The sequence below is a fragment of the Actinopolyspora biskrensis genome, assembly GCF_013408175.1.
GTDB classification, from domain to species: domain Bacteria; phylum Actinomycetota; class Actinomycetes; order Mycobacteriales; family Pseudonocardiaceae; genus Actinopolyspora; species Actinopolyspora biskrensis.
In genome coordinates this window covers 861,860-977,202 of sequence record NZ_JACBYW010000001.1, presented here as the reverse complement: position 1 = coordinate 977,202, position 115,343 = coordinate 861,860, and the positions used below count along the sequence as shown (strand labels likewise).

Below are 115,343 nucleotides of genomic sequence, written 5' to 3'. Positions count from 1 at the left end.
TCATGCAGGACCTCACCCCGGAACGCGCGGTGCGCGACGCCGGGGCCTACCTCGAGTGGCTATCGACCCGCCCGGAGGCCGCCAACGGCCCCATCGGCGTCACCGGGTACTGCATGGGTGCCGCGCTGTCCCTGCGCACCGCAGCCGCCTACCCCGACCGGATCGCCGCGGCCGCGGGTTTCCACGGCGGGGGCCTGGCCACGGACGCACCGGACAGCCCGCACCTGTTCGCCGAGCACATCACCGCCGAGCTGTACTTCGGGCACGCCGACCAGGACCACGCCCTCCCGCCCGAGCAGATCGACCGGCTCAACCGGGCGCTCACCGAGGCCGGCGTTCGCTACCGCGCCGAGGTCTACGAGGGCGCCGCCCACGGCTACACCCAGGCCGACACGGCCAGCTACGACCAGGAGGCCGCCGAACGGCACTGGACGGAGCTGCTGGCCCTGTTCGACCGCACCCTCAAAAACACCGCGTGAGAACCGCCGCGGGACACCTGTCCGGGCGGCCGGTGTCCACGCCGCGGGCGAAGACGGGCGTGCTCGGGGGCGGCCGAAGCAGCACCGCGACGGCACGGTCCCCGGGGGAGGACGCCTCGGCACCTCCCCCCCGGAACGGTTGCCCGTCGCCCTCCCGAGCACGTCCTCGGTCCGTTCGGAACCACCGGGCGAACAGCGGTGGTCCTCACGGGACCATCCAGCCCAGCACCGGGGTGGACTGCAGGAAGACCAGAGTGCACACGGCCAGCAGCAACAGCAGGCTCCAGCCGAAGATGCGGCGGAACAGCACGCCTTCCTGACCGACCAGCCCGACCGCCGCGGTGCCCACGGCCAGGTTCTGCGGCGAGATCATCTTGGCCATCACGCCCCCGGAGGAGTTGGCCGCGCCGAGCAGGACGGGGTCGGCGCCGATCCGTTCGGCCGCCGTGGTCTGCAGCTTGCCGAACAGAGCGTTCGCTCCCGCGTCGGTGCCGGTGATCGCGACGCCGAACCAACCGACGATCGGCGACAGGAACGCGAAGAAGGGAGCGGTGTCGGCCAGCCACGTGCCGAGGGTGGTGATCTGCCCGGAGAAGTTCATGACGTAGGACAGCGCGAACACCGACAGGATCGCCAGGATCGCCCAGCCGAACTGGCGCACGGTGCGTCCCCACACCAGCACCCCCTCGCGCGGTGAGACGCGTAGGAACGGCAGGGACAGCAGCCCGGAGATCAGCAGCAGGGTTCCGGTGGCCGAGCCGAAGGCGAACGCGTAGTCGGTGTCGACGGTCGCGCCCGTCGACGAGACGATGTCCAGTCCCGGCCAGGCGAAGGTGGTGCCGATCGTCTCCAGCGGGGCTCGCAGCGCGTCGACCCGCACCAGCGAGAAGACCAGGATGATTATCACGTAGGGAGCGAAGGCGCGCAGCACCTCGGAGCGCGAGTTCCGCTCCGGGCCGGATTCCTCGACCGCGCCGCCTCCTCCCGAGATGGCCGCCGCGGTCACCGGTTCACCGGCTGGGCGCCAGAACCGGAGCAACAGCAGCAGCGCGGCGGCGGAGACGATCGCGGCGATGATGTCGGCGAGCTGGTAGACCAGCTCCGAGGTGAGGAACTGGGCGACCGCGAAGCTCACCCCGCCGACGAGCGCGCCCGGCCACGCCTGGCGCAGCCCGCGCCTGCCGTCGGCGACGAACAGCAGCACGAACGGGACGACGACCGCCAGCAACGAGACCTGCCGTCCGGCCATCGCGCCGAAGTCCTCGGCGGGAAGGCCGGTGACCTCGCCGAGCACCGTGATCGGGTTGCCCATCCCGCCGAAGGCCACCGGCGCGGTGTTGGCGATCAGCGTCAGGGTGGCCGCCTTCAGCGGCCGCACCCCCAGCGCGATGAGCATCACCGCGCAGATGGCGACCGGGCTGCCGCCGCCCGCCAGGGCCTCCAACAGCGCGCCGAAGGAGAACGCGATGACGATCGCCTGGATCCGGATGTCGTCTCCGATCGAGGAGAACGCCCGCCGCAGCACCGCGAAATGGCCGCTGTGGACGGTCATATTGTAGATCCAGATGGCGTTGAACGTCAGCCACAGGATGATCAGCACGCTCTGTGCCGCACCGTAGAGCCCGGCGTTGACCGCCATGAGTGGTGGCATCCCGTAGACACCGACCGCGATCAGCAGTGAGACACCGAATGTCGCGACACCGGCCCAGTGCGCCTTCCACCGGAAAACGCCGAGCAGACTGAGCAGCACGAGCAGCGGGAACAGGGCGAGCAAGGCTGACACCAACAGCGATCCGGTCGGATTCGCTTCCTGGTGGTACGGCACGACGACCTCCGACCTGCGAAAAAGACAGTCGTTCCGAAATACAGAACAATGTTCTGCATGTCGTGACGAACATCGTGGCTCGAACCACAAAACGGCGACAGCGACCATTCGACGGAATTCGGAATCATCCGAAAAGCGGTTGTTCCGAAAAACAGAACGCTATTCCATATACCGCGACAGACACAGCGATTCGTTCACGAACCGGCGAAACCGGTCCGTGAACGAATCCCGCTCTCCGCGGAGGACAGCGACATGGACGTCAGGCACCCCACGCACCCCGATCAGATCCCGACCTTCGACACCTCGGCGCTGCGCGGGCACTACCTCGTCGAGGAGCTCTTCGAGCCGGGCGCGATCCACACGGTCTACTCCCACCAGGACCGCGTCGTCCTCGGCGGTGCGGTGCCGCAACCGGGCTCCCCGCTGGAGCTGGAAACCGAACCCCCGCTGCGCAGCGAGTACTTCTGCGAACGCCGGGAACTCGGAGTCCTGTCCCTGGGCCAGGGGGCGGTGACCGTCGACGGCAGCACCTACGAACTCGCCCACCGCGACTGCCTCTACGTCGGCCGCGGCGCGAGGTCCGTGTCGTTCGACAGCTCCGAGGGAGGCCGCTTCTACCTGGTCTCCACCCCGGCGCACACCTCCTACCCGACCAGCGTGGCCCGGCACGCGGACACGGTTCCGGCCAGGCTCGGCGACCCGGCGACCGCCAACGTGCGCGAGCTGCGCAAGTACGTCCACCCCGACGGGATCCGCTCCTGCGAGCTCGTCATGGGCGTCACCGAGCTCGCCGAGGGCAGCATCTGGAACACGATGCCCTGCCACACCCACGACCGGCGCACCGAGTGCTACCTCTACTTCGACCTTCCCCCCGAGCACCGGGTGATCCACCTGCTCGGCCAGCCCCACGAAACACGCAACATGATCGTGCGCAACGAGCAGGCCGTGATCTCGCCGAGCTGGTCGGTCCACAGCGGAGCCGGCACCCACCGCTACGGCTTCGTGTGGGCGATGGCCGGGGAGAACCAGGCGTTCACGGACATGGACCACGTCGCCATCGACGAGCTGCGCTGACCGGAGGCATCGCAATGAGCACCGAACTGTTCTCCCTGAGCGGGCGGACCGCCCTGGTGACGGGAGCGCGCACCGGCATCGGACGGGCCGTGGCTCTCGGCCTGTCCGAGGCCGGTGCCGACCTGATCCTGCTCGGACACAACGACGACCTCGAGGAGGTCGCGGGCCAGGCCCGCGACCGGGGCAGCGCGGTGCGGCAGGTCGTCGCCGATCTCACCGACCCCCAGCACGCACGCGAGCTGCTGGAACCCGTCGTCGCCGAGCACGAGATCGACGTACTGGTCAACAACGCAGGAACCATCCACCGCGAACCCGCCACCGAGGTCGACATGGCCGACTGGCGCCGGGTGCTCGACATCAACACGGACTCGGTGTTCGCGCTCAGCCAGCTCGTGGGGCGCGGCATGGTCGAACGGGGACACGGCAGGGTCATCAACATAGCCTCCCTGCTGTCGTTCCAGGGCGGCAAGGGCGTGCCCGCCTACGCCGCCTCCAAGCACGCCGTCGCGGGACTGACCAAGGCCCTGGCCAACGAGTGGGGACCGCACGGGGTTCGGGTGAACGCGATCGCTCCCGGCTACATCGCCACCAACAACACCGCCGCCCTGCGCGCCGACCCCGCCCGCGAGCCGGAGATCCGGGGGCGCATCCCCGCGGGGCGCTGGGGCACCCCCGACGACCTCACCGGTGCGGCGGTGTTCCTCGCCTCGGACGCGGCGAACTACGTCAACGGACACGTTCTCGCGGTCGACGGTGGCTGGATGAGCCGTTGAGCAACGACATCCCCTCCGAGGAGCCCGGAGCGACGCCCAAGGCGCTGCGCGTCCTCGAATCCCTCACCGAACACAGTCGGGTCAGCGATCTGTCCACGGCGACAGGACTTCCCAAATCCACTGTGCACCGGTTGCTGAAGGTGCTCGTCGAGATGGGCTTCGTCGGCACGGACGGAGCGGGCAACTACCGGGTCGGCAGCCGGGCGGTCCGCCTGGCCAACCGGGTGATCGACCGTTTCGACCTCACCACGCAGGCCGAGCCCGCGCTGTCCAGACTGCTGCACGAGACCGGCTGCACCGTGCACTTCGCGCTGCGAACCGGGGGTGAACTGTTCTACACCCACAAGAAGGAACCGGACAAACCGTACCGGATGAGTTCGCGGGTGGGGATGAGCCTGCCGTGGCACAGCAGCTCCATCGGCAAGGCGGTGATGGCCGCGATGCCCGTCGAAGAACTCGAAACCCTGCTGGACACGCTGCACCTGGAGGCGAGAACACCGTACACGCTGACCACGCGCGAGGCGCTCACGGCACAACTCGAGCAGGCGCGCCACACCGGCTACGCCGTCGACGACGGTGAGAACGAGGACGGCATCCGCTGCGTGGGGGCCGCGGTCCGCGACCACACCGCGACGGTCATGGGCGGGGTCAGCATCTCCACGCTCTCGCTGGAGCACAGCATGCAGGACCTCGTCCTGCTCGCTCCCACCGTCACCCGTGCCGCCACCATCGTCTCCGGCTCACTCGGCTACCCGGCCTGAGGGAACCCCGGAGCCCTCGGTGGCGAGCAGGCCCGCCGAACACGGCACGGCGACCTCGTCGTTCCGGGTCGTTCCGGTTTCCGGGGTGGTTTCGCGCCGGGACCTCCCCGGTACCGGCCAGCCCGTACCCGCTCGGACGGGGCTCGGGATCACCGGCGGATCACGGACCTGGTGCCGCACCCCTCGCGCACTCGTTCGACGGGGCCGGGGAAGGTCCTCACACGTGGCGACGCGGTGGTCCCACCCACCGTCACCCCGCGACGCGTCCACGCAGACCGTTATGCTGCCCGGCGATGACCACCCCGTCCTCTTCGCCGGAAACCGATCAGCCTGCCGCGGTCGACCAACTGGCGACCGCACTGCAAGCACTGGGCCACTACCGCGGGACGAACACCGCGGACGAGCACACGGCCGCAGCCGAACGACTCGGCGGCGAAGCGGTCTACCGCGCGTACCTGGCCAACGCGCTGCTCGGGGCGGCCCAGTTCGAAGCGATCCTGAACGAATCCGTCGAACTCGACAACGAGCAACGCGCCGCCGTCTACCTCCAGCAGCAGCAAACCGTCGGGGTCGCCGGCGACCAGAGCGGCATGCTCGAGTTCCTGCGGTGGCAGTTGCTGCGGATCTCCGCCCCGCTGCGGGAGAACGCCCGAACCGAACAGGCCGGCCCCGTCCCGGTGGCCGCGGCCCAGACCGCCGAGGGGCTGGACCGGCTGCTGACCGTGAGCGCGGCGGGCCACACCCTCGCAGATCAAGCCGACATCGACTCGGTCGCCGAACAGCTCGACACGGCACACCAGGCACTGAGCAGCGCTCTCGAGAACATCGACCAGCTGCGCGCGCTGACCGAGCAGGCCCGCTCCGGCTCGGGTGCGGGCTCCGAGAGCTCCGAGTCCTGAACCGGCCGAGGTGATCCCCGCGGGGACGGTTCGGCCCGCACGGGTGCGCAAGCCCTGCGGAGCCGACCCGTTCCCGCCCGGAATCACGGCTGACCGGAGAGCACCGGCGAAACGGCCGGGTGCCTACGAACACGGCGCCGGCATCTGAGTAGTCGTACTGTTCCCGCGGCGGGATCATGCCCACCAGCCTGGGGACATGTCCGAGCCGGAACAGCACGCGCTGGAGACCGTCGCCGACGAACTCGCCGAGATGGGGCGCCGGTTGGACCGTCTCGCCGATGCGGTGTACCTCCAGGCGGACCGTCCTCCATCACACACCTGCGAGGCACAGGAGCCCCCGGAACCAACCGCGGCACCACCCGCCTCGATGCCGCAGGCCCCACCGTCCGCACCGATCCCCGATCCCGTCCCGGCCGAGCCGTCCTGGTACACAGCACCGGAACCGCCCCGGACCATCGCCCCGGACGAGGAACAACGGAGTCCGGAGTCCCGTCCCCCGGGGCGGGGTTGGACTCCGAGCAGACTGCTGGCCTGGGGCGGCGGTGTGGTGACGCTGCTCGGCGTGGTCTTCCTGCTGGTGCTGGCGGTCCAACGTGGCTGGCTCGGCCCCGCCACCCGAGCACTCGGTGGCGTCGGTCTGGGAACGGCACTGCTCGCGGCCGCTTTTTGGGTGCGCGGCAGACCCGGCGGCACCTCCGGCAGTTACGCGCTGGCCGCGACGGGATTCGCCGCGTTGTACCTGGACACGGTCGCTGCCACCACCCTGTACGACTACCTGCCGGTGTTCGGCGGTCTCGCGGCGGGTTTCGCCATCGCGGGCGGCGGACTGCTGCTCTCCGACCGCTGGAGTGCCCAGCCGCTGGCCGTGGGGGTGGTGCTGGGATGCGCGGTGTGCGCGCCGTTGATCACCGGGGAACCGAACGCGACCCTGGTCGGCTTCCTGATGCTGCTGCACCTGGTGGCCACCCCGGTGCAACTCCGACACGGATGGAGGCAGCTGGCCCGGTCAGCCGCGCTGCCCGTGGTGCTCGCCGCCGTCCTCGCCGACACGTGGGCGATGCTGGCCCCGGTCGATCCCCTCGCCGTGGTACTCGCGATGAGCGCCGCCTCGCTGCTGGGAATGGTGGTCGCCACGCTCACCGCCGCTCTCCGCCCGGACGACGACACCGCGATCGCGGCGCTGGTGGCCGCACCGGTACCGGCCCTGCTCGCCACTCCACTGGTGCAACGTCCGATCGCGGCGGCGCTCGCTGCTGGGGTGGCCGCGATGCTGGCGACCCTGTGGAGCTCGCGGTTCGTCCCGAGCCCGCGTGCTCGGCTGCCGGAGGGGTTCACCACCGCGGCCGGCGGACTCGCGGCGGTGGCCGCGATGCAGTCCACGATGACCTCGCTCGACGCCTCGGTGTGGCCCACGGCGCTGCTGTGCGAAGCACTGTTGTTGACTTTCGGGGCGCTGTGGCTGCGCAGATCCGGTGTGCTGCTCGGGGCGCTGTGCTACGCGACGATCGGCACGGTGCTGGCGCTGCAGCACGACATCCCGCCGTGGCACCTGGTGCTGGTGCCGCACTCCGCGGGTCTCGCCGGGGTCCTGGTGGGCGTGCTGACCGCGCTGGTCGCGGTGGTGGTTCCGATCGCGGCGGTTCGTCTCGGCGTGCTGTCCCGTCCGCCTGCGGCGAAGACTTTGTGGAGTCTGGCGGGGGTCCTGGTGCTGTACGGCACGGCCAGTACGACGATGGCGCTGGTCGCGCTGTTCCAGCAGGACCGTTCCGGCTTCCTCACCGGACACGTGCTGATCACGCTGAGCTGGGTGGTCGTGGCGATCACGCTGCTGCTGCGCGGGATCAGGCTGGCTGCTCTTCGCATCGCGGGCATGGTGCTGCTTCCGGTGGCGCTGACCAAACTGTTCCTGTTCGATCTGGCCGCTCTGGACGGATTCGCGCGGGTGGTGGCGTTCCTGTGCACCGGACTGGTGCTGCTGGCCGCCGGAGTGCGCTACGCGCGTTTGGTGAGCACGGAACCGACGGTGGAAACCTCCCCGTGAAACCGTCCCCCGTCGAACCGCGGATCACCCGCGTGGCTCGAGCCTGGCGGCAGGCGGTTCGGGAGGGGCAGCGGGTGTCCCCGGCCCTGAAAACGACCCGCTCACCCGGGGGCCCGGAGGAAGCGGCTCGCCCCGCGACGGTCACCCTCCTGCGGGGACCCCCGGGATGCGCCGCACCCTGGCTTGCACGTGGCCGTCCACCACCCGGGTGTGGAACGTCGGCTGGGGGGCTGTCGCCGGGCCGTGTTCCACACCTCCGTCGGAGAGCCGGAACACGCTCCCGTGCCACGGGCACCGCAGGCACGGCGAGTTCCCCGAGCTCTCCGACTGCCAGGACAGCGTCCCCCGGGACAGCGGGCCCGAGGCGTGGCTGCACCGGTCGGCCAGCACGTAGAGCTCCGCACCGTCCCGCAGCACCACCACGGGCACCTCGCCCACCATCCGCCTGCTCGGAACCCGGTCCCGCAGTTCGGTCAGCGCACCGAGATCGGTCCACTCCTCCGGGGCGACGTGCGGAACCGCGTCGGCGTGGTTGACCCCGGTGGACTGGTGATACGACAGATGCCCGCCCAGCAACCCACCGGCCGCGGTCAACGCCAGCCCCGTCCACCCGGCGAGTACACCGGCACGCTCGGCTCCTCCGGACCGCCACCGCAGGGACAGCAGGTAACTCGTCAACGCGGCGCCGTTGGCCACGGCGTGAACCAGCCCGGTGCGCTGCTGCTCCTCGTGGGCCTGCGCGAAATCGGCCGCCCCGGCCAACGTGGCCGGAATGCTGGTCAGCAGGCCCAACCCGATCAGCGACTCGGCCGCTCGCCGCTCCCCTGCTCCCCGGTCGGGGAACGCGTCGATCACCCCGGCGAACAGGAACGCTCCCACGGGCGTCTGCACCATCATCGGATGCAGGGGGTGGCCCAGCCAGACACCGTGGAGCACGTCCCGGAACCGCCGGTTCCGGAGCAGGGCGAACACCGTGTCACGCAGTGCGGAGGCGGGCTTGTCCAGCCAGGACCACTCAGCGATCCGGTCCAGTGCGGAAAACGGGCGCATGACTCCAGTGTTGCCCGCCGCGGGGCGGCCCAAACGCCGTGCTCGGGCCGGCGACCGCCGCGGACCGGTCCAGGACGGACAGTTCGTGCAGGAACGTGGCCAGTCCACCGTGCGCGCGCCCCCGGGTCCGATCGCTGGTGAACACCACCAGGTCGTTCGGTTGCCCGGTCACCCACCCCGCCCGGACGACACGCCGCCACAACGCGTGGTCCTCCCCGGTCGACACCGCCGGAAACCCTCCGAAGGAGGCGAACACGTCCGCGCGCACCCCCAGATTGGCCCCATAGACGTGATGGTGCCCGCTCGCACGGACGTGCTCGGCGACCAGGGCCTCGTAGCGGTACCGCGCAGGCGCGGCCGGACCCGACCAACGCCGGATCATCGCCCGTCCCGCCACGGCGTGCGTCCCTCGTTCGGCGTAACGCAGGTGATCGAGCGCCCAGTCCGGCGGGACCGTGGTGTCCGCGTCGGTGTGCAGCAGCCAGGTCCGCTCCGGCGCGTGGGCCGACAGCGCGCGGAAAGCGCCGGAGGCCCCCAGATTGCGCACTCCGCCCAGCTCCAGCGGGGCCGAGTTGACCAGCAGCGCGAACTCGTCGAACTCCGCGGCGAAGGACAGCGCGCGGGCTGCGGTGACATCGGTGCATCGATCGGCCACGATGAACACCCCCGTGCGCACACCGGCCGGAACACGCCGCAGGGCCCTGGCCACGCTGTGCAGGCAACCGGGGAGCAGCTCCTGCTCGTCGTGCGCCGGCACCACCACGGCCACCGCTCCGACGCGCGACCTCAACACAACCTCAGCACTTCGGCGAGGAACTCGGCCTCGCGGTGAGTGACCACAACCTCCAACTCGGACCACCCCCGTAACCGACGGTGCGCGGAGTCCCCGTCGCGGACGGCGTCGTCGGCACGGGGTCGCCAGTGCACGGCGAGCAGCTCTCCCCCGCTGCGCAGGGCACGCACCGCCGCGTCCACGACGGCGTCGAAGTCACCGGTGTCGAAGTAGTACAGGACCTCGCTGAGCACGACCAGATCGGCACTCGCGTACTCGGGCGGGAACCTGTCGGGCAATCGACGGCGGCACACGCTCACGTGAGGTCGGTCCACCAACCGCTGCCGTGCCCGCCGCACCGCCACCTCCAGCCCGTCGGAAGCCGCCAGCCGCGCACACCGCGGGGCCAGCTCGGCCGTGAACTCGCCGATACCGCAGGCCGGTTCGACCACCGCGGGGTAAACCGGTCTCGGCAGGCAGGCGAGAGCGACGGCTCGCTTCCGCCGCTCGTACCAGGAATTCGCGGTGTCCCACGGGTCGAACCACCTCTCGTGCAGTTCGCCGAAGCGTTCCAGCGGTGTACTGCTCACCGGCGCTCCTCGAAGAGCACCTCGACATCGCGTTCGAAGTGCGCCAACACCCGCGGAGGAAGCACGGGACCGTTGCCCGCGGGGTCCGGGCCGGTCTGGGAGACGAACTCGGCCAGCCCCGCCGACTTGCGCGCGCGCTGCTCACCGGTGAGCCGCTGGACAACCGCACTCCGCCACGGGATCACCGCGCTGTCCGGGCGCATCCAGTGCCACATCCACACGGGGTAGGACCACACCCGACCGCCCTCGGGAGCGGCGGCCGAGGCGGCACGACCCGCCGCCCGGTGATCCGGGTGCGGGTCCACCGGCCACGGGACCACGCTCGCGTCGGCCCCGGCCAGCAGCGGCCGCAGTGCGCGCGCCAAGCTCCGCTCGTGCTCGACGAGACGGGAGTCCGGGAACGCCAGCCAGGTCACCGGAACGCTTCCCAAGCCGTGCGCGCGCAGCGCCGCGTGCAGTTCCTCCCTGCGCGTGTCGGCCAACCGCGCGCGCTCCGCCGCGGCGAGCCCGGGAAACGCGGCTTCCCCATCGGTGGCGACGACGATCCTGAGACGCACCGCCCGCGCGGACAGCTCCTGCAGGAACCCGCCCACCGCCAGGGTCTCGTCGTCCGGGTGCGCCGCCACGATCACGCCCCGGAACCACTCCGCCGTGTCCGGAGGTCCCAACCGGCTCCGGGCGAGCGCGTCCAGCCACTCGGCTTCGGACGTGACCGGGACGGGATCAGGGCTCACGGTCGATCCCGCCCGCCCGGTCGTGCAGCACCCGTCTGCCCAGTTCGGCGAGTTCGCGCTCGCCGTGGTGCTGGCGCACGTACACTTCGAGGTCCGCCAGCCTGCGGCTGAAGACCGGATCCCGCGTCAGCGGGCCGGGGCCACTGACGCGGGGAGCGCGTTCCAGCACCTGGCGGGCGGCGTGCTCCACGGCCGAACGGCAGGTGGCGGCGGCCCCGCTCGGGTCGGCCTCCGAGTCGTCCACGGTGGCGGCCGCGCGGTCCAGCGCGCTCTCGGCCGCCAGCAGCGCCACGTGCATCGCCGCGATGTGCGCGAGCTGGTGTTCATCGGCCCCACGCCGAGTGAGCAGGTCGAGCACCCGATCGTGCAAGCCGACCGCCCCGCCGAGCCACACCGCCGCGACGCCCGCGCCACCCAGCCGGAATCCCGGCCGCGCGGTGTAGAACCCGGCCGGGCCGATGTGCTCCTGCCCGTCGACGGGCAGCTCCCGCAGTTCGACGTCCAGAGTTCGCGAGGCGGCCATGCCGGTCGCCTGCCAGGTGTCCGGTACCGAGCACACCCGGGAGTCGTCCAGGACGAGGTCGAACACCACGTCGTGCTCGGCACCGCCCGCGCCCTCCGGACGCGCCACGATCAGCGCCCGGTCGAGCAGATCGGCCCCCGAGCAGAACGGCACTGTGCCGGTCAGCACGGCGTCGGCCCCCGCGGAGGAGAGCACGGCGCCCTTGCCCGCGGCCCGGGAGGCCCACACCCCGTAGAGGGCGTTCGGCTCCGGCTTCTCCCCGGCCTCGTGCAGGATGGCCGTGGCGTCCGCGTGCCCCTCGACGAGACGGGCCAGTGCCAAGTCCCGACGTCCGTATCCGGCCAGTTCGGCCCAGCGGCGCGCGGTCTCGCCCCTCCCGGGCAGGGGCAGCTCCAGCTCGCCCCGCTCCAACGCCTGCCGCAGCGCCGCCGCCACGTCCTCCGGGTGGCGCGGGGGCTCGTCCCGCACCGGCCTCGCCGACTCGACGATTCGCAGCACGCGCACCCCCTCCACAACGGCACCGGGCCTCTCCCGGTCGGTGCCCGGAGCAGGGGCGGACTAAACCCGCCGCGGCGGCAGCCGGGCCACCGCGTTCGCGCGGTCAGACCGTGCCCTCGGGGCCCTGCCGTCCCGCACCGGCAGGGGCGCGCAGCGGGTCCCGGAACACCTCCTCGGTGATCACGCTCGTTCCGCCCCGGACGGCGGCGGTGAAACCGAAGAAGGACGCGGTGATGGGACAGATGGCCGTCTCCCCCGCGATGGTCCGGCTCCGCAGCTCCCGCATCGCGGCCGGGACCACGTAGGCCGACACCACGGCGAAGTACCCGCCGAGCACGACCGCGCCCGGATTGAGCATGTTGACCGCGACCGACACCCCGACACCGAGCCAGCGCCCGATCTCGTCGAGCCCGGCCAGCGCCTGCGGATTCCCGGCTTCGGCGCGCTGGAGCAGCACCCGCGCCTGCTCCTCGGGATCGCGGAACGTCCCGTCCAGGTCCGGTGCGGCCGCCCGGGTCGCCGCGGGCAGGCCGATCTTGGTCTCCAGGCACCCGTGCTGCCCGCAGCCGCACCTGTGCCCGTGGGGGTCGACCGGCACGTGCCCGATCTCGCCGCTGAAACCGTCCGAGCCGCGCAACAACCTCCCCCCGGAGACCAGGCCGGAACCGATGCCGAGCTCGCCGGTCAGATAAACCAGGTCATCGGCCGTGTTGGCCGCGCTGCCGAACTCGGCCAGCGCCGCCAGGTTCGCCTCGTTGTCGACCGTGATCCCGATTCCGTCCCCGAGCCCGAGCCGGTGACGCAGCCACTCGGCGATGGGCACGTCCTGCCAGGGCAGGTTCGGCGCGTAACGCACGGTGCCGCTCGGCACGTCCACCAGTCCCGGCACGGCCACGCCGATACCGACCAGGCTCGTGCGCGCCCCCTCCAACTCGGCGATCGCCTCGCTCGCGAGCCGCGCCAGCTCCCCGACCGCGCGGGAGGCCTCCGCCCCGACCGCGTCGAAGCCGACGCGCCGCTCGATCAGCACTCGCTCGGCGAGGTCGACCCCGCGCACGGCGAGGTAGTTCGCGTTGACCTCCAGCCCCAGCGCCGCCACCGAACTACCGTCGAGTTCCAGCAGCCGCCCCGGTCGGCCCACGTTGCCCGTCTGACGCCAGCCGGTCTCCCGGACCAACCGGCGTTCGATCAGCTCGTTGACGAGGTTGGAGACCGTGGCCTTGGTCAACCCGGTCCGCGTGGCCAGCGCGGCGCGGGACAGCGTTCCGGGAGAGCGGATCTCGCCGAGCACGCGGGCGAGGTTGTCCCGTCGGACGGCGGTGTGGTCCACACCCCCGCGTTTGCCGTCCCGTCCGTCCCCGTTGTCGTCCTCGCGCACCCGATCTCCTCTCGAATAAGGATAATCGAAAAACTAACCAAGCCCCTCCCGAAACGCCATAGCCCGTTAAGACGAGCGCCTCGGCGGGGAAACACGACAACGGGGACACGGAGCAACCCTGTCACCAGGGAACACTCCTCATCGCGGCAGGGCAGGCCAGCGGGGTTTCCATAGCCTCGGCGCCCACTGATTCGTACACGAAATGAACCAACGGGCGTGCTCAGCCACGGGCGGGGAGCGTGAACTCCCACCCAGCACCGCGCGCCCACGGGACGAAACGCGACACCGCCTCCACCGTCTGACCGCGGTCGCCACCCCCGTCGTGGAGCAGCACCACGCTGCCCGGCGAGACACCCTCGCGCAGCCTGCGGACCAGCACGTCCGCGCCGGGCCGGTTCCAGTCCCCGACCGAGAGGCGCCAGCCCAGCGGCTGCATGCCCAGCTCCGCGGCCACCTGCGGCGTGTCGCCCCAAGCACCGTTGGGCGCCCGGAAGTACCGCACCTCGGCCCCCGGGGCCGCGGCGTGGATCGCCGCGTTGGTGGCCCGCAGGTTCTGCCTGATCGCGGCAGGCGTCCACGTGCTCATGTTCTCGTGCCGCATCGTGTGGTTGCACAGCGCGTGCCCATCGTCGACGATGCGCCGCACGAGCCCCGGGTGCTGCCGCACGTGCTCGCCCCACAGGCAGAAGACGGCTTTGACGTGGTGCTCGCCGAGCACGTCGAGCATCCGCGCCGTGTTGCGCGGATCGGGCCCGTCGTCGAAGGTCAGCGCCACCGTGCGGCCCGCACGCCCGGTCGAGTCGACGATGGTGGCATCCGCCGACTCGCGGGGCTCGGCCTGCGCGGAACTCACCACTCCGAACAACAATCCGACGGCCACCAGGGAGGCGCACACCCGTCCTCGCCGTCGTCGAAATCCTCGATTCACCATGATGGTCCTCCCTCGGGACGCGCCGACGCAGAATCACCGGAATCTCCCGGAAACAATACGGGGAACACGGGAAACGTAGGACCGTCCTCCGGGGATGTCAACGCCGCTCACCGGCGAAACACACCAGGAAAGCATCCCCCACAGCGCGACGACGAACCCACCGGACAAAACTTTATTCCACAGTGCACTCTGCTTTACCTGGAAAAATTTAGTATTATCCTATCATTGCGCCACCACGAATCGGGATCGCATTTCGAAAACAGCCGGGGAACGCATTGACAATCCGAAGGTATCTGACCAACATTATTCGGTGTCGACAGGCCTTGATCACCGTTGATCCTGGTCATCCGCGCGAATACCGCTCCACCGACGGGCCCGTCGGTTCGCACCACCTGTTCGACATCGCCCTGACTAGGAGGAAAGATGAGCACGGACGATTCCTACGCGCGCTCGTTCGACCGCAGGAGTTTCCTCGGAAGTGCCGGCACATTGGCGCTGGGCGCCTCCGCCCTGCTTCTCCCGGGCACCGCCTCCGCGGACACGACCATAACCCAAAACCAGACCGGAACCCACGGCGGATTCTACTATTCTTTCTGGACCAATGGTGGCGGCTCGGTCTCCATGACCCTGTCGTCCGGTGGGAGTTACAGCACATCGTGGACCGACTGCGGTAATTTCGTCTGCGGTAAGGGGTGGAGCAACGGCGGTCGCAGAAACGTGCACTACTCGGGAAGCTTCAACCCGTCCGGGAACGGATATCTGACCCTCTACGGGTGGACGTCGAATCCGCTCGTGGAGTACTACATCGTCGAGAGCTACGGAACCTATCGCCCCGGTGGGGACGACCACCGGGGCACGGTCACCAGCGATGGCGGAACCTACGACATCTACCGCACGATGCGCTACGACGCCCCCTCCGTCGAGGGGACCGCGACCTTCCCGCAGTTCTGGAGCGTCCGGCAGTCGCCGAGATCGGGCGGGACGATCACCACCGGAAGCCACTTCGACGCGTGGGCCCGGCACAACATGCCGCTGGGAAGTTTCGACCACTACATGATCCTCGCTACGGAAGGGTACCAGAGCAGCGGGAACTCCAACATCACGGTCAGTGGATGAATCCCCTCCCCGAGAAGCTCCTCCCCGGCCGGGTCGGCACCCCCTCCTGATCCGACAAGCCGGTGAGGACCGTCCGGGAAGGACACTCGGATTCGTGGGGTGCGGGCCGTTCCTGCGGTGTGCGCCCCACGACGCTCGCCGATGCCTACACCTTGTCGGACCGAAGTGCCGTGTAACCCCGGCCGTGGTTCCACCCGGCGCCCGCACGGGGCACTCGTGGCCCGCGGTTGGCCAGCACGACAGCAGCGGCGACGAACGGCACGAGCACCGCCGCGGCGGCACTGAGCCAGGAGGTTGCCGTGTCCAGGGGCAGCCGCAGCGTCAGCAGCCCGACCGCCACGGCGGGGCCCCCGGTGCCGCAGTAGAACGCGAGGTACAACGCGGAGTTGATCGCCGCACGTTCCCGCGCCGGTGCGACCGCGTCCACGGCCGCGGCGGCCCCGCCGTAGGCCGGACCGTGTCCGAATCCGGCCACCACCGCCGCGAGCACGGTGACCACCAGCGACCCACCGCCGGTCCACGCCAGGGCCGCGAGCGCGACCAGTAGCGCGCCCAGACCGAGCAGCTGCGCACCACGCGCACCCCAGCGGGGCACGAGAGGCTGGGACAGCACCGAACAGACCAGCACGGCGCCGAGAACGCCGCCGATGACCGCCAGGTCGTCGATCCCGGCGACGCGGCCGAGCACCGCCGGGACGACCGCCAGGAAGAGACCGGCCACGGTCCAGGCGAGAAAACCGGTCGCCGCGGCGGCGGTGAACAGCAACCGCGCACCGGCCGGGACGCGCGGGCGCGTGGGCCGCCAGCGGCGCCCCCGCGCGGCGGACGGGCTCAGGGCGGAGACGCGGTACCACCCCACCGCCAGCAGGACCAGGTGCACCACGTACGGCAGCACCCGCGGTGCGGGCGCGTACTGCGCCAGCAGACCCGCCACGACCGGGCCCGCCGCGGTTCCCCCCACGAACGCCACTCCGGCCAGCACCGACGCCCGCGCCCGGTTCCCACCGGAAGCACGCGCCGTGATCAGCGCGGTCGTCGCCCCCGTGGCCGCGCCCAGCGCCACCCCCTGCGCGGCGCGGCCGAGCAACAGCCACCCGGGGCCGGTCGCGAGCGCGAAGCACCCCGAGGCGAGCGCGGCCACCGCCACGCTGATCCGCAGCACCCTCCGGGAGCCGAGCGCATCCGCCGCCGAGCCGAACAGCAGCAGCGCCGGAGCGCTGACCAGCGCGAACATCGCGTAGATCAGCGTCATCGTCAGGTCGCCGAACCCGAAGGCGTGCTGATAGCCCGGATACAGCGGGCTGGGCAGATAGGCCCCGGCCGTGAGCACCACCAGCAGGTACACCGCCGTGCGCACCTCGCGCGCGTCCCGGCGCGTCCGGTGCGTGATCCGGGTGTCGGAGACACCGGAACAACCCTCGTCGAAGATCCCCTTGAGCAGCACAACCACATCCTGGCGCTCAGGACCAGCAAAGAGAAGCAAACGTTCTTAGACGAGACCGTGTAAAATATTTGCATGATCGATCCGAAGCTGCGCGTGCTGCAGCTGGTGGCCCACCACGGCACGGTGACCGCCGCCGCGGCGGCACTGCACTACACGCCCTCCGCCGTTTCGCACCAGCTGCGTCAACTGGCCGCCGAACTCGGCGTCGAGCTGGTGACCCAGTCCGGCCGGGGCATCCGGCTGACCACCGCGGCGCGCACCGTGCTCCGCCACGCCGACGTGCTCCACGCCCAGGCCGAACGCGCGCAGGCCGAGCTGACCGCCGCCACCGAAGGAGCAGGCGGATCGTTCACCCTGTGCGGCTTCTCCACCGCCGCCACGCACCTGCTTCCCCCGGCCGCGGCCACCCTGCGCGACCACTACCCCCAGTCCAAGGTGCGAGTCATCGAGGCCGAACCCGCCCGCTGCTTCGACCTGCTGCTGGCGGGTGACGCCGATCTGGCGCTGCTGATCGCCACCGCCGAGACTCCCCCCACATCGGACACCCGCTTCGAGCAGCACCCCCTGCTGGACGATCCCCTCGACCTGGTCGTGCCCAGCGGGCACCCGCTGGCCGCCCGCAGGAGGGTCACCCTGGCCGACGCCGCCGACGAGCCGTGGATCGTGGGCCGGCCCGGCAGCACCTACCACCACCTGGTGCTCACCGCCTGCATGGCCGCCGGGTTCACCCCCAGCATCGTCCACTACGCCGACGAGTGGGACACCGGAACCGCCCTGGTCGCCCACGACTTCGGCATCATCCTCGTGCCCCGGCTCGCCCGGCTGCACGAGGACCGGCCCGTCGCACGCATCCCCCTGCACGGCGAGCCCGCCCCAGCACGCCGCATCCTCGCCGCCACCCGCCGTGGCAGCCGCGAGCACCCCGTGGTCACCACCGCCCTGGACACCATCACCACCACCGCCACCGCCCTGCACCCGGCGCCCCGACAGCCCGCCGAACAGGAGGGATGAGCGGAGAAAGCGACTTCAGTCGAGGTCACCGCCGTTCGCGAACACCGCGCCAGGACGGAACCAGCCTCGATGTGAAAGCACGTCCTCGCACGGAGCAGCGCGCCGAATCCGCGTTCCGCCCCCGGAGGGCGGAACCCGCTCCCCCGTTACCAGGGGTCGATCAGGAAACTCCGTTCGAAGAAGTCCTCACTTTTGGAAAGCTGATCGGATGTCGTTGAACACCGTTGGGTGCCACTGTCCATGATTTCGCCCAACCGGATTTCCCTCATCCGGGAGACGAGGGCTTCGACACGGGGGTCATCCCGCGACATGCACAGCGGCGTGCAACGTCGACGGGAGACGTTCCGAACCGAGCAGGACATGCGGCAGCACACCCCGGAACCCAACCGAGCGCCCCGGAAGCGTTCGATGCCACTGTGCTGCGGCGGGCCCAGCAGGGGTTGGGCCATTCGGCCGCTCTTCGCCGATTTCGCCTCCCGGGGACCGGGGGTCCCACTAGGCTGAGTTCTCCGAGAACCTCCGGGCGGAAACCAGCCCTGGAGTGCAACCATCCCCGATGAGGAGCCTGTGATGCGCACACGACGACGTGGGCTGGCCGTGGCCGGCTTGGCCGTCCTCGGCTTGCTGGCCACGACGGTCCCCGCCCACGCGGCGGCTTCCCCTGCGGACGACCCCCTGGACCTGGCCAACTTCGAACTGCGTCCCAACAAGATGGGCACCGAGCTCAAGGACCGAGTCGCCCGACTCGACGAGGAACTGCCCAGGGCCGGAGTGAAGAAGATCTTCGAGGACGCCAACCGGACGGGCGTGGTCGAGGGCGGGGTCTGCAACGAGAACGCGGACCTGGACGGCACGGGAGAATTCGTACGCAGGCTCAGTACGAGCATGTGCTTCAACTCCGGCGACAACTCCACCATGCTGTGGTACCCGCAGGGCGTGAGCACCATCGCCGACGCGCAGGACGACAAGCACTGGGGTGCGGAGAACCAGCCCGTTCTGGTCTCCTGGTACGACAGCAGCAAGAAGGACGGGGTCGACGACGGCGAAGACGAGCTGGAAAAGGGTGTGCGCGTGTCCTTCATGGACCCGCACACCGGGCGCTACCGTCACGTGCTTCTCGTCTATCCGACCATCAACTCCTACGACAATCCCAGCTACATGAGCGTGCGCTACAAGCAGACCGGCGAGGGCACCTCCCTGCACGGTGGCGGGATCGTCTGGTACGGCAACCACTTGTACGTGGCCGACACCGGACGCGGCTTCCGGGTATTCGACATGCGCCACATCTACGATCTGGGGGCCGCCTCCAACGGCAGCACCCAGGACCGGAGCCGGATCGGTCGGCGGAGCGGGACGTATCACGGCCACGGGTACCGCTACGTGATGCCGCAGGTGGCCTCGTGGACCGTCACCGCCCCGAAGGGCGAGAAGTGCACCAGTGACGACCAAGCCATGAGCTTCTCCTACGCGGGTCTGGACCGCAGCGGCCTTGATCACATGCTCGCGGGGGAGTACTGCAAGAAGAGCGAGGAAGTTCCCGGCCGGGTGGCCGCATGGCCGATCGCCGGTGCCACCGACGAAGACGGGGAGCAGATCACCGATACCGGATACCGGTGGCAGGCCGACGCCGCGCACGAACTCCCGTACAGCAACATTCAGGGAGCGGTCCGTTTTCACGAGCGCTGGTACCTGAGCCAGAGCCGCGGGAATGACGCGGCAGGACTGCTGTACCAGACGGATCGGGCCTCCGCGTCGGACGAGGTCCTTCGGCCACGAGAGGTCCAACCGGCCGCCGTCGGCCCGGAGGACCTCTCGCACTGGGAAGAAGGACGCGGCGGAACCACTCTCGGCAACATCTGGACCGTCGCCGAGCACCCGAACAGGCGGATGGTCTACGCCTCGGTTCCCAAGAACCCCTGACGGAGCGTTTCGTTCGGCTCGGCTGCTCACCCCGGCCCGGGGTGAGCAGCTCCGACTCATACGGCGAACGCGCCACGAGACGACAGAGCACACGCAGCAGGTGACTGCTCGGTGTTTCCCCGCGACGCTCCCGCTCCGCCATCTCCTGCACCGACTACCCGACCGTCCACACGAGTTCCGCTCCGAAACCCGATACGGCCCGGCCGGACCACGTTTGGCGTAACGGGTGGCCAGGTCTCGGAACTGTTTGAGCCGGTTAAAGCAGCGTTCCACGACGTTGCGGTGCTTGTGGAGCTACGGCTCGAACCCTGGCGGGCGGCCGTCGCGTGAGCCTTGGGCTGCCCGGTGGGCGTGTTGATCATCGCGTTCGGGACACACAAAACGGATTCGTCGTCGCCGCATCGCGTGTCGAGTCGAGGGGTGCGATTAGGTCTCGTCCGCGATTACTATGTCCGGGCGGCACCAGGCCTACCCGGGCCCGGATGCGCCACGCTAATCCCGTCCAGCGGGGGAGCAGTGGCGGGTTGTCCCCGGACTGACCGGGGAAGGACCACGCGCATCGGCAGACCGCGCCCGTCGACAGCGAGAGGGACCTTCGTGCTCAGTCCGCCCCGGCAGCGCCCGACTCCTTCTCCGTCGACGGCGAGCAGTTCGTTGCCTGGTCGGTAGCCCCTTTTTTCCGGGCGCCGACGGCGTGCTGGTGGGCTCGTACGACCGTGGAGTCCACGCTGATCAGTCATTCCGGCTCACCGAGCGAGTCGTCTTTGACCACGATCTCATCCAGGATGCGCTGCCAGGTGCCGTCCGCGGTCCACACGCGCAGCCGCTCATGCACGGCCCGTACCGTTCGGGAAGGTCACGCCACGGCGCTCCGGTTCCGCGACGACACTCGGATGGTGCAGCTGGCCGTCGACGCCGGGATCGGTATCCCGACCGCGTACCGCTACCTCCACGAAGCCATCGAGGTACACGCTGCGCACATTGTGGTACTCCGGTCACCACCCAGTTCGGCGGCACTGTCCAGGTCGTCCCCGGGCTGGATGGATCCCCCATGTGGTCCTCTGAAGTCACCCCCGACTCGGCAGTGGATCTACCCGAGGCAAGCCACCAACCATGCGCGGTGCTGTTCTCGACGCCGAAAACAGCACCTATAACATGCTGCTGACCCACCTACCCTGTCTCGGCGAACTCCTCGTCGAAGACCGCGCTCGACATGCTCACTACCCAGTACTCCTATGCCTTCGCCAAGACCCCGGAGTTGTCCCACGTCAGGGTCGGTTCGACGACACCGGGATACACCGCCACCGACTTCATCCAACACCGCGGCACCCGCGCCGTCGAAGAAGGAGCCCAAGTCATCGTGGATCTGGCCACGACCACCGAGAACGGCCCCACCGGCTGATTCTTTAACGATCAAGGCACCGTGCCCCTCGTGAACAGGCACACACGCACACAACACAGCACCTTGTGGTGACCTCCGCCCGTTGCCCGGTGACGAGCACGAGCGGAGTCTCCTGCAGCACTCGACGATCGTCAAGCGACCTTCCCCCACCCCGTCCGAACAGCCGGGGGCACCAACAGCAGCTCAGCGCGTGTTGCCCCGCCATTTCGACCCCACCTACGGCGCAGCCACACCACGAACACCGCAAGTCGGGGCCACGAAAACGCCAGGCTGCTTCAGTCGTCCACCGCGTACTGCTTGACATATTTCGAGAAAATCGACAACGTCGATCTGTCACGTTCGATCAGAAGGTCGTGATGATCCTCATCTTCCACCATCTCCGGGTAACCCAAAATCGTGCACATCCCCCGTATGCCATTCAATTTTTCCGATCTTCCAATCCCACGGAATATCGTCGTCCACCACCGAAAAAGAATCGAAGGGATACCAGTCGGGCGTATCAGAGTCCCCCAGCAACAGAATCATCGACCCTGGCTCGACAAATCGGACCGCGTATACCGTGTAGACATCTCCCACCGTTACAGAGTAATCGATCGAGGGCGGGAAAATACTTTCACTCCAATGCGCACCTATCGAGCCCGCATTGCGATGAAGACACTCTACGCGCATCGGCAATCACCCCATCACGTCGCACATCGCCCTGTAAGGTTCGCTCACGGCTGGTTCAGCGGTCCAGAGCGTCCACTTCGACCACCCAGTCATCCCGAAGAACCATAGTTGGCCGTCAGGATCGCAGCGTACTCGTCCGGGACAGTCCGTCCCGCCGGAGCCGGGTACACATACGACTCCAACGCCCCCGACACCTCCAGGAAAGGCCCGAACTGCGCGCGCCACTCGTTCCGTGCGACCGTACTCGGAAAACCCTGGAACACTGCGACTTCGGGGTTTCTTTCACCCCAGCACCCCCACTCCCCGGATCCTCCGGTGACGGCTACGACGTCCGCCGAGACCGCGATCGACCCCATGATGTCGCCACCCGGCTCGTGACCGATCCCCGACCAGTAGTCGTCCGTCCCGGCCTCGACCGACAACGACATAGCCGGATACATTCGGTACTCCGGAAAGTAGAAAGCTTCACAAGCAGGATCAAGAACCAGCAAGTCGATGCATTCATCGCCATGCCATCGGGCCAGCTCACACAGCGCGGGCCAAAACTCCGGAGCAAGGACCGCATCGAACTCACAAAAAAGCGAATCCCACCTATTTTCCTGGAAAACCTGACCAGGCAGCCTTGCATCCAAGTCGAACGTGTTCGCCACACGGGAGCGGACACGTTGGTACTCATCGCAATCAAGTACGAGCAAATCTGAATCTACCATCAGTCCTCTCCCAGCCGGATTTTGATATCTGCTTTCTTAGACCCTGGATTATAATAGTCAGCAGTCCATCCTTCGTGACTGTTCGCCTTCCCTCGGAGGAAATACCTTGCCCCATCCTTCTCGTACATAATATTTGGCCCTTTGTCTGTGCGAGCCCATCCGTTCATCTCGAGATTCTTGCCGAACTCCTCGGGTCCCACATCGGTCGATTTGTTCAGCATACGGGCACCAGGCCTAGTGGTATCCTTGTATTTCGAGGCTGGCCCGCAGTCGCTATTGTGCACCAATACCGGTGTGTCACTCGCAACTGCGTGGTAGGTGTGGACACCGGCGATCGAGAGGTTGTGCACCCGCCGGGCCTGGGCCCACTCACGGGTGTCGGTGATCTCGACCAGCTCACCGTCCGGGGTGCGCAGCTGGTCCCCGGTGTCCAGGTCCTCGGCATCGACCCAGCGCCCCCGGTCATCCACCCAGAACGGATGCTCACCGGTGGCCACCACCACCCCGGTCTCATCACCGGCATCACCGTCGGTGTCGACGGTGACCTCGACCAGGTCCTTCTCGCCCTGCCCGGTGATCGTGGCCACGACCTTCCTCGACACCGTCTCGCCGGTCTCCGGATCGGTGGCCACCACCCGATCCCCGACCTCGACGTCCTCGATCGGCTCGTGCGAACCATCGGCCATCAACACCGCCGTGCCCGGAACAAAACTGTTCGGTACACAGGCGGCCTTGCGCCGCGACGCGGACAACCCAGGTGTCTTCCGCAGACCACTGGCCGCGTCCCAACCACGCTTGCCGTACTTGCCCGCCGTCGCTGCCAGTCCCGCACCGGGCACCGCCGCCGCACACGAGAGCGCGGCATCGGTCTTCTTCCCCTCGGCCATGTACCAGCCGCAGTTGGCGCCGTCGGCGACATTGCCGACAACCGGGACCATTCCGGCCACATCCAACATCGCGTGCCCGGCCTTCTTGAGCATCGGCAACCACGAATGGTTGTCCTCTTTGTCGGACTCGGACTTCGACTTCGTACGCTGCCCGGACACACCGCCGGAGCGATTCTGGGAACCACCACCGCCAACCGAATGGCGCTGCGCACCCTGACCACTCTGTTCCCACAGCGAATTCAGGAACAAACTGAAACGAAGCCAGAAGATCCGTCCGAAAATCCCGAACAACTTCCCGCTGGGATCCGCATTCGTCGCGGGGTTGTTGTTGCCGTAGGTGTATCCGTGCATCTGCTGCGGATCCGTCAGATCCATCACCGGATCCACCGAGATGAACCGACCGGTGTTCGGGTCGTACTGCCGCGCACCCAGGGTGGTCAGTCCGACCGAGGCGTCGATCGTCCCACCGACGAACCCCTTCTCCCCCGGAAACTCGATCTGCCCACCACGCGAGGCACCGAACGGCAGGAACCGCCGCCGCGTCGTCTGCAGCGAGTCCGCGTCGATCGCCAGTTTCGAGGTTCCCTGGTGATCCGAGGTCAGCCAGGTCAACCCCTCGCCGGACTCGCGCATCGCCACGGTCCTGTCGCCGTGCGTGTAGTAACGGGTGGCCGACAGCTCCCCGGTCGTAGCGTTCAACCGCAGCTGCTGACCGTCCAGGTACAGCGTGGTTCCCGACGGCGAACGACGCAGCAGCCGCTCCCCTTCCGCGTCGTAGACGAACTCGGTGCTGTCACCGTCCGGTGTGGAAACCTTCTCGAGGTTCCCGCGCTCACTCCACTCCAGCTTCTGCTGCTCGCGACCGGCCACCTTGCGGCTGGTCATGTTGCCGGTGGCGTCGTAGCCGAACTCACCGGTCGTGGAACCGTCGGTCGACACCGAGTTCAGGGCGTGACCCTGCTGTTCGTACGAGTACTCACGAACGGTGTCACCGCCGGCGGAGTGCCGTGTCTCGGTGAGCCGGTTACCGACCTCGTCGTAGGTGTAGGAACGCCAGTACGGCGCCGGGCCCCCCAACTCCTCGGTCTTGGGGTCCTGCGAGCACTGCGAACCCGTGGTCCACGCCTCGGTCAACCTGCTCAGGTGGTCGTGGCGGAAGCACTGCACATCCGCCACACCGCCGCGCGGCTGGTCCGCGATCGAGGTCACGTTGCCGGCCGGATCGTAGGAGTAGGCCAGATCTGCCTGCATCGGATCCGGCACCTCGGCGTCGACGATCATGCGCTCGGTGCGCCTGGTGTGCTCGTCGTAGTAGTACGACTGCCACGCCCGGTTCCCGGTCTCGCCCATCTGGACACGAGCGACCTCACCGTAGGAGGTGTACCGCGTGTCGGAAACGTACTCGGGACTGTTGTCCATCGTCCCCCACGTGGTCAGGACGTTGCCCAGCTCGCCATGCGTGTGGCTCACCGTCTCCTCGGCCAACCCGCCGATGGACGAGTACGTTCTGCTGTCCTGTGATCCGTCCGGGGCGTATTTGAAGTACGAGGTGTACGTCCCGGCGAGTTTTCCTTCCGCATCCGGAACGATCGTTTCCGTCTTGAGCGGGTTGCGCAGCGAGTCGTACCCCGCGACCTTTCGCTGGTAGGCGTTGCCATCCATCCAGCGCGTCGCGGACGCGAGCTCACCCGTGCCTTGCAGTGCTGTGTCGTACTCCCATTCGGCCAGTTTCGAGCCGTCCGGTGAACCCGAGTGTGTCGTGGTTTTCCGGCCGAGCGCGTCGTAGGCATAGACGAGCGTCTCACCCCGGGCGTCCGTCTCGGAGACCATCTGACCGGCGGCGTCGTAGGAGTAGCTCGTGGTCCCGCGGTCGGGGTCCTCGACCTTGGTCTTGCGCCCACGCAGGTCGTAGGTGTAGTGCCACGTATTCCCGCCCGGATCGGTGACCGTTTCGAGCTTGCCCGCATCCGTGTAGGTGTAGCTCGTCGAGTCGTACTCACCGGTGGGAGTTGGGTTCTCGTACTGCCGGAGCTCGACCTCGCGGCCGCGAGCGTCGTTGATCGTGGTGGTGGCGGTCCCGCCCTTCGGCGGGGTGACGTGCTTGCGGTCACCGCCGTAGCCGTACTCGGTGCGCCACTTCTCGACGCCGCCACCCATGAAGATCTCGGCGACCTCGCGCCCGGCACCGTCGTACTCGATGCGGGTCATCGCGGGAACATCACCCGCACTGCTCGCTCGCCACAGCTTCTTGTCCACCGGATTGTCGTTGAAGTACGGCTTGGTGGCGCGGTGGAGGCGACCGTGCGAGTCGTAGTGCTTCTCGGTGATCAGCCTGCCGCCGCCCGGAGCCTGTCTCTGGGTCTGGCGGACACGAAGCAGACCGTCGTAGATCTTGTTCGCAACCGTGTAGTCGCCGGAGGCGTTGAGTTCCTCGGTGGTGACCACGACCGGCTTCTCGCGGGCGACACGATAGCCGAAGCGGTAGTTCGGACTTTCACTGTCCGCGCGTTCGCGGTTCGGCAACCACACCGCGGTCTTGCGAGCCAGCGCGTCGTAGCTGATCTCGGTGACCCGTCCGTCCGGCCCGACCTTGCGTTTCGGTTTCCCCGATTCCGGGGCCAACGTGATGGTGTTCGTGTGCCCGGCGGGGTTGGTCACGTCCTTCGACGTGAGCGGACCACCCAGCTGTGGGGTGTAGCTGGTGGTCGTGGTGCGCCCCAGCGCGTCGGACTCGGTCAGTATCCGGCCATGGGCGTCGTAGGTCTTCGTCGCCGTGGTCGTGTAGTCCGGCGATCCACCGCTGTGGCCGGACAGCTCCTCGACGTGGGTGGCGTTGCCCGAGGTGGGAGCATCGCCGAAGTTTCCGCCGTCGTAGCTGGTGCGGGTGTCCGACACCGCGTCCTCCGGCAGCGAAGGCGTCTGCCCGCAGGCCACCGAGTTGGTCCACTTCCGTTTCGGGAGCTTGAGCAGCCAGCTGTCGGTGTTGCGGGCGTAAGCGGTGTGCTTGCACAGATCATCGGCGGGATCGTCCACGTCGCCGAGGTCGTTGACCCTTGTGACCAGCCCCTGCTCGTTGTAGCTGGTCACGGTGCGCGTGACGCGTCTGCCACCACTCTCCAGTGGCGTGTACGTGGTCTCGGTTCCGGGTTTGACCACGTAGGATTCGAGCTCGTCACGCTTGGCGGTCGGTCCCTGCCAGGTCGGCTCGGTGATGGTCTTGTTGACCACCGGGCCGCCCTCGCCGTTGTAAGTGATGGATTCGTACTCGAACCCGCGCAACCACGCGTGGTCGGTGTGGCTGTTTCCCTCCGAATCGGTGACCTGGACGCTGCGCTCGCCGCCGTCGGGCAGGGCGTCGCCGTCCATCCCTTGGAAGAAGCGCTTCTCGGTCAGCGTCACGGGGCCGTCGTCGCCCGATCCGGAACGGATCCGAACCCGTCCGAAGCCGCGGAACTCGTTCCAGGTCCGCTCGTCGTCCGGAACCACCGCGGACGTGGGGCTGGCCCAAGCCGCACCGTCGAGGTACTCGTAGCTGGTGACCGACCCCGCGGTGCTGCCGATGCGGTCGTGCTCGGTCACCGACTCGACCACGTACTTGTGGAAGTAGTCGGTGCGCTCCGACACGTACGGCGCCGACCAGGTGACCGGGAAGCAGCGCAGCGTGTTCGTCTCCGGGTTGTCCGGCATGTTCACATCGGTCTCGCACTCCGGTTCGGCGTACTTCACCGAAAGCACTCCGCCCGTTTCGGAGACGATCGCGCTGATTCGGTACCGGATCAGCGCGGCGTGCCCGTCCTCGGCGTAGACCCGGTTGGGTTTCGGCACACCTTCGAAGGTGACCTCCGGCAGACTGATCGACGAACCACCGATGTGTCCGGTGTGCTCGATGCCGTCCAGCCACATCGCCGGCGTTTCACCATCGCCCGGGTCCGGGAATTCGTGCCGCAGGCTCCAGGAGTTCACGTCGGTGAATCCCGAACCGCTGTGCACCTGCGTGGTGATCGTGGTCTCCACCGCTCCCGTCGTGACATGAGACTGGAGCGATGATCATCCGGCCACACGGCCGGTCGCTGCCGGGATCCGGGCGTTGCTGGACAGCTTCGGGCTGGACTACGGCGCGCTGGACTTCGTCGTCACCCCGGACGGTGACTGGGTGTTCCTCGAGATCAACCCGGGCGGGCAGTATGGCTGGCTCGAATCCGCAACCGACCACCCACTGACCAGCACCCTGGCCGACCTGCTGAGCAAGGAAACCACGTGACCACACACCTCGACACCGACTGGACCTGGCGAGCACGCCGGCTCGCCGACGACCTCGAAACCCGCGGCGACCTCACCGACCCGGCCTGGAAAACCGCCGTGGCCGCCGTACCCCGACACGTGCTCGTGCCCGAGGCACACCAGCAGGACAGCACCGGAACGTGGCAGCAGCTGACCACCGACTCCGGCGAGGGCCTCGAGCTGGCCTACTCACCGACCACCCTGATCACCCAGCTGGCCCACCGCGGCTCCCACCGGGAATCCACCTCGAGCAGCACCAAACCCGACCTGATCGTGCGCATGCTCGAAACCCTCGACATCCACGACCAGCACCGGGTGCTGGCCGTGGGAACAGGAACCGGCTACACCACCGCCCTGCTGGCCCACCGACTCGGCGACCGCAACGTGTACTCCATCGACATCGACCCCGCTCTGGTCGAAACCGCCCGCACCCGGCTGGCCAGCCTCGGCCACCACCCCACACTGGACACCCGAGACGGCGCGGACGGCCTGTCCGAACACGCGCCCTACGACCGCATCATCGCCACCTGCTCGGTACCCCGCGTCCCGTGGAGCTGGGCCGAACAGCTCACCCCGGGCGGGGCCGTGCTCGTCAACGTCAAACCCAACATCCACGCGGGCAACCTCGCCCTGCTGCACCGACACCCCGACCGGCTGGAAGGACGCTTCACCGAACGGTGGGCGGCGTTCATGACCATGCGCCACCACCCCCACAACCAGACCCCACCCACACCGCGCGCAAGCACGGAAGGCACCGAACCACGGACCCGCACCACCACCACGCCACCAAGCCCCTGGTGGGACAACCGCGTGGTCTGGCTGCTCGCCCAACTCCACGGCATGCCCACCGGCGTCACCATCGGCATGCGCCTCGACCCGGACACCCAGCAACCGGCCGCGGCCACACTCACCGCCCCCGACGGGTCCACCGCCGAAGTCAGCCTCACCGCCTCCGACGACAGCCGCCACGAGCTCACCGAAACCGGACCCACCCACCTGTGGGACCCCGTCGAACACGCCCACCAGACCTGGCTCGAGCACGACCAGCCCGACTGGCCCCGACTCGGCCTCACCGCCACCGCCCACCACCAGTGGCTCTGGCTCGACCACCCCGACAACCCCAGCCACTGGTCGCTGTAACCACTGCAACCACGAGAAGAGCGCCCCCGGACTCTGAACCGCTCCCCAGGGGGAGCCCTCCGTTCGACCGGCTCACTCGAACCGGCCGGTTCTCACCGCGTCGAGGAACGCCTGCCACTGCTGCCGGCCGACGGTGAAGCAGCCGAGACCGCGGTCCTCGGTGTCGCGCACCGCCGCGCCAATGTAGCTCCGAGTCTCGCCCGCGTTCGGCGACAACGCTGACGACGACCGGGGTTCACAGGCTCCCCGGAAAACTCCTTCGACGGGCAACACGGTCTCCGGCTCCAATACCGCCCGCTCCGGCGCGGCCGTTGCCCACACCGGCTTGTCGACAAGCCGACGCCCCTCTCCCCACCTGTTCCACGAAAGGACGGGAACATGGAGGAACTGCGTTCCCACGACCGCGTCGCCACCGCCACCGGAGCCGGAGGCGTTCCCGGAGCGCCGAGACCGCAAGGCCCTCGGACGCGGAAGCGGCCCCCACCTGAGTTGAGCCGAGATGCGTTCCCCGAACGTCGAAAGGACCATGCTCGAAATGTGGAAATCCACGAAGGGAGTACGAATATGACTCGACTGCGGGACAAAGTCGTGCTGGTCAGCGGCGGAGCGCGTGGACTCGGCGCGGCGTTCAGCAGAGGCGTCGTGACCCACGGTGGCCGTGTCATCATCGCGGACGTGCTCGACGAGGAGGGGCGCGCGCTGGCCGACGAGCTGGGAGAAGCCGCCAGGTACGCCCACCTCGACGTCACGGACCCGCAGCAGTGGGCGGCAGCGGTCGAGCTCACCCGGGAGACTTTCGGGGCGTTGCACGGTCTGGTGAACAACGCCGGTCTCTCCACGGGCGAGTTCCTGGAAAACGAACCCCTGGAACACTTCGAAAAAGTGGTCAGGGTCAACCTCACCGGGGTGTTCTCCGGGATCCAGGCGGCCGTTCCGGCGATGCGCGAAGCAGGCGGGGGGTCGATCGTCAACATCTCCTCGTCCGCCGGTCTTATGGGCATGGCGTTGACCGCCGGATACGGGGCCTCCAAATGGGGAGTACGGGGACTGAGCAAAATCGCGGCTGTGGAACTGGGCAAGGACCGCATCCGGGTCAACTCGGTGCATCCCGGTATGACCTACACGCCGATGACCTCCGAGACCGGCATCGTCCGCGGTGAGGGGAACTTCCCGAACAATCCGATGGGAAGAGTCGCCGACTCCGACGAACTGGTCGGCGCCGCGGTGTTCCTGCTCTCCGATGAGGCGTCCTACGTCAACGGTGCCGAACTCGCCGTGGACGGTGGCTGGACCGCCGGTCCGACCGTGCAGTACATCACCGGCCAATAACTCCACAACAGGCCCGGAGGAATGAGGGGATCCCGTTCGAGCACGATGACCGATCGACAGTGCCTCGGATACGGTCATCGGTGCTTCGGGAACCCGCTCTCGGAGCGCCGCTGGGTCCGTGAACTCCATCTGATCGAGGTTTTTCCGTGCTCCCCTGGCGGGGTGCTCGCTGTGCGGGCCCTCTCGCGGCCCGCGAGTGGTTGCCCCGACACAGGAGGACTCCGGAAGGGTCAGTGTCGATGTCGCGATCCACACCGAAACCAGCAGCCCCTCCCGCGGATCACCGTTGTCCAAACCCCGTCGCGGTGTCACCAACGTCCCGAGTTATCACAGTTAGGATGCCGACATGTCGCACGACGCGGAACCGGCCGCCCAGGTGGAGGACGCGGACTTCGACCGGCCCAGCATCGCGCGGATGTACGACTACCACCTCGGTGGATCCGCGAACTTCGCCGTCGACCGGACCGTGGCCGAGCAGGCACTGCGGATCGCCCCCACGGAGCGAGACTACTGCTGGGCCAACCGCTCGTTCCTGGGCCGCGCGGTCCGCACCCTCGTCGCCGAGCACGGCATCGAGCAGTTCCTCGACCTCGGCTCCGGAGTGCCGACGGTGGGCAACGTGCACGAGAGCGCCCACCAGCACGACCCGTCCGCCCGCGTGGCCTACGTGGACTGGGACGCCATCGCCTGCCACCACGCCCGCCACCTGCTCGGTCCCGACGAGCACCGAGTCACGGTGACCGAGGCCGACGTGTGCGAGCCCGAGACCGTGCTCAACGCCGCCGGAGTGGCGGGACTGCTGGACTTCACCCGCCCGATCGCGGTGCTGGCCTTCGGCATCCTCGACATCCTGCCCACCACCGACGGCGCGGGACTGGTGTCCCGCTACCGCGACGCGTGCGTGCCGGGCAGTGCGCTGGCCGTGTCCAACAACGCCCAGCTCAGCCGCACCGACCAGGAGGTCGAGGGGCTGCGCTCCCTGCTGGCCGACACCTCGACACCGAACCTGTACATGCGCACCGCCGAGGAGGTCGCCGCACTGCTGCCCGGCTACGCACTGCTGGATCCGGGAGTGGTGCCCGCGTCGCTGTGGCGCCCCGATCAGCCCGTCACCGAGCAGGAGGCCCGGCGCGGCAACGTATACGGAGCCGTCGGAATCCTGCCTTGAAGAGTGCACGGATCGGCCTGCTCGGGTGGTTCCGCGGGGGAACCTCAACCGGGGCCTCGCTGCGGGGGCCAGCACATCGAGCACACCCCACCGGCGTCCGTCGGCGCGATGGCCGCTGCGGACTGCTTCCGGTTCGTCCGGGCACCCCGCCGCGGAGGATCACCCGGGTGCGGAAGCCGTGACGGTGGCGATCTCGGCGCGAAGGGCGTCGAGCACGGCGGCGATGCCGGGACGGGTCGCTGTGCCGGGGCGGACCAGTGCCTCCATGTGCCGAGCGGCGCGGATGCCGCTCAGCGGGCGCTGCAACAAACTGGTCCAGTTGGTGGTGTAGCGCGGGAGCAGGGCGATGCCGTGCCCGGCTGCTACGAGCTCTTCGATGACACGGAAGTCGTTGATGCGCTGCACGATGCGGGGACGTATGCCGGTGCGCACCGCGAGCGAGCCCAGCACGTCGTCGACGGGCATCCCGACGTCGACGCTGATCCACGGATCGGTGGCCAGCTCCTCCAGTCGTACGGTGCGCCGCCGCGCCAGCCGGTGCCCGGGTGGTAACGCCACGTCCAGCGGCTCCCGCAGCAGCGGAACGGCGTCCGCGCGCTCGTCGGCGGCCGAGAAACCCCGCTCGTCGTAGTGGGTGACCACGATGTCGAAGTCGGCGAGCAGCCCCTTGGCCTCGGAATGGCGCATGTCCACGTCGCGGTAGTCCACGGTCAACTCCGACAGCTCGTTCACCCGCCGGATCAGCCCGGCCAGCAGCAACAACGCCCCGGAGGGAAACAGGGCCACACGTACCCGCCCGCGGGGAACCGTCCGGAAGGCGTCCAGTTCGGCCTCGGCGCGTTCGGAGGCCGCGAGGACCTCGTCGGCGTGACGGAGAAGGGCCTCTCCCGCGTCGGTGAGCCGGAGGCCGCGCCCGGCCGGTTCGGTCAACGCCACCCCCAGCTCCGCCGACAGGGCTTTGATCTGTTGCGACACGGCCGAGGGCGTGCAGTGCACCGCGGCGGCCGCCGCGGCGACGGTGCCGCGGTTGGCCAGCTCCCGGAAGGTCCGCAGGCGCGTCATGTCCATAAAGCGATGCTACCGATGTGGTGCAAAAATCTGCGCTGGTGCTTCACATTATTGAGCGTGCAGGTTGGAGACATGCCGATCCGGGACCGCCTGCTCGCTCTCACCGTCGCGGTGCTGTGGGGAGTCAACTTCCTGGCCATCGACGTGGGACTGCGGCACTTCCCCCCGCTGCTGTTCGCCGCCCTGCGGTTCGCCGTGATCGCGGTGCCGACAGTGCTGTTCGTGCCCCGCCCGGCGGTGCCGACACGCTGGGTGCTCGGTTACGGGCTCGGGTTCGGTACCGCCCAGTTCGGCCTGCTGTTCACCGCGATCCACGTGGGGATGCCCGCCGGGCTGGCCTCCCTGGTGCTGCAGGCATCCGCTCCGTTCACCGTGCTGCTGGGAATCCTGGTACTGCGGGAACGCCCCAGCGGCATCCAGCTCGCCGGGATCACGCTGGCCATCGGCGGGATGACGGTGATCCTCCTGTACCGCGCCGAGGTCGCCGCGGCACTCCCCGTGGCGCTGACCCTGGCCGGAGCCCTGGGCTGGGCCCTCGGCAATCTCTGCAGCCGTCAGGCGCTGTCCCCCGCGAATCGCTCACGCCCGGATGGGCGGGCCGGTCAGACCGACCCCATGCGGCTGACGTTGTGGATGTCGGTCGTGCCGCCGATGCCGCTGGCGGCGCTGTCCGTGACGTTCGAGGGCCCTGAAGCCGGACCGCGCGCGGTGACCACCCTGAACACGCCGACCGGGTGGGCCGCGCTGGCCTACATCGTGGTGCTGGCCACCGTTGTGGCCTCGGGCATCTGGACAACCCTGATGCGGCGCCACCCCGCAGGTGTGGTCGCACCTTTCTCACTGCTGGTGCCCGTGGTCGGCATGAGCACGAGCCGGCTCGTGCTCGGCGAGCAGTACGCCCTGGTCGAACTGGCTGCCGCCACCGTGGTCATCACCGGTGTGCTGCTGGGCAGCCACCGGACTTCCCGCTCCGTCCGGTCCGGACAGGACCTCTCCACCCACGACACGGAGAAAGAACATGCGCGAACGGAACAACACCTCCCGAGCACGCGCCGCGATCCGCTGGTTGCGGCAGCTCGGCACCCGAATCCGTGAGCTCGAAGAACGCCGCATCCTGCTCAACCGTCCCTGGGAGGAGAACTTCCTGCACTGGAGCCACGACGGCGGGAGCTGGCGGCTCCACGGACACCTCGTCCCCACGACGAGGAACCGCTGCCGCAGCACCACCCGCAGCGGCTGGTGTCCCGCCCAGGCCGGCTGCTCCACGGACAACGCCCCGGCGCACTCCTCCGCACGGGTCCGACCACGGAAGCACCGGTCCGCGCCCAACCGCTCCTGACCGACGAACTCCGGCACACCGGGCGCGGTCGCCGCGTGCGATCATGGCGGCCGTGAAACCTCGGAGGATCGTGGCGCTGTTACCGCTCGTCCTCGTCGGTTGTGCCGCGCACCCGGCACAGCCGGCCGGGGAAACGTCGTCTCCCTCGTCCTCGAGCCCTCCCTCGTCCTCGAGCCCTTCCTCGACCACGTCCGCCCCCACGACCTCCACCCCGGACACGACCACCGCGGCCTGCCCGGAGACGGGGGTACGTCTCACGACCGACCTGGTGGAAACGGCGATGGGCCTGCGGCTGATGCACGTCGAGCTGACCAACTGCGGCGAGCGGCCTTACGCGCTGAACGGCTACCCGCGCGTGCGCGTGCTGGACGAGGCCCGGCAACCGTTGGACGTGCGGACCGAGCAGGGTTCGGCCGACATCGCGCACGTCGACGGTTTCGACGCCCCGCCGGAGGCGATCACGGTGCGCCCGGGCGAGCACGCCGAGACCCAGCTGATGTGGCGCAACACCAACACCAGCTTCGACGCTCCCTCGGTGGGCAAGTACCTGAGGATCACTCCGGCGCGGGACCGGCCCTGGCAGCCGGTGAAGCCGGTCGGCCGGGAACGGAACTCGCCCGGGAAGGACCGCAACGAGATCACCATCGATCTCGGGAGCACCGGTGAGATCGGCGTCCGCGCCTGGGCGTACCAGTAGACTCAAGTGCCCCGCCCGAAGTGGGACTCCCGCGGCGAACGCGTCCGCACACCAGCGGATTCGCGGACGCGCGGCCTCAGCCCCGGGACGGCTCTCGACCGGGACGCCGGAGGTCACGCACCCCGTCGGCGAGCGTGCGGTCGCCGAGCGCGCCGAGCACGGCCTGCTCGGCCTCCGCGGTCAGCTCGGCGAAGTAGGACTGCACGTTCGCGGCGACCCGGCAGTCCTGCTCGTTGCCCGAGCGGCAGTTCCACAGCGGCTTGTCCCCCGTCGAACAGCGGTAGATCTCGGCCAGCGTGATCTCCGCGGCGGGCCGTGCCAGCCGGGCTCCCCCCGCGCGTCCCTTGGTGCAGACGACGAGTTCGGCCTGTGCGAGCGGGACGAGCAGCTTGCGCACCAGGCTCGCGTTGGTGTCCATCCTCTCGGCGAGCTGGGCCGAACTGAGCGTCGGGGTCCCGTCCTCCTCCGCGACCGCGAGGATCAGCATCGCCATCAGGGCACTGGAGAAGCGGATGTCCAGCACGACGGCAACACCTCCCTTCCTCGGCCGGACCCGGCGGCTCCTCACCGGCGGCACCCCAGGTTAGCAACGCCTGGCTACGGCCCTCCACAAAGAAGTGTATCTTTATTACGAACACTTTTTTCGTGTGCACCAGGAGGATGCCCACATGTCCGCTCGCGCCGCCCAGGCACTCGCCCGCCCGCTCGCCCTCGGCTCGGTGGAGCTACCGAACCGGCTGGTCATGGCTCCGATGACCCGCGACCAGTCCCCCGGAGGCGTTCCCGACGAGAACGTCGTCGCCTACTACGCCCGGCGCGCCGCCGCCGGAACCGGCCTGATCATCACCGAGGGCACCTACGTCGACGCTCCCTCCGCCGGGGACCGCGCCAACGTGCCGCGCTTCCACGGACAGGACGCGCTGGCAGGCTGGAGCGACGTCGTCTCCGCCGTGCACGAGGCAGGCGGCAAGATCATGCCGCAGCTGTGGCACGTCGGCATCCAGCGCCAGGCCGGCAAACCGCCCTACCCCGAGGCACCCTCGGTCGGACCCTCCGGCCGCGCTCTGGACGGCACCCCGCAGGCGGGCGAGGAACTCGCCCTGGCCGACGTCGAACGCCTCGTCGAGGCCTTCGCCGACGCCGCGCAGCAGGCCGAGCGCACCGGATTCGACGGTGTGGAGCTCCACGGCGCGCACGGCTACCTGATCGACCAGTTCCTGTGGGAGCGCACCAACAGGCGCACCGACGCCTACGGCGGTTCCCCGGTCGAGCGCACCAAGTTCGCCGCCGACATCGTCGCCGCCGTGCGCGAGCGGGTATCGCCCGGTTTCCCCGTGGTCCTGCGCTTCTCGCAGTGGAAGGCCGACCACTACGGAGCCAAGCTCGCCGAGACCCCGGACGAGTTGCAGGCGATACTCACCCCGCTCAGCGAGGCCGGGGTCGACGCCTTCCACGCCTCCGGACGTCGCTACTGGGAGCCCGAGTTCCCCGAGTCCGACCCGGACCTGAACATCGGCGGCTGGACCCGCAAGCTCACCGGCAAGCCGGTCATCACCGTGGGCTCGGTCGGGCTGGACGCGGTGTTCGACCCGGCCACCCTCGGCGAGGGCGCGGGAACCGACGTGGCCAGCGTCGAAGGGCTGGCCGAACGACTGGAGCGCGACGAGTTCGACCTCGTCGCCGTCGGTCGCGCCCTGCTGGCCGACCCGGAGTGGAGCCGGAAGGTGCTGGACGGCCGCGAGACCGAGCTCGTCCCGTTCACCCGCGAGGCACTCACCACGCTGTACTGACCCTCCGGTCCGGCGAGGGCGGGGCAGCGCCACCGAGCGCCGCCCCGCCCTCGCTGCACGGGCACCGAGTCCAGCCTCACCCGCCGACGGTCCGGCTCCGGACAGGTGGTCGGGCGGTGCTCAGTCGAAGCACCACTCCTCGGCCGGAACCCCGACGAGCTCCCGCTGGCGCTGCTCCAGCCGGACCAGGAGTCCACTCAGTGCTGTTGAGCACCTGGGACGTCAGCACGAATGCCGTCTCCCCGCGCGCGGACGACGGTTCGCCACCGTTCGTACCGCTGCAGGACGTGCATCGTCGCGCTGTCGCCATTCGGCTGCCTCGGGGAGGATCACCCACCCCTGTTCGTCGGCCAGCGAATCATGCCCTGATTGCGGGGGTTCGCGTGGCGATCGGTGCGACACGCGCGCGTCCTCGGTCGAAGAGCTGTTTTCGCACGATCGGGGACTTCGACGTGCGTGGCCGGTCACGACGTCTTTCACTGCGAGTGGCGATACCGGACACTTCTGGATCCGCGGCATGGGGGTGGGGTGCCCGGTTCGGTTGTTGATCGGCGACAGGAGTGGTAACGGGTTTCAACAGGGCCTTCATCCGCAACGCGATCGATCGCAGCGCCGAGAACGGCACGGATCGGCGAAGCTTGCTGCGCGCGTTCTTGACGGGGGAGGATCACCCACTCGCATCCGGATAAGGATGCCCCCGTTCGCTTACGCGCGGGGCTGGATGACAGTGCTGGGCATGGTGACCAATCCCCGGAATGGGGATGCCACCCACGTGTCAGGGGTCAAGTCCCCTCCGACATCCTTACTGTTCACCTGGCCCACGGGCTCGATGGTGACGTCGGTCGCGTGGTCGTCGGGTTGGTGGCGAATCTTCGGGGAAACGGCTGTGTACGGGTTCGCGAGTTTATCCGGGCTGGTGTTGGCCAGTGCCGGGCCGATGTCTCCGAGTGAGTCGATCCGTGCGTGAATCTCGGCCTCGCTCAGAGCGCTGCTCGTGGGGGTGGCGTCGAGTTCGGCGGTGGCCGCTGCTCGTTCGGCTTGGGCTTCGTTGATCGTCTCGGCCAATGCTGCGGGGTCCACGCCCGCTTCGATGGCCTCCTGGAACCGGCGGAGTCGCGTTTCGGCGTCGGTGAGGCGTTTCTTGGCGGCCTCGCGGCTGCTGGACGTGCCGGACTGGTCCGAGGAGCGAGCGTGAGCACGAGGATCGGAAGCCGGTTCCAGGGGGAGTGGCACAGGTGCGGTGCAGGGCGCGGCGTGTGAAGCGAGCTACTGCGATGGCCGCGTCCCGTTTGCTGATCGCGACGATGGTCGCCAGCCCCGTTCCGGCCCGGTAACCGGGGTTGACGTGGTGGAAGAACGTGGTGGGGTCATCGTGACGGATCGATTCGTCCGTTCTTCCGCTTCCGGGGTCGCGGGTGCGCCAGCCGACGTGCACGAGCGGATAAGGGTGGCGCTGCGTGACCTCGGGATCGAAGTGGAAGGCCGTCAACAGGGTGTCCATGAGCTCACGCACGTCCGACGGGAGCTCTTCCCAGGGTTTGGGCCACATGCGTGGGGCGTAGGCGCAGACCCCACGGTAGCTGGACGGGTCCACGAGTGCGGAGAAGTAGTAGGCCCGTCGCAGGGGATGCTTGACCAGATACCCCAGCCAGTGCGTGAGCATGGTCCGTGCTGTCTCCGCGTTGCCTCGCGCCTGAGACACCTTGCCCGCTTGCACTCGGAAGACGTCGATCTTCCTGCGGCGGTGGGACAGCCGGTAGTGGTGCAGGGCGATGAAGCCGACCGTGTGTCCGGCGGCGTCGATCTGCACCTTGACCGTGGTCCGGGCGCCCGGTGGATAGAGAAACTCTGCGAAGGGGGCTCGGCTGGAGGAGTCGTCGAAGACCCGCTGATGGACGTCGGCGACGCGCTCGAGCAGTACCTGCCGGGATGCCGGGCCGAGCCGTTCGGGATGAAACGTGAGTGTCCTCATCCGCACCGTGCCTCCGCATAGGACATGCCGTCTCCATTCCCAGTGAGCCACGCCTCGCACGCGGCCGCAACTTGTGGCAGAAACGGATCCGATCGAGTCGGACTCGGGGGTGGTGAGCTCTTACAGGCCCGGTCCTGCCGAGGTGGACTTGAACCGCGAGGCAGTGGAGCTGGTACTGGTCGGAGAGAATTCGGCGGCCGAAGCTGACCGGCAGCTGGGTTTCTACGGCTCGCCCCTGGGCAACTGGGTCAAGCAGGCCCACATCGACCACGGCCAGCACGAGGGCTCGAGTATTCCAGGAACCGGATCGGGCGAAGGAGCTAGTGTGTTGAGTTGTTAATGCGTTGGCAGTTTGCGGCGAGGGTGCCGAGGATGTCTGTCGGCGGTCTTGGTCCACACGAAGGGTTTGGAGTCGGTGTTGCATTGCTGGATCCATGCTGCGACGTCGGCTTCGAGTTCGGTGACGCTACGGTGGGCAGACCGGCGGAGTTTGCGCGTGGTGAGTTCACCAAACCAGCGTTCGACGAGGTTGAGCCAGGAGACGCTGGTCGGCGTGAAAGGCACGTGGAAACGCGGGTGCTGCAGGAGCCACTTTGTGATGGCCGGCGTTGTGTGGGTGGCGTAGCTATCGCAGACCAGGTCCAGGTCCAGCTCGACAGGAGTATTTGTGTCGATCGTTGTCAGGAACTTCAAGAATTCCTGGTGCCGATGCCGTCGCTGGTGGGCGGTAATGACTCCGCCGCCGGCTACATCCAGGGCGGCGAACAGGCTGGTCGTACCGTGGCGGACGTAGTCATGGGCCTGCCGGGGCGATCCAGGGCCTGCATCTAGCTCTTCTCGTCCACGCACAGCACCAGCACATTCTCGGACGGATCCATATAGAGCCCGACGACGTCGCCGACCTTGTCGATGAATTGCGGGTCGGTGCTCAATTTCCACGTATCCACCACGTGTGGTTTGAGTCCGAAGGCCCGCCACATGCACGAGATCGCGGTTTGCGACATACCCATCACCTCGGCCATCGACCGAGTCGACCAGTACGTGTCGTCGCGCGGTGACGCCTCCACCAGCGTCTTGATGATCAGCTGCTCGACATGCTCATCGGTGATCGCACGAGGAGCACCCGGCCACGGTTCATCGGACAGGCCCCCAGACCATCTTCGAGGAAACGGCGTCGCCACTTGGTCACCGTCGGCCGCGAGGCCCATAGCTGCCACGACACATCCATATTGGACACACCATCGACGCACGCCAACACAATCCGCGCCCGCAGTGCCATCGCCTGTGCCATGGAACCCCGACACGCCCAGCCTCCCACCATCCGACGCTCGGCATCGACGAGAGACACCCCGCAGACACGCCCCTCAACGTCCCATCACACAAACAAACACCGAACTAACGACTCAGCACACTAGGCAAGGGCCAGACAGAAGCGAGGCCACGCAATGTCCGTTACCAATCCCAGTACCCTATTACTACTATCGCATCGCAACTTGTGAAGCGCAACCAATTATACACAGAAAACCGCGGACAGCGCGTAATGACATTCGGTGTACGCGGTGTCCAGTCACCGCCGTTCATCGTATTCGCGGTACCACTCGAGAGTAATCGTCCGATTGGGGCAAATCCACTGTGTTCTCGGCACGGAGAAACACCGATACATGTCGAAACTCGCTTGGATCCGCCTCGTCCCGGGCCAGCTGTGCGCGACAGAAAACCAAAACGAGGATCTGAATCGATCCCTTCCCTGGCTCACTCAGCTGATCGGACGACGGTCTACAGTAGCCTTACACAACCGGATACTTTTCGTGTATTGTGATGTGGTAACCAGGGTCCTAGAGTCAGCATGGAGGGTTGTCTTGCGCAGTTCTGTAACAGTCGAGTTGCAGTGTGTTGCCTGTTTCAACGATACTTTACACACGTTGGCTTACGCGGGCAGGATCCTACTTTACGTCAAATGCCATCGTTGCGGTGCGGTCATGCGCCAGAGAGTCGTCAATAACTATCTAGTTGATCTCGCGTCCCGAATACGGTCGAAACCGAACCGTGTCTTGCGTGAGCTCCGGGACACCCCGCGAAGCCTCGCGTTCTCGCTTCCGTTTCGAACGGTGGTTAAACCACGTGAAATCACGGCTGAGATCAGCGGCGTATTCGCCGCTTCCAAACGGTCACGGTGCCATTGGGCGGACAGGGGAAGCGCGAACGGTTAGTCTACTCATGTTACTTACCGCGATCAATTGTGCGCGGAGTCTGACTCGAGAATACCTTGGATCGACGATGCGATACCGTGAGGAGTAAGACAGCTACTATTTAGCAACTCCGATCGCGAGCAGTGTTCCGGAAAATCCTGAGGCAATCCAAGACTGTGGACGCGTGCCATCACGTTGGCGTCGGTCAACCGCTGTGAGATAGCACTACCGAATCCGCCGACGCGGCCACTGTCTTCCACAGACACAACATACCGGAATCGGCGTGCGAAGTGCACCAGTGCATCGGGAACAGGCTTGATCCAGCGCGGATCCACCACTGCGGCATCGATTCCGTACTCTTCCACCATCTTAGCTGCTGCAACACATGAAGGCGCCATCGCCCCGATACCAACCAGGAGGATCTCGGGGTCGGTACCTTCATGGAGCACATCGATACCATCGATCCTGCGTGACGCGGGAAGGTCTTCCGTGACCTCGCCTTTCGGAAATCGTATTGCTGTCGGAGCGTCATCGACCCGCACCGCTTCCCGCAACTGTTCAACAAGTGACGGCGCATCCCGAGGAGCCGCGATGTGAAGACTTGGAACCACCTGCAACAGCGAGAGGTCCCACATGCCATTGTGGCTAGGGCCGTCTTCCCCTGTGGCGCCCGCTCGATCGAGTACGAACGTCACACCACACCCGTGCAAAGCGACGTCCAGAACGATCTGATCGAACGCGCGGTTGAGGAACGTCGAATATATCGAAACAACCGGATGCAGCCCACCAAGCGCCATCCCTGCCGCCGATGTGACAGCGTATTGCTCAGCGATTCCGGTATCCATAACACGGTCTGGATGCACTTCAAAAAGTCTGCCCAGCCCCACCGCGTCGGACATCGCTGCGGTCACCGCTACGATGTGGGAATGGGTATCCGCAAGTACACTGATTTCCTCTGAGAACACGCTGGTCCACGATTTTTTCTTGGCCGGCGACTTCGCATTCGAAGAGGGTGACGGCTTCACCGTATGCAATCGGTCGATCGGCTCGTTTTCAGCGGGCCCGTACCCATTTCCCTTGCGGGTGATGCAATGCACCACTACCGGATCTCCGTAATCCTTGGCACGGCGGAGATATTCCTCAAGAGAGGGGACGTGATGGCCATCCAATGGACCGACGTAAGCGAATCCGAGGCTCTCAAATATTGATCGAGAGTACGTGAGTTCGTCGGTACTTTCCTCAGAATTTACCGACTCGGGACCAACTCGTTCCTTATACCGCGTTACAATTGGATCCTCCGTACCGGTTCCGTCGTAGAATGCGCTCTTCTGGAGGGCGGCGAGGTGGCTAGCGATGCCGCCCACGGTCGGCGCATAGGAGCGTCCGTTGTCATTGACGACGATGACCACCCTGTGGTTGCGCAGCAGGGCGATATTGTTCAGAGCTTCCCAGGACATACCTCCGGTCAGCGCGCCATCACCGATCACCGCGACCACCGAGCGCTCGGTCTCACCACGTCGTTCGAATGCCCTGGCGAGCCCACCCGCGTATGCCAGGGATGTCGAGGCGTGGGAATTTTCGACGATGTCATGAACAGATTCACGCTGGCTCGGATACCCCGACAGCCCGTCGAGTTTGCGGAGAGTAGGGAGCTCATTCGCTCGACCCGTCACCATCTTGTGCACATAGGATTGATGACCTATGTCCCACACGACCTTGTCAATCGGCGAATCGAACACCCGATGCAAAGCGACGGTCAGCTCAACGACTCCTAAGTTGGATCCTAGGTGGCCGCCGGTTGATGTCACGCTCGAGACCAGATGATCACGGATTTCCTGGCATACGCTAGTGAGCTCGTCCTCGGAAAGCTTGCGGAGGTAATCCGGTCCGATGGCTGGGTCAATGATTTCCATGGTTCGCCTCCTCGATTCCGATATTCGCGTATCTGTGGGATACAAGAGGTAGCAATACTGGAATTGTCAGGACAAGTCTTCCTTCTCTAGCTTGGGGCTGTACCTTCCTTGCGACGCAATAGCATTGAGTCGCGCTCGGTGAGCCAGTGCCGCTTGGCCAGACGCGCGGTTCGCGTCCTTGCCAGACCATGCCTTTAGCGCCGCGCCAGTCAGTGCCCGAGCGAATGAGAAGGTCACGTTCCATGGGAACGGACCGTGTCGGTTGATCTCGTTGAGATGGGCCGTGGCAGTCTGATCATCCTGTCCGCCCGATAGGAATCCAATTCCTGGTACCGCGGCAGGAACCGTGCGTAACAGGGTTCGTACCGTCGCCTCCGCTACTTCACTGATGCTTGCCTGGGGAGTATGCTGTTTTCCTGGGACAATCATATTCGGCTTCAATAGGATTCCGTCAAGCGCCACCCGTTGATCCGTGAGCTCCTGGAACACCGCTTCCAGCACCGAGGAGGTTACCTCTTCGGCATGCGCCAAAGAATGGTTACCCTCCATGAGGACTTCGGGTTCAACGATCGGAACCATTTCATGCTCTTGCACAATGGCAGCATACTTGCCGAGCGCATGCGCGTTGGCCTTGATCGCCTCAGGGGTCGGTCGCTCGGCGTCGACCTGGAACACGGCACGCCATTTTGTGAACTCAGCGCCGAGATCACGGTACTCGACCAAACGTTGCCCTAAAGCGTCGATTCCTTCAGTGAGGAATTCTCGTGGACGGTCCCCCATGACGCGTGTTCCACGATCTACCTTGACCCCCGGAACGAGACCGTTCTTAACGGCCAATCGGCACAATGGTGTGCCGTCCGAATCGGCCTGCCGGACGGTTTCATCATAGAGTATGACGCCACTCACCCATTGCGAGAGACCAGGAGTAGAGATCAATAGTTCGCGATACCGGCGTCTTGACTCTGTTGTCGATTCCACACCGAACTCGGCCATTCGCTTGCTGGCCGTCGGGTTGCTTTCGTCGGCGGCGAGGAGGCCCGTTCCGTTATTCGAAAGCCGTTCTATACGTTCCACCAATGTCGTGGATGTCATCGATTCTCCCGATTTCCTAGAGTGTTCACTCGTGCTGTTTACTTGCTTTCGATTGAACACCACCTCCTAACGGGTAATCAAATACGGCTTTTGCGTCCGTGAGAGTGCGATACCCACCGTCCCCAGCAGGGCGAGCAAAAACGCAAATCCTCCGAAACCCATAGGCAGTCCGGTTGCATTGATGAGGGAGCCCACGCCGAGCGCCGCCAGGGCGGTGCCGACGTAGCAGGAGATGAAGAATATCGAGATCGCCTTGTTCCGGGAGTTTTCGTCGAACTCCAACGCGACGACCTCGGTGGCGCCTTGAAGCCCGATCCCCTGACCCACCCCGCAGGCGATCGCAGACAGGATTATCAATAGCAAGATTCCGACGTAGGCCCCAATAGCCAGGCCGAAGCATCCCAGCGCGACCCACAGGAGTCCGATCCGGACCATTCCGAGATCGTTGCTCCTCCACTTCACGGCGCCGATGATTGCCGATAGGATAAAGCAGATGCTTACGACGAATCCTTCGAGAGCACCGTTGTTGGTGTGCACTGCATCACGCAGTACTAGCGCCCCGAGTGCGCTAAGCAGTGCACCCGAGGAGAATGCACAAAATCCAACTATGAAGCTTGCGGGCATTGACCGACCGCGTCTGATCGTGGCGAGGATCCCGCGCACGGAGACTGAATCAGTAGGTGTGTTCACGTGACTGGGCAGGCGCAAGAAGGGAGCGACGATCAACGTTGCAACGATCTGGATAACCCACACCAGCTCGCCGGGCCAGGGAGCAAACTGCAGGAGCAGACCACTCCACAGCGGTGACACCGCAAGCCCGATCGCGTTAGCGGAGGTTGTGATTCGTCCGACTGCTTTTCCGAGTTGTGCCAAGTCGAGTTTCGCCAGCGCCGCGGGAACTGCTCCAGTGAAGATCCCTAACACAATTCCCTGCAGAATATGCGCCACGAAAAGTCCAAGCGCGCCGGTCGCCAAGATGAATAAAAAGTCACCGATGATCGACAAAAGGCACGCCCAAATGAGTCCGTATCGACTCCGTACTGCAGTGGGCATCAGTACAAGCCCGATGATGGTGCCCGCGATGTAGCTAGCAAACAGCATGCTCACTATACCGGGCCCAATCCCCATCGTATCCTGGTACAGCGGATAGAGCGGTGCGGGCAGGCCGGCCGGCATGTGGAGCAGAATAAGACCGGCTGCTAAAAGGAGCGCGTCCCGCAGGGATGATGACTTGCTATTGTCCAGCGATTGTTCGGTGGTTTTCACGCACTTACTTCCTTTGAATCGCTGTCGGTGCTGGATCGGCGCATCCTATCCTGGCTCTTCGTGACTCCCTGGTACTGGTCCGGAGCCGTCTGCCATTCAGCAGGTAAGTGGGAGACATCGCCCAGTTGCTTGAGAGCTACGCTACTGCCTTGCAGTTCGAGGGTGGATACGGAACTGCAGGAAACGTTAGCGATATCCCGGTAACGTGATGGTGAGATTCCAAGGAAGAATGCTGCGATCAAACGTATGGGCGCTTTGTGTGAGACGATCGCGACCGATTTGGCCTGCTGTGCAGCGTCGCGAGCCGCAGCGACTGCCCGTGCCATCACCTGCAGGCCGGTTTCGCCTCCCGGCGGACTGAACAGCGCAGGATTGGCCTCCCACGCCCGGTGGGGCCCCTTGTCCGGCAGTTCGCTGGGCAGCTGATTCTCCCAGAGCCCGAAGGAGACTTCGGACAAACGGTTGTCGACGGTCACTCCCATACTATGGTGTTTTGCGATCGTCTCCGCCGTGTCGATGGCGCGCTTCTTCGGGCTGCTGAGCATCAGCTCGACGTCGTCGAGCGCCGGGTTCCCCCTTACGTACTCGGCCATTAGTCGGCCCTCGGGGGTCAGCTCGGCCTCATGATCGCCGCAGAAGCGATTGATCACGACGCACGGTGTCTGGCCGTGCCGGATCAGGATCAGTTTGCTGGCCAGTTCCGAGTGTTCGCTCACGTTATCCGCCCGGGTATGTGTGGTCGTCGGTCGTAGGGGGTGCTTGGTCGGTCATGCGAAACGCTGCTTATCCGCGTGCGTTTGCCAGAGCGCTTCGGCACTGGCAGTCCTCATCGGGCAATGCTTTGACTAGACGCTGGATGGCACCATAAATGAGTTCGGAGTCGGAGCTGAACGCCTTTATCACAGCGGCGTGTGATACCGCTTCCTCGGCATCTCCGACCACTTCCTTGGCGGCCACGTCGTAATCGGTGATGTAGGAGAGGTTCGCGTAGCACATCTCCAGTTCCCTGGCGAGAATCACCTCGGGGTACTGGGTCATGTTGACGAGGTGCCAACCCTGCTGGCTGAACCACCGGCTCTCCGCGGTCGTCGAGAACCTGGGACCTTGGATCACGACGACGGTGCCTGTGCGGTGGATGCGGATATCGGCGTCCTGAAGCGCCTCTTCGGCAAGGTTTCGCATCCGCTCACAGTACGGTTCCGCCGCACTGACGTGGGCGATATCGGACCCGGTGAAGTAACTGGCGTCTCGGCCGTGGGTGCGGTCGACAAACTGGTCGACCAGAACGAACTCTCCTTTGCGGTATTCTGACTGAAGGCTCCCGACGGAGTTGAAAGCGATGACCTGCCGCACGCCGGCTTCCCGGAGTGCCCACAGGTTGGCCTTGAAGGGAACCTCTGATGGCAGGAAGTCGTGGTTCCGGCCGTGCCGAGGGAGGAAGGCCACGCGCTGACCGGCGACCTCGCCGATACGGATAGGAGCGCTTGGGCTGCCGTAAGGGGTATCAATGTGGTGGTCCTCGCCCTCGTCCAGGAACCGGTAGAACCCGGTACCTCCGATGATGGCGATAGGTGTGGTCGACATGGGCACCTTTTCGTCGCGAGAGTGAATTCGTGCTTGCGGGAGTGCCCGGCATACCGAGGTTGCCGGGCACCGTGTCCCGCGTTTCCGGCGGGACCGATGACGTGAGGTTCGGCTACTCTTGATTCGGATCACGTCACAACGTCAACCACTCGGACCGGTCGTCGCGCGTGTTGCTTAGGGCGTCGTTGAAACAGCGCGTACGGTATAGGAGCCGACTGCGGTCGTCGAAATCGGTCCTAGAGTGCAGGGCTTTGCGGTTCATCCACACCAGCGCCTCGCCGGCGTCGAGGTTGTACTCGAGGGGAGTCGCGGTCTGGGTCGCTGAGATTAGCGCTTTTAGCGCGGCCTCCTGCTTCTCGCTCAGCGGCCGCTCGGTGACCTCGATCGCGTCCTGCAGGGAGCCGAGGCGAAACCGTACGCCGTCCTGGCCGAAGAAGATCGGGGCCCGAACCACCTTCGGGGGCTGCCGCAGCTTGCCCCCGAACATGAAGTCTGGCTGTCGGAGGGTTTCGACCAGTTCAGGGCCGTTGGGCTGCGCCGCGATGTTCTCGACGAGGTCTCCGGTGAGCCAAACCAAGTTGCTCCCCCCCTCGGCTGCAGGGCGTGCGCACCAGAGCCCGACGACATCTTCAGGGACCAACTTCGAGCTTTCGTCGGCGTGAGCCTCGCACGCGCCCAGTTGAAAGGTGACATCCTTGCTGCCGGGGTCTGATGGACGCACTTCGTCGACGAACGTGCCGCTCCGCTCGTCGACGACATTACTGTCCGAAACATATCCGAGCAGCGCCGCCAGTTCGGCCAGGTAGGGCTTCCGGTCCTCTCCCCCGACATCGAGGTAACCGGTACCGCGCAGCACGCAGATCGGCATGTCCGACGAGAGCTGCGCAACGACACGCTCCTTCAGTTCGGAGAAGAGCGGCAGACCCTCCAGGGTGCTGCCAGGGCTGACGTTCTGCCGTCGCGTGGACGCGGCAATCGAGGCCGCACGCCGTGCTTTGTCGCTCGTGATCCCGGCATCGATCGTAGGAATGGTTCTTTTCATCGCTGGATGCACCTCCTCGTATAGTGGCCTACACGCGCGGGTTCCTGCAGCATGATTTGACGCGAAGGTTCTCTCACGAATCGGACAACAGCTGTGTTGAACACGTATCTACATTGGCGACCAGAGTGCAGCTGCCGCTAACGTCGGATGCAGGGATATAGAATTCTTGCGCGCACGGCCAATGCGATTGCTGGCGCGATCAGAAGATCCGTTCATCCCCGGAGATGCTACCCGGCGTTTTACCCCAGTCCCAGCTGTTCACCCCCACTGCTCATTTGCCAGCGCTGATGCACATTTTAAGTTACCGACCCCCGAGAAGATCGTCAATGCTGCTGACACAGGACACAGCGCTCAGGTTGCCGCTCGCCATCGGGTGGTTGCGAATAGTTCCTGCACAGGGCTTTCTTTGGTACATTCGGCTGTGATTGAGGAAATAGTCAAATCGTTGACCAAAACAAGACAAGAAGGTTGTCTTTTGGTTGTGATTCATGATAATCGAGCTCGAGCGGTGTTCTCGGGAGAAACAATGAAGTGTTGCGGATGCGTCGAGGTCGTGGAACACTCGCGGTTATCGGGCGACGTGGTCGCATGTGCGTGGATTATGTCGTGATCTGGGCACTTCCGAGATATATTGTTACGACGTCGGAAGCTGATCTAAATACGGAGCAACAGTGACGACAACGTCGGATAAAGTGGAGATTGACCCTGAGCTTCGAGACGCGGCGAAACGGTGGATCGACTCGGATATCGATCCCGCTTCGCAGGCGGAACTCCGTGAGGTCCTTCGTGCTGCTCAAGCGGGGAACGTAGCGTCTATCGCGGACCTGCGGGACCGTATGAACGGATCGTTGCGGTTCGGTACGGGTGGAATGCGTGGGCCGAGAAGGGCAGGTCCGAACGGGATCAACCGTTCGGTGCTGACCCGTACGGCGGCCGGACTGGCCCGATGGCTGTTGGACCGGGGGGACCGGGGCAAGAGGGTGATGATCGGCCGGGACGCCCGGCACAGTGCGGAAGAGCACTGCGAAGATGTCGCCGGAGTCCTCGCAGGCGCCGGTTTCGAGGTTCTCGTTCTCCCGCGCCCACTGCCGACTCCCGTACTCGCGTTCAGTGTGCAGGAATGGAATGCTGCCGCGGGAGTACAGATCACCGCGTCGCACAATCACGCGGACGACAGCGGCTGCAAAGTTTACCTCGCCGGCGGCAGTCAGGTGATTCCCCCAGCAGACAGCGAGATCGAAGAGTCGATCGCTTCGGCCCCTGCACCGTCGTCGATTCCCAGACAACCATGGTGGAGCGTGCTGGACGACGAGCCGGTACGACGCTACATCACACGGGTAGCCCGACCGGCGAGCCGCATGCCGCGCGACCTTCGCATCGCGGCGACCCCGTTGCACGGTGTCGGTAAGAGCACCCTGGTCGAGGCGTTGAACGCCAGCGGTTTCAGCGATGTCCACGTCGTGGCTGAGCAGTCCGATCCCGATCCGGACTTCTCGACGGTCGAGTATCCCAACCCGGAAGAACCAGGCACGGCCGACGCTCTTCTAGGGTTGGCTCACGAGCGCGGTGTAGATCTCGCCATCGCGCTCGACCCTGATGCGGACCGATGTGCTATCGGAGCTCGCCAACACGATGGCGCGTGGCGGATGCTAGATGGAAACGAGATCGGTGTGCTGCTCGGAACACACATCATCGCCGAGCTCGACAGGACCGAGATTCCCCGTCCGGTCGTCGCAACGACGATGGTATCGTCGAGCATGCTGCAAGCGGTCGCTGAGCAGCATTGCGTGCGGTTCGAAGAAACGCAGGTCGGGTTTAAGTGGCTGGCACGTGCTGGCAGTGCGACAAATCATGAGCTTGTCTTCGCTTACGAGGAGGCCCTCGGTCAGGCGGTGCTGCCGGGGGTCGTCCGAGACAAGGACGGGATCTCAGCGGCGGTTCTCGCGGCAGACCTAGCCCAATCACTTAAGAGTGAGGGACGAACTCTGTTCGACCTTTTGGACGAGCTGCAAATTCAGCATGGTGTGCATCAGACCGATCAGGTCTCGGTACGCGTCGGGGACGTCAGCCGGATTGCCACCATGATGGAGAAGGTCCGGGCGGATCCTCCGGCGAAGATCGCCGACCACGTCGTCGACCCGGTAGACTACCTCCCTCAGGTAGACCTCTTGGCGCTGGAAGGCCGAGGCATCAGGGTTCTGCTCCGTCCGTCGGGTACCGAATCGAAGCTGAAGACTTATCTGGAGGTCGTGGAACCAGTGCTTGAGGACGTTGGACTCGCGGAAGCGCGCGCACAGGCCAGGAGTCGGCTCACAACCGTGCGCGAGCATGTGCGTACTCTCTTGAGCGATTACCCATGATTCGGTTTGTGCGTAGCCGGTAACAATCGCACTGATGCTCGAGTCAACCGTCTACTCCGTATGTCCGCGAGAGGAGTTGAGTGTCACATACGTCGGCCGTCGGTGGAATCCTGGGTCGCGGGGGAACATACCGCGATCCGATGTGGAAAGTCGAGGTCGGGTTGACCCGGCTGGAGCAAAGGCTGCTGCGCACCTGGGAGGTACGTCGTTTGCAATTCGTGGCCCACGCTGGAGCCGCCGCGTTGGCCACCCACCAGACGTACTCGCGACTGGAGCACTCCCTTGGGCTGTTCGCGTTGACGGCTCACTTCGCGCCCAAGGACGTGGTCGCGAGGGTTACTGCGCTCCTCCACGACGTAGGGCATCTGCCGTTTAGTCATACCTTCGAGGGCGTGGCGGGGCTGAACCATCACGCACTCGGGGAGGAACGCATCCGCGGGCTAGCACCGCTGCTCTGCGAGCATGATATGGACGCGGACGAAGTGCTTGCCGCAGCGAGCGGTGAACGCCCTTCGGTGCTTCATTCGTCTCCGGGAGCGCTCAAGCTAGACCATGTGGAGTCTTTCGTTCGAAGTGGACAGGCGCATGGTCGCCTGGTCGAGAGGCCGAGCACCACCCTGGAACGGCTGCGTATCGTGGACGGCGTTGTGAACACGGACCCCGCCACGGCCACGTACCTGGCCGAGCTCGCGGCTGGCGAGGCGGGATATCTGTGCTCGTGGGAGGGATGCGTGACCAACGGCGTCGTCCGTGGCTTGGTGACCCGCTTGCTACGTGACCGGGGAGGGAGCTCCCAGGCTCTTATACAGCAGATTCCGCACATGACCGACAGCGAACTGTGGAACGTCTTGGCCAACGACCTCGCCACAGCCGAACACGCACAGCGGTTACTCCGCGATCCGCTGGCCTGGGAACTGATTACCGGCCACCGGGAAGACCTCAATGGTTACCCGTACGAGGTCCGCCGACTATACTTGGACATGCCATGTGTGGACGGCACGCCGATTGACCCACCGCGCAGCGCACGGCAGTTGCTGAAACTCCTGCCGTGGCGATGCACGATCGTTCCTGCCGACCGAGAGTAAAACCTAGTGTGTTGAGTTGTTAATGCGTTGGCAGTTTGCGGCGAGGGTGCCGAGGATGTCTGTCGGCGGTCTTGGTCCACACGAAGGGTTTGGAGTCGGTGTTGCATTGCTGGATCCATGCTGCGACGTCGGCTTCGAGTTCGGTGACGCTACGGTGGGCAGACCGGCGGAGTTTGCGCGTGGTGAGTTCACCAAACCAGCGTTCGACGAGGTTGAGCCAGGAGACGCTGGTCGGCGTGAAAGGCACGTGGAAACGCGGGTGCTGCAGGAGCCACTTTGTGATGGCCGGCGTTGTGTGGGTGGCGTAGCTATCGCAGACCAGGTCCAGGTCCAGCTCGACAGGAGTATTTGTGTCGATCGTTGTCAGGAACTTCAAGAATTCCTGGTGCCGATGCCGTCGCTGGTGGGCGGTAATGACTCCGCCGCCGGCTACATCCAGGGCGGCGAACAGGCTGGTCGTACCGTGGCGGACGTAGTCATGGGCCTGCCGGGGCGATCCAGGGCCTGCATCTAGCTCTTCTCGTCCACGCACAGCACCAGCACATTCTCGGACGGATCCATATAGAGCCCGACGACGTCGCCGACCTTGTCGATGAATTGCGGGTCGGTGCTCAATTTCCACGTATCCACCACGTGTGGTTTGAGTCCGAAGGCCCGCCACATGCACGAGATCGCGGTTTGCGACATACCCATCACCTCGGCCATCGACCGAGTCGACCAGTACGTGTCGTCGCGCGGTGACGCCTCCACCAGCGTCTTGATGATCAGCTGCTCGACATGCTCATCGGTGATCGCACGAGGAGCACCCGGCCACGGTTCATCGGACAGGCCCCCAGACCATCTTCGAGGAAACGGCGTCGCCACTTGGTCACCGTCGGCCGCGAGGCCCATAGCTGCCACGACACATCCATATTGGACACACCATCGACGCACGCCAACACAATCCGCGCCCGCAGTGCCATCGCCTGTGCCATGGAACCCCGACACGCCCAGCCTCCCACCATCCGACGCTCGGCATCGACGAGAGACACCCCGCAGACACGCCCCTCAACGTCCCATCACACAAACAAACACCGAACTAACGACTCAGCACACTAGCACCAGCAACCCGCAACTCGGACAGCAGCATCCGCGGCGAGCACCCAGGCAAAAGAGGCAACAAACAACTCACACGCGCCTTCTTCCTCGCCGCCTTCGCCTCCCTGAACCACCCACCCTCACGCGCCTACTACCGCAAGAAAACCGACCGGGGAAAACGCCACAACCAAGCCCTGTTCCGCCTCGCACGACGCCGCTGCGACATCCTCCACACCATGCTCAAAACCGGCACCCTCTACCACCACCCACCATCCTTGCCGCACCCCATAGCGGTACCCCTTACGCTGTCGGAACCCCAGGAGAGATCACGGATCACCCCCTCGGAGCCATGAGCGCTCGCGGCGGCAACCGTGAGTCCCAGGAAGAGTTTCGCGCCGTGCACCTGTCCTTCCGTGTTCCCAAGTGTTCCCGACAGGGCTTTCGGAAACGCCGGCGTCAGCCGGGGCAGACGAGAAAAGCGGGCAAAGCCGTGTTGATCGCTACTATTCGGCACGACGACCAGCCGGGAACCACTGTCATTCGTGATCGGCCAACTTTCGCCCCCTCTCACACTCGTCGGTCGGTCTCAGCTCCGTCACCTCTGGCGGCCCACCACCGAAGGCCGTGCTCGACCACCTGTTGACTCGGTTCCCGTCTCTCGACAGAATCACGTGCTCTTCACCCGTTCGGAGCAACCAGGAGAAGCATGCGCACTCGAGTACCGGCCGCCCAGGTGATCGCCGCTCTGGCCAGCATCGGAGCCGCTACGGTACACGCCGCTGTTGCCGTCGATCACTGGATCGTGTGGTGGGGGTACGGTCTGCAGTTCGTCCTCGCAGCGATCGCGCAACTCGGCTGGGGGATCACCGCTGCGCTGCGCGACAATCGCGCCCTTGTGGGGAGCGGTGTGGCACTGCAAGCCGTCCTCGTGGCCGCGTGGGCGGTCACGCGTACGTTCGGCCAACCGATCGGCCCGGCAGCCGGTGCGGCGGAGCCGGTGGGTCTCCCCGGCACCCTCACTGTACTGCTCGAGATCGTCGCCGTCGTGGGCCTTCTCGGCACGTTGGCGGGAACGCGCGGGGCTCCGGGATCCCGTGGCCGCTACCTCGGCGGCGTGGGTGCCGGAGGCTTCGCCGTGATCGCGGCGACCTCGGTCGCGGTGCTGACCACGTTGAGCGGCGGCCACCACGGATCGGGGGGTCACCACGAGACAGGTGGTCACCACAGCACGGAAACCGGGCACCACCAGGATTCCGAGAACGAAACGTCAGGGCACGGGACGGATGGTACCGCACCGCCCGCCACTTCCACCGACTCGCCGTCGACAGCCCCGGCACCTCCGGCGGAGCACGAGGACGGCCACTCCCATCAGCACGGTTGACGGTACGTCCCGGAGGACCGAACACAGCGGCTACGGAGCACGGCAATGGCACCACGAGCAGCTCGACCCGTCGTCCAGCTCGACCACGGTTCCGTGGTGCCCCCGCGACCACAGCTCCAGCACGACGACCAACCCGATCAGCGGGAACTACGCTGCCGTACCGGACGTGGAGCGAAGTCCGTGGTTCACGCACGAACCGACTCCGGGCTCTGTCGAACTCGCGACGCCAGGGGCGAAACCGGGCACAGCCGACGTGCCCCGCAGGACGTAACACCCGAGCGCGTCGCGACGACAGTATCCTTTCTCATCGATATCACCGCGCGAATCACCGCTCCCTCGCCACCAGGCCGGAACGCCTCCGAACAGCGGTCCGCACGCATCGGGGAGGACGTTCCGGCAACCACGTGGAACGACCGTCACGGCGGTCGCGTCGGACCGCGCACGCGAAGGTGTGCGCACCGCAACCCCGCAGCCCCTCCGGATCGACCGGTCCGGTTCACGGAAGCACCGACCCGCTCAGTTCGGGAAGAACGAGTCCTCCCACAAGTCCCAGCACGAGCGTTCACCGCCGAAACCCGCGAACGCGTCGGTGAGCTGCCCGACGTCGAGGGCTTCATCAACGTCGAAGGACTCGGTGCGCGAAGAGCTGTCGATGGTCGCGCCGTGGTGATCGGGCGCGCCGAGCTGTTGAAGCAGTGGTGCATCCGACTGCCGGAGTCGCTGGACGAGACGAACCTCGTGGACGGGATCACGCCGGTACGTAGCGGAACGACACCTCGCCGATGGCGGTGTCGTTCATTCGTATCGTCGTCAGCACCACCCTCGTGTGCGGCGTCGCATGGACCAACTCGGCCCGCAGCTGAACGGGTGCGTCCGCCGGAGGCAGCGTACGCATGTCGTGCAGCCGGCAGTCGGCCAACGCCCACCGCGCGGCCGGTGCGATCGACTCACAGGTGTCCAGGGCCGACCGGATCAGCATCGCCACCGGGGCGGCCGGATAACCCGGAAAATGTCCGGCGCAGCGCTCAGGAGGAGCCGTGACCCAGGCGGATGCCGAAGAAGCGTCAGCACTGGTCGCGTTGAGCTCGAGAGCGTCGACGTACGGATTGTTCTCCGGACCGGCGACGTTGGGACGGTACAGGCCCGGGAAGAATCGATCCATGTCTGATTCGGCGACGATCGAATACCACGTCCAAGCACGCATCACGACCGATTCGTCCGCAGCGTACATCGTCATGCTCGCCGACCCCTCGCGGTTGTCTCCCCGCGGAGCGCCGTCAGCACAGGCAGTCAGCGGAGTGGACGCCCGCTCGCGCTCCGGAGGAGAAATCTCCCAGGAGGCATAACCACCCCGTGCGAGGTAGTAACGTTTCTCTTGATCCCCCATCAGCGAGGCCACCGAGTATATCCCCAGAATCGCCCCGTGGCGCAGCGCCTCGTGCATGGTGATCGGAGCTCCGCCGGTCGGCACCTGCACGGGTATGCTCGACCGGACACTGCCAGGACATGCGACAACCACATCGGACAGCGCCCGGTAGGGCGGCTGCACTCCGATCCGCTGGTGCAGATTCACAGCAAGAACACCTCACCTTTCGACGTTCGGTACTGATCATTCGCACGTTCACCCCCGGAACCGACGAGCGAACCTCCCCGCGACATCGGAACTCCACCGAACCGGCGAGCGGATCAGGGTTCTCCCGAATTCCCCGCGGAGGAGGGCTCACGCATCCGGTCCCCGACGTCTCGCTCGCCGATCCCCGCCAGACCGGTCATGGCGGCCACGTGGTCGTCCGCGGCCAGTGGTGCTCCGGTGCCTTCGGTGGTGAGCCCGAGGATGTCCACCAGCTCGGCTCCGTGCTCGGCGAGCACGTCGCACTGCTCGGTGAACACCGCGTCCACCCGCTGGTGCTGCTCACGCGACAACCAGCCGGCGCGGTGCAGCTCGTCCCCGTGCCACCGTGCGTGGTCGAGTCCGTTCAGCAGGCACAACCGGTGCAGGGTGTCTCGTCGCTGCCCCGGAGGGAACGAGTCGGCCCAGGTCAGGAACTGCTCCAGCACGATCCGGTGGGCGTGAGCGCCCACCAGTTCGTCGGCCAGCTGAGCGTGCCGGTCCCAGCGATCCGCCTCGGGCAGGCAGCGGTCGGCCCCCAGGCGGGCGCACAGCCGGGTGCGCAGCAGGTTCTCCCGCGCGCGGGCGAGCACCACCAGCGTGTCCACCTGGTCCATCCGCCCGGTCCCGGAGGGCACGGGCACCGCGCGGGGATCATCGGCCAGGGAACGAGCCAGATCCATCGTGGTCAGGGTGTTGTCCCCGCCCGCGGAGTGGTAGATCGCCGCCAGTCCCTCGTAGGCGCGGATGCGGTTCGCGTTCAGCACACCGTGCGCCCCGAGCAGCTTTCGACAGTCACCGGTCACCCGCTCCGCGGCCCAGGTGGCGATCACCTTGGACAGGGCGAGCTCGGAATGCACCGAGGCCCACGGAGACCAGTCGGTTCCGGCGGCGCGCTGCGGATCACCACCGTCGAGGGTGATGCGCAGCGCACGGTTGACCTGCGCTGTGGCGGCCATGGCAGCGGCCAGCGCGGGAAAGAGGGTACGCCGCACCCGCGCGTGCCCGGCCAGTGTCGCTCCCGGTGCGAGTGCGCCGGAGGTGGTGCGATGGTGCACGTAACGAGTGGTCAACGCACCAGTGGCCCGTGCCACGGCGGCCAGCCCCACCGCACCGGCGGTGGAGGCGTTTCGGGACACCTGAAGCGAGCGCACCAGGCGCTGTCGCGGGGAAGCCGCCGGGTCGTGGACAACACCCTCGTGGTCGATGCGCGCCCCGTCGGAGAGCCACCGCTCGTACGGCACGACCGCGCCGTCGAACCGCACCAGCGTGTAGTCCAGGTCCACCGCGTCGGAACGAACCGCGCGTCCGACGCGCACTCCCTCACCCGTGCGGTGCTCGTCACGCAGCCGCACCAGGAAGGGGAACACCCCGTGGCACTCGCCGCCCACGTGCAGCTGGGCGTAGACCACGCCCACCTTGGGAGTTCCCTCCAGCCCGGCGTGGGCCATGAACTTGCACGCCGTCTCGTCGGGAGTGGACAACTCGAAACGTCCGGTTCCCGGGTGGTAGTCGGCGCGGGTGCGCAGCGCCACGTGGCTGGTGCCGTGCCCGACCTCGGTGATCAGGATGGTGCCGACGGTTCTGGCGGCATCCAGTTCGCCACGGAGCTCGGACAGGTCCGAGTCGGGCTGGGCCATCCCGTCGATCCCGGACACGCACACTCCGTAGTGCACCGTGCCGGTCAGGAACAACGCGGGATTGACCACGGCGGCCCACTCCAACGCGGCGAACAGGAACCGCGGGTCCCGTCGGGAGTTCCGCGGCAGGTCCAGGCCGTGGGTGATGTGGCGCAGCTGCTGATACGTGCGCCGGTGCCGCCCGGACGGTGCCTGGTCGTCGCGCGGTGCGAACAGCCCACCACCGAACACGCCCCGCATGTCGGAGTCGAACTCACTTCTCCCGTCCCGCACGTCACCGCTCATGCCGCTTCCCCCGGTACCGGTGCCGTGCGCAGCACGGTTTTGGATGCTTGTCCGGCTTCGACGGTGAACACCGCGTCCGGGTCGAAGGCGTTCAACGCGATCTCGCACGCGGTGGTCACCCGCTCGGCCTGCTCGATGTCGACCTGTGCCGTCAGCGGCACTCGCTCGTCGGTGGCCTCGCCATCCCGGGTGAGCCGGGCACGCAGCACGACGGGCAGCGGAAACACGAAGCGGTGGAACTCGGTCCGCAGCCGGTGCATCACCGCGTAGCGCGGTGTGCCGTCGGCGGTCGGGGGCACCGTCTCCCCCACGGCCCAGGTGATCAGCTGGGTGACCGCCTCGATCAGCAGCATGCCCGGGATGTGCTGCTGATCGGCGGTGTGATCCCGCAGCATCTCGGTGTCGTTGGGAACCAGCAGCGCTCCCGTGACCTCATTTCCCGAGACGTGCGGATCCCCGACGAGGACGTTGTCCTGCTGCTGTTTCAGCACGGTGTGCCGCCCGACCGGTTCGGGCGGGGCACCCTGCGGCAGCACCACCTGCTCCAGCCCCGCTCGTGAGACGGTTCGGGCGAGTTCGCGCCACATCGCACGGTCCACTCCGAGCGCCGGGTGCAGCACCATTCCCCGGGCATCCGACTCGGTGGTGCGGGATCGCACCCACCGCGACACCTCGGCCGTGGTCATCACGTTCTCGTTGCCGGTGAACCGCGCGAAGCAATCGCCGACGACCCACACGTGCGTCTCGCCCATCGGTCCTACCTCCCGTCGGTCGTGTTGCGTGGTCAGCCGATAGCGGGGTGAGCCACGAGTCCCCCGTCGATCACCAGTGTTTGGCCCGTCATGAACGACGCGGCCGGGGACGCCAGGAACACCGCGGGGCCCACCACCTCGCTCGGATCGGCCCACCGGCGCTGTGGAACCTCCGCCAACACCGACTCGGAGGTGGTTTCGTCCTCGTGTATCGACGAAGTCATGTCGGTACGCACCCAGCCGGGGCACAGCGCGTTCACCCGGATACCGGCCCTTCCCCACGCGGTGCCCAAGGAGCGCACCAGCGACATCTGGGCGGCCTTGGCCGCTCCGTACGACTCCGCTCCGCCCATACCGACGAATCCGGCCACCGAGGACATGATCGTCACGCTCGGGTCCGGCGAGACGGAGAGGAACGGGTGCGCACCCCGCAGCAGCCGCACCGCGCCCATCAGGTTCACGTCCAGGACTCCGGCCCACTCCTCGTCGGAAGCCCCCAGCACGGGGCGCAGCTGCACCACCCCGTGCTCGTCGACCACCGGCCCACCCGCGTTGTGCAGCAGCACGTCCAGCCCGCCCAGGGCGGCGACGGCGTCCTCCACCGCGGTGGTGCACCCTTCGGCGGTGGACAGGTCCCCCGGTATCGCCACCGCCTCTCCTCCCTCCTCCTCGATGTCGGCGGCCAGCCGCCGCAGCGCGTTCCGCGAACGGGCGGTGAGCGCGACACGTGCTCCCGCCGCGGCGAAACCTCGCGCGAGTTGCGCGCCGATCCCCCGGGAAGCCCCGGTGATCAGCACTCGCCGCCCGGTGAGGTCGAACAAGGCTTGCCCGTACACTTCGATCACTCTCCGCGAATCTCATCGAGCGGGCTGCACGGCTGCTTGAACGGCGGGGACCAGCGCAGCAGGCAGGAGCCCCAGGTGACCCCTGCCCCGAAGGTCGGGAGCAGCACGTGGTCCCCATCTCCGACCCGTCCCTCCGCGACGGCGTGGGTCAGGGCCACCGGTATGGAGGCGGCGCCGACGTTGCCCACCCGGTCCCCCGTGATCACCGTTTTCTCCGCCGGGATGCCCGCCTGCTCGGCCAGGCGGCTCAGCAACAGCGGATTGGGCTGGTGCGGCACGATCACGTCCAGGTCGGTCCTGTCGATTCCCGCCGCGCGGCACGACTCCTCCAGCACGCGGGGGAATGCGGTGGTGATGAAGTCGCGCACCGCGCTTCCGTTCATGTGGATCGTGTGCGCACCGTTCGTCAACGACTCGTCGCTGGCCGGAAGACGACTGCCCCCTCCCGGGATGAGCACCTGGTCGGCCTGGCTCCCGTCCGAGCCGGTCGCCACGTGCAGCACTCCCCGTTCGGGCGGCACCTCCCCCACCACGGCCGCTCCCGCTCCGTCGGCGAACAGCACCGCCGTGCCCCGGTCCGTGGGATCGAGGAACTTCGAGTACAGCTCCACCCCGATCACCAGCGCGTACCGCCCGCCACCGCGTTGGGCCAGCCAGTCGTGTGCGGTCTGCATGCCGAACACGAATCCCGAACAAGCGGCGTTCACATCGAACGCGACCGCGTCGGTGGCGTTGATCAGGTGCTGCACGCGGCACGCGGTGGCCGGGCCCAGCTCGTCCAGGGTGGATGTCCCCAGAACCACCATCGCCACCTGCTGCGGCGTGACACCGGCCGACGACAGGGCCCGCAGCGCCGCTTGCGCCGCCAGGTCCGAAGCCGCCTGGCCCTGTCGGGCCGTTCGCCTCTCGAGCACCCCGGTTCGCTGCTCGATCCAGTCGGAAGTCACTCCGGCACCCGCGGCCACTTCGCTGTTGCTGCGCACCGTTTCCGGCAGATAAGCGCCCAGTCCGACGATCCCGGTACTGACCGGTGTCATCACACCTCCTCGGGTTCATACGAGCCGTGCCAACGTCGCGTCGTGCTCACCGCGCACGGCGGAGTGCCCGCCTCCCGCACCGGCGGTGCCGCACTCGCCTGCCGGGCCGCTCCGCCCGTGAAAGCAGCGCAGCGAAACACCCGGAAACCGTCAGCTGGTGCCGCTGGTCGAACGACGCCTTCGCGTTGTGGCCCGTCTCCGTCACGCGGGGTTCTCCCGGTTCGTGCGGTGGGGAGAGCTCTTCGAGAACCCGTCCGTCTGTCTCGTCCCGGACCGGAGCGGCTCTTTCTCGCATCAGCGACGGCCTCCCGATCACTTGTGACTGCTCAGGGTTCGGTTTAGCCGTCTGATCTGACACAGCGCTGACACAGCCCTGACACCCCGCTGACGGTCGTCGCCCCGGACGGCTCCGGGCTACGCAGGCCGAAGTGCATGACAGCGGGGCCGCGCTCCGCCACGAATCCGTCGAGACCCGCACCACGGGAGAACACGACCGCGAGGTCCGGTGCGACTTTCCGCCCACCGGGCGGGAGCACTCGATCAACCCCCACTGAAATAAAACGTTTTATGCTTTGGCTCGCAGCACCCCCGGAGAGTCCTCCCGGTCGACTCGGCACGCGCGCGAGCTCGCAACTCGGCGCGAGCCAAGTGAGCCCGCACGGACGCGCCCCCACACCGGTCGGCAATCGCTACCCGACGGGACGAAGGAGCGGTACAGCCTGCACCACAGCGGGAAGCTCGAAAGCCGCACCCGAAAACCGACTGGACACAAGGAACTCTCCTCCGTAGCGGAAAACCGCGGCAGTGCCGCACCCCTCGGCACGCCCCGGCTGGGCCCCGCCACGGAAGCCACCCTCCGGGTCCGCGCCGCGGGCGCTCCCGACCGTGACCGAGAACCTCCCCGAGCGCGCTTCGCCAACGCACGGCCGCGAGCCGACCCGCCCGCACGAATCTCGCGCACGGTCTTGTTCACAACCGCGAAGGCCGCTATGGTGCGTTTCACTTTGAAACGATTTACCTCTACGGCTCCGGGAACGGAGCACGAGACACCAGGGTCGACGGATGGGAGGGCCAATGGGGGTCCGTTCCAGTAGCAAGCGCACGACGGGGTGGCGCGCGACGATCGCCGTGGCCATGTCGAACTACATCGAGGCCGGGTCGATCATCGCTATCGCCACCAGCCTCGGCCTGTGGCAGGAACGGTTCGACCTGGACAACCTGGCGGTCGGACTCCTCGCCTCACTGAGCGCCAACGCGTTCGGCGCCGCGGCGGGAGCGGCCGTCGGCGGTCCGCTGTGCGACCGGTTCGGCAGGAAGTTCATCTACACCTACGACCTGCTGCTGTACATGCTCGGCGTGCTGTTGGCCGTTTTCGCCACGTCCTACGGGATGCTGCTGACCGCCTTCGTGCTGACCGGCATCGCCGTCGGCGCCGGGGTGACCGCCTCGTGGACCTACATCGCCGAGGAGGCACCGGCGCACCAGCGAGCAGCGCACGTGGGCACCGCCCAGCTGGCCTGGTCGATCGGGCCGATGATCGGTTACTTCCTGGCCGTCGTCGTGGCCCCGCTCGGCCTGCTCGGCAGCCGACTGATCTTCGCGCACCTGTTCGTCGTCGCCGCCATCACCTGGTGGGTGCGGCGCGGCCTGCCGGAATCCGGGCTCTGGCGCGACCGGAACAACGCCCCGGACGAGCGCCCCTCCTTCCTGGGCAGCCTGGGCGGGCTTTTCACCAGGAAAGCCAACCTCACCGCGCTGCTGTTCCTGTTCGGCGTCTACGCCCTGTGGAACACCGTGGCCGGGCAGTCCGGGATCTTCCAGCCGCGCGTGTACGACGCGGCGGGCTTCACGTCCGTGACCGAGCAGTACCTGCTGCAGGTGCTCATGTGGGGCTGCACCAGCGCGGCGACCTACTTCGGGTTCATGCGGCTCGCCGACAGGATGAGCCGCCGGTGGCTGTACTGCTCCGGCGCCCTGCTCGGCATCCTCGCCTGGAGCGCGCTGATCTACGCCCCGCCGGGAGTGGTCACCCTGCTGTTCTTCGCGATCGGCTGGGGCGTGTCCATGGGCGTCGGTGCGCAGGCGTTCTACGGCCTGTGGACCAGCGAGCTGTTCGCGACGCGCTACCGCGCCAGCGCGCAGGGCGTGCTGTTCCTGGCCGCCCGCGTGCTCGTCGGCGTGCTCAGCGTCTGGTTCCCGATGCTGCTGGAACGGATCGGGCTGAAAGGACTCGGCCTGCTCATCCTCGGGCTGCTGGCCGCCTCCCTGCTCATCGGAACACTGTGGACACCCCGCACTCGGGGCAAGGACCTGAAGCAGATCGAGCGGGAGCGCTACGGAAGCACCACCCCGACCGCCGAGGACCCGGTGATGACCCCATGACCCGCGTGTGCTTCCAGCTGCGGATCGATCCGGACCGCCTCGACGAGTACCGGCACCGCCACGCGGCCGTGTGGCCCGAGATGCTGCGCGAACTCGAGGCCTCGGGGCGGCGCAACTACTCGCTGTTCCTGCGCCCGGACGGGCTGCTGATCGGCTACTACGAGACGGACTCCGCGACCGCTTCGGACGCCCACCTCGCGCAATCGCGGGTGGCCGCGATCTGGGAGGAGTACATGGCCGACCTCTTCGTCGGCCGGAGCGGACGCGCCGACCAGGCCGCGATCACCCTCGAAGAGGTCTTCCACCTCGAGGACCAGCTCGCCGAGCTCGATCAGCACCATCCGCACGCCGGCACCACACCGCCGCTCGACGACTCCGATCCGAACGAAGGAGAACGATGACCGTGCCGCCTCGCTTCGACGAGATCACCGACACGCTCGCCCGCCAGTCCATCGAGCTGCCCAGCTGGGCGCTCGGCAACTCCGGCACCCGCTTCAAGGTGTTCGGCACCCCCGGCACCCCGCGCACCACGCACGAGAAGATCGCCGACGCCGCCAAGGTGCACGAGATGACCGGGCTCGCGCCGACCGTGGCGCTGCACATCCCGTGGGACGACGTCGGGGACTTCGCCGAGCTCAAGGCCCACGCCGAAGGTCTCGGAGTCGAGCTGGGCACGATCAACGCCAACACGTTCCAGGACGAGGACTACAAGTTCGGCAGCCTCACCCACTCCGCCCCCGCGATCCGGCGCAAGGCCATCGACCACCACTTCCGGTGCATCGACATCATGCACGCCACCGGATCGACCGACCTCAAGATCTGGCTGGCCGACGGGACGAACTACCCCGGCCAGGACTCCCTGCGGGCGCGCCAGGACCGGCTCGCCGAATCACTGGCCGAGATCTACGAACGGCTCGACGCGCACCAGCGGCTCGTGCTGGAGTACAAGTTCTTCGAACCTGCCTTCTACCACACCGACGTCCCCGACTGGGGGACCTCGTACGCGCAGGTCAGCGCACTCGGCGACCGGGCGCTGACCTGTCTGGACACCGGCCACCACGCGCCGGGCACCAACATCGAGTTCATCGTCATGCAGCTGATGCGGCTGGGCAAGCTCGGCTCGTTCGACTTCAACTCGCGCTTCTACGCCGACGACGACCTGATCGTCGGCGCGGCCGACCCGTTCCAGCTGTTCCGCATCCTGCACGAGGTCATCGCGAACGGTGGGCTCGACGCGGACTCCCCGGTGCGCTTCATGCTCGACCAGTGCCACAACATCGAGGAGAAGATCCCCGGCCAGATCCGCTCGGTGCTCAACGTGCAGGAGATGACCGCACGCGCGCTGCTGATCGACCGGGCGGCCCTCGAGAAGGCGCAGGCCGAGCACGACGTGCTCGGGGCGAACGAGGTGCTGATGGACGCCTTCCAGACCGACGTCCGACCGGCCCTGGCGCAGTGGCGCGCCTCGCGCGGGCTGCCCGCCGAACCGATGCGCGCCTACGCCGAGTCCGGCCACCAGCAGTACCTGGCCGAGCAGCGCGTCGGCGGTGCGCAGGCCGGCTGGGGCTGACGGGCGCCACCGGCCGAGCAGGCCCAGCGGGGCACCGAACACGCAGCCCCCTCGCGGCGAGCGGACGGGACACCGCTCCCGTCCGCCGAGCCGGGGGACCTGTCGCGGAGGCGGGCAGGTGGCGCGGTGTTCGCGTCCGACAACCCCTCCCCGACCAGTGACAGCACCCCGCGCTTCCGCTCGGCCAGCGGCTCGATCCGCTCCGCACAACTCGTCCGAGATAACCCACGGCGCAACCAGCACCAAGAAGCTTCCGTCTCGGGATCACCAATGCGCCAGGCCCTTCTAGAGCTCTCCCCGGGAATCCACCACCAAATTTCCCTCATCGTCTTCGCCCAATACCGTTTCGGCGTTCACTCCTCCCGTGGAAACGAACTCGTGTATCTCCAGGCTCGGCATTTCCAGGTTGTGCGCCTTCCCATAAGGACGAGTCAGCGAGTAGAGGACGGCCAGAGGCTGTTGCGCCCGAGACAAGAAGGGGGCGAGGATTTCCGGGGTCTTGTGAAAATAAAGCACCACCTCTGCCGTATCACGCCCTACCCTCCGAATGTCGCACAGAAAAAATCTCACTGTCAGGTCATCGTCGTCTTCGTTGGCAACCCCGGGCCCCAGGGAGGCTTCCTCGAACACTCCCCTCAGAAGCGAGAAAGATTCATCAGCGGGTGATGTCCGTGCTGTACTTCCTGGATTTGCACACTCCGAACAGAAATACCCGTCTTCCACAGCGCCCCTCCTCGAAGCATGAGTTCAGTGCTCGATCACGTCCTTGTCGGCCAGCTGCCCGCCCCGGAAGCAGACAGCACGCTGGTGCTCCCGCGCAGCTGATCAGTGACCGCGGTGATGCTCGACCGCAGCTCACCGGCCTTCACGGCGTGCTGCTGCTCGATCCCCTGCGCCACCTCCAGTGCCCCCGCGTGCAACATGGCGAGCGGCAGGTGAGCACCACGCAGGTGGTCAGCCTGATGCCGGCCGCGCACTCAGCGGACCACGCGCTCAGCCGATGGCGTTCCGAACCACTCGGCCAGCCGGGCGGACAGCTCCCGCTGATCCGCACCGGCCCACGCCACGTGTCCGTCCGGTCGCAGCAACGCCGCGGGCACGTCCAGCTCCTCGCTGACGTCGACGACGTGGTCGACCCGATCCGCCCATCCGGCAACCGAGAGCCCACCGGTCTGGTCGAGCAGCAGACCACGCCCACCGCGCATCGACTCGTAGAGGCGTCCCCGCTTCAACCCCACGTCCCGCATCCGCCGACCGAGCAGTTCGTGCCCCTCGCCGAAGTCGTAGCGAACCCCCAACGCCGTGACCTTCTCGATCAGGTGGCGGTTCACCTCCTCGAAGTCCATCAGCTCCGACACCAACCGGCGCACCGCCCGGGGCCCCGGTTCGGCGGACAGCAGCTCGGTCTGGACGCGGGTGTTGTCCAGCACGTCGGCAGCCACCGGGTGCCGTTCGGCGTGGTAGCTGTCCAGCAGCCCCGCCGGTGCCCAACCGTCGACCTCGGCGGCCAGCTTCCAACCGAGGTTGAACGCGTCCTGGATGCCGAGGTTGAGCCCCTGCCCACCGGTCGGCGGGTGGACGTGCGCCGCGTCGCCCGCCAGCAGCACCCGGCCGCTCCGGTAGCGCTCGGCCAGCCGGGTGGCGTCTCCGAAACGGGACAGCCAGCGTGGTGAGTGCGCGCCGAAGTCGGTACCGGCGACCTCCCGCACCCGCTGCTTGAGCTCGGCGAGGGTCGGTGGGACCGAGCGGTCCTGGACCGGTTCCCCGGCGGGCACGATGAGGCGGTACACCCCGTCTCCGAGGGGCATGGTGCCGAACCGGACACAGCTCTCGCGGACCTCGGCGACCACGGAGGCCAGCGTCTCCGGTGACGCGGTCACCTCCACCTCGCCCAGCAGCGTCTCGGTCCTGGTGGGCTCACCGGGAAAACCGACGCCGAGCAGCTCGCGCACCGCGCTGCGCCCGCCGTCGCAGCCGACGAGGTAGCGCGAGCGCAACCGCGCGCCGTCGGCCAGTTCGACGGTCACCCCCTGTTCGTCCTGACTCAGCCCGACCAGCTCGCAGCCGCGCCGGATCTCGGTGCCGAGTTCGGTGGCGTGCTCGGCCAGCAGGCGCTCGGTGGTGCTCTGCGGGACGGCGAGGACGTACGAGTGCGCGGTGTCCAACCGGTCCGGCCACGGCTTGTCGATACCGGCGAAGAAGCCGCCGGCCACGACCTGCCTGCCGCGTTCGAGGAACCGCTCCAGCAGGCCGCGCTGGTCCATCACCTCGACGCTGCGCGCGTGCAGGCCGAGCGCGCGGGCCTGCTCGGTCGGCTCCGCCTCCTTCTCCAGCACGAGCGCGCGCACGCCGTGCAGCCGCAACTCGGCGGCCAGCATCAAGCCGGTCGGACCGCCGCCGGCGATGATCACATCGATCACTGCAACCCCCCGTTTCCGTGCGTTCGGCCGACAAGCCTGCGGCACACCCCGGGTCTTGCCACAAGTCCCCCGATGCGCTATATGTTGAGAACGGCGGGGAGATGACGCCCTTCCGCCCGGCCTCGAATGGCCGCCCTCGAGGCAGGCCGCGCCCACCGCCGGGTTTCGATCCCGGTGCGCGACTCCGATCGCGAGACCGCCGCAGGCACCTCGGGGACAGCGGCGAACGACACGGTGCCTACCGTCGTCGCAGCCATCCCGGAATCCGCGGTGCTGCCGCGCCCGGCGCGGTCCTCGGCGAGCACGCACGGATCCAGCCTCCGGACAGCGGCTCCCCTCGGTGCCCGTACGGCTTTCCTCCTCCACGGGCAGGGACGTCCACGGCCCCTCCTGTCCTGCCTCCGCGTCGGCGGTCTCACACCCCAACGTCACCGACTGGGTACCGTGGGAACGCCGAAACCGTGGCAAGGAGCACGCATGTTCGACCTCGGCGACGGGCTCGCCGTCCTGACCGACCTGCCCGCGCCACTGGTCGTCGCCGTGGCGGGCGCGCTCGCGCTCAGCGAGTGCACGCTCGGCGTGGGGCTGCTCGTGCCCGGGGACAGCGCCCTGTTCCTCGCGGGCGCGACCGCGTCCACCCCGTTCCGGTTCGTGCTCATGACCGCGGTGGTCGCCGGATGCGCCGCCGGAGGCGACCTCATCGGCTACGGCCTGGGACACCGCTTCGGCCCCCGCATGCGCGAAACCCGCCTGATCGCCCGCCTCGGACACCGGCACTGGGACCGCGCCGCCGAGATGCTGCGCCGGCACGGCGGAGGTGCCGTGTTCACGGCACGGTTCCTCCCGCTCGTGCGCACCCTGGCTCCGGCCGCGGCCGGAGCCAGCGGACTGCCCCTCTCCCGCTTCCTACCGGCATCGCTGCTGGGAGCGGTCTGCTGGTCCACACTGCACATCGGCCTCGGCAGCGTCGCCGGAGCCTCGGCCACCTACGTCGAAGACGTGCTCGGCCGGGCCAGCTGGATCCTCTTCGGGCTGGTCCTCGCGCTGCCTGCCGGCACCGCGCTGTGGAAACGCCTCCGGAAACGCTCCACCCCGGACCACAGCGACACCACCACCGAACACTCCCTCCTCCCACGGGAGAAGACGCCCACCCGCGAACCCGACACGCGCGAATAACCGCGCCGGAACCGGGTGACGCGGACGGTCCGCGGCCGAGACGGGCGCGGGGAACGGTTCGAATCCGCTCGTCCTCCGGGAGCACGTCCTTCCCGGGCGGGTGGCCGGGAGAACCACCGCGCCCGTGGGTCACCGGGAAAGCGGGAACGAGGAACCACGGCACCGGAAGCCGTGCCCGCCGCGCTCACGAAGTGGCTTCCCGAACGAACCGGAAGAGATGGGTCACCACCCCGTCCTGCCAGTCGTGCAGATCCCGGATCTCCGGGACGAATCCGTGTTCGAGGGCGTGACCGACGATGCCGCGCAGGTCGGCGGTGGTGGAGGCGACGACGAAGACCTCGCCTCCGGGAGCCAGGATCTCGCGCTCGGCGAGTTGGGCGAAGAACCTCCCCAGTAGCGGCGTGCCTTCGCACACGTTGCGCACGACGTCGGGGTCGTCACTGATGGGCTGGCGCACCGCCGGCGGATTGAACGTGATGACATCGCCCCGGGCCCCTTCGGGAAACCCCTCGAAGACGTCGGCCACCACGGGCACCAAGGCCGATCGCGCCGCGGCACCGACGTGCCGCTCGAAGTGGCGAGCGGCGGCGGCCACGCTGTCGGAATGCACGTCGACGGCGTGAATCTCCCGCGCGCCGACCAGTCCGGCCGCGACGGCCTCGACACCGAGCCCGACTCCCATCGCCACATAGCTGCGGTCGCGCACCTCGATCCTGCCGTCGAGCAGCCGGTCGTAGATCATCCGGCTGGTGTGCCCGGGCAGGAAAACGCCCGGCGGCGCATCGAAGCGCAGCCCGTTCCACTCGTACTCGCGATGGCTGTGCAGGTCGGTCCCGGACTGGTTCAGCGAGACGATCCGTTCGGCGGGCAGCGATTCCGGAAGCGCGTCGAGCAGAGCCCGCCCCTGTGCTGTGTCGTTCACGCGTTCGAACATATTGAAAACGATATTCGTTTCCATTAAATTGTCAACATCGGCCGCCCCACGAAGTCCCCGGCTTCCTCGCCCCCGCTGTCCGAGATGGCGGCGCCGGCCCACGGCCCCGTCGTGACCGGACGGGAACAGCTGATCACCGCTCGGCACCGCCGTGGCGCCGCCCTCCGGGGCACGTGAGCCCGATGCGCGGGACCGACCTCGGCGAGAATTATCGTGGGCGGGTGCGTTTGCTCCAGAAGCGGCGAGTGTGGTTGCGCTGGTGGGGCGGCAAGTTCCGCTCGCTGCTGTTCGACATCGCGGTGGCCGCCCTCGTGGCCGGATCGATCCGCAACACCCTCGCGCCTGCCACCGTGCCGGTCGTGGTCCTCGCCGCGGCGACGGTCCTGGCCTTCGTCGTGCGCCGCCGATTCCCGTGGGCGCCGCTGATCGGATCCGTCGCTCTGTACGTGCTCGGTACGGAGAGCTTCGCCCCGCTGGTGGCGCTCTACACGATGGTCCGGTGGCGCGGGCCGGGCACGCAGTCCTGGATCGCCGTCGGCGTCGTCGCAATCGGGCAGTACATCGGTGCCTACCCGATCGGGACTCCGTACCTGCTGGCGATACCGCTGCTGGCAGTGGGCGTGGCCGCGCTGCTGGGGCTGTGGGTCTACCAGCGCAAACAGCTGCTGGTCACCCTGCGGGAACGCGCCGAGCAGGCCGAACGCGAGCGGGACCTGCTCGCCGAGCGGGCCGTGACCGCCGAGCGGCGGCGCATCGCCCGCGAGATGCACGACGTGGTCGCCCACCGGGTCAGCGTGATCTCGGTGCAGGCGGGCGGGCTCACGGTGGCCGCACCGGACGAGCGCACCGGCGAGCTGGCCGAAACCATCCGCAGCACCAGCGTCACGGCGCTGAACGAGCTGCGCAGCATGCTGCGGGTGCTGCGCGACGACACCTCCGAGACCACGGAGCGGTCGAGCGCGGAACTGGGCACCGACCCCACCGTGGGCAGCATCGCCCCGCTGGTCCGCGAGAACGTGGAAACAGGCGCCAACATCCACCTGGACATGCCCGAAGCGCTGCCGGGAACCTCCGGTGAGGTGGGCCGGGCCGCCTACCGCGTGGTGCAGGAAGCGCTGACCAACGCGGCCAAGCACGCCCCGCACGCCGAGGTGCACGTCGAGATCACCACCGCCGACGAGCAGCTCGTGGTGACCGTGTTCAACCGAGGCAGAGGCAACAGCGGCACCGGCACCGACACCGTCCCCGGATCCGGCTACGGGCTGCTCGGCATGCGCGAACGCGTCACCCTGGCCGGTGGCACACTGCACACCGGCCCGACCGAGGACGGCGGGTACCGTGTACGGGCGGTCTTCCCCCTTCACACGGACGAGGTGGCAGCGGCTTGAGTGTCAAGGTGATCCTGCTCGAGGACGAGGACCTCGTGCGCGGGGGCATCAGGATGATCCTGGACGCCGATCCCGACATCGAGGTCGTAGCCGAGGACGGCGACGGAGCCAACGCCACGGAACTCGTGACCAAGCACCGCCCGGACGTGGTGCTGACCGACATCCAGATGCCCGTCGTCGGCGGCCTGGAAGTCACCCGCCGCCTCACCGCCCTGCCCGACGCCCCGGCCGTGGCCCTGCTGACCACGTTCGACCTCGACGAGTACGTCCACGCGGCCCTGCGCGACGGCGCGGCCGGTTTCCTGCTCAAGGACACACCACCGCGCGAGCTCGCCAGCGCCGTCCACGTCGTGGCGGGCGGCGAGGCGATGCTGTCCCCCCGGATCACCACGAAACTGCTGTCCACCTTCGCGGGCAACTCCAACGCCCACGCGGCCCAAGCCCGGACCGCGGAACTCACCGCCCGCGAACGCGAGGTCGCCGTGGCCGTGGCCCAGGGGTTGAACAACGCCGAGATCGCGAGCAAGCTCTACATGAGCCAGTCCACCGTCAAGGTCCACCTCGGCCGGATCATGACCAAACTCGACGCCGCCAACCGCACCCAGGTCGCCATCACCACCCACGACGCCGGACTGATCTGACCCGCGCACGCGCGTCGTGGCAGGAGGCACGGCCGATCGCTCCCCGCCCCCGGGCAACTTCCGAACCGCGAGCACGACGCGACACGGAAAAGTACCCCTCCCCGGGGCCACCACACCGAATCGGCCGGACGTTGCCACAAAGTCGTAGGCGGGAATGATCTTTCGGTCGATCCCCGCCCGCGGCCGCCGGGGGAGCATCGTGGCATGAGCGAAGCACCCGCCGCCTCCACGACGAAACCCCCGTCCGCACCGTCACCTCCCGCACCGAACACCGGCAGGTTGATCGGTCTGGACGTCGCCCGCGGCCTCGCCGTGCTCGGAATGTTCGCCGCGCACGCGGGCCCCACCGGCTGGCTGTACACGCTCGCGTCCGGGCGTTCCGCCGCGTTGTTCGCCGTGCTGGCCGGCGTGTCGCTCGCGCTGCTCAGCGGTGGTTCCCAGCCGGTGACCGGCAGGAACCGCACCGCCACCGCCGCGCGGATCGCGGTGCGCGCGGCGGTGCTGTTCGTGATCGGGCTGGTGCTGACCACCCTGAACGTGCCCGCTATGGTCATCCTGGCCTTCTACGGCGTGCTGTTCGTGCTGTCCATCCCGGTGCTGCGGCTGCGCACCACGGCACTGGCGACCCTGGCCGCCGTGTTCGCCGTGGCGGGCCCGATCGCCTCGTTCCTGATCCGCAGCACCACGCCCCCGAGGAAGATAATCGGCTACACCCCCGGCCTCGCCGACTTCACCTCCCTCGACGGGCTCGCCCACGCCTTCCGGGCCCTCCTGCTCACCGGCGCCTACCCGGTGCTGACCTGGATCCCGTTCCTGCTGGCCGGGATGGCGCTGGGCAGGCTCGACCTGCGCGCGGTGCGCGGCAGGCTGGTGGGCATCGGAGCGGCCCTGGGACTGCTCGGCTACGGCACCTCGTGGCTGGCCTTGAACGTGTTCGGCGGCTTCGAGCGGATCCTGGCGCTGCACGAACAGTTCACCCCCGAACTGGTCAGGATGGTGCTGAGGTCGAATTACGGAGTCGTGCCCACCGAGGACCCGATCTACCTGCTCACCGCGGGGGCGCACAGCGGAACACCGTTCGAGGTCATCGGCGCCACCGGAGTCGCCACCGCCGTCATCGGACTGTGCCTGCTCGCCGAACCGCTCCGCGGTGCGCTGACCCCGCTGGCCTCCGTCGGGGCCCTGGCCCTGACCGCCTACGTCGGCCACCTCCTCGTGCTCAAGGCGCTCGGCCCGGACCACCCCACCCAGCTGCTGGAACAGCACCCCTACGTTCCGCTGGTGCTGCTCGTCCTCGCGACACTCGCGCTCACCACGGCGTGGCGTCTCCTGCTCGGACGCGGCCCGCTGGAATGGGGTCTGCACCACCTCTCCAGCGGCCCGGCGAAGTTGATCCGACGCGGCGGAAACAACTGAACGAATCCCGTCCCCGGACCGTTCCGGGGCTCGGATCCACCACGTCATCAAGATCGAACGTGGTGCCGTGGTGACCACGTGTGCTGGACTGGGAACATGACCTCGCCGACACCGTCCGAGCTCTACCGCCGCTGGCTGGACGAGTTGTGGAACGGTTCCCCCGGAAGCGCCCACGAGCTGGTCACGCCGGACTTCGTGGGCCACTGGCCCGACCGCGACGTCAGGGGTCCGGAGGAGCTGGCCGCGGTGATCGGGCAGACCCACGAGATGTTCACCGCGATCACGTTCACCCTGGAGGTCGGGCCGATGGTCGACGGGAACCTGGTCGCGGGCCGCTGGATCGGACACGGGCACGCCGCGAACGGTGCGACGACCTTCGTCGGCAACGACATCCTGCGTGTCCACGACGGACGTTTCACCGAGTACTGGAACGCGACCTCGGTCCGCTCGTGACGTCACTGTGCTCGCGGCCCGCTCAGGTCAACTCGCTGTTCCCGGGGATGCTGGTCGTGAGTGTCGTGCGCAACGAGCGGACATAGCTACTCCGCAGTAACACGGTCGGTGCACCCGGGTCTGACCGGCACGGACCGCTCAGTGCGCGAGGCAACCGCACATCGGGTGAGCACGAGGGCTCATCACCGGTGTAGTACACGAAAAGTGGTTGTCGGATCACACACGAGTTGACAGCCTCCACCCCTCAAAAACACCAAAGGTGAGCTCTGTGGAGACCCCATGGCCGATACCGCCGAGCGCCCCCTAGCCGGGACCGAGGAGACTCACGCCCGATACGGCACCCCCACCGTCGTGTCCTACCACGTGAACGGGCCCCTCGATCGAGACCTGCTGGACACGGCTGTCCGCCTACTACCTCGACACCATCCGGTACTGACAGCTCACATCAGCCACCCCCCGCGCGGGCCGATGCTGCGGGCCACGAACCGCCCCGCCCCAGCACTCGACGTCAACCTCGACACCGATCAAGCAACACGGCTCTTCACCGACGAAGAGCCACTCTTTCGTCCCACACTACAACCGCACGGCCCCACCCAGCACACGCTGTACCTAGCGGTGCACCATGCGGTCAGTGACGGCGCCAGTGTCCTCGCCCTGCACCGTCTCCTGTGGAACATCTACACACACCTGGTCACAGGAGAAACCTGGACACCACCAGAACCCGACCACGTACTGCCGGACCCGATAGAACCCCGATTCACCACCAACATCACCGAGAAGCACCTTTCCGACTACATCAGCCGCACCAGTTCTCCCCAACCCGGCACAGAAATCCCACCCGACACCGACACTGCCGAAAACGGACTGCACCACCATCATCTGACCATCCCTCCGAACGAAGCGGCGACGCTCACCAACACCGCACGAAAACACGGGCTCGGTACCAACGCCCTTCTTTTCGGTGCCCTCGCCGCAGCAGCGCGCCACCACATCACTCCCCACCACCGGCCGCTTCCGGTGACCTACCCGCTGCCCATCGATCTGCGCCCCTTCACCGAACCACCCACCCCCGACGACCACATGTGCGCCGCAATCGCCACCACCTATCCCCAAGTACACGCGACCATCCGTGACACCCCCGCGGAACTCGGAAAAAGCCTCTGGGACAGCGTCTCCGCCACCATCGCCAACAACGAGTTCCGCTACGAACTCGCCGGCTTCAGCGACCTGTGGAAACGCCACCAACAGCACCGCCCCACACTGCTCATCAGCAGCCTCCTCGGCCGCTGCCGCTCTCTGCCCCTCCCCGACGAACTCTCGACCGCCGAACCAAGCTTTCCCGTGGAACCCCCCACGACCTGCCCAGCAGTCGGCATCGGCAACGCCCCCGACGGAACGATCGGCTTGGACGTGCTCCACCGACGCCGTCACTACACCAGGGAACACGCCCGGCGTTTCGCCCACACCGTCCGAGAACACGTACAAAACGCCACAGCGGAGGCCCAGGAGGAGTTGTGAGCACCACGACAACCGGCCTCTCCCGACATCGCCGCTCACACGACTTGTCGCGCTCCACCCCGCGGATTCGAGCGACCGCCCGTCCCGCGCTCCACATCAACGCACGGACACCACCAATGTTCGAACGAGGGCTACGAGCCGGTGATCCGCAGCACAAGATCCTTCCCCCCGGGAACCGGGCCGTGCCCGCGAGCGACTCGCTCAGCAACGAGCAGCACGGCGAGCCGCAGCAGGCGGGAGACGGGCGATGGCAGGCGAGCACGGCGGCGGAGTCGCCGCGGAGGAAGCAGGCACGGACCCGGCCTCCGGACTTCGGAGGGGACGGCCGAGGGGCGCGGGGCGAGCGGCGCTGCGGCCACTGCTGTGGCGGCTGCACTTCCTCGGCGGTGTGCTGGCCGCACCGATCGTGCTGTCGCTGGCGATCACCGGAATCCTGTTCGCCTGGAACCCGCAGATCGAGCAGGCCCTGCACGGCAAGGCGCTCACCGCGGTCGCCGACGGCCCGGCCCGGCCGTTGAGCCAGCAGGTGGCCGCCGCGACCGCCACCCACCCCGACTGGACCGTCTCGACGGTCACCCCGGCTGCCCCGCGAGCCCCGGGCGGGGAGCAGACCACCGGAGTGACACTGACCCCACCGGAAACCGAGCCGGACAGGTTCGACCAACCCCGCGGGGTCACGACCGTCTACGTCGACCCGGCCTCGGCGAGGGTGACCGGGTCGATCGTCGAGGCCAACCGTCCCGACGAGTGGTTGCGCAACCTGCACTCCAGCTGGCGGTTGGGAACGGTGGCCACACCGCTCACCGAGCTCGCGGCCAGCTGGGTGCTGGTGTCGCTGCTGACCGGGCTGTACCTGTGGTGGCCGCGCAGCCGAAGGGCCCTGCGGCGTGCCTTCCGGTTCCGCCGCCCCGGACGGACCCGCTGGCGCTCGCTCCACGGCACGCTGGGAGCGGTGGCCTCCGCCGGACTGGCCCTGCTGGTCGTCACCGGGCTGACCTGGACCGAGTACGCCGGTTCGTGGGTCGATCTCGCCAAGTCCCGGTTCCGGTCGGACGCTCCCGCGGTGTCCACACAGCTGGCGGCCACACCGGCGGCCGGAGGAGACCCGGCCGAGCGGACCGGTCCGCATCCGGGCACACCCGATCCGCTCACCGGCATCGACCGGGTCGCGACCACGGCCGAAGAGGCCGGACTGCACGGGGTGATCGAGCTCGAACCCCCGAAACAACCCGGCCGGGCGTGGACAGCAGGCGTCGACGACAACCGGTGGCCCGTCACCGCCACCAGCCTGGCCGTCGACCCCGGCAGCGGTGAGGTCACCGACCGGGTGGACTGGGACGACTACCCGCTGCCGGCCAAGGCCACCACGCTGGGGATCGACTTCCACCAGGCCCAGCTGTTCGGCGCGGTCAACCGAATCGGGCTGACCGTCCTGGCCGCCGCGCTGATCGTGCTCGTGCTCGCCGGATACCGCACCTGGTGGCTGCGCCGCCCCTCCGGAGGACTCGGCGTGCCGCCCCGAATGGGGCCGTTGCTGCGCACCGCTCCCCTGCCGCTGCTGCTCGGATTCGGCGTGCTCGTGATGGCCCTGCCCGTGCTCGGTGCGTCCTTCCTGATCCACCTCATGCTGGAGCGGTTGGTCCGCACCCTGCGCGGGCCGAACCGGCGCACACGCACCGCGACGGGCACGGGCGAGTGAGGGGTCCGGCTGCCCGCTGTTGTCCCAGTTTTAGGTAAAACTGGGGGTTTTCCACACCCGCAGGACAGACGCGAAGCACCACGCCCCGCCCCCGTTGAAGTGGGCCCGGAAGTTGGACTCGGTATTTAATTAGCCGTGCTGTTCGGCCAGGGTCCGATCGACCGTGTCGAGGGCCCCGTCGAGAACGGCCAACCCCTCGCGGGCCTGCTGGGCGGTGATCGTGCAGGGCGGCACGACGTGAACACGGTGGTACGTGGTGGGGATCAGCAACCCGGCCTCGGCGCACTCCGCCACGAGCCGCTTCATCACCGGACCGGACCCGCCGTACGGCGCCGCGGGCTCCTTCGTCGCACGATCGGTGACCAGCTCCAGCGCCCAGAACACCCCGAGACCACGCACGTCCCCGATGCTCGGGTGCCGCTCGGCGAGCTCCCGCAACCCCGGACCGAGCACCTCCGCGCCGACGGTCGCGGCGTTGTCCACGATGCCCTCCTCGTCCATCGCCGTGATGGTGGCCACCGCCGCGGCGCAGGCGAGCGGGTGCCCGGAGTAGGTGAGCCCACCGGGATAGGCGCGGTGGTCGAACGTGGACGCGATCGCCTCGTTGACGGCCACCCCGCCCAGCGGGACGTAGCCGGAGTTGACCCCCTTGGCGAAGGCGATCAGGTCCGGGGTCACGCCGTAGTGCTCCACGGCGAACCACGCGCCGGTGCGTCCGAAACCGGCCATGACCTCGTCGGCGATGTAGACGATGCCGTAGCGGTCGCACAACTCGCGCACACCCCGCAGGTAACCGGGCGGCGGAGGCATGATGCCCGCCGTGCCGGGAACCGTCTCGAGCACGAGCGCGGCGACGGTCTCCGGCCCCTCCAGCTCGATCACCTGCTCGAGGTGCTCGAGCGCCCTCCGGCACTCCTCGCTCTCGTCACGGGAGTGGAACGGCGAGCGGTAGGGATGAGGTCCGAAGAAGTGGACCGTGCCCGCTCCCGACTGCTCGTTGGGCCAACGCCGGGGATCGCCGGTGAGGTTGATCGCCGTCGTGGTCGCACCGTGGTACGAGCGGTACCGCGAGAGCACCTTGTGCCGCCCGGTGTGCGACCGCGCCATCCGGACGGCGTTCTCGACGGCTTCCGCTCCCCCGTTGGTGAAGAAGATCTTGTCCAACCCCTCCGGGGTGCGCTCGGCGATCAACCGCGCGGCCCGGCTGCGCGGCTCCGTGGCGCAGGCAGGCGAGATCGTGCACAGCTGCTCGGCCTGCTCGCGGACGGCCTGGACGACGGCCGGGTGCTGGTGGCCGATGTTGGTGTTGACCAGCTGACTGGTGAAGTCGAGGTAGCAGCGCCCGTCGGCGTCCCAGACGTGGACGCCCTCCGCGCGCTCGACGACCATCGGGTCCACATCGGCCTGGGCCGACCACGAGTGCAGCACGTGGGCCCTGTCGAGCTCGTAGGTCCCGGCGGACGAAGACGAGGCAAGTGACATGGGGAAACCTTCCAAAAGAGAGTGCGCGAACTGGTCCGCTTGACGGGTTCACTGGGGAACCTCGGCTCACGGGGCTTTTCCCGCGCGGATTTGCGGTGAGAGCCAGGCTTCTTTCGGCGCGGACAGCGCCGAAACACCCGTCCACGCAGTCGGCACCGCCGCGGGTTCTCAGTCGAGTGCCCGGCGAGGACAGCCCCGACGTTGTGTAGGTCGCTACCCGATGTCGGGGCACCCGCAGCCGGGCGCCGACTGAGGTTCCGCCACCAGCACCACCACGCAAAACGGGACGACAAACCTCAATCACGTGTTCTGCGGGAAACCGAGATCGACCCGCTGCTGCTCGGGCTCGGGCCAGCGCGTGGTGACGGCCTTGCCGCGGGTGAAGAAGTGCACCCCCTCCGTGCCGTAGGCGTGCGTGTCACCGAACAGCGAGGCCTTCCAACCGCCGAAGGAGTAGTAGGCCACGGGCACGGGGATCGGCACGTTGATACCGACCATGCCGACCTCCACCTCGCGCTGGAAGTGCCGCGCGGTACGGCCGTCGTTGGTGAACAGCGCGACCCCGTTGCCGTAGGGGTTGGCGTTGATCAGCTCGAGCGCCTCGTCGTAGGAGGGCACCCGCAGCACCGACAGCACCGGACCGAAGATCTCGTCGGTGTAGACCGACATCTCCGGAGTGACGTGGTCGAACAGGGTGGGCCCGAGCCAGAACCCCTCGCCGGAGCCCTCCGGGGTGACCTCGCGCCCGTCCACGACGAGCTCCGCCCCCTCCTCGACACCGGACCGCACGTAGTCGGCGACCCGGTCACGGTGCTCGCCGGTGACCAGCGGCCCCATGTCGGTGCCCCGCCTGCCGTCACCGACGCGGAGCCCACCGACCTTCTCCCGCACCTTGGCCACGAGCTCGTCGGCGACCGGGTCGATCGCCACGAGAGCGCTGACGGCCATGCACCGCTCCCCCGCGGAACCGAACCCGGCGTTGACCGCCGCGTCGGCCGCCTGGTCGAGATCGGCATCGGGCAGCACGAGCATGTGGTTCTTGGCCCCGCCGAGCGCCTGGACCCGCTTACCGTGCGCGGTCGCCGTCTCGTGGACGTGGCGTGCGATCGGCGTGGACCCGACGAACGAGACGGCCTTGATGTCGGAGTGCCTCAGCAGCCCGTCGACCGCGTCCCCCTCGCCGTGCAGCACGTTGAACACCCCCGGCGGAAGACCGGCCTCGGCCCACAGCTCGGCCAACCAGTTCGCCGCGGACGGATCCTTCTCGCTCGGCTTGAGCACCACGGTGTTGCCCGCCGCGATCGCCAGCGGGAAGAACCACATCGGCACCATGGCCGGGAAGTTGAACGGGCTGACCACGGCCACCGGCCCCAGCGGCTGGCGCAGCGAGTGCACGTCCACCCCGGTGGAGGCGTTGTCGGTCATCTCGCCCTTGAGCAGGTGCCCCAGCCCGCAGGCGAACTCCACCACCTCCAACCCGCGGGAGATCTCGCCGAGCGCGTCGTCGAGCACCTTGCCGTGCTCGGCGGTGATGATCTCGGCCAGCTCGCCCTTGCGCTCGGCGAGCAGCTCGCGGAAGCGGAAGAGGACCTGCGTGCGCCGGGTCAGGGAGGTGTCGCGCCAACCGGGGAAAGCCGCCCGCGCCGCCTCCACGGCCGCGTCCACATCGGCGGAATCGGCCAGCCGCACGTGCAGTCGCCACCGACCGGTCGCCGGGTCGACGACTTCGCCGGTCCGCGCGGCGGATCCCTCCCACGGCTCGTTGCCCACCCAGTGCGGCAAGGTGTGCGGGACGGAGGACTCGGAAGTCATGGGGCTCCTCACTCGTCGACGGTGCTCACCTCATCCTCGGGCGCACCGCACCCCACCGGCAATTGACGACCTGTCAGCCAACTCCACTCCTTCTTGACAACTCGTCAGTAGAATCACGGGCATGGTGCGGCAACTGACCGTCAGCGACATCGTGGCCCTGCCCCTCGTCCAGGACGCTGTCCCCGAACTCGTCTCGCCCGCCACCGCCGACCGCCCCGTGCGCTGGGTTCACGTCAGCGAACTGGAAGACCTATCGGCACTGCTCAAGGGCGGCGAGCTGATCCTGACCACCGGCATCGGCATCGGCCGCACCGACGAGGAGCAACGCGACTACCTGCGCAACCTCGACCGCGCCGGGGCCGCGGGGCTGGTCATCGAGCTCGGACGCCAGTTCGACCAACCTCCGCGGGCCCTCGTGCGGACCGCGGGTGAACTGGAGCTCCCGCTCGTGGTGCTGCACCGCCCGCTGCGGTTCGTCGCGCTCACCGAGGCGGTGCACGCACGCATCGTCGACGAGCAGGTCGAGCGGCTGAGCTTCTCCGAACGGGTGCACCGGACCTTCTCGGAGCTCGCCGTCGAAACCACCGGTGCCGAGGAGATCCTGCACCAGGGGCAACTCCTGGCCGGCGCACCGCTCGTGCTGGAGGACCTCGGGCACCGCGTGATCTCCTACGAACTCGGCGACGCCTCGGCCGCCCAGGTACTCGACCAGTGGGAGCGACGCTCCCGCGCCGCAGGCGACGGGGTCAGCACGCCCCTCGGCAACGAACGCTGGATCGCTTCGCTGGTGGGCCCTCGGCGCACCCCGTGGGGCCGGCTCGTCCTCCTCGGCGGCACACTGGACGACGACGCGGCGCGCACCCTGCTCGAACGAGCGGCCCAGGCTCTCACCGTCGCCCGCCTGGTCGAACGCGAACGGCGCGGGGAGGAGCACCGCACGCACGCCGGACTCCTGGCCGAACTGCTGACCGGACGAGCGATCGACGGGCCCGATCTGCGCACCCGCGCCTCCGCCGCCGGGCTCACCGCCACCGGCCCCTACCTCCCGCTCACGCTGGTCCCCACCCGCGACCAGCCCGACGGGACCCGCCCCGCGACCGGGACCGAGCCGGGCAGCGACCCGAGCGCCCGGGTGCGCGACATCGTCGCCGCCCAGCTGCGCGACACGGGCCGACCTGGGCTGGTCGCCTCCACCCGGCCGGGCACCGTCACAGCCGTGCTCGGCCCGACCTCCGAGAACGAGCACCAGCTCCTGGAGCGACTCGCCCCGGCGGTGCACGAACGGATCGCCGCCGAGGGTGACGGAACAACCTGGGTGATCGGAGTCGGACGCCGCGCGAGCACGCTCGCGGGCATCGGACCGCTGATCGACGAATCCGGGCACGCCGCGGAAGTCGCGGCCGTGCAACAGCCGCGCGGCCCGGGGAGCCGCTCCTTCCACCGCAGCGCCGACGTGCGGCTGCGCGGCGTGCTCTCGCTGCTCCGCGACGACCCCCGGCTGGTGGCGTTCGCCGAGGCGGAACTCGGTCCACTGCTGGCCCACGACGCGAAGCACCGCACCGAGCTCGCCGAACTGCTCGGCGAGTTCCTGCGTCACGGCGGCAACAAGACGGAACTGGCCAGACGCTCCCACCTCAGCCGACCGGCGCTGTACAACCGGCTCGCCACGATCGAGTCCGTGCTCGACGTGGACCTGGCCGACGCGGAGTCCCGGGTGTCCCTGCACGTCGCCGCGCTGCTGCGCGAACTCCGCGGCACGCAGAGCGGCATCCGGGGTTAAGCTCCTGCTCGACGAATCGACGAGCGTGCTTCCCGAAAACCAGAGCGAATCGGATCTCCGCTTCCCACCGAAGCCGGAGCGGCGTTCGCGTTGCACGCTGGCAGGGCGGCATTTCCCCTCGCCCGGCCGAACACTCCTACCGCGGAACGACCGCTTTCGCGCGGTCACCGTGTAGCCGCGCTCTCCCGAAGCTCCGCCTCCGGTCCAGCCGAACTGCACGAGACCTTCGCCGACCGCTTTTACCGCGAAAGCATCGACATCACCGATCTCTCGGCAGTCGACACGTTTCTCCCACGCGCCGCGGACCGCCTCGGACCACCAGAGGTGCTAACCAACAAAACCTCAGTGGCTCAGGACTCCCTGCTCGTGCAGACAGGTCCGAGCGCATCCAGCCCATCATCGCCACCAACGTCACAGCCCCTGCCCGCAACGGCTACTCACTACTGTACGGAGGCCACTGAGGAATCACTCGCGGATCGTCGGCGAGCGCGCCGTGGAACGCGTCGTCGAGATCGCGGGACGGCTCGATACCGGCCTCGGAGACCACGTGCTCCCAGGAGGAGCGGAAGACACGAACCGCTTCGGCGCGCCGCCCCGACCTGCCGAGAGCAGTGATCAGTTGAGTGCAGAGACGTTCACGCAGCGGGAATTCGGCGGTGAGTGCCCTGAGCTCACCGATGATCCGGTCGTGACGGCCAAGCGTGATGTCGAGGTCGACGAGCTGCTCGATCACCGCGAGACGGTCCTCTTCGGCCTGCTCGGCCACGGACCCTGAGCCGCAGGCTGTGGTCGCGCACGTCGACCAGCGCGGGCCCATTCCAATGCGCGCGCTTCGCGGAGCTTCTCCGCGGCCGTCCGCGGCTCGCTCCGAACGAGGTGCCGGGCCTGCTGCCAGCAGGTGGAGAACACCTCGAGGTCCAGTTCGCCAGGCTCCAGGGACAGCGACAGGCCAGGTCCGGCGGTGGTGATCCGCAGCTCACGGCCAGGCTCACCGGACTCCAGCTGTCGACGCAATCGCACCAGGTGGACTTGCAGCGCGTTGGCCGGATCGGCAGGCAGCCCGTCCGGCCAGATCTCCGCGTAGAGCTCGTGGAAGGGGAGCACCCTTCCCGCATTGACCAACAGCATCGCCAGCAAGGTTCGACGCCGGACCCCCTCACTTCGGCGCCGGAGTCGCACGAATCGATCCGGATCGGGCCGAGAACGCCAAAACGAGTCATACGAGTTCTCCCCGCGGTGCCGACGTCGGAAATCGTGACCATGAGCGGATCGCGCAGAGGTTTACTTCCCGGGAAAGCAGTCACGTGCATATTCGCCCTTCGAGTGACTCACCGGGAGTGCCCGGAGAACTCGACACTGGACGATCCCACCGTAAAAAGAAGACAACGGGAAAGTAGCCGCCATGTGGTGGTCACATCCTGTTTCCCTCCACCGCCCCAAGAATGATCTCCTCGTGCCCGTCCACCGATTTCCGCGCTGAATCGGCACTGAGATTCCTGGACGGTGCACTGCTGTCCGGAACATTCCACTACGCTGAGTCCAGTTCACCCACGACTCGATCACACGACCGGCCTTCGGATCCTCCCTGGAAGGGTGACGAGACCGAGGCGCCCCGTTCCCGAGTGACGCTACGAACGATGCTGATTGGTCGTTCCCAGAGCAGCGAGCGAACCACGCAAGGTGGCTACCTGCTGATAACGAAGCTCCTTCCCGTTGAACACGATGAATTCTACTTCACCGAACTGGCCGAACGCTTGGCAGCGCGACTCGCAGTGTGAACCTTTCCGACCACGGACGGCCGCCACCTTCTCGAGATTCCCGCAACCATTCCTGGTGACTGATTCGACGTCACTGTGACGTCAGCGCCGTGTCAGCGCGTCCACCTAGTTTTTCTGGCAGCACGCCGAGGCTGCGGATATTTGCCCATCGAGGGCAGATGCGGGCCGGTACGCAGCGAACGCTGATCGCGACGCCGAGCAGAAATACGAGGTCGGAGAACGATGCCCGGCACAGGCCCCGTGGACGTCGATTTCCTGGAAGCACCATGCTCTCAGGAAACCGCCGAGGAGGTGATCAGGGACGTCACTCGCAGCGACATCCCACCGTCCCGGAACCTCGGTACGTTCGTGTCCCCCGAGTGCGACCCGCACATCGACACACTGGTCCGGCGCTGGTCGAGGCACAACCTGATCAACCGCGCCGAATATCCCGGCGTGACGATCCTCGAACACCGGTGCCTGGCCATGCTGCGGCACTTGTGGCACGGGTCCGCTGACACCGGCGGGTGCGCCACGACGGGATCCAGCGAGGCCGCCGTCATCGCCGCGGCCGAGCTGCTTCGCCGATGGCGCAAGCAGAACCACGATCAGCAGCCGAACCTCGTGCTCGGCCCCACCGCGCACACGTGCTGGCTGCGCTTCTGCATGTTCTGGAACGTCGAGCCGCGCCTTCTTCCGCCACGGCAGGGTGAGCCCATCAGTGATCCCGCCGCCGTGGCAAGCAGCTGCGATGCCGGAACGATCGGCGCGGTGGCTACCCTCGGTTCTCCCGAGTTCGGTCTGTACGACCCGGTCCACGAGGTCAGCACGGCGCTCGACGAGCTGCACGCGCGCACGGGACTGGATATTCCGCTGCACGTCGATGCCGCTTCCGGTGGGTTCGTGGCTCCGTTCCTCCAGCCGGAATTCCCATGGGATTTCCGGCTCGATCGCGTCGTGTCGATCAACGCATCCGGGCACAAGTACGGCCTGACCCGACCGAGCGTGGGGTGGCTGCTGTGGCGCACCAGTTGGTCCACTATGGACGAACTGGCACTTGCGGCGCCCTACATCGGAACGGGAGCACCGGAGCCGACGTTGTCGTTCTCCCGCCCATCGGCGCCGGTCGTGGAGCAGTACCTGCAGCTGATCCGCCGAGGCCGCTCCGGTTATCGTGCCACGCACCTGCGTTCCCGGGACATCGCCGAACGCGTGGCAAGGCAGCTCGCGGAGCAACCGGACATCGAAGTGCTCAGCGGCGGGAGTGACCTGCCGGTCGTCACATTCACGGCAGGTTCACCGGCCAGTGCGGCGGTTACCGACCTCACGACGTCACTGGCTGACAAGGGGTGGCACATCCCGGTGTACCAGTCGCGGACCCCGACGCACCCGACCACTGGGCGCATCGTCGTTCGTTCCGACATGTCCTCGGATCTCGTCGACGAGCTCACCACGGACATCGCACGTGCGTCGCACACGTTCGCCGCGAAGGGAGAGTCATGACCCGAGTACTCGAACTGGGCTCCTACGTCCTGCCCGCCTACGCCGGAATGATCTTGGCCGAGCAGGGCTACGAGGTCACCAAGTGGACCAATCCGGCCGGACACCCGGATCCCATCCAAGGACTGCACCGCGGCGACGAATTGTGGTCCTGGATCAACCACGACAAGAACCTGCGTCCCGCGCACGCCCGTGAAGTCATCGATCTGTCACCCGGGGACGTCGACATGGTCATCGACAACTTCCGCAGCTCGGCCTGGCAGAGGTGGGGTCTCGACCCCGCGACGGAGGCCGCCCGGTTGCGGGTGCCTTGGGTGTCCATGCGGGACGAGTTCGACGAGCGGTCGTTCGACGCCGTCGCCCAAGCGCGGGCGGTGCTGGAGCACGGCTCGTACCAGCCATATTACCTCGGTGATACCTCCGGGGGGCTGTGGCTGGCCTACAAGGCCGTAGTGCTGTCACATCAGGCCACCAGCGGCCACCACGTCCTCCGCCAGGCGTCCTGCCTGGCCAAGCTCGTCGAAGGGGAGCTCGTGGTCCCCGCAGCTCGCTCCGACGGCCAACCGGCGTGGGACCCGCCGGGTACCTACGGCAGCCACGGTGACGGTGTCCGGGTCATTTACCGCGGCGAACCGGTCACCGAACCGGCCCGGGACCACGCATGGAAGCTGACGCACCTGCACCACGACGGAACCGGCCGCATCGTTATTTGAGGAGCAGCGCGATGGATCGCCACCCGAACTTCATCAACGGGCGATGGTCCCCGACCGCGACGGATTCGTACTCCCCGTTGATCGATCCGTGTACCGGTGACCAGTTCGCCGAGGCCGCTCGTTCCGGGAGCGCCGACATCGACGGCGCTTTTGCCGCGGCGGCAGCGGCGTTTCCGACTTGGGCGGCGTACAGCCCGTGGGAACGTCAGCGCGTACTGCTCGCCGTGGCCGACAGAGTTGAGGGCAACGCTGGCCGGCTCGCCGGGATCGAGTCCGCCAACACGGGCAAGCCACGGGAAACCACACGAGTGGAGGAGATCGGGGTCGCCGTCGACGTGTTCCGCTTCTTCGCGGGCGCGATCCGGTCGGCACTGGCCCCGGCGGCCGGTGAGTACATGGCTGACCACACCTCGTACGTCCGCCGCGAACCGATCGGCGTGTGCGCGCACATGGTGCCGTTCAACTACCCGCTTCTCATGGCGGTGTGGAAACTCGCGCCCGCCCTCGCGGCGGGTAACACTGTCGTACTCAAACCGTCCCGCAACACACCGCTGAGCGTGCTGGCTTTCGCCGACCTCACCGCCGATCTCCTGCCTCCGGGGACGGTCAACGTGGTCTGCGGTGATCGACACGCCACCGCGGACATCACCCGCCACCGGACGGCTCAGCACGTCTCCGCAACGGCCGCCACCGACTCGGGGCTCGCGATCGCCACCTCGGCACTGACCAGTGTCAAGCGGTTGCATCTGGGACTGGGCGGGAAATCCCCCGCTATCGTCTTCGGCGACGCCGACGTTCCGCGCGCCGCGAGGCACATCGCACACGCCGCGTACTTCAACGGCGGTCAGGACTGCACGGCGGCCACGCGGATCCTCGTCGATTCCACCGCGCACGACGACTTCATCGCGGAACTGACCAACCAGGCCACATCCCTGGTCACCACCGGTCCTGACGACGACGTGGCAGCGTTCTACGGTCCGCTGAACAACCAGAACCAGATCGATCGGATCGGCCGAGCACTCGACGCGCTCCCCGACCACGCCGAGGTAACCACAGGTGGAAAACCGCTCAACCGTCCCGGTTTCTTCCACCCGCCCACGATCGTCACCAATGTCACCAACGAGGACGCGATCGTGCGGGACGAGCTGTTCGGCCCGGTGGTCACGGTCGAACGGTTCTCCGCCGACCAAGACGTGATCTCCACGGCCAACGCGGCGGACTACGGCTTGGCCGCATCCGTACACACCCGGGTCCACCGCACCGCGATGCGCGCCTCCAGCGAATTGGACTACGGCTGCGTGTGGGTCAACACCCACCTCCCGCTGCCCGCCGAAATGCCCCACGGCGGATTCAAGCAATCCGGTTTCGGCAAGGACCTCTCCCTCTACGGACTCGACGAATACACCCGGATCAAACACGTCATGCACCTGGTCTAGCCAGATACCCCCATGACGCTCGGGGCCGTCAGGTAGGTTCGGCTCTGTTCAAGGTCGCGCGACCAGTGGGGCGGTCTGGTGCTCGGGGCCAGTCCGGCACAGACGGTCAGATGCCCTGGGACGGTGAAGGCCGAATCGTCGCCGACTTCGAGCAGGAGGTGGGCGGTGGTCGGCATCACCGATGCCGGGCATCGACGTTGGGACTTCGGAAAGAGGACGGGCCTTCAGCAACGTATCGAACTCACCCGCGGTGGTCGTGTGTTGGGACAGTACGATTTTCAGGGTCTCGGTCGCTTTCCGGTAGCACTGTTTCCGCAGTTCGGGTGCCCGCTACGGAGACGGTCTGCTCGTTACCATCAGCACGGGCCGCCGGCTGGTAGCGCCCCGACCGAGTCAGGGGTGATCGACCACGACCAGCACCTGACCACGCTGGGCCAATCGATCGAAGACCTCACGCTGACCGGCCTCGGTGTTAGGCGGAACTGCGTCGTGGACCCGTGTTCCTTCGCTGCTCAGGCCGATGACGTGATGCTCGCCCTTACCGACGTCCACCCCGCAGAACTTGTCGTCCCCGGAGACTCCCCCACCACCCCGAGACGGATCAGGCTGCGGACGCCGACCCCCGGAACCGGCGTCTCGACCCGTTGTTCAGCGGCGAGTCGGTGGTCACGCCCCGCGCTGAGCGCCAGCACCGGAACGAGACAGGTGTCACGAGTCCCTCCCCAGAGGTTCACACGACCGTGCTCCCGGGAGCGGTGCGGCGGACACACCTCCGGCCAAGCGCTCAAGCCCGTCCGTCCGAATGTTCGCCGCCCGGGGGCTCGAAGTGCTCGACGGCTTCGTCGACCCGCAGCTCCCTTCCGGGCTCGGTGCGGTAGGCGGCCCGCCCGATGAGATGCCCGGACACCGGGGCCACCAGCCAGTAGAAGACCACGACGATCACGGCCTTCACCGCGATATCCACAGCGGGCAGGGCGAGCACCGCCCCGATCAGCGAGAGCGCGAGTCCGAGCGTGCTGGCCTTGGTCACCGCCTGCAGCCGGGAGAGCGGGTCGGACAGCCGTACCAACCCCACGGCGGCGATCAGGCACAGCAGCGCGCCGAGGGTCGCGACGACCGTGCCCGCCCAGATCATTCCGAATCCTCCTCACCCGTGTGGGTGCGCTGGATCAGATAGGCCAGCGCGGCCGTGGTGACGAACTGGAGCAGCGCGACCACGACCGCGACGGTGAGCACGTGCGTGGACTCGAGCCGCACGGCGAGCAGCCCCAACCCGGCGAGCAGCACGACGAAGGCGAGCTCGGCGGCGATCACCCGGTCGGCGGGCGACGGTCCCCACGCGACACGCCCCAACGCGAGCGCGAACCCGATCGCGAGCACGGCCAGCGGCAGATCCACCGGTGTCATCCCACCGCCTCCAGGAGCAGACGCTGCATCTTGCGGAGATCGTCCCGGCGGTCCTCCAACGGGCGGGTCGCGAGCACGTGGACGTACATGCTGCTCCGATCCTCGGCCACGTCGAGCGTGAGCGTGCCGGGCGTCAGCGAGATCAGGTTCGCGAGCGTGGTGATCAACCACGGATTGCCGGTTTCCAGCTCGAGGGCGAGCACCGCGGCATCGACCGTTCCCGGAGTGACCACTGTGCGGGTCACCTCGAAGTTGGCACGTACGAGTTGGCCCGCGAAGGTCAGCACCAGCGCCGCCAGCCGTGGAACACGTCGCAGCGGAGTCATGACCCGAGCACCTGCCGTGCGTACGCGGCGGGGTCGACGAGCACCTCCGCCGATCCTTCGGCGACCGTGAGCAGCCATCCGGGAACGATCCCGACCACCAGGGCGGCCACGGCGACCGCCACGGCGGGAGCGACGCACGCCGACAGCCGTGCGGAGCTCGTCCCGCTGCCGGGCTCGGTGTCCCCCCGCCCGCTCACATGCCACCACAGCGGCAGCAGGGCCGCGAGCGTCGCCGCGGAGGCCACCAGGACCGCGACGGCCACCACGACCGAGCCCGCGTCGAAGGCGGCTTCCACGAGCAACGCCTTGCCGACGAAACCGGCCAGTGGCGGAATCCCCACCAGCGACGACGCGAGCAGCGCGAAACCGGTCAAAGCCACCGCCCGCACCCCTCCCGCGGGTACGGGGGAATCACCGAGCGGACGATAGGCCAGAATGGCGGCTGCCTTGATGACCACGTCCTGCAGGACGAAGAACACCCCCGCGGTCACGGCGGCAACGGTTCCCAGACCGAAACCGGCGGCCATGAACCCGACCTGAGTCACGATCAGCAACCCGAGAACCCGCCCGTGCTGTTTCGCCGCCACGGCCGCCACCGACGCGAGCAGCAGGGTCGCCACGGCGACGACGAGAACACCGCTCCGCAGGACGGCCGAACCGTCGAAGGCCAGCAGCACCACCCGGTACAGCGCTGCCACACCGACGGTGGTCAGCGTGCCCGCGAACAACGCCATCGTGGTGCGCTGGGCAGCGGGATAACCAACGGCGAGCCAGCCGGAGAACGGCAGCAGACCGGCCTTGAGCGTGAAGGCCAGCACCACCAGCACTGCCCCCGGCATGGCCCCGGACTCGACCACCGGCTGCTGGGCCAGCTGCGCCAGGTTCACGGTGCCCGTCGCGGCGAAAACACCGGCGATCCCGGTCAGCAGCAGCATCGTCCCGATCAAGTTGACCGTGACGTAGACGCTGGCCGCGTGCAACCGGGGCAGTCCGCCGAGCAGGACCAGCAGCACGTAGCTGCCGATGAGCACCACCTCGAAGAACACGAAGAGGTTGAACAGGTCACCGGCGATGAAGCTGCCGGAGGCCCCACCGATCAGCACCAACATCAACGGCTGCAGGAAGGGCGAGTGATCGTCACCGGTCATGGCCATCGTCGCGGTGACCACCGCCGCCAGCAGTCCGATGGCCGCCACGAGCGCCGCTCCGAACGGATCGGCCGTCAACGCGATGCCGGTCAGGGAACTCTCGCCCCCCACGACCGTGGACACGACCCCCGAGGACAACGACTCGACGACGAGCAGCACCCCCGCGGCGATCACCACCACGAGCGCCGCGATGGTGACCGCACGCTGGACGCCGTTCCAGCGTCGCCCGAGCGCCGCGAACGCCGCCGCGGCCAGCGGCGCGATCAGCGGGCTCAACAGCAGCAGCTGGGTACTCACCATGATGCGTGGTCCCCTCCTTCCCGAGGGGTGTCGCCGACCGCGCTGCTGTTCCGGTCGGCCGGTCCGGCCGCGCGGGCCTCCCGCACGTACCGCAGCGTGAGCGCCAGCAGGAATATCACCGATGCGAAACCGATCACGATCGCGGTGAGCACGAACGCCTGCCCGAGCGGGTCCTGCGGCACGGTCGCGGGCAGGATCGGCGCCTCCTCCCGCTGGGGCGAGCGCGCGGTGACCAGCAGGAGGTTGACCGCGTGCTGCAGCAGCAGGAAACCGATCACCACGCGGACGAGACTTCCGTGGAGCAGCAGGTAGATCCCCGCCGCGGCGAGCGCTCCGGTCGCGATCGCGGCGCTCATCGCTCTCCCCCGAGTTCGTGAATGACGGCCACCACGATGCCCAACACGGTCAGCGCGATCCCCAGTTCGAACAGCAGCGTCGAGGGCACCGCCACCTCACCGAGAACGGGAAGTCGCAGATGCAGCTCAGCCGAGGCGAAGAACCCGCCTCCCCACAGGTATCCCGCGAAACCGTAGAGAATCATCAGCAGTATCCCGGCACCGACGACATCACCGGTTCCGCGGTCGAGGAGCCGTTCGACGGATTTCGCCCCGATCGTGATGTGGCGGAACACGGCGGCGATCCCGATCACCACGGCGGCGAGGAACCCACCGCCCAGCGTGAAATGGCCCCGCAGATACAGCAGGACTCCCAGCACCACGGCCAGCGGAGTGATCACGCGGGCGGCGATCCGGCTGATCAGCGTGTTCATGACCGCCCCCTCCGCGTGCGCAGCACGGCGACGACGCCGATCGCGGCCACCGCGATCACCGCGGTCTCGCCGAGCGTGTCCAGCGCGCGGTAGTGACTCAGGATCTCGGTGACCACGTTTCCGGTACTCGAGGAACGCGCTTCGGCGAGATAGGACTCGGACGCCGGTGGCGGGGACGCGTCGCGCTGGAACAGCGACAAGCCCGCGAACGTGACGCCCCCGGCGAGGGCAACGCCCGCGGCCCACGCCCGACGGGGCCACTGCACGTCGACGTACCTGCGTGGCAGGTGCCGGAGGACGAACAACGCCAGTATCACCGTCAGACCGTCGACGACGAGCTGCACGGCCGCGAGTTGCGGCGCGCCGAGCAGGACGTACCACGCCGCGACCAGAAACCCCACCGCGGCCAACGTCGCGAACGCCGTCAGCCAGTTCTTCGTCACCGCGACGGCCACGGCGGCGACCGCGATCAGCACCGAAACCCCCCAACGCGGTGCCGCCTCCCCCGCGGGACCGATCGTCGCGGGAAACGCGAGCAGCGCCGCCCACACCACCACGGAGGAAACCAGGAACACGATCGTCAAGTGGGTCGCCGGTGCCGGGCTCACGAGGATCCGCTCGACGGGACGCCCACAGGCCCGCAGGAGACGTCCGAAGGCGTCGAGCGCCCGGGAACCGATCTCGTCCGGCAGCAACCGCCACCAGCCCCGTACCCGCCACAGCACGAACAGCACCCCGCCTGCGCCGAAGATCCCCAGCGAGACGAGGAACGCCGGAGTGACCCCGTGCCACAGGGCGGGCGAGGTGGCGGGAGGTGCTCCCGCCGCGACCTCGGCGGCGGCGTCCGTCAACGGCGTGAGCACCGTGGTGGCCGTCCCCAGCCAGACCGTCACCACGGCCAACGCGGCAGGCCACAACGCCATCGGCCACTCCGACGCGCCGGGCGGCTGGAGCTCCCCGGGACGAGTGCGTGCCCCGCGCCGGAACGGGGCGCTCGCGAGACGAACGCTGTAGGCGACCGTGAGCGCCTGCGCCGCCACGATGCAGGCCAGCACCGCGAAGCGCAGCACGTCGGGAGGGTGCAGCGCCCCCTTGAGCGCCGCTTCCTTGCCGACGTAGCCCAACGCCGGCGGCAGACCGGCCATCGACAAGCACGCCAACACCATCGCGCCGGTGGTCAGCGGCAACCGACGATCCGATCCGGCGAGTTCGGGCAGTGCCCGCGAGCCCACCGCGTGGTCGTAAGCCCCGGCGCACAAGAACAGCGCGCTCTTGTACGTGGCGTGCGCCAGGAAGTAGACGACAGCACCGGTGATCGCGTCCCGGGTGCCGATGCCGACCAGCGCCATCATGAAACCGAGCTGACTGATCGTCGAGAACGCCAGCAGCTCCTTCATGTCGCCGCGGCGCACGGCCGCCGCCGCGGCGAACAGCGCGGTGACCGCCCCGAGCGCGGCGACAGCCGCCCCGACAGCCGGTTGAGTACCGATCGGTTCCGCGAAGCGCAGCAGCAGGTAGAGCCCCGCCGTCACCATCGCCGCGGCGTGCAGGTAGGCGCTGACCGGGGTGGGGGCCACCATCGCGGTCGGCAGCCACACGTGGAACGGCACCTGCACCGATTTCACCGCGGCGGCGACGACCAGCAGCACCAGGAACGGCACCAGCGGCTCCCCGGACCAGCGGGCCGGATCGGTGAGCTCGGTCAGCGCCACGGTGTTCAACCAGGCCCCGGCCAGCAGGATCGCGGCCAGCAGCGCCAGCCCACCGACGAACGTGATCAGCAGGGCGCGCGTCGCGGCGCGGCGTCCGGCCCGCACCGACGCGATGAGCAAGTAGGAGGTCAGGGTCGTGATCTCCCACCCGACGTACAGCACGAGCGCGTCCCCGGCGAGCACCAGCAGCGTCATCGCCGCCGCGAATCCCGCCAGCGCACCGTAGTAGCGCGCCGGATCGGTCTCCCCGCCGTGGAGATACCGTGGCGAATAGGCCAGCACCACCGCACCCACGAAGGTGACCACCAGGGCGAAGACGAGGCCCAACGCGTCGAGCCGCAGGCTCCACTGTGCTCCCAGCGCCGGGATCCACGCCCCCGCCACCGTGATCGGGTCCTCGAGCGCGTCCCCGAGCAGAGTCAGCAGCAGGACCCCGGCACCCGCGGAGAGCACGGCCAGCGGATATCCGGCGCCCACACCGAACCGGCGGGCGAGCGGCACGGCGCCGAGCGTCGCCACCAGCAGCACACCCGGAACGGCGAGCAGCAGCGCTTCAGCCCGCACGACACGAAACACCGTCGGGCGTGCCGCGGACACCGAGGAGCTCTCGGGGCGGAAGCTCCGGCGGAACGGCCCGCGGGACGGTTAAGCGCGCACTCCTCGGCGACGAGGCGATGTCGGCACCGGCGTCGAGGCACGTGTGGCGCGCCGGCCCGGTGGAAGGCACCGGCTCGACCCCGTACCGGCCAAACGCCTCGCAGGACACTCCACACGATGTGCGCGCAACCTCCTCGACCATGACCCGTCCGTACCCGGGCCGTGATGTTTCCAAACCCGGGGTCCGGACGGGAACGTGATCAGCGGGACGACCAGGTTCACGTGCCGGCGTCGTAGTCCTGGACCACCAGCACGAGCAGCCCCGGTGCGGCGGCGACCAACGGGGTGCCGGTGCAGAAGCCGTCGTCGCCGGAGGGCATCAGGCCGGGTCGGCCGCCTGGGTCCGACGAGGCCGATCGCAGGAAACGGCACGCGGCCGGGTACGGCATCGGTCGCCTCGAGCACCACGGGCCAGCCCCGTCCCGTACGACGAACTCGCCGTCCGCTGCGCGGCGGCGGTGCCAGGTCGCAGTCCTCGACGAGCGGCACCCTCACCAGCGGCGCGGGGCCGATGTCAGCGGTGGCTCACCACGTTGATCACTCGGCCGTTGGGATCACGGACGAAGAACCGCCGCACACCCCACTCCTCGTCCTGCAGGGGGTGCACGATCTCCGCGCCGCTGTCCCGCACGATCGCGTAGGTCGCGTCCACGTCATCCACCTCCACGCTCATGTCCGGCGTGATCGGCGCGGTCTTGTCGCTGGTCATGAAGCTGATCTGGGCCGCAGGAGTGGACGGCGAGGCAAGTGTGACGATCCAGCCGAGGTCCATGACCTCCTCGAAGCCCAGCAGGCCGTAGAACTCCCGGTTCCCCTGCGCTGTGTCCGACCGGAGAATGGGCATGACGCGGCGAACGGTCATCGACGACTCCAAGCGAGCAACGGCGTGTCTTCGGACTCCCCCGGAGTGCTACCGCACACCGCCTCCGCACGCACTTTCGCGACAGGCCTCAGTCCCGCCGCGTGCTCTCCGGCGGGCCGAGACAACTGTACCTCTCCCACCCGTGTCCACGACGATCCCCCGCGGCACCACGGCCGGGTCCGCCATCCGGAGTTCGATCAGGTGCACACCGAAATCCGGGCTCGTGTGTCCGGTGGTCGTCCGGTGCCCCAGCCGTGGAGCCGCACGACAGGAGGCACGCCACCAACCGCGGGGTCCGCGGGCACGAACGCCGGTCACCGCGGTCCCGCGAACCGGCGGATCACGCGGTGAACACGACCGACGTTGCCATGATCCCCTTTCGGCGGTACCCGGCGCGGTAACCCGCGTGCTCTCCTGAGGGTTCGACATCACCGTCATCGGCCACGGCGCCCGACGCACACGACCGGACGGAAAGGTGCCCACGTGTTCTGCGGTGGCTGCGATCTGAAGTTCGAACCGACCAAATCCGGCAAGATCCCTCGACACCACGGCAACCTCTTCCACAAGCGTTGGACGTTTTCGCTGCTTCGGACCACGTGGGAGCAGCCGTTCTGCGCCAACAGTGGAATACCGGCCAAACGCGGGGCCACCGACAAACCGAAGCGGGGAGACTCCGTGACCGTGCGGTGCCCCGTGTGCGAGGAACGCACGAGACGCAGCAGGGGTGGTTCACCGCCGATGGGCGTGATCCGCAAGCACCTCCGGCCAGACGGCGCTGACTGCACCTGGTGACATGCGGCCCAGCGAACCGGCGCTCGCGGTATTCCCGCCGGGCTCGTTCCGCGGAATACGCCCGCGAACCCGCCGTCGCGCTCGACGACGGCGGTGTCAGCGCGCGCCGGGAGCACCGAGCGCGGCGTCGGAAACGCCGCGCGGGTCACCACGCCCCGTTCCCCAACTTCCGGAGTCAAGGTTGAACCAGGACCGCACGGACACCGTGCTCCCCGTAGCGATCATCGGCGCAGGTCCCAGCGGCCTGGCGGCAGCGGCCGAACTCGGACGGCGGGGAGTGCGCGCCACGATCCTCGAGAGTTCCGCGCACCTCGCGGCCGGCTGGCGGTACCAGTACGACCACTTACGGCTGCACACCACGCGCGAACTGTCCAACCTGCCCGGCATGCCGATCCCCCGCTCCTACGGGCGCTGGGTCGCGCGCGACGACATGGTCCGCTACCTGGAGGAGTACGCGCACCGCAACGCACTCGACATCCGATTGAACACCCCGGTCGAGCACGTCCGCCGCAACGGCTCCGGCTGGCAGCTGGGCACCCCCGAGGGGCCCCTGGCCGCCTCCGCGGTCGTCATCGCCACCGGACTCAACCGCACCCCGCACCTGCCCGACTGGCCGGGCGCGGAGACGTTCCCCGGCTCCCTGGTGCACTCGGCCCGATACCAGAACCCCGCTCCCTACGAAGGCCACTCGGTCCTCGTCGTGGGAGCGGGCAACAGCGGAGCCGAGATCGCGGTCGCCCTGGCCCGCAACGGCGCGCACCGCGTCTGGTGGTCCGTCCGAACACCACCGAACATCATTCCGCCCGCGGCCGACCGCTGGCAGCGGATGGGAATCCTCGTGGACAAACTCCCCACACCGGCGGCGGACTTCCTCACCACCACGTTCGAACGCGTCTGCCTGCCGGACCTGACCTCCCGCGGGCTTCCCCGCCCCGACGAAGGGCTCTACACCCGGGCCCGGCGCGACGAGCTCAACCCGGTGCACGACCGCGGCCTCGTCGACGAGATCCGGCGGGACAGGGTGCGGCCGGTGACCACCGTCGCCGCGATCGACGGCCCGCAGGTCCACCTGACAGACCGGAGCAGGATCCGCCCCGACAGCATCATCGCCGCCACCGGCTACGCCACCGACCTCGAGAAACTGCTGGGGCCCGCGCCCCTGCTCAGCCCACGCGGGCTGCCCACCGTGCGCGGGTCCCGGACCAGCCCCCAAGCGCCGGACCTGTACTTCATCGGCTTCACCAACCACCCGAGCGGGCATCTGCGCTACGCTGGGCTGGAAGCCCGCGCCGTCGCCAAGGCCGTCCACCGGCGTCGTGAGCACGGTGTCGACACAGCACCGGCGCGCTCAACGACGACCGGACGAATCCCGCCCCGGACCCCCGAGAGCACGTTCACACCCCCGTCCGAGGAGAGCACCAGTCGATGATGTCCACCCTCACCGCGTCGTCGGAACTTTCCGCCTGCTCGTGAACGGGGGTGCTCCCGCCGTCGGAAGACGGGAGCACCCCGCCCCGTTCGAACCACGTCCTTCCCGCCGAACCGAAACGCTCACCCACCCAGGCCGGAGGCGGCCGGCAGGTCCAGATCGGTGTGGGCGAAGTGGTTGAAGTAGTTCGTGAAGACGTTGACGATCACGTGCGTGAACAGCTCGGTCAGCTCGACATCGCTCCACCCGGCCTCGCGGGCACGGGACCACGTTCGTTCGTCGACCTCTCCCCCGTCACGCGCGATGGCGCGGGCCACGTCCAACAGGACGGTCAGCTTCGGATTCGCGTCGATGCCCCCGGCGCGGATAGCCGCGGTGTCCTGCTCGGACCAGCCCGCGGCGAGCGCCCCCTGGGTGTGCGCGGACTGGCAGTAGTCGCAGTCGTTGGTGTTGCCGACGGCCAGCGCGATCGCTTCCTGCGTCGCCTGATCGAAGGTGCCGTGCCGGGCGATCGCGTCCTGGATCCCGCTGTAGGCGGCCAGGACCACGGGCGAGTGGGCCATCTCTCCGTGGATGTTGAGGACCTTGCCGAACTGCGCGCGCAGGGCCTCCAGCTGGTCACGCGCTTCCTGCGGCGCGTTGTCGACCGAGTACACGGGAATCCGCGACATCATCACTCCTGACTGCTTCGGTTTCGTCTCCCCGCTGCGGGGCTACCCCGAGATCCGCGGCGCGAATCACCACGGCACCTCACCGGTGTCTCCCGTCCTCGCCTGCACCGGGTGGTTACTGAGCGGAATCCCCCGCGGACTCTCGCTGCGAGTGCCCCGGCTTCGGGAAGCGTTGACAGGCGTGCACGGTCCGGTCGGTCGTCCGGCGAACACGTCGGCGCCCATCGCAGGCGGCTTCGCGGATCACCTCGCCCACTCGCCGGACGGCGATGCTCCCCCGAGCACACGCCCGCCCCGAGACGCCCCGGCACACGGATCCGACCGCACCAGCGGGCCGCCCGTGTGCCGCATCGGCCTCACCACCGAGATCACCGGAATCGTGGCCCGGCGGAACGGGGAGAACCGCCCCCCTCCGGCCAAGACGTGGGCGTGATCACCAGGGGCTGCACCGGAAGATGCGCGGGGCGTAGGTTGCGCCGTTGATGTCGTGGGGCGTGAACCGTGTGGGGACGTGGATGCCGGGGTGGGTGACCGGTGTCGTCGGTGGACTGGTCCGGGGTGCGCGGCGGATGTTGCCGGACAGTCGGCATCCGGCGCGGGTGGTGGTGGCCGGTTTCGCCGTGACCATCCTGATCGGCACGGTGCTGTTGATGTTGCCGGTCGCCAGCGCGAACGGGCAGCTGACCTCGTGGGTGACGGCGTTGTTCACCGCGACCTCGGCGGTGTGCGTGACCGGGTTGATCGTGGTGGACACGCCCGCGTACTGGTCCACCTTCGGCGAGCTGGTGGTACTGGGGCTGATCCAGGTCGGAGGCCTCGGGATCATGACCCTGGCCTCACTGCTGGGGATGGTGGTCACCCGCAGAATGCGGCTTCGGACCCAGCGCAGCGCCCAGACCGAGACGAAGAGCCTGGTTCTGGGTGAGGTGCGTCGCGTGGTCGTCGGCGTGATCGTGCTGAGCCTGATCATGGAGATCGTCACCGCCGCGATCCTGTCCCTGCGGCTGGTGAACGCCTACGGGTACTCGTGGGCGCACGGCACGTATCTGGGGGTGTTCCACGCGGTCTCGGCGTTCAACAACGCCGGGTTCGCGTTGTACCCGGACAGCCTGGTGCGCTACGCCACCGACGGGTGGATCTGCCTGCCCATCGCGGTCGCGTTCGTGCTCGGCGGGCTCGGGTTCCCCGTGCTGTTCGAACTCACCCGGCACCTGCGGCGCGTGCAGCGCCGCTGGTCGCTGCACGCCCGCATCACGCTGGCCGGCTACGGCCTGATCGCACTGGTCGGGGTCGTGGCCATCACCGGGCTGGAGTGGAACAATCCGGCCACGCTGGGCGCGATGGACACCGACGGGCGGTTGCTGACCGGCCTGTTCCACGGCCTCACCCCGCGCACCGCCGGGTTCAACACCCTCGACGTGGGCGAGATGCAGCCGGCCACGCTGCTGGTCACCGACGTGCTCATGTTCATCGGCGGCGGCAGCGCCGGCACAGCAGGCGGCATCAAGGTGACCACCTTCGCGCTGCTGGCCTTCGTCATCCTCGCCGAAGCCCGGGGCGAGCCCCAGGTGCACATCGCCGGACGCAGACTGCCCACCGAGGTCGTCCGTCAAGCGCTGACCGTGGTGCTGGTGGCCGTGGGCATGGTGTTCACCGCGACCCTGGTACTGCTGGTGCTGACCCGGTTCGGGTTGGACGCCGTGCTGTTCGAGTCCGTCTCCGCGTTCGGCACCGTGGGACTGTCCACCGGCATCACCGGCGAGCTGCCCGCGGTGGGGCACCTGGTGCTGGTGGCACTGATGTTCACCGGCAGGATCGGCCCCATCACCATGGCCTCCGCGCTCGCGCTGCGGGAACGCGGCCGCCGCTACGACCTGCCCGAGGAGCGTCCCATCGTCGGTTGAGCACACTCAGCACATCCACCACGCGGGCCGCGACGACCGGCTCCACCGGAACGGCTCGCCCGTGGGCGGACGGCCACGGGTCGAGCGGACGAACGTCGCCCTTTCGATCTAGCCCAGCCCGTCGAGCACACGGCGAACCACCCGATCCGTCGACAAGCCGTAGTGCTCGTGCGGCGTCGGCAGCGCACCGGCTTCGAGGAACTCGTCCGGCAGCCCGATCGGCACCAGACCCTGGCCGCGTTGTTCCTGACCAGCGCGCTGGCCACCGGTTCGGCGAGACCACCCACGAGCGAATGGTTCTCCAGGGTGACCAGCAGCCGATCGGAGTCTGCCTCGTGCAGCAGCGTCGCCTCGTCGAGCGGTTTGACCGTCGAGCGGTGCACCACCGCGACGTCCACGTTGTGCTCGCTCAGCTCCTCGGCGGCCTCGAGGGCCCGCATCGTCATCAACCCGCTGCTGACCAGCACCGCGTCCCCGCCGTCGCGCAGCCGCTTGGCCTTGCCCAGCTCGAACCGGTAGTCGTACTCGTCGAGCACCGGGGGGAGCCTGCCGCGCAGCAGCCGCAAGTACGTGGGCCCCGAGTCGGCGGCCATGACCGGAACTGCCTGCTCGGTGTCGACCGAGCCGCCCGGGTCCACGATGGTCAGGCCGGGCAGCGCACGCAGAACCGCGACGTCCTCCGTGGCCTGGTGACTGGGCCCGTAACCCGTGGTCAGCCCTGGCAGACCACCGGCGATGTTGACGTTGTGCCCCGGCGACTTCGGGCGCGACCGGTTCGGACGGGAGACCGGCGACAAGAGACCCCTACGTGCTCACTTCCCCACGCGGGCAGTAGCAGGCGACGCAGGCGCCCCCTCACCACTGGCATTTCGGCACCGGCTTCGCTCGTGGCCGCACTACTCGCGTCAGCGCTGAGTCAGCGACATGTCAACCGCACCGTATAGGTTCCGTACTCGACCGGACAGAAGCTGGGCGGCCACGTGACTTCCGTGTCCAGTTGGGTGTCCTCCTGAAGGTGAATCTCATCGAAAAGACCGTCTCGGACGTCACCGCCCCGCACGAGAGCGGTTTCGCCGCGGTAAGGCGTGAAGCAGTGAGGAGAGGAGAAAGTCGCCCCATCGGACGGAGAACAGGACCACTCGGAAACGCCACCGAACTCGTAGCGCGGACGGCAGAGAATACGAGGGAGCTGGTATGAACATCGGAATACGAGACGTCGCCGGATACGTACCCTCGAACATCATCGACAATGATGTGATCGCGCACTGGAGCGGAGTCGACGAGCAGTGGATAGTCGACCGCACCGGCATTCACGAGCGGCGATACGCTCCGGCGAGCGAAAACACCTCCGCTCTCGCGGCAGGCGCGGTCAAACCTCTGCTGGACCGCACGGAGTGCCCCGTCGACGCGCTCATACTGGCAACGTCAACGCCCGACCAACCTCAACCCGCGACCGCGGCGATGGTCCAGGAGCTGGTGGGGTTCGGGCGCCCCGTCCCCGCCTTCGATGTCAACGCGGTCTGCTCGGGATTCCTCTACGCGCTCGACCTCGGGCGCTCCCTGCTCGCGACGCACCATGACTGGACAGCGGTCGTCGTGGCAGGCGCCGACAAGTACTCGTCGATCATGAACGCCAGCGATCCGCGAACGGTGTCCCTGTTCGGTGACGGCGCGAGCGCGGTACTGCTCACGCGTGTTCCCGATGACCACGGCATCATGGGTGTCTCCCTGATTACCGATGGGCACGCGTCCGAACTCGTCAAAGTACCGGGTGGAGGCTGTCGACAACCCGCTGACGGCAGCAAGGGCTCCCCCGAGACCCGCTTCGAGATGGACGGCCGCGCGGTGATGGAGTGGAGCCTGGCGAATCTGCCGCAGGTCGTCGAGTCGGCTCTCGCGGAAGCGGCGCTGAACCCCGAGGACATCGACCGGGTATTCCTCCATCAGGGAAACGCGATCATGGTACGGCGGCTCGCGGAAGCATTGGGAGTGGACCGGAGCCATGTCGCTCTTACCGCTCCCCGGTTCGGGAACACGGCCAGTGCGTCCATCCCCTTGACGATGAGCGCCGATCGGCAACGTCGTGGTTTCGCGCCGAGCGAGAAGTTTCTGCTCGCTTCCGTGGGAGGCGGAATGACGGCCGGTGCCGCGGTCGTCACGTGGTAGCAAGTGGATTTTTTCGAGGAAGGGGGCTGACGATGACATTCGGGAAACACTCCGTGGCCACCCGCGAGAACTTCACTGAAAAGGTAGCGCTCATCACGGGTGGCTCGCGTGGCATAGGACGTGAGATCGCACTCACCCTCGGAACGGCCGGAGCGACTGTGGTGCTCACTTACAAGCACAGCGAAGACGCGGCCAAACGAGTGGTGCAGGATGTGGAGCGGAACGGAGGACGGGCTTTCGCCGTAGCCGCCGACCTCGAAGTCCCCACCGACATCGATTCGCTCTTCGACTTCGTAACTCGACGCTGCGGAAGACTGGACATCCTCGTCGCCAACGCAGCGGCCTCGAGCTTTCAACGAGTAGTGGACGTGAAACCCCACCACCTCGAGCGCTCCTACGCGACGAACGTCCGCTCCTTCGTCCTCTCCGCTCAACGAGCCCTTCCCCTGCTCTCGGAAGCAACCAGCGGTCGCATCATCGCCATGACCAGCTACGGAAGCATGCGAGCTTATCAGAACTACGCCGTGCTCGGTCAGGCGAAAGCAGCCATCGAGGCGTGGGTCCGCTACATGGCATCCGAGTTCGCCCCACACGGCATCAATGTCAACGCCGTGAACGGCGGACTCGTTCGAACCGACTCGCTCAACCACTTCCTGAACACGACAGGAATAGGAGATCACGAGGCACTGAAAGGGCGTATCCCCAAAGAACGGTTCGGTCTCCCGGAGGAAGTCGCCGAGACCGTGATGTTCCTGCTCTCACCCGGCGCCGAATACATCACCGGCCAGACACTGGTGGTGGACGGTGGACTGAGCATGATCGCCCCCCCGTACGCGATGGAACCGAGCGAGGACCGGTGATCCACCGTTCGGTGCGTGGCGGACCGGTCCGGCCGGTTGTACCGCGGACGTGCCGCAAGCGGCCGCTGCTTCGCCACCGCCGCGCAGGGCACGATCCAGCACCCTGCCGAGTCGAGCACCCGAACGCAGCGCTCGTCGAACGCCCCACGACCACGCGCCGCCGGGTGGTGCCTGCTTCGCCCCGCCCGACCGGAAGGCGACGGCACGTGGTTGATCCCGCGAGGACGTCACCGTCCCCGCAGCAGTCGCCCCGCCCCGTGGGGAATCGCGCGGAAACCGACGAAATCGGAGATCGAGAGCCACTCACTCAAACGAGTGAAATCGGTGTTTTCCGTCCCAACACGTCAGGTGACTGTCACAAACTCTTTCCGACCAAAAGGAGGAAGTGATGACACCACCGATTCGCACCCGACCGGACGGCACGAAGTACCCGCTGCGCGGGAGCGGGGGCGGAAAGGGCACCACCGCGATCGTCGCAGGAGGGCTGGCACTGGCCATGTGGGCGGCAGGCGGAGGCACCGGCGGCGTGACACTCGGCGGTTCGGGAACCACTGCGGGATCGATGTCCACCGTAGACGCGGCCACGGTGCGCAGCATCGGGAAGAACCTCCCGAAAGCACGTCGGGACATCAAACACGGCAATCCCCGCCGCGCCTGGAAACGACTCGGACTGCGCCTGGGCCGTCGTGTCACCGATAACGCCCTCGAATGCGTGACAGCCACCTACGGACAAGTGCGGAACCTCCTCGTCCACAGGTCGTGCCGAGATCTACGACGTTTCCAGTTCCCCGTGGAGTACGGCGGTGGGACGATCTCGGTTCTCGTGTCCCGCGTCCGGATGCGTTCCGTCAGCGGCGCCAGAAGCTTTCGCGATCTGATCGACGAACACGGCAGCGGAGACATCCGCCCCGTTCTGCCGACGGTGCGATTCAGCGGCTACCACTACGATTCGAAGCGCCGACGCACCACCGTCTTCCTCGCCGAAACCGAATCCCGCGACGGCAACGTGCCGAAGCAGGTCCTCGATCCGACCGCGAAAGCAGCCGTCACACTGGCCAGCAGCGCGAGGTGAGCGCAGGGCCGGAGCAGCGCTGACGCCGTTCCCCGGCCACGCGCACGCGCTGAATCTGGTGTCGCACTCCCCGAAAACCGCCCCACGGACTCCGCCCGTCGACGAGGATTCGTTCCGACGCCGACTCACCCGCTCCGTTCGCGCACCGCGGCCATCACGTCCGGGGTGACCGCGTCCACGAGGTCGTCGACCTCGTGATGGCGCTCGAGGTATCTCGCCACGAACGGGCACACCGGCACGATGCGGAGACCGGCCGCCCCGGTGTCGGCCAGGGCCCGCCCGATGAGGCTGCTGCCCAGCCCACGCCCGCCGAACTCCTCGTCGATCTCGGTGTGGTAGAAGACGCGCTGCCCGCCGCGGTCGAGGTAGGAGACGTGGCCCGCTTTCCTGCCGTCGACGGTGATCTCGTAGCGGTCCCGGTCAGTCGCCCGGGAGACCGCCACCTCGGGGGAGTCCTCAGCCATGGCTTTTCCTCAGTGCGCCGTGGTGTCCTGGAAGAGCTGCTCGAACGGTACCGGATCGTCGAACGGATCCGTCCTAACACGTTCCGGTTCGGTCCGCACCGCCGTGGCGAGTTCGCCAGCGGCGCGGGTGATGCGCTGGTTGAGCTCGGTGTCGTTGCCCCAGTCGGCACTGGCGGCGTAGACGGCGGTGGGCACGGGCTGCGCACGCAGGTAGGACAGCAGCGGACGCAGCGCGTGCTCGAGGACCAGCGAGTGCCGCTCGGTGCCGCCGGTCGCGGCGAGCAGCACCGGCTTGTACCGCACCGACTCCGGATCGACGACGTCCACGAAGGACTTGAACAGTCCGCTGTAGGAGGCCGTGAACACCGGACTCGTCAGCACGAGCCCGTCCGCCCCGTCGACCAGCTCGAGCACCTGCCGCAGGCGCTGGTTGGCGAAACCGGTGAGCAGGTTGTCGGTGATGTCGTGGGCGTGGTCGCGGAGCTCGACCACGTCGACCGCGGTCTCCTCGCCCTGTTCACCGCGAACGGCCGTGGACAGCCGGTCGGCCAGCAGCCGGGTGCTGGACGGCTGCGACAGGCCCGCGGAGATCGTGAGAACGCTGGTCATTCCGCACTCCCTCCCGTGTTCTGCTGCTGTGCCCGGCGGGACTCGTGGGTGGGCGCCTCGGGCACGTGGTCGGGTTTGCGGGCGGCGAACTCCTCGCGCAGCACCGGAACCACTTCCTCGCCGAGCATGTCGAGCTGTTCCAGCACGGTCTTGAGCGGCAGCCCGGCGTGGTCGATCAGGAACAGCTGACGCTGGTAGTCACCGACGTAGTCCCGGAAGGACAGCGTGCGGTCGATGACCTGCTGCGGGCTGCCCACCGTCAACGGGGTGTCGGCCATGAACCGCTCCAGTGACGGCCCTCCCCCGTAGACCGGGGCGTCGTCGAAGTACGGGCGGAACTCGGCGACGGCGTCCTGCGAGTTGCGCCGCATGAACACCTGCCCCCCGAGCCCGACGACGGCCTGGTCGGCCGAACCGTGCCCGTAGTGCTCGAAACGCTGCCGGTAGAGCTCGACCATGCGCTGGGTGTGCTCCTTGGGCCAGAAGATGTGGTTGTGGAAGAACCCGTTGCCGTAGTAGGCGGCCTGCTCGGCGATCTCGGGGCTGCGGATGGAGCCGTGCCACACGAACGGGGGCACCCCGTCCAGCGGGCGCGGGGTGGAGGTGAACCCCTGCAACGGCGTGCGGAACCGGCCCTGCCAGTCCACCACGTCCTCGCGCCACAGCCGGTGCAGCAGGTGGTAGTTCTCGATCGACAGCGGGATGCCCTGGCGGATGTCCTGACCGAACCACGGGTACACCGGCCCCTGGTTGCCCCGCCCCAGCATCAGATCGACCCGGCCATCGGCCATGTGCTGCAGCATCGCGAAGTCCTCGGCGATCTTGACCGGATCGTTCGTGGTGATCAGCGTCGTCGCCGTCGACAGGATCAACCGTTCCGTCAGCCCCGCGATGTAGCCCAGCATCGTCGTCGGCGAGGACGGCACGAACGGCGGGTTGTGGTGCTCACCGGTGGCGAACACGTCCAGGCCCACCTCCTCGGCCTTGCGGGCGATGGTCACCATCGCCTGGAGCCGCTCCCCCTCGGTGGGGGTCCGCCCCGTCGTCGGATCCGGCGTGACGTCCCCGACCGTGAAAACCCCGAACTGCATAGCCGAACTCCCAACTAATTCAAATTTTAACTATTGGGGAAACCGCAGTGGGAAGAACGCTATTCCGCTTCGACCGACCCGGTGACACAGGACACGCAGACCGTCGAATCAGCGGGAAGAGCACCACCGCCGCGCTCCCGGACGGACGCGGTTCCGGACCCGCTGGGCGGGGCGGTCGCCGAAGCGACTCACCGGCCTCACCCTCCCTGCTCTCCCGGAGCCTCGGTCAGCGCCGGACGCGGAGTTCCGTCGCTCGACTGCCCGGGGAACTCGTGCAGCCGAGCACGCAGGCGGGAGAACACGTTCGTGAGCACTTCCAGCTCGTGCTCGTCGAGGTCATCGGTGAACAACCGCTGCACGGTCCCGACGTGGTGGCGGTAGGCCGCGCGCAGCGTTTCGAGGCCGCTCGCGGTCAGCACCGCGTAGTTGACCCGCTTGTCCTCCCGCGAGGGCTGCCGCAGCACCCAACCGCGTCGCTCCATCGCCTTGATCTGATAGGTCAGCCGGCTCGGCGAGAACACCATGCGCGCTGCCAGGTCCCCCATCCGCAGCCGGTGCTCCGGCCCCTCCGACAGCACCAGCAGCACGTTGTAGTCCCGCAAGCTCAGCCCGGCGGCCGCGCGCAGGTCCTCGTCGAGCCGGGTCTCCAACAGCAGGCTCGCCTCGATGTACGGCCTCCAGGCTCGCCGCTGCGGCGAACTCCGCCAACTCCCCATGCCAACAGCGTACGCTTTATTTCAAACACTGAAATAAATACAGCTCACGGGGAGGCCCCGCTCGGCCCGCACCACGACACGGACCCCTTCGGAGGCGCATCGAGCGAGCACCCCGAGCCGCCACACCGCGCGCGTTCCCCCGCACGACTCACCCCGCGCGCCGCCACCGCTCGAACCAGTCGGCAGCGGCGCGCAGCGGCACCGGCACGGGATCGATGGCCGGATACCAGGCACGTTCCCACTCCAGCGAGATCCACCCCGCCCACGACTGCAACAAGCGCCCGCACTCGGCGAGCGGGACATCCCCCTCGCCCGGTGGGACCGGTGTCCAGGAATCCGCCCTCCGCGCGTCCTTGAGCTGGAAATAACCGAGGTAGTCGCCCAGCAGCTCCCGTGTCTCCGCCGGGGGCTCGCCCGTCCGCCACGGGTGCAGCGCGTCCCACAGCACGGCCACGGCCTCGGGCGCACCGAACGGCTCCACCAACCGGCGCGCGAGCCCGCCCGTGGGGTGCGAGTCGTGGGTCTCGACGAGCAACGTGACACCCCGCTGCTCCAGATCGGGCAGCACGGCCCCGATCCGCTCCCGAGCGGGACCGTCCGCACCGGACTCCCCGCCCGGGAAGACCCGCACCGCGGGCGCACCGATCAACCCGGCCAGCTCGACGAGGGAACGCAGCTCCGCGATCGGAGGTCCGTCCGGGCCCGGAGCGCACACCTCGACGTAGCCCGCCAGGCACGCCACCTCGAGCCCTTCGCCCTCGATCAGCCTGCGCGTGTCCCCGACTTCCCGGGGCGTCATCCCCAGCCGAACCTCCTCGTCCGGGTGCACCCGCAGCTCCACACCGTGACAACCGTGCTCACGAGCGACCCGCGCGGCCTCCCGCACCGGTGTGCCCGGCATTCCGAGCGTGCTCACCGCGAACTTCCAACTCATGGAGCCCTCACCTCACTCATTCCCGGACAGCGCCCGCAGGCGCGCGAGCAACGCGCGGGACCGAACCGGCCGTGCGATCCCGGACAGCCGGTCCGCGCCGGCCGGGAGCACCGCACCACACTCACACAGCGGCGCGCCGGAACCGCTGCCAGGCGGCACCGGAGCAGGTGTACTGGATGAGACGGGCACCGTCGGCAGTGGACTCGTCGGCCACGTCCAGGCACTTGCCGGAGTGCCGGGCGGTGAAGGTGACGGAATCGTCACCGGAGTCACTCACCCGCCACTGCTGCTCCTGCCCGGAACCGCACCGCTGCTGGACCACGGCCGCACCGTCGCCTGTGGACGCCCCCTCCACGGCCAGGCACATCGAACTGTGCCGGGTGGCCAGCCGGACGTAGTCACCACCGACGTCCTCCAGCCAGAACCGCTGGTTGCCGCCGCCGTTGCAGGGGTACTGCGCCAGCTGCTCGCCCGCGAGCTGAGCACGCGCGGGGACGTCCACGCACTTGCCGGAGTGCCGGGCGGTCAGGGTCTCGTAGGGCCCACCGCTCGTTCCGACGGTGCCCGCCGCGGTGTCGACGGTCAGTTCCGGCGCCCAGTCCATCCGGATGGTGCGGTCGTCGGGGAACCGCAGCGGCAGCCACACGTAGCGCGAGTCGTTGACCGGCCCGCCCCAGGATCCCGCCCAGCGGTCACCGAGGTAGAGGTAGGAGGTGGCCCCGGTGCCCTGAATCGGCAGCACCCAGGCGGTCTGGGACCCGTAGGCGGTGGAGTCGCCCACGTCCCGCATCCCGCTCCAGCCGCCGTCGAGGCTGGTCGAGGTGGCGTACTGCTGCTGATTGGGATCCCAGCCCGTGGCCCCGGACGTGAGCATGAAGTAGACGCCGTCGCGCTTGAAGAGGGCCGGGGCCTCGCGGTGACCCCCGGGCCACGGGTTGGCCACCAGGCTCTCCACCGCCGTGTAGTCCTCGGTGAGCCGGTAGATGTGCAGATCCAGGTTCTCGTTGGCGGCCGAGGCCATGTATCCGGTGCCGTCGTCGTCGACGAAGACCGTGATGTCGCGGGACATGTTCCCCAGCGGCCGGGAGCTGCCCTGCCAGCTGTAGTCCCCGTCGACGGTGTCGGAGACGGCCACGGCCGCCCGGGCCTGGCTGTAGTCCTGGTCGTTCTCCTTGTGCATCCACATTACGAATCGGCCGGTCGACTCGTCGTACATCACCTTCGGTCGCTCGATGTTGGCGCTGCCCAGCTCCGGCGCGGAGGAGGCGCTCAGCACGTGGTTGCGGAACCGCCAGTGCTTCAGATCGGTCGAGCGGTACGCGGAGACGTGCCGGAAGGAGTCGTCCGCGGCGCGGTTCTCCCCGAACCAGTAGTAGTAGCCGTCGACCTCGATGACGCCTCCGCCGTGCGCGTGCACCGGCTCGCCGTTCGGAGCGGTGAACTGCGTGCCGTTCCGGACGGTGACGGGATCCGCCTGCGCAGGCGGGACCACGAGCACCGTGGCGCCGAGGCTCAGGCACGCGACCGCCACCAGCAACCAGAGACCGCGCGCGCCCCTTCTCCGTGATCCGCGCCGTGCTGCCGGGGACATGACCACTCCTTCCACTGTGGAACTCCGTGGCCCCGCCGGACCAGTGCTGTTCGGCGGGACCGGGTGAGACGGCGAGACGGAGCGCGGAACGCCCCCGGCACGGGCTCCGTCGGGCGCCCCGCTCTCCGTGCTCGACAGCTCGTCACCGGCCCACCGGAACCGAGGACCGGTGCTCGCCTGCCGCGGGAGCCGCGGGAGCCGCGTGGCCCGCGCCGTCCCAGGCGTGGCGAAGCCGGTCGATCATGCTGTCGTTGCGCACGCGCAACGACAGGTCGGTGCCGCTGCCCTCCAGGGCGTAGAGGGAGTACCAGTCGTAGTCGGGCCGGTAGGTGTGCTTGCCGCCGAGGGCCGGCCAGTAGACCGCACCCATGTCGTGGGAACGGACGGCGTCGGTGGCCGCGCGGATGTAGCGGACGAAGTTGTCCGCGCTGCCGGCCTCTCCGTAGTTCCTGCCGTCGTCCATCGGAGCGCCGAACTCGTCCAGCACGGTGCGGGAACCGCACTCACCGATCCGGGAGTCGAACAGCTCCCGCCACTCGTCGTAGCTCATCGAGTCGAACTGGAACGCGTACAGGTGCAGCGACAGGTACGTCCCGGCGAGACGGCTGTCGTGGCACACGGAGGTGACGTCACCGTTGTAGCCGTGCCCGCTGACGAAGATCCGCTTCCTGGGAACCCACGGGCGGTCGGCGATCCACTGGGCGGCGACGTCGGCCCACTCGGCGGCGCTGTAGCCGTGGGGTTCGTTCATCGGCTCGAAGTGGACCCGGCCGTCGAACCGCCAGCGGGAGGCGACCGCGTCCCACATCGCGTTGAAGGCCTCCGTGTCGGCGATCCGGCCGTCCGAGGACGCCCCGTCCTCCCAGTAGGACAGGATCACCTTGAAACCGTTCTCCGTCGCGGCGTCGACGGCCCCGGCGTAGGCGTCACCCCACTCCGTGCCGGGAACGGAATGAGTGTTGATCGGCAGTCGAACGGTGTTGGCCCCGCTCGTCTCCCGGAACTCCTCGTAGACGGCACTCGCCTTGGCCTTGACGGTCGCGTAGTCGTCGGAGACGTTCAACCCCTCGGGAACGACGGGGCCGTCGACGAAGTTGTCCTCGGGCCTGGCCCAGTTCACCCCCTGGAAATCGGCGGCCGAGTGGGCCCGTCCCACCGCCTGCCCCGCGGACTGCTCCGCGGGGCGCTCCGCCGCGGTCGCCGAGGTGTACGACAGCGCGGAGAACGGCACGGCGAGAAACGCGGAGAGCGTGGCCGCCAGAACACGGCGACGGCGACGCTCCCGAGCGGAGCCGGTGGAACGCCCCCGCTCGGGGGAGCGCTTGGCGAGTAACGGAGTCATGTTTTCCCCAAGGTCGGTGATGTCCGGGACTGTGCTGATCAGGCCGGTGATCTGTTGCCGGGAGGCCGGTTCACAGGAACGCTCGGCGGACCGGGAAAAGTCCGGAAACTGTGGACACCTCGCTTCGTCCATGACGGACCTTCCACTCCTTCCGCGTCCGAGTGACGACAGTCACTTCACCGCGTGACACAGTTCCGAGTCAACACAATCGCAACTAAACGATCACAATCGATCAGAAACGAAACCGCCCCAGCTCGCTCGTCCGGAGTCGATCCACTCCGACGCCACGACACTGCCGTCGCACCACCCGGGCGACCGAGGAAGGAAGCACGGCGGCACACGAACTCCCAGCGGGTCCGACGACTGCGAAACCGAATCGGTAAAACGTTTTACAGCGAGCGTCGCGGGAGACGCGACGCGGGCGGCGAAACAACCCCACGCGGCGACCTGTCGGAACAGTGGAGCCATCTCCACGCGGCGCCAACACCTCTTGACGGGACGCTGTGACTCACTTAACTTCAGCACATTCTAAAACGTTTCAAGACAGGAGGCCGCATGCGCACGCTCTGGGAAGCCGCACCCGAGTTACCGCACTCAGCACTGCCGGAAAGGTCCGTCTGACATGCGCAGAGCCGTACTCGCGACCCTGCTGATCACCGCCGCGCTCGTGATGCCCACCAACGCCGCGGCCGATCCGCCGGACTTCGCCCAGAACCCCGGAAACGCCGATCCCGACGCGACCCTGCTGTCGGACACGGTGCTCGACCGGTCCGCGCTGTACTTCGTCTCCTACGACGGAATCGTCAACAACAACTCGTTCCAGCAGGACGCCGTCCGCACCCACGCCGGCTACCAGTACGCCGCCTGGTACACGGACAGCCGCAACGCCGTCGTGGGCCGCAGGCCGTTGCACGGCAACGGCGGGTGGCAGACCGTGACGTTGCCGCACGAGCTCAGCGTCGACGACTCGCACAACGTCATCTCCCTCGGGATCTCTCCCGTCGACGGGCGCCTGCACGTCGCGATGGACACGCACAACAGCCGGATCCACTACGTCGGGTCCACCGAAGGGCTGGCCTCCCGGCCCGCCGCCCACCCCTGGACCTCCGAGGTGTTCGGCGAGGTCCGGCGCACGCTGGGCGACGAACGGCTCGGGTCGATGACCTACCCGCGATTCGTCGTCACCCCGCAGGGCAAGCTCCAGTTCAGCTACCGCACCGGAGGCTCGGGCAACGGCGTCAACGAACTGGCCGAGTACGCCAACGGCACCTGGGACAAGCTCGGAGGCTGGACCTCGGCGACCGGAGCGTGGACCGCCCCGAACGGCGCGGTGTCGAACACCCGCAACATGTACCTGCACGGGTTGACCTACGACGACAACGGGCGGCTGCACGCGGCCTTCACGTGGCGCGAGGGCGACCGGTCGGTGCTGTGCGACCCGGGCGGACTGGCCAACCACGACACCGGCTACGTCTACAGCGACGACCAGGGCCGGACCTGGCACAACGGTGCCGGGGAGACCGTCGGCGTCACCGGCCGGGACCCGGTGGCCGTCGACTCCCCGGGGATCGTGGCCGACCCGCTCGGGCCCGATCACGGGCTCATGAACCAGGAAAGCCAGGCGGTCGACTCCACCGACACGCCGCACGCGGTGATCAGCTACGTGCCCGGCCGGTTCACCCGGTGCGTGACGGACTACTCCGAGCAGCGCGCCGAACACGGCCGCACGTTCCACCTCGTCCGCGGTGACGACGGCGACTGGACCAAGCGCGAGGTCCCCGTCCCGCCGGACTCCACCCAGCGGACCCAGCTGGTCTTCGACCAGGACGACAACGCCTACCTCGTCATGCCGAAGGGCAGGATCGTGGCAGCCAGCGCGGCCAGCGACTGGACCGACTGGACCGTGGTGTTCGACCGCCCCGGCATGAACGCCTTCGGCGAGGTCAACGTGGACACCTCCCGGCTGGCGGCCGACGGTGTGCTGTCCGTGCTGTACCAGGAGGCGTCGGCGGGAACGACCCCCTCACCCGTGCACGTCGCCGACTTCCGGCTCGGCTGAGCCCCCTTGCCTCCCGCCGACCGCAGCGCGCCACGCCTGCGGTCGGCGGGACTTCCACCCCTCTCAGCAGTCCGGTGCCCGGAGCCCGTTCAGCCGACCGCGCGATGCTCAGACGGGATCTACGCCGGAAAGCGTGGGCTCGACCGGGCGAATGGTGCCGTCCTCGGCGTAGCGCAGCCGGTCGATGGTGACCTCACGGTGGGTGCCGTCCCCGTCCGGGATCGCGTGGCGGTGGTAGGCGATGAACCACTCGCCGGTCTCGGGATCCCGCACCGTCGAGTGATGCCCGGTGCCGTAGATTCCCAGCGACGGCCGCTTGGTGAGGATCTCACCCCGATTGCGCATGTCCTCCATCATGGGGCTGCTGCCGGTCGCGTACCCGACGCGGTAGTCCTCACTGCGGGTGTCGCCGATGGACCAGCTCAAGTAGTAGGTACCGGCGCGCTCGTGCATGAACAGTCCCTCGCGGAAGCCGTCCAGCCCGGTCAGGTGCTTGACCTCGGAGCGGTCGAACGAGACCATGTCGTCGTTCAGCGGCACCACGTAGGCGTGCCCGTTGCCCCAGTACAGATAGGACTGACCGTCCTCGTCGGTGAACACGGCCGGATCGATGGCCTGCCCGCCGTGCGGATTCACCGAGACCAGCGGCTCACCCGAATCGACGAACGGCCCGGTGGGACTGTCCGCCACGGCGACACCGATCCTGGTGTCGGCGGTGAAGTAGAAGTAGTACTTGCCGTTCTTCTCGATCGCCGCCGGCGCCCAGGCTCGCTCGTCGGCCCAGGAGACGTCCGTACCGAGGTCGAGGATCGTGTCGTGCTCGGTCCAGTCGACCAGGTTCGTGCTCGACCAGGTCTTGAACGAGTCGCTGCCCCACCCCGGGTAACCGTCCGTGGTGGCGTAGATGTAGTAGGTGTCGCCGAAACGCACGATGTTCGGGTCGGCGTTGTAGCCGGGCAGGCTGGGACTGTTCATCTCCACCGCCCGCACCGTCCAGGTCCGGGACTCGTGGGCCCTGCTGCGCACCTCGTACTCCACCGGACTGGTGAAGTCCTGGGTACTGCCATTGCCGGGACGAATCGTCGAACGCTCGGCGATGTCGAACTCCGGCCGCAGCTTGCGCAACTCCGTGCCGGGCTCGACGGGCAGCACCACCGTGCCCACGTCCTCGTCGATGAGCGCCTCGGTCTTGAGCGAGTCCAGTCGCACACCGGCGATCGTCGTCGCGTTGCCGTCGAGCCAGGACGCCTCATCGGTCTCGGCGGAAACCGCGGTCGGCGCGAGCAACGAGACGCCGAGTAGCAGTGCCAGACAGGACGGGATCAGCCGGGAAACGCTTGCGGGAAGTTTTTTCGCCATCGGTGTCCTACTCTCCGTTCGACGCACACGCCGCAGCGCGTGCGAGGTGGTCGGGGCTGCGACCGGGTGCGGGCCGCGCGGTCGCTACCGGGGTTTCTCCAGCACGACCACTCCCCTGGCCGGGACCACGGACGCGGCACCGCGCTGCTGGGCACGCGCACTCCGGGCGATCTCCGTTCCCGCCACCCCGGCCAGCTCCACGTCCTGCTCCGTCCGGTTGATCAGGAACCAGTACCGGCGCTGCGCGCCGTGCCGCACCACCAGCTGCACTCGTCCCCGCAGCTGTTCGGGAAGCTCGCTGACCACACCCGCCCTCGCGAGGACAGTGCGCAGCACGCGCTCCAGGCCCTCCGCCTCCAACCGGGTGGACACGTAGGAGGCCGAACCGCTCCCCCGCGGATTGCGCGTGATCGCCGGACGCCCCGCGTAGTCGCCGGTCCGGTAGGAGGCGAGCACCTCGACGGCCTCTCCGGTGAGCTCGATCCGGTCGGTCCAGAGCGTGCCGGTCGAACCGTCGTCGAGCTCCACAGATTCCACCTCGAACAGGGGACCGAACTCCTCGATGCGGATGCCCAGCAGCTCACGCAGCGCCCCGGGGTAGCCACCGAGCCGGACGTGGTCGTGCTCGTCGACCGTGCCGGAGAAGTACGTGGTCACGAGATGCCCACCGGCCTCGACGAACCGGTGCAACCGCTCGGACGACTCGTTCGGCACTACGTGCAGCACCGGGGCGATGACCACCTCGTAGCGGTCGAGGGGGACCTCGGCGGGGACCACGTCGACCACGATGCCCAGCTCGACCAGAGCCGAGTACCAGTCCAGGGCCTCCCTCCGGTAGTCCAGCCGGCACGTGGGAAGCGAGTCGAGCTCGCTGGTCCACCACGACTCCCAGTCGAACAGCACGGCGACCCGCGCCCGAGCTCGGGACGAGCCCACCACGGTGGAGAGTCCATCGAGGACCCCGCCGAGCTCCTTGACCGCGCGGAACGTTTCGGTGTCCTCCCCCGCGTGCGGAAGCATCGCCGAGTGGTACTTCTCCGCCCCCGCGCGGGACTGCCGCCACTGGAAGAAGCACACAGCGTCGGCACCGTGCGCGACGTGGACCAGCGAGTCGCGGCTCAGTTCGCCCGGCTTCTTGGGCTTGTTCACCGGACGCCAGTTGACCGCGCCGGTGGCGTGCTCCATGAGGAACCAGGGTCTTCCCCCCGCGATCCCGCCGGTCAGGCCGGCCGAGAAGGACAACTCGTCCAGCGCCCGCGGCCCCGGATTCAGGTAGTGGTCGTTGGACGCGAAGTCGACCTCACCCGCCCAGTCCGCGTAGTTCATCCCCCTGGCGTTGCCCATGACCTTGACTACTCCCCGCCCCGGAGGGCGGGGATTTCCTTCCGGCTCGCGCCGGAAGGTTCCTGCTTCCTAGCCGGCTGCCCCGTCCGGGAGGACTCCCGTTGAGGTCTGACACCGGCTCCCCAGGCCGACACCGCCAGCCCGGCGGCCTTGATGTTCTGGGCGGCGTTGACGTCGCGGTCGTGCGTGGTGCCACACCCGTTGCATATCCACGTGCGGATGTGCAGCGGCATCGACTCAGCGAGTCCGCCGCAGGCGGAACACGTCTTGCTGGAGGGGAACCAGCGGTCGACCGCGATCGCCTCTCGGCCGTACCAGGCGGCTTTGTATTCCAACATCGTGCGGAACTGTGCCCAGGCAGCATCCGAGACTGCCCGCGCGAGCTTGCCGTTGCGCAGCATGGTGCGCACCTGAAGGTCTTCGAGCACGACCGTTTGGTTGTCACGGACGAGTCGGGTAGTGACCTTGTGCAGGTGGTCACGACGCCGGTCGGTGATCCGTGCGTACACACGGGCCACGTCGCGGCGAGCCTTGGCCCGGTTGTTCGAGCCTTTCTGCTTGCGGGCGAGTTCCCGTTGGGCTTTCGCCAGGCGCCGCCGGTCGCGGCGCTCGTGTTTCGGGTTGGTGACCTTCTCTCCTGTGGACAGAGTCGCCAGCGAGTCCACCCCGACGTCCACGCCCACCGTATTGTCCGTGGGCTCGTGGTGGTCGGTGCTGGTTTCGACCAGAATGGACACGAACCATCGGTCGGCCGCGTCGCGGGAGACGGTGACCGTGGACGGCTCCGCTCCATCCGGTAGGGGGCGGGACCACACGATGTTCAGCGGATCGTGCATCTTGGCCAGCCTTAACCGGCCATCGCCGAACGTGAACGCTGAGCGGGTATACTCCGCAGACTGGCGCGACATCTTACGCGATTTGAACGTCGGGTACTTCGCGCGCTTGTCGAAGAAGTTCGTAAATGCCGTTTGCAGGTGTCGCAGGGTTTGTTGCAGCGGCACCGACGACACCTCGCCCAGGTAGGAGAACTCGTCCGAGCGTTTCCACTCGGTGAGTAGTTTCGACGTCTCGGTGTAGTTCACACGGCGCTGTTCGGTGAACCACGCGCGGGTCCGCGCGTCGAGAGCGAGGTTGTAGACCTTGCGGACGCAGCCGAACGTACGCAACAGCTCCTGCCGCTGCTGCTCGGTGGGATAGAAGCGGTACTTGTACGCCCGCTTCACCTGCATCCTGCCCATACTTCACACACTAGCAGTGTTGTTTGTGAGTCCCTGTCTCGGACGGTCACCGAACAACACTCGGGATCGACTCCTGTCCAACCTGAACACCGAGATTACCGCTGATCAGAGAGCCGATGAAATTGGTCGTCACCGGAACCGCCGGGGTGACCGAGCGCAGCACGTCCCGCTCTGCTCGAAGGTGTTCCTTGAGCGAGTCCGAGCAAAAACGTCGGAAGTCGAGCTGCTGAGTCGAGTTCGGGAACGCCGCGGCCAGCCGCGGCGGCAGAATCTCCTCCCAGTCGCCGTAACGCTGCGACCAGAAGTCCGTCGCCCACACCTCGTTGAGTCGCTCCACGCTTCCGTAGCGGGAGCGCAGCCAGCTCCGGAAGGCACGGGCGGCGTCATCGGAGTGGTCGTGGACGTTGTGGCAACCGAGCTCGTTGGAAACGTGCCAGGCGACCAGGGCCGGGTGATCGCGGTACCGCTCGGCGAGCGTCCGGACGAGTCGCAGCGCGTAGTCCCGGAACACCGGGGAGGTGGGCCGCCAGTGCTGGCGCCCGCCCGGCCACAGGGTCCGCCCCCGCCGGTCCACCGGCAAGATCTCCGGGTGGCGGGCGGCCATCCACGGAGGTGGCGAGGCCGTTGCCGTGGCCAGGTCCACCGCGATCCCGTGCTCGTGCAGCAGGTCCATGACCTCGTCCAGCCACCCGAGATCGTGGACTCCCGGCTCGGGTTCGATGCGGGCCCAGGAGAATATTCCGAGCGACACGATGTTCACCCCGGCCTCGTTCATGAGCCGCACGTCCTCGTCCCAGACGTGACGCGGCCACTGGTCCGGGTTGTAATCGGCGCCGTAGGCGATTCGCCCCTCCCACCGGGTCCCGGTGAACCAGCTCGCCGAAGACGGTCCGTATGACACGACAACTCCTGTTCGGTTGGGACGGGCCAGCGTGCCCGCTCGGTGGGACGAACCCCTGTCCCGAGACGTCACCGGCCCCGGAGGGGACCGGACCGTTCGGGCACGCCACCCCGCT

96 protein-coding genes and 8 pseudogenes (1 of these 104 cut by a window edge) are annotated in these 115,343 nt (G+C 67.8%); 44 read left to right on the top strand and 60 right to left on the bottom strand.

All coding sequences use genetic code 11. From position 1 onward, the window contains the following. Positions 1-479: the 3' portion of a dienelactone hydrolase family protein gene (locus tag FHR84_RS04210; protein ID WP_179534067.1), read on the top strand. 289 nt of this gene lie to the left of the window's left edge; 479 of the gene's 768 nt are visible here — the last part of the coding sequence; its start codon lies beyond the left edge, outside the window; it ends in the stop codon at positions 477-479. Between the two features lie 205 nt (positions 480-684). On the opposite strand, the gene FHR84_RS04205 is transcribed toward FHR84_RS04210, so the two are convergent. Beyond that, positions 685-2,262 (bottom strand): L-lactate permease, encoded by a 1,578-nt coding sequence (locus FHR84_RS04205; protein ID WP_343075144.1) that lies wholly within the window; start codon positions 2,260-2,262, stop codon positions 685-687. 294 nt (positions 2,263-2,556) lie between these two features. Here FHR84_RS04205 and kduI point away from each other — a divergent pair, with 294 nt between their 5' ends. From kduI to FHR84_RS04180, 5 genes are all read left to right on the top strand, one after another. Beyond that, a complete protein-coding gene (kduI, locus tag FHR84_RS04200; RefSeq protein ID WP_179534065.1) occupies positions 2,557-3,378 on the top strand; it encodes a 5-dehydro-4-deoxy-D-glucuronate isomerase in 822 nt (273 codons plus the stop codon). A 14-nt stretch (positions 3,379-3,392) separates the two neighbouring features. Further along, the gene (locus FHR84_RS04195; protein WP_179534064.1) at positions 3,393-4,151 is read left to right on the top strand and encodes a glucose 1-dehydrogenase; all 759 of its coding nucleotides are present in this window, start codon (positions 3,393-3,395) and stop codon (positions 4,149-4,151) included. Beyond that, on the top strand, positions 4,148-4,912 hold the full coding sequence (locus FHR84_RS04190; protein ID WP_179534063.1) for an IclR family transcriptional regulator: 765 nt from the start codon (positions 4,148-4,150) through the stop codon (positions 4,910-4,912). The genes FHR84_RS04195 and FHR84_RS04190 overlap by 4 nt, the downstream gene beginning before the upstream one ends. A 293-nt stretch (positions 4,913-5,205) precedes the next feature. Beyond that, positions 5,206-5,811: a DUF6245 family protein gene (locus FHR84_RS04185; protein ID WP_179534062.1), complete on the top strand. Its 606-nt coding sequence runs from the start codon at positions 5,206-5,208 to the stop codon at positions 5,809-5,811. Positions 5,812-6,007: 196 nt separating this feature from the next. Next, complete coding sequence (locus FHR84_RS04180) at positions 6,008-7,852, top strand: DUF2339 domain-containing protein (RefSeq protein ID WP_179534061.1); 1,845 nt, start codon at positions 6,008-6,010, stop codon at positions 7,850-7,852. Positions 7,853-7,993: 141 nt separating this feature from the next. On the opposite strand, the gene FHR84_RS04175 is transcribed toward FHR84_RS04180, so the two are convergent. From FHR84_RS04175 to FHR84_RS04145, 7 genes are all read right to left on the bottom strand, one after another. Further along, positions 7,994-8,902: a Rieske (2Fe-2S) protein gene (locus tag FHR84_RS04175; RefSeq protein WP_179534060.1), complete on the bottom strand. Its 909-nt coding sequence runs from the start codon at positions 8,900-8,902 to the stop codon at positions 7,994-7,996. After that, a complete protein-coding gene (locus tag FHR84_RS04170) occupies positions 8,868-9,692 on the bottom strand; it encodes a glycosyltransferase family 2 protein (RefSeq protein ID WP_179534059.1) in 825 nt (274 codons plus the stop codon). Before FHR84_RS04170 ends, FHR84_RS04175 begins: the two co-directional genes overlap by 35 nt. Next, positions 9,689-10,264: a methyltransferase domain-containing protein gene (locus tag FHR84_RS04165; protein ID WP_179534058.1), complete on the bottom strand. Its 576-nt coding sequence runs from the start codon at positions 10,262-10,264 to the stop codon at positions 9,689-9,691. Before FHR84_RS04165 ends, FHR84_RS04170 begins: the two co-directional genes overlap by 4 nt. Further along, positions 10,261-10,998, bottom strand: coding sequence for a PIG-L family deacetylase (locus tag FHR84_RS04160; protein ID WP_179534057.1), 738 nt, complete (start codon positions 10,996-10,998; stop codon positions 10,261-10,263). Before FHR84_RS04160 ends, FHR84_RS04165 begins: the two co-directional genes overlap by 4 nt. Further along, complete coding sequence (locus tag FHR84_RS04155) at positions 10,988-12,019, bottom strand: acyl-CoA dehydrogenase family protein (protein WP_218861942.1); 1,032 nt, start codon at positions 12,017-12,019, stop codon at positions 10,988-10,990. The genes FHR84_RS04160 and FHR84_RS04155 overlap by 11 nt, the downstream gene beginning before the upstream one ends. A gap of 103 nt (positions 12,020-12,122) precedes the next feature. Beyond that, complete coding sequence (locus tag FHR84_RS04150) at positions 12,123-13,397, bottom strand: ROK family protein (protein ID WP_179534056.1); 1,275 nt, start codon at positions 13,395-13,397, stop codon at positions 12,123-12,125. Positions 13,398-13,617: 220 nt separating this feature from the next. Beyond that, the gene (locus FHR84_RS04145; RefSeq protein WP_179534055.1) at positions 13,618-14,328 is read right to left on the bottom strand and encodes a polysaccharide deacetylase family protein; all 711 of its coding nucleotides are present in this window, start codon (positions 14,326-14,328) and stop codon (positions 13,618-13,620) included. 423 nt (positions 14,329-14,751) lie between these two features. Here FHR84_RS04145 and FHR84_RS04140 point away from each other — a divergent pair, with 423 nt between their 5' ends. Further along, positions 14,752-15,444 (top strand): glycoside hydrolase family 11 protein, encoded by a 693-nt coding sequence (locus FHR84_RS04140; RefSeq protein ID WP_179534054.1) that lies wholly within the window; start codon positions 14,752-14,754, stop codon positions 15,442-15,444. 145 nt (positions 15,445-15,589) lie between these two features. On the opposite strand, the gene FHR84_RS04135 is transcribed toward FHR84_RS04140, so the two are convergent. Then, positions 15,590-16,888 carry an MFS transporter gene (locus tag FHR84_RS04135; protein WP_343075143.1) on the bottom strand — a complete coding sequence of 433 codons (1,299 nt, stop codon included), beginning with the start codon at positions 16,886-16,888 and terminating at the stop codon, positions 15,590-15,592. 72 nt (positions 16,889-16,960) lie between these two features. Here FHR84_RS04135 and FHR84_RS04130 point away from each other — a divergent pair, with 72 nt between their 5' ends. Further along, the gene (locus FHR84_RS04130; RefSeq protein ID WP_179534053.1) at positions 16,961-17,899 is read left to right on the top strand and encodes a LysR family transcriptional regulator; all 939 of its coding nucleotides are present in this window, start codon (positions 16,961-16,963) and stop codon (positions 17,897-17,899) included. A gap of 570 nt (positions 17,900-18,469) precedes the next feature. Further along, on the top strand, positions 18,470-19,819 hold the full coding sequence (locus tag FHR84_RS04125) for a hypothetical protein (protein WP_246300113.1): 1,350 nt from the start codon (positions 18,470-18,472) through the stop codon (positions 19,817-19,819). Between the two features lie 183 nt (positions 19,820-20,002). Here the strand turns inward: FHR84_RS04125 and FHR84_RS23110 are convergent. Then, positions 20,003-20,695 (bottom strand): annotated as a pseudogene (locus FHR84_RS23110) (IS5 family transposase); the annotation flags it as partial. Between the two features lie 337 nt (positions 20,696-21,032). Here FHR84_RS23110 and FHR84_RS04120 point away from each other — a divergent pair. Next, positions 21,033-21,221: a Rossmann-fold NAD(P)-binding domain-containing protein gene (locus tag FHR84_RS04120; RefSeq protein WP_179534052.1), complete on the top strand. Its 189-nt coding sequence runs from the start codon at positions 21,033-21,035 to the stop codon at positions 21,219-21,221. Positions 21,222-21,584: 363 nt separating this feature from the next. On the opposite strand, the gene FHR84_RS04115 is transcribed toward FHR84_RS04120, so the two are convergent. The 3 genes from FHR84_RS04115 to FHR84_RS23105 all read right to left on the bottom strand — a co-directional run bounded on the left by FHR84_RS04115 (position 21,585) and on the right by FHR84_RS23105 (position 27,501). Next, the gene (locus FHR84_RS04115) at positions 21,585-21,746 is read right to left on the bottom strand and encodes a hypothetical protein (protein ID WP_218861938.1); all 162 of its coding nucleotides are present in this window, start codon (positions 21,744-21,746) and stop codon (positions 21,585-21,587) included. Positions 21,747-21,979: 233 nt separating this feature from the next. After that, positions 21,980-22,600: a hypothetical protein gene (locus FHR84_RS04110; RefSeq protein WP_179534050.1), complete on the bottom strand. Its 621-nt coding sequence runs from the start codon at positions 22,598-22,600 to the stop codon at positions 21,980-21,982. Further along, the gene (locus FHR84_RS23105; protein WP_218861937.1) at positions 22,600-27,501 is read right to left on the bottom strand and encodes a polymorphic toxin-type HINT domain-containing protein; all 4,902 of its coding nucleotides are present in this window, start codon (positions 27,499-27,501) and stop codon (positions 22,600-22,602) included. The genes FHR84_RS04110 and FHR84_RS23105 overlap by 1 nt, the downstream gene beginning before the upstream one ends. A 73-nt stretch (positions 27,502-27,574) precedes the next feature. On the opposite strand from FHR84_RS23105, the gene FHR84_RS04100 reads away from it, so the two are divergent. Together FHR84_RS04100 and FHR84_RS04095 are read left to right on the top strand one after the other, a co-directional pair. Next, the gene (locus FHR84_RS04100; protein ID WP_218861935.1) at positions 27,575-27,748 is read left to right on the top strand and encodes a hypothetical protein; all 174 of its coding nucleotides are present in this window, start codon (positions 27,575-27,577) and stop codon (positions 27,746-27,748) included. Further along, on the top strand, positions 27,745-28,908 hold the full coding sequence (locus FHR84_RS04095; RefSeq protein WP_179534049.1) for a methyltransferase domain-containing protein: 1,164 nt from the start codon (positions 27,745-27,747) through the stop codon (positions 28,906-28,908). The genes FHR84_RS04100 and FHR84_RS04095 overlap by 4 nt, the downstream gene beginning before the upstream one ends. A 72-nt stretch (positions 28,909-28,980) precedes the next feature. Here the strand turns inward: FHR84_RS04095 and FHR84_RS04090 are convergent, their stop codons facing one another. Next, entirely contained in the window at positions 28,981-29,079 is a 99-nt protein-coding gene (locus tag FHR84_RS04090; RefSeq protein ID WP_425489843.1) for a DUF397 domain-containing protein, read from the bottom strand. 393 nt (positions 29,080-29,472) lie between these two features. Between FHR84_RS04090 and FHR84_RS04085 the strand changes: the two genes are divergently transcribed. Beyond that, a complete protein-coding gene (locus FHR84_RS04085; protein WP_179534048.1) occupies positions 29,473-30,237 on the top strand; it encodes an SDR family oxidoreductase in 765 nt (254 codons plus the stop codon). 346 nt (positions 30,238-30,583) lie between these two features. After that, positions 30,584-31,405, top strand: coding sequence for an SAM-dependent methyltransferase (locus FHR84_RS04080; RefSeq protein ID WP_179534047.1), 822 nt, complete (start codon positions 30,584-30,586; stop codon positions 31,403-31,405). A 159-nt stretch (positions 31,406-31,564) separates the two neighbouring features. On the opposite strand, the gene FHR84_RS04075 is transcribed toward FHR84_RS04080, so the two are convergent. Then, the gene (locus tag FHR84_RS04075; RefSeq protein ID WP_179534046.1) at positions 31,565-32,473 is read right to left on the bottom strand and encodes a LysR family transcriptional regulator; all 909 of its coding nucleotides are present in this window, start codon (positions 32,471-32,473) and stop codon (positions 31,565-31,567) included. Between the two features lie 72 nt (positions 32,474-32,545). Here FHR84_RS04075 and FHR84_RS04070 point away from each other — a divergent pair, with 72 nt between their 5' ends. The 3 genes from FHR84_RS04070 (at position 32,546) to FHR84_RS04060 (ending at position 34,509) form a co-directional block, all read left to right on the top strand. Further along, a complete protein-coding gene (locus FHR84_RS04070; RefSeq protein WP_246300245.1) occupies positions 32,546-33,568 on the top strand; it encodes an EamA family transporter in 1,023 nt (340 codons plus the stop codon). Next, positions 33,492-33,812, top strand: a complete 321-nt coding sequence (locus FHR84_RS04065; protein WP_179533352.1) for a hypothetical protein — start codon at positions 33,492-33,494, stop codon at positions 33,810-33,812. Before FHR84_RS04070 ends, FHR84_RS04065 begins: the two co-directional genes overlap by 77 nt. A 70-nt stretch (positions 33,813-33,882) precedes the next feature. Next, positions 33,883-34,509, top strand: a complete 627-nt coding sequence (locus tag FHR84_RS04060; RefSeq protein WP_179534045.1) for a DUF4232 domain-containing protein — start codon at positions 33,883-33,885, stop codon at positions 34,507-34,509. Positions 34,510-34,585: 76 nt separating this feature from the next. On the opposite strand, the gene FHR84_RS04055 is transcribed toward FHR84_RS04060, so the two are convergent. Further along, a complete protein-coding gene (locus FHR84_RS04055) occupies positions 34,586-35,032 on the bottom strand; it encodes an Rrf2 family transcriptional regulator (protein WP_179534044.1) in 447 nt (148 codons plus the stop codon). 145 nt (positions 35,033-35,177) lie between these two features. On the opposite strand from FHR84_RS04055, the gene FHR84_RS04050 reads away from it, so the two are divergent. Further along, positions 35,178-36,299 (top strand): NADH:flavin oxidoreductase, encoded by a 1,122-nt coding sequence (locus FHR84_RS04050; RefSeq protein ID WP_179534043.1) that lies wholly within the window; start codon positions 35,178-35,180, stop codon positions 36,297-36,299. Between the two features lie 705 nt (positions 36,300-37,004). Here FHR84_RS04050 and FHR84_RS04045 read toward each other — a convergent pair. Continuing rightward, a complete protein-coding gene (locus FHR84_RS04045) occupies positions 37,005-37,532 on the bottom strand; it encodes a hypothetical protein (protein WP_179534042.1) in 528 nt (175 codons plus the stop codon). Between the two features lie 478 nt (positions 37,533-38,010). Between FHR84_RS04045 and FHR84_RS04040 the strand changes: the two genes are divergently transcribed. Further along, complete coding sequence (locus tag FHR84_RS04040; protein ID WP_179534041.1) at positions 38,011-38,292, top strand: hypothetical protein; 282 nt, start codon at positions 38,011-38,013, stop codon at positions 38,290-38,292. Between the two features lie 299 nt (positions 38,293-38,591). Here FHR84_RS04040 and FHR84_RS04030 read toward each other — a convergent pair. The 7 genes and pseudogenes from FHR84_RS04030 to FHR84_RS04000 all read right to left on the bottom strand — a co-directional run bounded on the left by FHR84_RS04030 (position 38,592) and on the right by FHR84_RS04000 (position 47,357). After that, positions 38,592-39,592, bottom strand: a pseudogene (locus tag FHR84_RS04030) (IS630 family transposase). Positions 39,593-40,504: 912 nt separating this feature from the next. Beyond that, positions 40,505-42,373 (bottom strand): 1-deoxy-D-xylulose-5-phosphate synthase, encoded by a 1,869-nt coding sequence (gene dxs / locus FHR84_RS04025; RefSeq protein ID WP_179534039.1) that lies wholly within the window; start codon positions 42,371-42,373, stop codon positions 40,505-40,507. A 66-nt stretch (positions 42,374-42,439) separates the two neighbouring features. After that, positions 42,440-43,465, bottom strand: coding sequence for a class I fructose-bisphosphate aldolase (locus FHR84_RS04020; RefSeq protein ID WP_179534038.1), 1,026 nt, complete (start codon positions 43,463-43,465; stop codon positions 42,440-42,442). A gap of 66 nt (positions 43,466-43,531) precedes the next feature. Further along, positions 43,532-44,731: an MFS transporter gene (locus FHR84_RS04015; protein WP_179534037.1), complete on the bottom strand. Its 1,200-nt coding sequence runs from the start codon at positions 44,729-44,731 to the stop codon at positions 43,532-43,534. Then, entirely contained in the window at positions 44,728-45,447 is a 720-nt protein-coding gene (locus FHR84_RS04010; protein WP_179534036.1) for a histidine phosphatase family protein, read from the bottom strand. Before FHR84_RS04010 ends, FHR84_RS04015 begins: the two co-directional genes overlap by 4 nt. 67 nt (positions 45,448-45,514) lie before the next feature. Further along, a complete protein-coding gene (locus FHR84_RS04005; RefSeq protein ID WP_179534035.1) occupies positions 45,515-46,315 on the bottom strand; it encodes an S-methyl-5'-thioadenosine phosphorylase in 801 nt (266 codons plus the stop codon). A 133-nt stretch (positions 46,316-46,448) separates the two neighbouring features. Next, positions 46,449-47,357: a TauD/TfdA family dioxygenase gene (locus FHR84_RS04000; protein WP_179534034.1), complete on the bottom strand. Its 909-nt coding sequence runs from the start codon at positions 47,355-47,357 to the stop codon at positions 46,449-46,451. 671 nt (positions 47,358-48,028) lie between these two features. Here FHR84_RS04000 and FHR84_RS03995 point away from each other — a divergent pair. Both FHR84_RS03995 and FHR84_RS03990 read left to right on the top strand, forming a co-directional pair. Beyond that, positions 48,029-49,717, top strand: coding sequence for a phospho-sugar mutase (locus FHR84_RS03995; protein WP_343075142.1), 1,689 nt, complete (start codon positions 48,029-48,031; stop codon positions 49,715-49,717). Positions 49,718-49,857: 140 nt separating this feature from the next. Next, complete coding sequence (locus tag FHR84_RS03990) at positions 49,858-50,802, top strand: HD domain-containing protein (RefSeq protein ID WP_179534033.1); 945 nt, start codon at positions 49,858-49,860, stop codon at positions 50,800-50,802. A gap of 3 nt (positions 50,803-50,805) precedes the next feature. Here FHR84_RS03990 and FHR84_RS03985 read toward each other — a convergent pair. After that, positions 50,806-51,806, bottom strand: a pseudogene (locus FHR84_RS03985) (IS630 family transposase). A 90-nt stretch (positions 51,807-51,896) separates the two neighbouring features. Between FHR84_RS03985 and FHR84_RS03980 the strand changes: the two are divergent. Together FHR84_RS03980 and FHR84_RS03975 are read left to right on the top strand one after the other, a co-directional pair. Continuing rightward, positions 51,897-52,232, top strand: a pseudogene (locus FHR84_RS03980) (hypothetical protein); the annotation flags it as partial. Positions 52,233-52,585: 353 nt separating this feature from the next. Continuing rightward, positions 52,586-53,260 carry a hypothetical protein gene (locus tag FHR84_RS03975; protein WP_179534032.1) on the top strand — a complete coding sequence of 225 codons (675 nt, stop codon included), beginning with the start codon at positions 52,586-52,588 and terminating at the stop codon, positions 53,258-53,260. Positions 53,261-54,008: 748 nt separating this feature from the next. Here the strand turns inward: FHR84_RS03975 and FHR84_RS03970 are convergent. The 5 genes from FHR84_RS03970 to FHR84_RS03950 all read right to left on the bottom strand — a co-directional run bounded on the left by FHR84_RS03970 (position 54,009) and on the right by FHR84_RS03950 (position 59,428). After that, positions 54,009-54,704 (bottom strand): hypothetical protein, encoded by a 696-nt coding sequence (locus FHR84_RS03970; RefSeq protein ID WP_179534031.1) that lies wholly within the window; start codon positions 54,702-54,704, stop codon positions 54,009-54,011. A 242-nt stretch (positions 54,705-54,946) separates the two neighbouring features. After that, complete coding sequence (locus FHR84_RS03965) at positions 54,947-56,794, bottom strand: acyl-CoA dehydrogenase family protein (protein ID WP_179534030.1); 1,848 nt, start codon at positions 56,792-56,794, stop codon at positions 54,947-54,949. After that, positions 56,791-57,546, bottom strand: coding sequence for an AfsA-related hotdog domain-containing protein (locus tag FHR84_RS03960; RefSeq protein WP_179534029.1), 756 nt, complete (start codon positions 57,544-57,546; stop codon positions 56,791-56,793). The genes FHR84_RS03965 and FHR84_RS03960 overlap by 4 nt, the downstream gene beginning before the upstream one ends. Before the next feature lie 32 nt (positions 57,547-57,578). Beyond that, entirely contained in the window at positions 57,579-58,382 is an 804-nt protein-coding gene (locus FHR84_RS03955; RefSeq protein ID WP_343075141.1) for an SDR family NAD(P)-dependent oxidoreductase, read from the bottom strand. Positions 58,383-58,387: 5 nt separating this feature from the next. Then, entirely contained in the window at positions 58,388-59,428 is a 1,041-nt protein-coding gene (locus FHR84_RS03950; RefSeq protein ID WP_179534028.1) for a 3-oxoacyl-ACP synthase III family protein, read from the bottom strand. A 1,074-nt stretch (positions 59,429-60,502) separates the two neighbouring features. Here FHR84_RS03950 and FHR84_RS03945 point away from each other — a divergent pair. The 3 genes from FHR84_RS03945 to rhaI are packed head-to-tail and all read left to right on the top strand — an operon-like array spanning position 60,503 to position 63,380. Further along, complete coding sequence (locus FHR84_RS03945) at positions 60,503-61,810, top strand: MFS transporter (RefSeq protein WP_179534027.1); 1,308 nt, start codon at positions 60,503-60,505, stop codon at positions 61,808-61,810. After that, on the top strand, positions 61,807-62,211 hold the full coding sequence (locus tag FHR84_RS03940) for an L-rhamnose mutarotase (protein WP_179534026.1): 405 nt from the start codon (positions 61,807-61,809) through the stop codon (positions 62,209-62,211). The genes FHR84_RS03945 and FHR84_RS03940 overlap by 4 nt, the downstream gene beginning before the upstream one ends. Beyond that, positions 62,208-63,380 carry an L-rhamnose isomerase gene (rhaI, locus tag FHR84_RS03935; protein ID WP_179534025.1) on the top strand — a complete coding sequence of 391 codons (1,173 nt, stop codon included), beginning with the start codon at positions 62,208-62,210 and terminating at the stop codon, positions 63,378-63,380. The genes FHR84_RS03940 and rhaI overlap by 4 nt, the downstream gene beginning before the upstream one ends. 285 nt (positions 63,381-63,665) lie before the next feature. Here the strand turns inward: rhaI and FHR84_RS03930 are convergent, their stop codons facing one another. Genes FHR84_RS03930 through rox form a run of 3 tightly spaced genes read right to left on the bottom strand, consistent with a single transcriptional unit; the run spans position 63,666 to position 65,800 of the window. After that, positions 63,666-64,103: a hypothetical protein gene (locus FHR84_RS03930; RefSeq protein ID WP_179534024.1), complete on the bottom strand. Its 438-nt coding sequence runs from the start codon at positions 64,101-64,103 to the stop codon at positions 63,666-63,668. 35 nt (positions 64,104-64,138) lie between these two features. After that, positions 64,139-64,357: a hypothetical protein gene (locus FHR84_RS03925; RefSeq protein WP_179534023.1), complete on the bottom strand. Its 219-nt coding sequence runs from the start codon at positions 64,355-64,357 to the stop codon at positions 64,139-64,141. Further along, a complete protein-coding gene (gene rox / locus FHR84_RS03920; protein ID WP_179534022.1) occupies positions 64,358-65,800 on the bottom strand; it encodes a rifampin monooxygenase in 1,443 nt (480 codons plus the stop codon). 477 nt (positions 65,801-66,277) lie between these two features. On the opposite strand from rox, the gene FHR84_RS03915 reads away from it, so the two are divergent. After that, on the top strand, positions 66,278-66,976 hold the full coding sequence (locus FHR84_RS03915) for a DedA family protein (RefSeq protein ID WP_179534021.1): 699 nt from the start codon (positions 66,278-66,280) through the stop codon (positions 66,974-66,976). 184 nt (positions 66,977-67,160) lie between these two features. Here the strand turns inward: FHR84_RS03915 and FHR84_RS03910 are convergent, their stop codons facing one another. After that, positions 67,161-67,910: a class I SAM-dependent methyltransferase gene (locus tag FHR84_RS03910; protein ID WP_179534020.1), complete on the bottom strand. Its 750-nt coding sequence runs from the start codon at positions 67,908-67,910 to the stop codon at positions 67,161-67,163. A gap of 221 nt (positions 67,911-68,131) precedes the next feature. On the opposite strand from FHR84_RS03910, the gene FHR84_RS03905 reads away from it, so the two are divergent. The 6 genes from FHR84_RS03905 to FHR84_RS03880 all read left to right on the top strand — a co-directional run bounded on the left by FHR84_RS03905 (position 68,132) and on the right by FHR84_RS03880 (position 75,025). After that, positions 68,132-69,298 carry a histidine kinase gene (locus FHR84_RS03905; RefSeq protein WP_179534019.1) on the top strand — a complete coding sequence of 389 codons (1,167 nt, stop codon included), beginning with the start codon at positions 68,132-68,134 and terminating at the stop codon, positions 69,296-69,298. Then, complete coding sequence (locus FHR84_RS03900) at positions 69,295-69,939, top strand: response regulator (RefSeq protein WP_179534018.1); 645 nt, start codon at positions 69,295-69,297, stop codon at positions 69,937-69,939. Before FHR84_RS03905 ends, FHR84_RS03900 begins: the two co-directional genes overlap by 4 nt. Positions 69,940-70,143: 204 nt before the next feature. Further along, a complete protein-coding gene (locus FHR84_RS03895) occupies positions 70,144-71,355 on the top strand; it encodes a DUF418 domain-containing protein (protein ID WP_179534017.1) in 1,212 nt (403 codons plus the stop codon). A gap of 96 nt (positions 71,356-71,451) precedes the next feature. Next, on the top strand, positions 71,452-71,808 hold the full coding sequence (locus FHR84_RS03890) for an ester cyclase (protein ID WP_179534016.1): 357 nt from the start codon (positions 71,452-71,454) through the stop codon (positions 71,806-71,808). Positions 71,809-72,087: 279 nt separating this feature from the next. Then, a complete protein-coding gene (locus FHR84_RS03885; RefSeq protein ID WP_179534015.1) occupies positions 72,088-73,326 on the top strand; it encodes a phthiocerol/phthiodiolone dimycocerosyl transferase family protein in 1,239 nt (412 codons plus the stop codon). A gap of 247 nt (positions 73,327-73,573) precedes the next feature. Further along, positions 73,574-75,025 carry a PepSY-associated TM helix domain-containing protein gene (locus tag FHR84_RS03880; protein ID WP_179534014.1) on the top strand — a complete coding sequence of 484 codons (1,452 nt, stop codon included), beginning with the start codon at positions 73,574-73,576 and terminating at the stop codon, positions 75,023-75,025. A 129-nt stretch (positions 75,026-75,154) separates the two neighbouring features. On the opposite strand, the gene FHR84_RS03875 is transcribed toward FHR84_RS03880, so the two are convergent. Together FHR84_RS03875 and FHR84_RS03870 are read right to left on the bottom strand one after the other, a co-directional pair. Then, positions 75,155-76,507, bottom strand: a complete 1,353-nt coding sequence (locus FHR84_RS03875) for an aspartate aminotransferase family protein (RefSeq protein ID WP_179534013.1) — start codon at positions 76,505-76,507, stop codon at positions 75,155-75,157. Between the two features lie 300 nt (positions 76,508-76,807). Continuing rightward, positions 76,808-78,319 carry a CoA-acylating methylmalonate-semialdehyde dehydrogenase gene (locus tag FHR84_RS03870; protein ID WP_179534012.1) on the bottom strand — a complete coding sequence of 504 codons (1,512 nt, stop codon included), beginning with the start codon at positions 78,317-78,319 and terminating at the stop codon, positions 76,808-76,810. A gap of 121 nt (positions 78,320-78,440) precedes the next feature. Here FHR84_RS03870 and FHR84_RS03865 point away from each other — a divergent pair, with 121 nt between their 5' ends. Then, positions 78,441-80,099, top strand: coding sequence for a PucR family transcriptional regulator (locus FHR84_RS03865; RefSeq protein ID WP_179534011.1), 1,659 nt, complete (start codon positions 78,441-78,443; stop codon positions 80,097-80,099). A 433-nt stretch (positions 80,100-80,532) separates the two neighbouring features. On the opposite strand, the gene FHR84_RS03860 is transcribed toward FHR84_RS03865, so the two are convergent. Both FHR84_RS03860 and FHR84_RS03855 read right to left on the bottom strand, forming a co-directional pair. Then, positions 80,533-80,832 carry a BTAD domain-containing putative transcriptional regulator gene (locus tag FHR84_RS03860; RefSeq protein WP_179534010.1) on the bottom strand — a complete coding sequence of 100 codons (300 nt, stop codon included), beginning with the start codon at positions 80,830-80,832 and terminating at the stop codon, positions 80,533-80,535. After that, positions 80,829-81,278 (bottom strand): AfsR/SARP family transcriptional regulator, encoded by a 450-nt coding sequence (locus FHR84_RS03855; protein WP_425489842.1) that lies wholly within the window; start codon positions 81,276-81,278, stop codon positions 80,829-80,831. The genes FHR84_RS03860 and FHR84_RS03855 overlap by 4 nt, the downstream gene beginning before the upstream one ends. A 458-nt stretch (positions 81,279-81,736) precedes the next feature. Here FHR84_RS03855 and FHR84_RS03850 point away from each other — a divergent pair, with 458 nt between their 5' ends. The 4 genes from FHR84_RS03850 to FHR84_RS03835 all read left to right on the top strand — a co-directional run bounded on the left by FHR84_RS03850 (position 81,737) and on the right by FHR84_RS03835 (position 85,505). Beyond that, complete coding sequence (locus tag FHR84_RS03850) at positions 81,737-81,877, top strand: hypothetical protein (protein ID WP_179534008.1); 141 nt, start codon at positions 81,737-81,739, stop codon at positions 81,875-81,877. Positions 81,878-82,099: 222 nt separating this feature from the next. Further along, on the top strand, positions 82,100-83,359 hold the full coding sequence (locus FHR84_RS03845) for a pyridoxal-dependent decarboxylase (RefSeq protein WP_179534007.1): 1,260 nt from the start codon (positions 82,100-82,102) through the stop codon (positions 83,357-83,359). Continuing rightward, a complete protein-coding gene (locus tag FHR84_RS03840; protein WP_179534006.1) occupies positions 83,356-84,069 on the top strand; it encodes a CoA transferase in 714 nt (237 codons plus the stop codon). The genes FHR84_RS03845 and FHR84_RS03840 overlap by 4 nt, the downstream gene beginning before the upstream one ends. Before the next feature lie 11 nt (positions 84,070-84,080). Then, positions 84,081-85,505 (top strand): aldehyde dehydrogenase family protein, encoded by a 1,425-nt coding sequence (locus tag FHR84_RS03835; protein ID WP_179534005.1) that lies wholly within the window; start codon positions 84,081-84,083, stop codon positions 85,503-85,505. 374 nt (positions 85,506-85,879) lie between these two features. Here the strand turns inward: FHR84_RS03835 and FHR84_RS23470 are convergent. The 9 genes and pseudogenes from FHR84_RS23470 to FHR84_RS03790 form a co-directional block, all read right to left on the bottom strand. After that, positions 85,880-86,057, bottom strand: a pseudogene (locus FHR84_RS23470) (IS110 family transposase); the annotation flags it as partial. Between the two features lie 232 nt (positions 86,058-86,289). Beyond that, positions 86,290-86,640 carry a monovalent cation/H(+) antiporter subunit G gene (gene mnhG / locus FHR84_RS03825; RefSeq protein WP_179534003.1) on the bottom strand — a complete coding sequence of 117 codons (351 nt, stop codon included), beginning with the start codon at positions 86,638-86,640 and terminating at the stop codon, positions 86,290-86,292. Further along, entirely contained in the window at positions 86,637-86,912 is a 276-nt protein-coding gene (locus tag FHR84_RS03820; RefSeq protein WP_179534002.1) for an MrpF/PhaF family protein, read from the bottom strand. Before FHR84_RS03820 ends, mnhG begins: the two co-directional genes overlap by 4 nt. Further along, on the bottom strand, positions 86,909-87,238 hold the full coding sequence (locus FHR84_RS03815; protein WP_179534001.1) for a Na+/H+ antiporter subunit E: 330 nt from the start codon (positions 87,236-87,238) through the stop codon (positions 86,909-86,911). Before FHR84_RS03815 ends, FHR84_RS03820 begins: the two co-directional genes overlap by 4 nt. Next, positions 87,235-88,686 (bottom strand): complex I subunit 5 family protein, encoded by a 1,452-nt coding sequence (locus tag FHR84_RS03810; RefSeq protein WP_179534000.1) that lies wholly within the window; start codon positions 88,684-88,686, stop codon positions 87,235-87,237. The genes FHR84_RS03815 and FHR84_RS03810 overlap by 4 nt, the downstream gene beginning before the upstream one ends. Further along, positions 88,680-89,042 carry a sodium:proton antiporter gene (locus FHR84_RS03805; RefSeq protein ID WP_179533999.1) on the bottom strand — a complete coding sequence of 121 codons (363 nt, stop codon included), beginning with the start codon at positions 89,040-89,042 and terminating at the stop codon, positions 88,680-88,682. Before FHR84_RS03805 ends, FHR84_RS03810 begins: the two co-directional genes overlap by 7 nt. Beyond that, positions 89,039-89,455: an MnhB domain-containing protein gene (locus FHR84_RS03800; RefSeq protein ID WP_179533998.1), complete on the bottom strand. Its 417-nt coding sequence runs from the start codon at positions 89,453-89,455 to the stop codon at positions 89,039-89,041. The genes FHR84_RS03805 and FHR84_RS03800 overlap by 4 nt, the downstream gene beginning before the upstream one ends. Next, positions 89,452-91,731, bottom strand: a complete 2,280-nt coding sequence (gene mbhE, locus FHR84_RS03795) for a hydrogen gas-evolving membrane-bound hydrogenase subunit E (protein WP_179533997.1) — start codon at positions 91,729-91,731, stop codon at positions 89,452-89,454. The genes FHR84_RS03800 and mbhE overlap by 4 nt, the downstream gene beginning before the upstream one ends. Positions 91,732-92,338: 607 nt before the next feature. Further along, positions 92,339-92,686 carry a VOC family protein gene (locus FHR84_RS03790; RefSeq protein ID WP_179533996.1) on the bottom strand — a complete coding sequence of 116 codons (348 nt, stop codon included), beginning with the start codon at positions 92,684-92,686 and terminating at the stop codon, positions 92,339-92,341. A gap of 973 nt (positions 92,687-93,659) precedes the next feature. On the opposite strand from FHR84_RS03790, the gene FHR84_RS03785 reads away from it, so the two are divergent. Next, positions 93,660-94,907, top strand: a complete 1,248-nt coding sequence (locus FHR84_RS03785) for a flavin-containing monooxygenase (protein WP_218861927.1) — start codon at positions 93,660-93,662, stop codon at positions 94,905-94,907. A gap of 122 nt (positions 94,908-95,029) precedes the next feature. Here the strand turns inward: FHR84_RS03785 and FHR84_RS03780 are convergent, their stop codons facing one another. After that, complete coding sequence (locus tag FHR84_RS03780; RefSeq protein ID WP_179533994.1) at positions 95,030-95,578, bottom strand: carboxymuconolactone decarboxylase family protein; 549 nt, start codon at positions 95,576-95,578, stop codon at positions 95,030-95,032. A 569-nt stretch (positions 95,579-96,147) separates the two neighbouring features. On the opposite strand from FHR84_RS03780, the gene FHR84_RS03775 reads away from it, so the two are divergent. After that, on the top strand, positions 96,148-97,482 hold the full coding sequence (locus tag FHR84_RS03775) for a TrkH family potassium uptake protein (RefSeq protein WP_343075163.1): 1,335 nt from the start codon (positions 96,148-96,150) through the stop codon (positions 97,480-97,482). 108 nt (positions 97,483-97,590) lie between these two features. On the opposite strand, the pseudogene FHR84_RS03770 reads toward FHR84_RS03775, so the two are convergent. After that, positions 97,591-98,237, bottom strand: a pseudogene (locus FHR84_RS03770) (transketolase family protein); the annotation flags it as partial. Between the two features lie 439 nt (positions 98,238-98,676). Here FHR84_RS03770 and FHR84_RS03765 point away from each other — a divergent pair. The 3 genes from FHR84_RS03765 (at position 98,677) to FHR84_RS03755 (ending at position 101,580) form a co-directional block, all read left to right on the top strand. Continuing rightward, positions 98,677-99,648 carry a 3-oxoacyl-ACP synthase III family protein gene (locus tag FHR84_RS03765; protein WP_179533993.1) on the top strand — a complete coding sequence of 324 codons (972 nt, stop codon included), beginning with the start codon at positions 98,677-98,679 and terminating at the stop codon, positions 99,646-99,648. Positions 99,649-99,680: 32 nt separating this feature from the next. Further along, the gene (locus tag FHR84_RS03760) at positions 99,681-100,508 is read left to right on the top strand and encodes an SDR family oxidoreductase (protein WP_179533992.1); all 828 of its coding nucleotides are present in this window, start codon (positions 99,681-99,683) and stop codon (positions 100,506-100,508) included. Between the two features lie 388 nt (positions 100,509-100,896). Then, entirely contained in the window at positions 100,897-101,580 is a 684-nt protein-coding gene (locus FHR84_RS03755; RefSeq protein ID WP_179533991.1) for a hypothetical protein, read from the top strand. Positions 101,581-101,705: 125 nt separating this feature from the next. Here the strand turns inward: FHR84_RS03755 and FHR84_RS03750 are convergent, their stop codons facing one another. From FHR84_RS03750 to FHR84_RS03720, 7 genes are all read right to left on the bottom strand, one after another. Next, positions 101,706-102,044 (bottom strand): GNAT family N-acetyltransferase, encoded by a 339-nt coding sequence (locus FHR84_RS03750; protein WP_179533990.1) that lies wholly within the window; start codon positions 102,042-102,044, stop codon positions 101,706-101,708. Positions 102,045-102,053: 9 nt separating this feature from the next. After that, positions 102,054-102,653 (bottom strand): FMN reductase, encoded by a 600-nt coding sequence (locus FHR84_RS03745; protein ID WP_179533989.1) that lies wholly within the window; start codon positions 102,651-102,653, stop codon positions 102,054-102,056. Continuing rightward, positions 102,650-103,744, bottom strand: coding sequence for an LLM class flavin-dependent oxidoreductase (locus FHR84_RS03740; RefSeq protein WP_179533988.1), 1,095 nt, complete (start codon positions 103,742-103,744; stop codon positions 102,650-102,652). Before FHR84_RS03740 ends, FHR84_RS03745 begins: the two co-directional genes overlap by 4 nt. Positions 103,745-103,941: 197 nt before the next feature. Then, the gene (locus tag FHR84_RS03735; protein ID WP_179533987.1) at positions 103,942-104,460 is read right to left on the bottom strand and encodes a MarR family winged helix-turn-helix transcriptional regulator; all 519 of its coding nucleotides are present in this window, start codon (positions 104,458-104,460) and stop codon (positions 103,942-103,944) included. A gap of 148 nt (positions 104,461-104,608) precedes the next feature. Next, positions 104,609-105,394, bottom strand: a complete 786-nt coding sequence (locus FHR84_RS03730) for a sugar phosphate isomerase/epimerase family protein (RefSeq protein ID WP_179533986.1) — start codon at positions 105,392-105,394, stop codon at positions 104,609-104,611. A gap of 121 nt (positions 105,395-105,515) precedes the next feature. Then, positions 105,516-106,985 carry an RICIN domain-containing protein gene (locus FHR84_RS03725; RefSeq protein ID WP_246300110.1) on the bottom strand — a complete coding sequence of 490 codons (1,470 nt, stop codon included), beginning with the start codon at positions 106,983-106,985 and terminating at the stop codon, positions 105,516-105,518. 142 nt (positions 106,986-107,127) lie between these two features. Further along, positions 107,128-108,327, bottom strand: a complete 1,200-nt coding sequence (locus FHR84_RS03720) for a glycoside hydrolase family 5 protein (protein ID WP_179533985.1) — start codon at positions 108,325-108,327, stop codon at positions 107,128-107,130. Between the two features lie 622 nt (positions 108,328-108,949). Between FHR84_RS03720 and FHR84_RS03715 the strand changes: the two genes are divergently transcribed. After that, positions 108,950-110,386 (top strand): BNR repeat-containing protein, encoded by a 1,437-nt coding sequence (locus tag FHR84_RS03715; RefSeq protein ID WP_179533984.1) that lies wholly within the window; start codon positions 108,950-108,952, stop codon positions 110,384-110,386. 108 nt (positions 110,387-110,494) lie between these two features. On the opposite strand, the gene FHR84_RS03710 is transcribed toward FHR84_RS03715, so the two are convergent. The 4 genes and pseudogenes from FHR84_RS03710 to FHR84_RS03695 form a co-directional block, all read right to left on the bottom strand. Beyond that, positions 110,495-111,745: a family 43 glycosylhydrolase gene (locus FHR84_RS03710; protein WP_179533983.1), complete on the bottom strand. Its 1,251-nt coding sequence runs from the start codon at positions 111,743-111,745 to the stop codon at positions 110,495-110,497. A gap of 84 nt (positions 111,746-111,829) precedes the next feature. Beyond that, a pseudogene (locus FHR84_RS03705) lies at positions 111,830-113,092 on the bottom strand (beta-galactosidase); the annotation flags it as partial. 5 nt (positions 113,093-113,097) lie between these two features. Next, positions 113,098-114,327 (bottom strand): RNA-guided endonuclease InsQ/TnpB family protein, encoded by a 1,230-nt coding sequence (locus FHR84_RS03700; RefSeq protein ID WP_179533982.1) that lies wholly within the window; start codon positions 114,325-114,327, stop codon positions 113,098-113,100. Between the two features lie 115 nt (positions 114,328-114,442). Beyond that, positions 114,443-115,228, bottom strand: a pseudogene (locus tag FHR84_RS03695) (beta-galactosidase); the annotation flags it as partial. Positions 115,229-115,343 lie beyond the last annotated feature (115 nt).

What these genes read in the sequence shown, in the direction of transcription:
- kduI (WP_179534065.1), top strand. Translation starts at nt 2,557, where the DNA reads ATGGACGTCAGGCACCCCACGCACCCCGATCAGATCCCGACCTTCGAC.
- FHR84_RS04195 (WP_179534064.1), top strand. Translation starts at nt 3,393, where the DNA reads ATGAGCACCGAACTGTTCTCCCTGAGCGGGCGGACCGCCCTGGTGACG.
- FHR84_RS04185 (WP_179534062.1), top strand. Translation starts at nt 5,206, where the DNA reads ATGACCACCCCGTCCTCTTCGCCGGAAACCGATCAGCCTGCCGCGGTC.
- FHR84_RS04180 (WP_179534061.1), top strand. Translation starts at nt 6,008, where the DNA reads ATGTCCGAGCCGGAACAGCACGCGCTGGAGACCGTCGCCGACGAACTC.
- FHR84_RS04175 (WP_179534060.1), bottom strand. Translation starts at nt 8,902, where the DNA reads ATGCGCCCGTTTTCCGCACTGGACCGGATCGCTGAGTGGTCCTGGCTG.
- FHR84_RS04145 (WP_179534055.1), bottom strand. Translation starts at nt 14,328, where the DNA reads ATGGTGAATCGAGGATTTCGACGACGGCGAGGACGGGTGTGCGCCTCC.
- FHR84_RS04140 (WP_179534054.1), top strand. Translation starts at nt 14,752, where the DNA reads ATGAGCACGGACGATTCCTACGCGCGCTCGTTCGACCGCAGGAGTTTC.
- FHR84_RS04130 (WP_179534053.1), top strand. Translation starts at nt 16,961, where the DNA reads ATGATCGATCCGAAGCTGCGCGTGCTGCAGCTGGTGGCCCACCACGGC.
- FHR84_RS04125 (WP_246300113.1), top strand. Translation starts at nt 18,470, where the DNA reads ATGCGCACACGACGACGTGGGCTGGCCGTGGCCGGCTTGGCCGTCCTC.
- FHR84_RS04120 (WP_179534052.1), top strand. Translation starts at nt 21,033, where the DNA reads ATGCTCACTACCCAGTACTCCTATGCCTTCGCCAAGACCCCGGAGTTG.
- FHR84_RS04115 (WP_218861938.1), bottom strand. Translation starts at nt 21,746, where the DNA reads ATGATTCTGTTGCTGGGGGACTCTGATACGCCCGACTGGTATCCCTTC.
- FHR84_RS04110 (WP_179534050.1), bottom strand. Translation starts at nt 22,600, where the DNA reads ATGGTAGATTCAGATTTGCTCGTACTTGATTGCGATGAGTACCAACGT.
- FHR84_RS04085 (WP_179534048.1), top strand. Translation starts at nt 29,473, where the DNA reads ATGACTCGACTGCGGGACAAAGTCGTGCTGGTCAGCGGCGGAGCGCGT.
- FHR84_RS04080 (WP_179534047.1), top strand. Translation starts at nt 30,584, where the DNA reads ATGTCGCACGACGCGGAACCGGCCGCCCAGGTGGAGGACGCGGACTTC.
- FHR84_RS04075 (WP_179534046.1), bottom strand. Translation starts at nt 32,473, where the DNA reads ATGGACATGACGCGCCTGCGGACCTTCCGGGAGCTGGCCAACCGCGGC.
- FHR84_RS04070 (WP_246300245.1), top strand. Translation starts at nt 32,546, where the DNA reads ATGCCGATCCGGGACCGCCTGCTCGCTCTCACCGTCGCGGTGCTGTGG.
- FHR84_RS04065 (WP_179533352.1), top strand. Translation starts at nt 33,492, where the DNA reads ATGCGCGAACGGAACAACACCTCCCGAGCACGCGCCGCGATCCGCTGG.
- FHR84_RS04050 (WP_179534043.1), top strand. Translation starts at nt 35,178, where the DNA reads ATGTCCGCTCGCGCCGCCCAGGCACTCGCCCGCCCGCTCGCCCTCGGC.
- dxs (WP_179534039.1), bottom strand. Translation starts at nt 42,373, where the DNA reads ATGGAAATCATTGACCCAGCCATCGGACCGGATTACCTCCGCAAGCTT.
- FHR84_RS04020 (WP_179534038.1), bottom strand. Translation starts at nt 43,465, where the DNA reads ATGACATCCACGACATTGGTGGAACGTATAGAACGGCTTTCGAATAAC.
- FHR84_RS04005 (WP_179534035.1), bottom strand. Translation starts at nt 46,315, where the DNA reads ATGTCGACCACACCTATCGCCATCATCGGAGGTACCGGGTTCTACCGG.
- FHR84_RS04000 (WP_179534034.1), bottom strand. Translation starts at nt 47,357, where the DNA reads ATGAAAAGAACCATTCCTACGATCGATGCCGGGATCACGAGCGACAAA.
- FHR84_RS03990 (WP_179534033.1), top strand. Translation starts at nt 49,858, where the DNA reads ATGTGGAAAGTCGAGGTCGGGTTGACCCGGCTGGAGCAAAGGCTGCTG.
- FHR84_RS03975 (WP_179534032.1), top strand. Translation starts at nt 52,586, where the DNA reads ATGCGCACTCGAGTACCGGCCGCCCAGGTGATCGCCGCTCTGGCCAGC.
- FHR84_RS03970 (WP_179534031.1), bottom strand. Translation starts at nt 54,704, where the DNA reads ATGCACGAGGCGCTGCGCCACGGGGCGATTCTGGGGATATACTCGGTG.
- FHR84_RS03965 (WP_179534030.1), bottom strand. Translation starts at nt 56,794, where the DNA reads ATGAGCGGTGACGTGCGGGACGGGAGAAGTGAGTTCGACTCCGACATG.
- FHR84_RS03960 (WP_179534029.1), bottom strand. Translation starts at nt 57,546, where the DNA reads ATGGGCGAGACGCACGTGTGGGTCGTCGGCGATTGCTTCGCGCGGTTC.
- FHR84_RS03950 (WP_179534028.1), bottom strand. Translation starts at nt 59,428, where the DNA reads ATGACACCGGTCAGTACCGGGATCGTCGGACTGGGCGCTTATCTGCCG.
- FHR84_RS03945 (WP_179534027.1), top strand. Translation starts at nt 60,503, where the DNA reads ATGGGGGTCCGTTCCAGTAGCAAGCGCACGACGGGGTGGCGCGCGACG.
- FHR84_RS03940 (WP_179534026.1), top strand. Translation starts at nt 61,807, where the DNA reads ATGACCCGCGTGTGCTTCCAGCTGCGGATCGATCCGGACCGCCTCGAC.
- rhaI (WP_179534025.1), top strand. Translation starts at nt 62,208, where the DNA reads ATGACCGTGCCGCCTCGCTTCGACGAGATCACCGACACGCTCGCCCGC.
- FHR84_RS03915 (WP_179534021.1), top strand. Translation starts at nt 66,278, where the DNA reads ATGTTCGACCTCGGCGACGGGCTCGCCGTCCTGACCGACCTGCCCGCG.
- FHR84_RS03910 (WP_179534020.1), bottom strand. Translation starts at nt 67,910, where the DNA reads ATGTTCGAACGCGTGAACGACACAGCACAGGGGCGGGCTCTGCTCGAC.
- FHR84_RS03895 (WP_179534017.1), top strand. Translation starts at nt 70,144, where the DNA reads ATGAGCGAAGCACCCGCCGCCTCCACGACGAAACCCCCGTCCGCACCG.
- FHR84_RS03890 (WP_179534016.1), top strand. Translation starts at nt 71,452, where the DNA reads ATGACCTCGCCGACACCGTCCGAGCTCTACCGCCGCTGGCTGGACGAG.
- FHR84_RS03885 (WP_179534015.1), top strand. Translation starts at nt 72,088, where the DNA reads ATGGCCGATACCGCCGAGCGCCCCCTAGCCGGGACCGAGGAGACTCAC.
- FHR84_RS03880 (WP_179534014.1), top strand. Translation starts at nt 73,574, where the DNA reads ATGGCAGGCGAGCACGGCGGCGGAGTCGCCGCGGAGGAAGCAGGCACG.
- FHR84_RS03875 (WP_179534013.1), bottom strand. Translation starts at nt 76,507, where the DNA reads ATGTCACTTGCCTCGTCTTCGTCCGCCGGGACCTACGAGCTCGACAGG.
- FHR84_RS03870 (WP_179534012.1), bottom strand. Translation starts at nt 78,319, where the DNA reads ATGACTTCCGAGTCCTCCGTCCCGCACACCTTGCCGCACTGGGTGGGC.
- FHR84_RS03865 (WP_179534011.1), top strand. Translation starts at nt 78,441, where the DNA reads ATGGTGCGGCAACTGACCGTCAGCGACATCGTGGCCCTGCCCCTCGTC.
- FHR84_RS03850 (WP_179534008.1), top strand. Translation starts at nt 81,737, where the DNA reads ATGCTGATTGGTCGTTCCCAGAGCAGCGAGCGAACCACGCAAGGTGGC.
- FHR84_RS03845 (WP_179534007.1), top strand. Translation starts at nt 82,100, where the DNA reads ATGCCCGGCACAGGCCCCGTGGACGTCGATTTCCTGGAAGCACCATGC.
- FHR84_RS03840 (WP_179534006.1), top strand. Translation starts at nt 83,356, where the DNA reads ATGACCCGAGTACTCGAACTGGGCTCCTACGTCCTGCCCGCCTACGCC.
- FHR84_RS03835 (WP_179534005.1), top strand. Translation starts at nt 84,081, where the DNA reads ATGGATCGCCACCCGAACTTCATCAACGGGCGATGGTCCCCGACCGCG.
- mnhG (WP_179534003.1), bottom strand. Translation starts at nt 86,640, where the DNA reads ATGATCTGGGCGGGCACGGTCGTCGCGACCCTCGGCGCGCTGCTGTGC.
- FHR84_RS03820 (WP_179534002.1), bottom strand. Translation starts at nt 86,912, where the DNA reads ATGACACCGGTGGATCTGCCGCTGGCCGTGCTCGCGATCGGGTTCGCG.
- FHR84_RS03815 (WP_179534001.1), bottom strand. Translation starts at nt 87,238, where the DNA reads ATGACTCCGCTGCGACGTGTTCCACGGCTGGCGGCGCTGGTGCTGACC.
- FHR84_RS03810 (WP_179534000.1), bottom strand. Translation starts at nt 88,686, where the DNA reads ATGGTGAGTACCCAGCTGCTGCTGTTGAGCCCGCTGATCGCGCCGCTG.
- FHR84_RS03805 (WP_179533999.1), bottom strand. Translation starts at nt 89,042, where the DNA reads ATGAGCGCCGCGATCGCGACCGGAGCGCTCGCCGCGGCGGGGATCTAC.
- FHR84_RS03800 (WP_179533998.1), bottom strand. Translation starts at nt 89,455, where the DNA reads ATGAACACGCTGATCAGCCGGATCGCCGCCCGCGTGATCACTCCGCTG.
- FHR84_RS03790 (WP_179533996.1), bottom strand. Translation starts at nt 92,686, where the DNA reads ATGACCGTTCGCCGCGTCATGCCCATTCTCCGGTCGGACACAGCGCAG.
- FHR84_RS03780 (WP_179533994.1), bottom strand. Translation starts at nt 95,578, where the DNA reads ATGTCGCGGATTCCCGTGTACTCGGTCGACAACGCGCCGCAGGAAGCG.
- FHR84_RS03775 (WP_343075163.1), top strand. Translation starts at nt 96,148, where the DNA reads ATGTTGCCGGACAGTCGGCATCCGGCGCGGGTGGTGGTGGCCGGTTTC.
- FHR84_RS03765 (WP_179533993.1), top strand. Translation starts at nt 98,677, where the DNA reads ATGAACATCGGAATACGAGACGTCGCCGGATACGTACCCTCGAACATC.
- FHR84_RS03760 (WP_179533992.1), top strand. Translation starts at nt 99,681, where the DNA reads ATGACATTCGGGAAACACTCCGTGGCCACCCGCGAGAACTTCACTGAA.
- FHR84_RS03755 (WP_179533991.1), top strand. Translation starts at nt 100,897, where the DNA reads ATGACACCACCGATTCGCACCCGACCGGACGGCACGAAGTACCCGCTG.
- FHR84_RS03750 (WP_179533990.1), bottom strand. Translation starts at nt 102,044, where the DNA reads ATGGCTGAGGACTCCCCCGAGGTGGCGGTCTCCCGGGCGACTGACCGG.
- FHR84_RS03745 (WP_179533989.1), bottom strand. Translation starts at nt 102,653, where the DNA reads ATGACCAGCGTTCTCACGATCTCCGCGGGCCTGTCGCAGCCGTCCAGC.
- FHR84_RS03740 (WP_179533988.1), bottom strand. Translation starts at nt 103,744, where the DNA reads ATGCAGTTCGGGGTTTTCACGGTCGGGGACGTCACGCCGGATCCGACG.
- FHR84_RS03735 (WP_179533987.1), bottom strand. Translation starts at nt 104,460, where the DNA reads ATGGGGAGTTGGCGGAGTTCGCCGCAGCGGCGAGCCTGGAGGCCGTAC.
- FHR84_RS03730 (WP_179533986.1), bottom strand. Translation starts at nt 105,394, where the DNA reads ATGAGTTGGAAGTTCGCGGTGAGCACGCTCGGAATGCCGGGCACACCG.
- FHR84_RS03725 (WP_246300110.1), bottom strand. Translation starts at nt 106,985, where the DNA reads ATGTCCCCGGCAGCACGGCGCGGATCACGGAGAAGGGGCGCGCGCGGT.
- FHR84_RS03720 (WP_179533985.1), bottom strand. Translation starts at nt 108,327, where the DNA reads ATGACTCCGTTACTCGCCAAGCGCTCCCCCGAGCGGGGGCGTTCCACC.
- FHR84_RS03715 (WP_179533984.1), top strand. Translation starts at nt 108,950, where the DNA reads ATGCGCAGAGCCGTACTCGCGACCCTGCTGATCACCGCCGCGCTCGTG.
- FHR84_RS03710 (WP_179533983.1), bottom strand. Translation starts at nt 111,745, where the DNA reads ATGGCGAAAAAACTTCCCGCAAGCGTTTCCCGGCTGATCCCGTCCTGT.
- FHR84_RS03700 (WP_179533982.1), bottom strand. Translation starts at nt 114,327, where the DNA reads ATGGGCAGGATGCAGGTGAAGCGGGCGTACAAGTACCGCTTCTATCCC.